122 protein-coding genes and 1 riboswitch (2 of these 123 cut by a window edge) are annotated in these 115,343 nt (G+C 38.2%); of the genes, 115 read left to right on the forward strand and 7 right to left on the reverse strand.

From position 1 onward, the window contains the following. The 4 genes from kdpA to NAG76_16015 all read left to right on the forward strand — a co-directional run. On the forward strand, window positions 1–399 hold the final stretch of the coding sequence (kdpA, locus tag NAG76_16000; GenBank protein ID URN93324.1) for a potassium-transporting ATPase subunit KdpA. It extends 1,281 nt beyond the left edge of the window; 399 of the gene's 1,680 nt are visible here — the last part of the coding sequence; its start codon lies off the left edge, out of view; its stop codon occupies window positions 397–399. An 18-nt stretch (window positions 400–417) separates the two neighbouring features. Further along, window positions 418–2,451 carry a potassium-transporting ATPase subunit KdpB gene (gene kdpB, locus NAG76_16005; GenBank protein URN93325.1) on the forward strand — a complete coding sequence of 678 codons (2,034 nt, stop codon included), beginning with the start codon at window positions 418–420 and terminating at the stop codon, window positions 2,449–2,451. 31 nt (window positions 2,452–2,482) lie between these two features. Further along, a complete protein-coding gene (kdpC, locus tag NAG76_16010; protein ID URN93326.1) occupies window positions 2,483–3,097 on the forward strand; it encodes a potassium-transporting ATPase subunit KdpC in 615 nt (204 codons plus the stop codon). Between the two features lie 66 nt (window positions 3,098–3,163). Continuing rightward, window positions 3,164–5,473 (forward strand): histidine kinase, encoded by a 2,310-nt coding sequence (locus NAG76_16015; GenBank protein URN93327.1) that lies wholly within the window; start codon window positions 3,164–3,166, stop codon window positions 5,471–5,473. Window positions 5,474–5,700: 227 nt separating this feature from the next. Here NAG76_16015 and NAG76_16020 read toward each other — a convergent pair whose 3' ends face one another. After that, window positions 5,701–6,054: a hypothetical protein gene (locus NAG76_16020; protein ID URN93328.1), complete on the reverse strand. Its 354-nt coding sequence runs from the start codon at window positions 6,052–6,054 to the stop codon at window positions 5,701–5,703. Window positions 6,055–6,251: 197 nt separating this feature from the next. Beyond that, window positions 6,252–6,548 (reverse strand): hypothetical protein, encoded by a 297-nt coding sequence (locus NAG76_16025; protein ID URN93329.1) that lies wholly within the window; start codon window positions 6,546–6,548, stop codon window positions 6,252–6,254. A 267-nt stretch (window positions 6,549–6,815) separates the two neighbouring features. On the opposite strand from NAG76_16025, the gene NAG76_16030 reads away from it, so the two are divergent. Both NAG76_16030 and NAG76_16035 read left to right on the forward strand, forming a co-directional pair. Further along, window positions 6,816–8,429 (forward strand): S-layer homology domain-containing protein, encoded by a 1,614-nt coding sequence (locus tag NAG76_16030; GenBank protein URN93330.1) that lies wholly within the window; start codon window positions 6,816–6,818, stop codon window positions 8,427–8,429. A gap of 217 nt (window positions 8,430–8,646) precedes the next feature. Further along, window positions 8,647–9,651, forward strand: coding sequence for an acryloyl-CoA reductase (locus tag NAG76_16035; GenBank protein ID URN93331.1), 1,005 nt, complete (start codon window positions 8,647–8,649; stop codon window positions 9,649–9,651). Between the two features lie 306 nt (window positions 9,652–9,957). On the opposite strand, the gene NAG76_16040 is transcribed toward NAG76_16035, so the two are convergent. Further along, window positions 9,958–11,031: a glycosyltransferase gene (locus NAG76_16040; protein ID URN93332.1), complete on the reverse strand. Its 1,074-nt coding sequence runs from the start codon at window positions 11,029–11,031 to the stop codon at window positions 9,958–9,960. A gap of 210 nt (window positions 11,032–11,241) precedes the next feature. Further along, a riboswitch (TPP riboswitch) is annotated at window positions 11,242–11,347 on the forward strand. Window positions 11,348–11,521: 174 nt separating this feature from the next. Here NAG76_16040 and NAG76_16045 point away from each other — a divergent pair. From NAG76_16045 to coaD, 15 genes are all read left to right on the forward strand, one after another. Then, complete coding sequence (locus NAG76_16045; protein ID URN93333.1) at window positions 11,522–12,547, forward strand: ABC transporter substrate-binding protein; 1,026 nt, start codon at window positions 11,522–11,524, stop codon at window positions 12,545–12,547. A 71-nt stretch (window positions 12,548–12,618) separates the two neighbouring features. Then, window positions 12,619–12,921, forward strand: coding sequence for a thiamine-binding protein (locus NAG76_16050; protein URN93334.1), 303 nt, complete (start codon window positions 12,619–12,621; stop codon window positions 12,919–12,921). Further along, complete coding sequence (locus NAG76_16055) at window positions 12,911–13,687, forward strand: ABC transporter permease (GenBank protein URN93335.1); 777 nt, start codon at window positions 12,911–12,913, stop codon at window positions 13,685–13,687. Before NAG76_16050 ends, NAG76_16055 begins: the two co-directional genes overlap by 11 nt. Further along, entirely contained in the window at window positions 13,687–14,439 is a 753-nt protein-coding gene (locus NAG76_16060; GenBank protein URN93336.1) for an ABC transporter ATP-binding protein, read from the forward strand. Before NAG76_16055 ends, NAG76_16060 begins: the two co-directional genes overlap by 1 nt. Before the next feature lie 539 nt (window positions 14,440–14,978). Then, entirely contained in the window at window positions 14,979–15,551 is a 573-nt protein-coding gene (locus NAG76_16065; protein URN93337.1) for a hypothetical protein, read from the forward strand. Window positions 15,552–15,653: 102 nt separating this feature from the next. Next, window positions 15,654–16,271 carry a hypothetical protein gene (locus NAG76_16070; GenBank protein ID URN93338.1) on the forward strand — a complete coding sequence of 206 codons (618 nt, stop codon included), beginning with the start codon at window positions 15,654–15,656 and terminating at the stop codon, window positions 16,269–16,271. Between the two features lie 11 nt (window positions 16,272–16,282). Further along, window positions 16,283–17,032 (forward strand): hypothetical protein, encoded by a 750-nt coding sequence (locus NAG76_16075; GenBank protein ID URN93339.1) that lies wholly within the window; start codon window positions 16,283–16,285, stop codon window positions 17,030–17,032. Between the two features lie 119 nt (window positions 17,033–17,151). Then, complete coding sequence (locus tag NAG76_16080) at window positions 17,152–17,388, forward strand: hypothetical protein (protein ID URN93340.1); 237 nt, start codon at window positions 17,152–17,154, stop codon at window positions 17,386–17,388. Window positions 17,389–17,561: 173 nt separating this feature from the next. Then, a complete protein-coding gene (locus NAG76_16085; GenBank protein URN93341.1) occupies window positions 17,562–18,020 on the forward strand; it encodes an SMI1/KNR4 family protein in 459 nt (152 codons plus the stop codon). 383 nt (window positions 18,021–18,403) lie between these two features. After that, complete coding sequence (locus tag NAG76_16090; protein ID URN93342.1) at window positions 18,404–18,730, forward strand: antibiotic biosynthesis monooxygenase; 327 nt, start codon at window positions 18,404–18,406, stop codon at window positions 18,728–18,730. 11 nt (window positions 18,731–18,741) lie between these two features. Beyond that, a complete protein-coding gene (locus NAG76_16095; GenBank protein URN93343.1) occupies window positions 18,742–19,545 on the forward strand; it encodes a TatD family hydrolase in 804 nt (267 codons plus the stop codon). Between the two features lie 126 nt (window positions 19,546–19,671). Further along, window positions 19,672–20,442 carry a glucosaminidase domain-containing protein gene (locus tag NAG76_16100; GenBank protein ID URN93344.1) on the forward strand — a complete coding sequence of 257 codons (771 nt, stop codon included), beginning with the start codon at window positions 19,672–19,674 and terminating at the stop codon, window positions 20,440–20,442. After that, window positions 20,417–21,223, forward strand: coding sequence for an N-acetylmuramoyl-L-alanine amidase (locus NAG76_16105; protein URN93345.1), 807 nt, complete (start codon window positions 20,417–20,419; stop codon window positions 21,221–21,223). The genes NAG76_16100 and NAG76_16105 overlap by 26 nt, the downstream gene beginning before the upstream one ends. 954 nt (window positions 21,224–22,177) lie before the next feature. Continuing rightward, complete coding sequence (gene rsmD / locus NAG76_16110; GenBank protein ID URN93346.1) at window positions 22,178–22,750, forward strand: 16S rRNA (guanine(966)-N(2))-methyltransferase RsmD; 573 nt, start codon at window positions 22,178–22,180, stop codon at window positions 22,748–22,750. Window positions 22,751–22,837: 87 nt separating this feature from the next. Continuing rightward, the gene (gene coaD / locus NAG76_16115; protein ID URN93347.1) at window positions 22,838–23,350 is read left to right on the forward strand and encodes a pantetheine-phosphate adenylyltransferase; all 513 of its coding nucleotides are present in this window, start codon (window positions 22,838–22,840) and stop codon (window positions 23,348–23,350) included. Window positions 23,351–23,357: 7 nt separating this feature from the next. Here coaD and NAG76_16120 read toward each other — a convergent pair whose 3' ends face one another. Continuing rightward, entirely contained in the window at window positions 23,358–24,542 is a 1,185-nt protein-coding gene (locus NAG76_16120) for a hypothetical protein (GenBank protein ID URN93348.1), read from the reverse strand. Between the two features lie 107 nt (window positions 24,543–24,649). Between NAG76_16120 and NAG76_16125 the strand changes: the two genes are divergently transcribed. Further along, complete coding sequence (locus NAG76_16125; GenBank protein ID URN96861.1) at window positions 24,650–25,750, forward strand: hypothetical protein; 1,101 nt, start codon at window positions 24,650–24,652, stop codon at window positions 25,748–25,750. A gap of 1 nt (window position 25,751) precedes the next feature. Here the strand turns inward: NAG76_16125 and NAG76_16130 are convergent, their stop codons facing one another. Beyond that, window positions 25,752–27,005: a nucleotidyltransferase gene (locus NAG76_16130; protein URN93349.1), complete on the reverse strand. Its 1,254-nt coding sequence runs from the start codon at window positions 27,003–27,005 to the stop codon at window positions 25,752–25,754. A 160-nt stretch (window positions 27,006–27,165) separates the two neighbouring features. Between NAG76_16130 and NAG76_16135 the strand changes: the two genes are divergently transcribed. From NAG76_16135 to rbsB, 37 genes are all read left to right on the forward strand, one after another. Next, the gene (locus tag NAG76_16135) at window positions 27,166–27,684 is read left to right on the forward strand and encodes a DUF177 domain-containing protein (GenBank protein ID URN93350.1); all 519 of its coding nucleotides are present in this window, start codon (window positions 27,166–27,168) and stop codon (window positions 27,682–27,684) included. Between the two features lie 32 nt (window positions 27,685–27,716). Further along, window positions 27,717–27,890, forward strand: a complete 174-nt coding sequence (gene rpmF / locus NAG76_16140) for a 50S ribosomal protein L32 (GenBank protein URN93351.1) — start codon at window positions 27,717–27,719, stop codon at window positions 27,888–27,890. 268 nt (window positions 27,891–28,158) lie between these two features. Continuing rightward, window positions 28,159–28,731 carry a transcription factor FapR gene (fapR, locus tag NAG76_16145; protein ID URN93352.1) on the forward strand — a complete coding sequence of 191 codons (573 nt, stop codon included), beginning with the start codon at window positions 28,159–28,161 and terminating at the stop codon, window positions 28,729–28,731. Between the two features lie 14 nt (window positions 28,732–28,745). Beyond that, window positions 28,746–29,741: a phosphate acyltransferase PlsX gene (plsX, locus tag NAG76_16150; GenBank protein URN93353.1), complete on the forward strand. Its 996-nt coding sequence runs from the start codon at window positions 28,746–28,748 to the stop codon at window positions 29,739–29,741. 11 nt (window positions 29,742–29,752) lie between these two features. Continuing rightward, window positions 29,753–30,727 (forward strand): ketoacyl-ACP synthase III, encoded by a 975-nt coding sequence (locus NAG76_16155; GenBank protein ID URN96862.1) that lies wholly within the window; start codon window positions 29,753–29,755, stop codon window positions 30,725–30,727. Between the two features lie 495 nt (window positions 30,728–31,222). Beyond that, entirely contained in the window at window positions 31,223–32,155 is a 933-nt protein-coding gene (fabD, locus tag NAG76_16160) for an ACP S-malonyltransferase (protein URN93354.1), read from the forward strand. Window positions 32,156–32,303: 148 nt separating this feature from the next. Next, a complete protein-coding gene (gene fabG, locus NAG76_16165) occupies window positions 32,304–33,053 on the forward strand; it encodes a 3-oxoacyl-[acyl-carrier-protein] reductase (protein ID URN93355.1) in 750 nt (249 codons plus the stop codon). 356 nt (window positions 33,054–33,409) lie between these two features. After that, window positions 33,410–33,643, forward strand: a complete 234-nt coding sequence (locus NAG76_16170) for an acyl carrier protein (protein URN93356.1) — start codon at window positions 33,410–33,412, stop codon at window positions 33,641–33,643. A gap of 143 nt (window positions 33,644–33,786) precedes the next feature. Further along, complete coding sequence (gene fabF / locus NAG76_16175; protein URN93357.1) at window positions 33,787–35,028, forward strand: beta-ketoacyl-ACP synthase II; 1,242 nt, start codon at window positions 33,787–33,789, stop codon at window positions 35,026–35,028. Continuing rightward, complete coding sequence (gene rnc / locus NAG76_16180; GenBank protein ID URN93358.1) at window positions 35,018–35,731, forward strand: ribonuclease III; 714 nt, start codon at window positions 35,018–35,020, stop codon at window positions 35,729–35,731. Before fabF ends, rnc begins: the two co-directional genes overlap by 11 nt. 363 nt (window positions 35,732–36,094) lie before the next feature. Then, complete coding sequence (gene smc / locus NAG76_16185) at window positions 36,095–39,679, forward strand: chromosome segregation protein SMC (GenBank protein ID URN93359.1); 3,585 nt, start codon at window positions 36,095–36,097, stop codon at window positions 39,677–39,679. A gap of 97 nt (window positions 39,680–39,776) precedes the next feature. Continuing rightward, entirely contained in the window at window positions 39,777–40,781 is a 1,005-nt protein-coding gene (ftsY, locus tag NAG76_16190) for a signal recognition particle-docking protein FtsY (protein URN93360.1), read from the forward strand. Window positions 40,782–40,947: 166 nt separating this feature from the next. Further along, window positions 40,948–41,478 carry a hypothetical protein gene (locus NAG76_16195; GenBank protein ID URN93361.1) on the forward strand — a complete coding sequence of 177 codons (531 nt, stop codon included), beginning with the start codon at window positions 40,948–40,950 and terminating at the stop codon, window positions 41,476–41,478. A 378-nt stretch (window positions 41,479–41,856) separates the two neighbouring features. After that, complete coding sequence (locus NAG76_16200) at window positions 41,857–42,258, forward strand: YlxM family DNA-binding protein (GenBank protein ID URN93362.1); 402 nt, start codon at window positions 41,857–41,859, stop codon at window positions 42,256–42,258. After that, a complete protein-coding gene (gene ffh / locus NAG76_16205; protein URN93363.1) occupies window positions 42,245–43,642 on the forward strand; it encodes a signal recognition particle protein in 1,398 nt (465 codons plus the stop codon). Before NAG76_16200 ends, ffh begins: the two co-directional genes overlap by 14 nt. A gap of 264 nt (window positions 43,643–43,906) precedes the next feature. Then, window positions 43,907–44,179: a 30S ribosomal protein S16 gene (rpsP, locus tag NAG76_16210; protein ID URN93364.1), complete on the forward strand. Its 273-nt coding sequence runs from the start codon at window positions 43,907–43,909 to the stop codon at window positions 44,177–44,179. 42 nt (window positions 44,180–44,221) lie between these two features. After that, window positions 44,222–44,449, forward strand: a complete 228-nt coding sequence (locus tag NAG76_16215; protein URN93365.1) for a KH domain-containing protein — start codon at window positions 44,222–44,224, stop codon at window positions 44,447–44,449. 91 nt (window positions 44,450–44,540) lie between these two features. Beyond that, complete coding sequence (gene rimM, locus NAG76_16220) at window positions 44,541–45,065, forward strand: ribosome maturation factor RimM (GenBank protein URN93366.1); 525 nt, start codon at window positions 44,541–44,543, stop codon at window positions 45,063–45,065. Between the two features lies 1 nt (window position 45,066). Next, the gene (gene trmD / locus NAG76_16225) at window positions 45,067–45,813 is read left to right on the forward strand and encodes a tRNA (guanosine(37)-N1)-methyltransferase TrmD (protein ID URN93367.1); all 747 of its coding nucleotides are present in this window, start codon (window positions 45,067–45,069) and stop codon (window positions 45,811–45,813) included. A gap of 174 nt (window positions 45,814–45,987) precedes the next feature. Next, window positions 45,988–46,329 (forward strand): 50S ribosomal protein L19, encoded by a 342-nt coding sequence (rplS, locus tag NAG76_16230; GenBank protein ID URN93368.1) that lies wholly within the window; start codon window positions 45,988–45,990, stop codon window positions 46,327–46,329. 84 nt (window positions 46,330–46,413) lie between these two features. Further along, window positions 46,414–47,133: a signal peptidase I gene (gene lepB, locus NAG76_16235; protein URN93369.1), complete on the forward strand. Its 720-nt coding sequence runs from the start codon at window positions 46,414–46,416 to the stop codon at window positions 47,131–47,133. A gap of 14 nt (window positions 47,134–47,147) precedes the next feature. Continuing rightward, a complete protein-coding gene (gene ylqF / locus NAG76_16240; protein ID URN93370.1) occupies window positions 47,148–48,044 on the forward strand; it encodes a ribosome biogenesis GTPase YlqF in 897 nt (298 codons plus the stop codon). Next, window positions 48,045–48,686, forward strand: a complete 642-nt coding sequence (locus tag NAG76_16245) for a ribonuclease HII (GenBank protein ID URN93371.1) — start codon at window positions 48,045–48,047, stop codon at window positions 48,684–48,686. Between the two features lie 118 nt (window positions 48,687–48,804). Further along, window positions 48,805–49,335 carry a GNAT family N-acetyltransferase gene (locus NAG76_16250; protein URN93372.1) on the forward strand — a complete coding sequence of 177 codons (531 nt, stop codon included), beginning with the start codon at window positions 48,805–48,807 and terminating at the stop codon, window positions 49,333–49,335. 480 nt (window positions 49,336–49,815) lie between these two features. Next, on the forward strand, window positions 49,816–51,897 hold the full coding sequence (locus NAG76_16255; GenBank protein URN93373.1) for a hypothetical protein: 2,082 nt from the start codon (window positions 49,816–49,818) through the stop codon (window positions 51,895–51,897). After that, window positions 51,894–52,187 carry an EscU/YscU/HrcU family type III secretion system export apparatus switch protein gene (locus NAG76_16260; protein ID URN93374.1) on the forward strand — a complete coding sequence of 98 codons (294 nt, stop codon included), beginning with the start codon at window positions 51,894–51,896 and terminating at the stop codon, window positions 52,185–52,187. Before NAG76_16255 ends, NAG76_16260 begins: the two co-directional genes overlap by 4 nt. Continuing rightward, window positions 52,184–52,561 (forward strand): YraN family protein, encoded by a 378-nt coding sequence (locus NAG76_16265; GenBank protein URN93375.1) that lies wholly within the window; start codon window positions 52,184–52,186, stop codon window positions 52,559–52,561. The genes NAG76_16260 and NAG76_16265 overlap by 4 nt, the downstream gene beginning before the upstream one ends. A 154-nt stretch (window positions 52,562–52,715) precedes the next feature. Next, window positions 52,716–52,868: a hypothetical protein gene (locus tag NAG76_16270; protein ID URN93376.1), complete on the forward strand. Its 153-nt coding sequence runs from the start codon at window positions 52,716–52,718 to the stop codon at window positions 52,866–52,868. Between the two features lie 1,099 nt (window positions 52,869–53,967). Then, on the forward strand, window positions 53,968–54,489 hold the full coding sequence (locus NAG76_16275; protein ID URN93377.1) for a hypothetical protein: 522 nt from the start codon (window positions 53,968–53,970) through the stop codon (window positions 54,487–54,489). Between the two features lie 11 nt (window positions 54,490–54,500). Next, window positions 54,501–54,806, forward strand: coding sequence for a hypothetical protein (locus tag NAG76_16280; protein ID URN93378.1), 306 nt, complete (start codon window positions 54,501–54,503; stop codon window positions 54,804–54,806). A gap of 100 nt (window positions 54,807–54,906) precedes the next feature. Further along, window positions 54,907–55,452, forward strand: coding sequence for a hypothetical protein (locus tag NAG76_16285; protein URN93379.1), 546 nt, complete (start codon window positions 54,907–54,909; stop codon window positions 55,450–55,452). A 65-nt stretch (window positions 55,453–55,517) separates the two neighbouring features. Further along, window positions 55,518–55,904, forward strand: coding sequence for an ASCH domain-containing protein (locus tag NAG76_16290; GenBank protein URN93380.1), 387 nt, complete (start codon window positions 55,518–55,520; stop codon window positions 55,902–55,904). Between the two features lie 374 nt (window positions 55,905–56,278). Next, entirely contained in the window at window positions 56,279–57,157 is an 879-nt protein-coding gene (rbsK, locus tag NAG76_16295; GenBank protein ID URN93381.1) for a ribokinase, read from the forward strand. Window positions 57,158–57,159: 2 nt separating this feature from the next. After that, entirely contained in the window at window positions 57,160–57,561 is a 402-nt protein-coding gene (gene rbsD / locus NAG76_16300) for a D-ribose pyranase (GenBank protein ID URN93382.1), read from the forward strand. 15 nt (window positions 57,562–57,576) lie between these two features. Beyond that, entirely contained in the window at window positions 57,577–59,058 is a 1,482-nt protein-coding gene (locus NAG76_16305; protein URN93383.1) for a sugar ABC transporter ATP-binding protein, read from the forward strand. Window positions 59,059–59,060: 2 nt separating this feature from the next. Further along, window positions 59,061–60,029 carry a ribose ABC transporter permease gene (gene rbsC / locus NAG76_16310; protein ID URN93384.1) on the forward strand — a complete coding sequence of 323 codons (969 nt, stop codon included), beginning with the start codon at window positions 59,061–59,063 and terminating at the stop codon, window positions 60,027–60,029. Between the two features lie 12 nt (window positions 60,030–60,041). After that, window positions 60,042–60,959: a ribose ABC transporter substrate-binding protein RbsB gene (gene rbsB, locus NAG76_16315; GenBank protein ID URN93385.1), complete on the forward strand. Its 918-nt coding sequence runs from the start codon at window positions 60,042–60,044 to the stop codon at window positions 60,957–60,959. A gap of 124 nt (window positions 60,960–61,083) precedes the next feature. On the opposite strand, the gene shc is transcribed toward rbsB, so the two are convergent. After that, window positions 61,084–62,970, reverse strand: coding sequence for a squalene--hopene cyclase (gene shc / locus NAG76_16320; protein ID URN93386.1), 1,887 nt, complete (start codon window positions 62,968–62,970; stop codon window positions 61,084–61,086). A 205-nt stretch (window positions 62,971–63,175) separates the two neighbouring features. Here shc and NAG76_16325 point away from each other — a divergent pair, with 205 nt between their 5' ends. The 7 genes from NAG76_16325 (at window position 63,176) to NAG76_16355 (ending at window position 68,898) form a co-directional block, all read left to right on the forward strand. Beyond that, on the forward strand, window positions 63,176–63,988 hold the full coding sequence (locus tag NAG76_16325) for an AraC family transcriptional regulator (GenBank protein ID URN93387.1): 813 nt from the start codon (window positions 63,176–63,178) through the stop codon (window positions 63,986–63,988). A gap of 55 nt (window positions 63,989–64,043) precedes the next feature. Beyond that, complete coding sequence (locus NAG76_16330) at window positions 64,044–64,676, forward strand: LysE family transporter (GenBank protein ID URN96863.1); 633 nt, start codon at window positions 64,044–64,046, stop codon at window positions 64,674–64,676. A gap of 633 nt (window positions 64,677–65,309) precedes the next feature. After that, window positions 65,310–65,840, forward strand: coding sequence for a GNAT family N-acetyltransferase (locus NAG76_16335; protein URN93388.1), 531 nt, complete (start codon window positions 65,310–65,312; stop codon window positions 65,838–65,840). 798 nt (window positions 65,841–66,638) lie between these two features. Continuing rightward, window positions 66,639–67,148: a hypothetical protein gene (locus tag NAG76_16340; GenBank protein URN93389.1), complete on the forward strand. Its 510-nt coding sequence runs from the start codon at window positions 66,639–66,641 to the stop codon at window positions 67,146–67,148. A gap of 73 nt (window positions 67,149–67,221) precedes the next feature. Further along, window positions 67,222–67,650: a hypothetical protein gene (locus tag NAG76_16345; GenBank protein URN93390.1), complete on the forward strand. Its 429-nt coding sequence runs from the start codon at window positions 67,222–67,224 to the stop codon at window positions 67,648–67,650. A gap of 14 nt (window positions 67,651–67,664) precedes the next feature. Beyond that, window positions 67,665–68,072, forward strand: a complete 408-nt coding sequence (locus NAG76_16350; GenBank protein ID URN93391.1) for a class I SAM-dependent methyltransferase — start codon at window positions 67,665–67,667, stop codon at window positions 68,070–68,072. A 355-nt stretch (window positions 68,073–68,427) separates the two neighbouring features. Then, complete coding sequence (locus NAG76_16355) at window positions 68,428–68,898, forward strand: hypothetical protein (GenBank protein URN93392.1); 471 nt, start codon at window positions 68,428–68,430, stop codon at window positions 68,896–68,898. Window positions 68,899–68,917: 19 nt separating this feature from the next. Here the strand turns inward: NAG76_16355 and NAG76_16360 are convergent, their stop codons facing one another. Next, window positions 68,918–70,465: a YifB family Mg chelatase-like AAA ATPase gene (locus NAG76_16360; protein ID URN93393.1), complete on the reverse strand. Its 1,548-nt coding sequence runs from the start codon at window positions 70,463–70,465 to the stop codon at window positions 68,918–68,920. Between the two features lie 652 nt (window positions 70,466–71,117). Here NAG76_16360 and sucC point away from each other — a divergent pair. From sucC to frr, 49 genes are all read left to right on the forward strand, one after another. Next, complete coding sequence (gene sucC / locus NAG76_16365) at window positions 71,118–72,278, forward strand: ADP-forming succinate--CoA ligase subunit beta (protein ID URN93394.1); 1,161 nt, start codon at window positions 71,118–71,120, stop codon at window positions 72,276–72,278. A gap of 51 nt (window positions 72,279–72,329) precedes the next feature. Beyond that, on the forward strand, window positions 72,330–73,262 hold the full coding sequence (gene sucD, locus NAG76_16370) for a succinate--CoA ligase subunit alpha (GenBank protein ID URN93395.1): 933 nt from the start codon (window positions 72,330–72,332) through the stop codon (window positions 73,260–73,262). A gap of 304 nt (window positions 73,263–73,566) precedes the next feature. Further along, on the forward strand, window positions 73,567–74,691 hold the full coding sequence (gene dprA / locus NAG76_16375; protein URN93396.1) for a DNA-processing protein DprA: 1,125 nt from the start codon (window positions 73,567–73,569) through the stop codon (window positions 74,689–74,691). Window positions 74,692–74,719: 28 nt separating this feature from the next. Next, complete coding sequence (gene topA / locus NAG76_16380; protein ID URN93397.1) at window positions 74,720–76,816, forward strand: type I DNA topoisomerase; 2,097 nt, start codon at window positions 74,720–74,722, stop codon at window positions 76,814–76,816. A gap of 118 nt (window positions 76,817–76,934) precedes the next feature. Then, window positions 76,935–78,254 (forward strand): FADH(2)-oxidizing methylenetetrahydrofolate--tRNA-(uracil(54)-C(5))-methyltransferase TrmFO, encoded by a 1,320-nt coding sequence (gene trmFO / locus NAG76_16385; protein URN93398.1) that lies wholly within the window; start codon window positions 76,935–76,937, stop codon window positions 78,252–78,254. 162 nt (window positions 78,255–78,416) lie between these two features. Next, window positions 78,417–78,962, forward strand: a complete 546-nt coding sequence (gene hslV, locus NAG76_16390; GenBank protein ID URN93399.1) for an ATP-dependent protease subunit HslV — start codon at window positions 78,417–78,419, stop codon at window positions 78,960–78,962. 20 nt (window positions 78,963–78,982) lie between these two features. Then, window positions 78,983–80,386 carry an ATP-dependent protease ATPase subunit HslU gene (gene hslU, locus NAG76_16395; GenBank protein ID URN93400.1) on the forward strand — a complete coding sequence of 468 codons (1,404 nt, stop codon included), beginning with the start codon at window positions 78,983–78,985 and terminating at the stop codon, window positions 80,384–80,386. 28 nt (window positions 80,387–80,414) lie between these two features. Further along, a complete protein-coding gene (gene codY / locus NAG76_16400) occupies window positions 80,415–81,182 on the forward strand; it encodes a GTP-sensing pleiotropic transcriptional regulator CodY (protein URN93401.1) in 768 nt (255 codons plus the stop codon). Window positions 81,183–81,407: 225 nt separating this feature from the next. Continuing rightward, window positions 81,408–81,827: a flagellar basal body rod protein FlgB gene (gene flgB / locus NAG76_16405; GenBank protein URN93402.1), complete on the forward strand. Its 420-nt coding sequence runs from the start codon at window positions 81,408–81,410 to the stop codon at window positions 81,825–81,827. Window positions 81,828–81,830: 3 nt separating this feature from the next. After that, complete coding sequence (gene flgC, locus NAG76_16410; GenBank protein URN93403.1) at window positions 81,831–82,289, forward strand: flagellar basal body rod protein FlgC; 459 nt, start codon at window positions 81,831–81,833, stop codon at window positions 82,287–82,289. Window positions 82,290–82,315: 26 nt separating this feature from the next. Beyond that, window positions 82,316–82,618: a flagellar hook-basal body complex protein FliE gene (fliE, locus tag NAG76_16415; protein URN93404.1), complete on the forward strand. Its 303-nt coding sequence runs from the start codon at window positions 82,316–82,318 to the stop codon at window positions 82,616–82,618. A gap of 40 nt (window positions 82,619–82,658) precedes the next feature. Further along, window positions 82,659–84,242, forward strand: a complete 1,584-nt coding sequence (gene fliF, locus NAG76_16420; protein URN93405.1) for a flagellar M-ring protein FliF — start codon at window positions 82,659–82,661, stop codon at window positions 84,240–84,242. A 20-nt stretch (window positions 84,243–84,262) separates the two neighbouring features. After that, window positions 84,263–85,267, forward strand: a complete 1,005-nt coding sequence (fliG, locus tag NAG76_16425; GenBank protein URN96864.1) for a flagellar motor switch protein FliG — start codon at window positions 84,263–84,265, stop codon at window positions 85,265–85,267. Further along, window positions 85,260–86,105 (forward strand): FliH/SctL family protein, encoded by an 846-nt coding sequence (locus NAG76_16430; protein ID URN93406.1) that lies wholly within the window; start codon window positions 85,260–85,262, stop codon window positions 86,103–86,105. The genes fliG and NAG76_16430 overlap by 8 nt, the downstream gene beginning before the upstream one ends. Next, window positions 86,092–87,417, forward strand: a complete 1,326-nt coding sequence (gene fliI, locus NAG76_16435) for a flagellar protein export ATPase FliI (protein URN93407.1) — start codon at window positions 86,092–86,094, stop codon at window positions 87,415–87,417. The genes NAG76_16430 and fliI overlap by 14 nt, the downstream gene beginning before the upstream one ends. Before the next feature lie 7 nt (window positions 87,418–87,424). Continuing rightward, a complete protein-coding gene (fliJ, locus tag NAG76_16440) occupies window positions 87,425–87,871 on the forward strand; it encodes a flagellar export protein FliJ (GenBank protein URN93408.1) in 447 nt (148 codons plus the stop codon). A gap of 32 nt (window positions 87,872–87,903) precedes the next feature. Next, entirely contained in the window at window positions 87,904–88,809 is a 906-nt protein-coding gene (locus NAG76_16445; GenBank protein URN93409.1) for an MgtE protein, read from the forward strand. 28 nt (window positions 88,810–88,837) lie between these two features. Beyond that, window positions 88,838–90,160: a flagellar hook-length control protein FliK gene (locus NAG76_16450; GenBank protein URN93410.1), complete on the forward strand. Its 1,323-nt coding sequence runs from the start codon at window positions 88,838–88,840 to the stop codon at window positions 90,158–90,160. Between the two features lie 31 nt (window positions 90,161–90,191). Further along, entirely contained in the window at window positions 90,192–90,731 is a 540-nt protein-coding gene (locus tag NAG76_16455; GenBank protein URN93411.1) for a flagellar hook capping protein, read from the forward strand. Continuing rightward, on the forward strand, window positions 90,731–91,111 hold the full coding sequence (locus NAG76_16460; GenBank protein URN93412.1) for a flagellar biosynthesis protein: 381 nt from the start codon (window positions 90,731–90,733) through the stop codon (window positions 91,109–91,111). The genes NAG76_16455 and NAG76_16460 overlap by 1 nt, the downstream gene beginning before the upstream one ends. A 76-nt stretch (window positions 91,112–91,187) precedes the next feature. Then, window positions 91,188–92,000, forward strand: coding sequence for a flagellar hook-basal body complex protein (locus NAG76_16465; GenBank protein URN93413.1), 813 nt, complete (start codon window positions 91,188–91,190; stop codon window positions 91,998–92,000). Window positions 92,001–92,058: 58 nt separating this feature from the next. Beyond that, a complete protein-coding gene (locus NAG76_16470; protein ID URN93414.1) occupies window positions 92,059–92,286 on the forward strand; it encodes a flagellar FlbD family protein in 228 nt (75 codons plus the stop codon). Beyond that, window positions 92,283–92,747, forward strand: a complete 465-nt coding sequence (locus NAG76_16475) for a flagellar basal body-associated FliL family protein (GenBank protein URN93415.1) — start codon at window positions 92,283–92,285, stop codon at window positions 92,745–92,747. Before NAG76_16470 ends, NAG76_16475 begins: the two co-directional genes overlap by 4 nt. 34 nt (window positions 92,748–92,781) lie before the next feature. Next, complete coding sequence (gene fliM, locus NAG76_16480) at window positions 92,782–93,783, forward strand: flagellar motor switch protein FliM (GenBank protein ID URN93416.1); 1,002 nt, start codon at window positions 92,782–92,784, stop codon at window positions 93,781–93,783. Next, a complete protein-coding gene (gene fliY, locus NAG76_16485; GenBank protein URN93417.1) occupies window positions 93,773–95,014 on the forward strand; it encodes a flagellar motor switch phosphatase FliY in 1,242 nt (413 codons plus the stop codon). The genes fliM and fliY overlap by 11 nt, the downstream gene beginning before the upstream one ends. 22 nt (window positions 95,015–95,036) lie before the next feature. Beyond that, window positions 95,037–95,399, forward strand: a complete 363-nt coding sequence (locus NAG76_16490; GenBank protein ID URN93418.1) for a response regulator — start codon at window positions 95,037–95,039, stop codon at window positions 95,397–95,399. 16 nt (window positions 95,400–95,415) lie between these two features. After that, window positions 95,416–96,030 (forward strand): flagellar biosynthetic protein FliO, encoded by a 615-nt coding sequence (locus NAG76_16495; protein URN93419.1) that lies wholly within the window; start codon window positions 95,416–95,418, stop codon window positions 96,028–96,030. A 14-nt stretch (window positions 96,031–96,044) separates the two neighbouring features. Then, entirely contained in the window at window positions 96,045–96,800 is a 756-nt protein-coding gene (fliP, locus tag NAG76_16500) for a flagellar type III secretion system pore protein FliP (GenBank protein URN93420.1), read from the forward strand. A 21-nt stretch (window positions 96,801–96,821) separates the two neighbouring features. Then, window positions 96,822–97,091 carry a flagellar biosynthesis protein FliQ gene (fliQ, locus tag NAG76_16505; protein ID URN93421.1) on the forward strand — a complete coding sequence of 90 codons (270 nt, stop codon included), beginning with the start codon at window positions 96,822–96,824 and terminating at the stop codon, window positions 97,089–97,091. 12 nt (window positions 97,092–97,103) lie between these two features. Beyond that, entirely contained in the window at window positions 97,104–97,895 is a 792-nt protein-coding gene (fliR, locus tag NAG76_16510; GenBank protein ID URN93422.1) for a flagellar type III secretion system protein FliR, read from the forward strand. Window positions 97,896–97,910: 15 nt separating this feature from the next. Then, complete coding sequence (gene flhB / locus NAG76_16515) at window positions 97,911–99,011, forward strand: flagellar biosynthesis protein FlhB (protein URN93423.1); 1,101 nt, start codon at window positions 97,911–97,913, stop codon at window positions 99,009–99,011. Window positions 99,012–99,029: 18 nt separating this feature from the next. Beyond that, window positions 99,030–101,060 (forward strand): flagellar biosynthesis protein FlhA, encoded by a 2,031-nt coding sequence (gene flhA / locus NAG76_16520; protein URN93424.1) that lies wholly within the window; start codon window positions 99,030–99,032, stop codon window positions 101,058–101,060. Then, window positions 101,057–102,481, forward strand: a complete 1,425-nt coding sequence (gene flhF, locus NAG76_16525; GenBank protein URN93425.1) for a flagellar biosynthesis protein FlhF — start codon at window positions 101,057–101,059, stop codon at window positions 102,479–102,481. Before flhA ends, flhF begins: the two co-directional genes overlap by 4 nt. Beyond that, entirely contained in the window at window positions 102,474–103,340 is an 867-nt protein-coding gene (locus NAG76_16530) for a MinD/ParA family protein (protein ID URN93426.1), read from the forward strand. The genes flhF and NAG76_16530 overlap by 8 nt, the downstream gene beginning before the upstream one ends. Window positions 103,341–103,363: 23 nt before the next feature. After that, window positions 103,364–104,641 carry a chemotaxis response regulator protein-glutamate methylesterase gene (locus tag NAG76_16535; GenBank protein URN93427.1) on the forward strand — a complete coding sequence of 426 codons (1,278 nt, stop codon included), beginning with the start codon at window positions 103,364–103,366 and terminating at the stop codon, window positions 104,639–104,641. Between the two features lie 40 nt (window positions 104,642–104,681). Next, window positions 104,682–106,742 carry a chemotaxis protein CheA gene (locus tag NAG76_16540; GenBank protein URN93428.1) on the forward strand — a complete coding sequence of 687 codons (2,061 nt, stop codon included), beginning with the start codon at window positions 104,682–104,684 and terminating at the stop codon, window positions 106,740–106,742. A 75-nt stretch (window positions 106,743–106,817) separates the two neighbouring features. Further along, window positions 106,818–107,279 carry a chemotaxis protein CheW gene (locus tag NAG76_16545; protein ID URN93429.1) on the forward strand — a complete coding sequence of 154 codons (462 nt, stop codon included), beginning with the start codon at window positions 106,818–106,820 and terminating at the stop codon, window positions 107,277–107,279. Between the two features lie 3 nt (window positions 107,280–107,282). Continuing rightward, window positions 107,283–107,903, forward strand: a complete 621-nt coding sequence (locus tag NAG76_16550; GenBank protein URN93430.1) for a chemotaxis protein CheC — start codon at window positions 107,283–107,285, stop codon at window positions 107,901–107,903. Then, on the forward strand, window positions 107,900–108,394 hold the full coding sequence (locus tag NAG76_16555) for a chemotaxis protein CheD (protein ID URN93431.1): 495 nt from the start codon (window positions 107,900–107,902) through the stop codon (window positions 108,392–108,394). Before NAG76_16550 ends, NAG76_16555 begins: the two co-directional genes overlap by 4 nt. A gap of 1 nt (window position 108,395) precedes the next feature. Continuing rightward, window positions 108,396–108,851, forward strand: a complete 456-nt coding sequence (locus NAG76_16560; GenBank protein ID URN93432.1) for a hypothetical protein — start codon at window positions 108,396–108,398, stop codon at window positions 108,849–108,851. Window positions 108,852–108,855: 4 nt separating this feature from the next. Further along, entirely contained in the window at window positions 108,856–109,641 is a 786-nt protein-coding gene (locus NAG76_16565; protein URN93433.1) for a FliA/WhiG family RNA polymerase sigma factor, read from the forward strand. A 14-nt stretch (window positions 109,642–109,655) separates the two neighbouring features. Further along, on the forward strand, window positions 109,656–111,059 hold the full coding sequence (locus tag NAG76_16570) for a FapA family protein (GenBank protein URN93434.1): 1,404 nt from the start codon (window positions 109,656–109,658) through the stop codon (window positions 111,057–111,059). A 29-nt stretch (window positions 111,060–111,088) separates the two neighbouring features. Continuing rightward, entirely contained in the window at window positions 111,089–111,409 is a 321-nt protein-coding gene (locus NAG76_16575) for a hypothetical protein (GenBank protein URN93435.1), read from the forward strand. Between the two features lie 27 nt (window positions 111,410–111,436). After that, entirely contained in the window at window positions 111,437–112,027 is a 591-nt protein-coding gene (locus NAG76_16580; GenBank protein URN93436.1) for a hypothetical protein, read from the forward strand. Continuing rightward, window positions 112,020–112,649: a hypothetical protein gene (locus NAG76_16585; GenBank protein ID URN93437.1), complete on the forward strand. Its 630-nt coding sequence runs from the start codon at window positions 112,020–112,022 to the stop codon at window positions 112,647–112,649. The genes NAG76_16580 and NAG76_16585 overlap by 8 nt, the downstream gene beginning before the upstream one ends. 180 nt (window positions 112,650–112,829) lie before the next feature. Continuing rightward, entirely contained in the window at window positions 112,830–113,528 is a 699-nt protein-coding gene (gene rpsB, locus NAG76_16590; protein URN93438.1) for a 30S ribosomal protein S2, read from the forward strand. A 114-nt stretch (window positions 113,529–113,642) separates the two neighbouring features. Beyond that, the gene (tsf, locus tag NAG76_16595; GenBank protein ID URN93439.1) at window positions 113,643–114,293 is read left to right on the forward strand and encodes a translation elongation factor Ts; all 651 of its coding nucleotides are present in this window, start codon (window positions 113,643–113,645) and stop codon (window positions 114,291–114,293) included. Window positions 114,294–114,398: 105 nt separating this feature from the next. Beyond that, on the forward strand, window positions 114,399–115,127 hold the full coding sequence (gene pyrH, locus NAG76_16600) for a UMP kinase (protein ID URN93440.1): 729 nt from the start codon (window positions 114,399–114,401) through the stop codon (window positions 115,125–115,127). Continuing rightward, on the forward strand, window positions 115,127–115,343 hold the 5' portion of the coding sequence (gene frr, locus NAG76_16605; GenBank protein ID URN93441.1) for a ribosome recycling factor. The gene runs 338 nt beyond the window's last position; only the first 217 of its 555 coding nucleotides appear in the window; its start codon is at window positions 115,127–115,129; its stop codon lies off the right edge, out of view. Before pyrH ends, frr begins: the two co-directional genes overlap by 1 nt.

Consider the following 115,343-nt stretch of genomic DNA (forward strand, 5'->3'; position numbering starts at 1 on the left):
ATACTCGGACCAACTGCTTTGGCGCTTATGATGGATATAGGGAAGGTCGCCATTTCTAACCCAGGTTACCACGGTATTACACAAGTGTTATATGAATATACGTCTTCGGCAGCTAACAACGGATCGGGCTTTGAGGGACTTGGTGATAATACGCCGTTTTGGAATATTAGTACCGGTATCGTCATGCTATTAGGTCGATATGTTTCGATTATCGCGATGCTTGGTGTAGCTGGGTCACTGGTTCAGAAACAAAGAGTACCTGAGACGATCGGAACTTTCCGCACAGATAATGTATTATTTGTTGGTCTACTAATCGGTACAGTTTTATTAATTGGTGCACTAACCTTTTTACCGGCAATCGTACTTGGTCCAATTGCCGAACATTTGACACTCCGTTAACTATTGAGGTGAAGGAATATGAATGGTAATCGTAGAAAAAGCATGTTGAACAAAGAGGTAGTTCAACGTGCGGTTAAAGATAGTTTCATCAAGTTAAACCCAGCAATCATGATAAAAAATCCAGTTATGTTCGTCGTAGAGGTTGGCACGGCAATCGTACTTCTTATGACGTTATTTCCAAGTTATTTCGGATCAGTAGATAGAATTGGTTTCAATCTGTCGGTATTTTTAATTCTTTTGTTTACGCTACTGTTCGCCAATTTCGCTGAAGCGTTGGCGGAAGGACGTGGTAAAGCTCAGGCTGATTCATTGAAAAAGACAAAGCAAGAGGTTATGGCCAATACATTGATCGGGAGCGTGATCTCAACTGTTCCCTCTTCAGAACTTCGTAAGGGAGATATTGTGGTCATAAATCAAGGTGAGATGATTCCTGGCGATGGGGAGATTATTGAAGGTCTTGCATCCGTAGATGAATCTGCAATTACAGGGGAATCGGCTCCAGTTATTAAAGAAGCGGGTGGAGACTTCAGTTCCGTCACTGGTGGCACACGTGTTGTAAGTGACTCGATCAAAGTTCGAATTACAAGTGACCCTGGAGAATCATTCATCGATCGAATGATCTCACTCGTTGAAGGAGCAAAGCGTCAAAAAACGCCTAATGAAATCGCACTAAATACGTTATTAACGAGCTTGACACTTATATTTCTAATCGTTGTCGTAACGCTTTCACCGATAGCAAACTTTGTGGATATTAAGCTTGAAATTCCGGTGTTAATTGCCCTGTTAGTTTGTCTCATTCCGACAACAATCGGTGGCTTGTTATCAGCAATCGGAGTAGCGGGAATGGACCGAGTAACGCAGTACAATGTGCTTGCTATGTCGGGTAAAGCAGTCGAGGCAGCAGGTGACATTAATACAATGATCCTTGATAAAACAGGTACCATCACATTCGGTAACCGAATGGCGAGCGAGCTTGTTGCTGTTGGACATCATCAGAGGGAAAGCTTAGCCTCATGGGCAGCAATCAGTTCACTTAAAGATGAGACTCCTGAAGGTAGATCTGTATTGGAGTGGATGAAAAAGCATGAGTTGAGTTATGACGCTACGCTTGCTGATAAAGGAGAATTCATCACATTTAAAGCAGAGACAAGAATGAGCGGTATTAATCTAGAAGACGGTCGACAAGTGCGTAAAGGTGCTGTAGATGCGGTTCGTAAATGGGTAGTAGCTCAGGGTGGTACAATTCCTAACGATTTGGAAGAGAGTGCTAATCGAATTTCTTCTGTCGGAGGAACACCACTCGCGGTTGCAGTAGATACACAAATATTCGGTCTTATCTATTTGAAAGATACCGTTAAACCTGGTATGAAGGAACGTTTTGATCAACTTCGTCAGATGGGTATACGGACGATTATGTGTACTGGTGATAATCCGCTAACTGCAGCAACGATAGCACGTGAAGCCGGCGTTGACGATTATATTGCAGAAAGCACACCTGAGGATAAGATTACTGTAATCCGTCGCGAGCAAGCAGAAGGAAAGCTTGTTGCGATGACAGGTGACGGGACTAATGATGCACCAGCATTGGCACAAGCAGATGTTGGTATCGCGATGAACAGTGGTACGATCGCAGCGAAGGAAGCTGCGAATATGGTTGATTTGGATTCAGATCCATCGAAAATTATTGAAGTTGTAGCGATCGGCAAACAGCTACTTATGACTCGTGGAGCATTGACGACCTTTAGCATTGCCAATGATATCGCCAAATATTTTGCGATTATTCCCGCAATGTTTATGGTTGCCATTCCAGAGATGAATGTGCTTAACATTATGAAGCTAGGATCACCGTATTCTGCGATATTGTCTGCACTACTATTCAATGCAATCATAATCCCGCTTCTAATCCCACTGGCAATGAAGGGTGTTGCTTACAAGCAGATGAGTGGAGCAAGATTGTTACGCCGCAACCTATTGATCTTTGGTGTTGGTGGTGTTATTGTCCCATTTATCGGAATTAAGATCATTGATCTTGTTGTTCATTTATGGGTTTAATGCGGATTTTTATTAAGGGAGAGAAAAGATTATGAGTACAGAAGTAATGAAGAAAGAGACGCAATCAAACGGTTCTATTCTATGGATTGCAATGCGAGCAAGTTTAGTTTTCATCATCATTTGCGGGATTATCTATCCGCTTGTAAGTACGGGGGCAGCTCAGCTGCTCTTTCCCCATAATGCGAATGGTAGCTTATTGAAAGATAGTAAAGGAAATGTAGTAGGATCAGAATTAATAGGTCAAAACTTTACAGATCTTAAATACTTCCAAGGACGTGTCTCTAGTATAGAATACAGGGCAGAAGCTTCAGGTTCCAATAACTTTGGTCCCTCTAATCCTGCGTTACTAGAAAGAACAAAAGCATCTATTGAACAATGGAAGATAGATAATCCAGATGTACCAATCAGTCAACTACCTATCGCATTAATTACAAACTCAGGATCAGGTCTTGATCCTCATATTACGCCGCAATCAGCTAAGGTTCAAATTCCACGTATTAGCAAATTAACAGGCATTTCAGCAGATGAGCTTGCTGCGATGCTAGAAGCTAATACGGAAGGTCGTGATCTTGGACTGATCGGTGAAAAACGCGTTAACGTGTTGAAGCTGAATATAGAGCTAGCCGCAAGACTTGCTAATCAATAAAGCAATATTTTAATCCGCCCGGGTAGCTGTTCATCTGCAGCCCTCTAGTGAAAAAGGAGACGAACAATGGTTCAGTTCAAAAGGAAAACACCAGAGGAGATACTCGCATCTATTTCAAAACTCCATAGAGGGAAATTAAAAATAATTATAGGAGCTGTTAGCGGCTCGGGCAAAACTTATCATATGCTTCAAGAAGGGACTCAATTGAAGAAGCAAGGCATTGATGTCGTTATCTGTGCTGTCTCGACTATGCAAAGACTAGAGACACAGAAGCAACTCGGTCAACTAGAAAGGGTTCCAAGCATTCATTGGTGGAAAGAGGGGGTAGAGCAAAAGGATCTTAACCTTGATGCTCTACTTCAGCGTAATCCTGAGGTTGTGCTAGTAGATGGTCTCGCTCATTGTAATCAGCTAGGCTCTCGTCACCGAACAAGGCTCGAAGATATCATCTATTTGATGGACCATGGCATTAGTGTCATCACAACTATTAATGTGTATGAGCTTGATGGTGTCGATGATATTGCGATGCGCTTAACGGGCATTCAAGCAGAAGAAACAGTAACTTCGAATACTTTAGCAATTGCCAATGAAGTTAGGTTAATCGATGTTTCCACGGAAACGATGCTTAAGAGAATCGAAGAAGGTGAACTTGGTGAGCTGCGTCACCGGGCAATATGTGAGCGTAGCAATCTAGCGATATTACGGGAGTTATCGCTTCGGCTAGTAGCGGAAGGGGTCAATGAATCTCTGGAAAAACATCGGGAGGAACTTGGTCTAGTTGGAGCATCCGGAGCAACGGAGAGAATTCTAGTGTCGGCTCAGTATCATTGGAATGGTTCACTTTACGTGAGAAGGGGACAGCAAGTAGCAAAGCGATTAAATGGTGAATTAGTTGTACTTGTATTTGTAAATGGTAAGAAACAGCTAACCCAAGATCAGATGACGTTCAAGAGATCAATAATTCAATTAGTTGAAAAAGTTGAGGGGCGATTCCATGAGTTACCTTTAGCAAACCGGCGTGAACTTCCAGCTAATTTGATAAAGTATGCCTCTGAACAGAACGTAACCCGGATTGTAATGGGTCATTCCAAGCAAAATCGATGGCAGCAGTTTTGGCAAGGTTCACTCGCTGATAACATCCTTAGTAAAATGAGAGGCATCGATTTATTTCTAATGGCTGATCGAGCGGAACATGATGGACAGCGAATTTTGCCGGTTAAGCAGCGCCATATCGAGGAGCAGGATCTTTTTCGACGACTGAGCAAGGAAGAGATGAATAGTAAGATCAAGACAATGAAAAGGGGGAGCTTCAAAGTATATATAGGTGCTTCCCCTGGAGTTGGAAAGACATTTACGATGCTACGAGAAGGTAATGTTCTGCTTAGAAAAGGAATAGACGTTGTTATTGGTCTGTTAGAGACGCATGGACGCAAAGAGACCGCGGAACAAATTGGAGATCTCCCGCTACTTCCTAGACTTATCATTAATTATAAAGGAAAACAATTGGAAGATATGGATACTGAGGCAATTATTAAGCGGGGTCCAGATGTAGTGCTCGTTGATGAACTTGCTCATTCAAACGTGCCTGGAAGTGTTCGCAAAAAACGTTATGAAGATATTGTTCGTATCTTGGAACATGGAATCTCAGTTATTACGACCGTTAATGTTCAACATTTAGAAAGTTTGAACGATGCGGTTGAAGGTCTTACTGGTGTAAGAGTTAGAGAAACTGTGCCGGATGCGATGCTGAGGCTTGCGGATGAAGTAGAATTAATTGATGTCACACCTCAAATGCTGCAGAAGCGGATGCTTGACGGTAAAATCTATGCGATGGATAAAATCCAGCAAGCATTAAAAGCTTTTTTCACGACGGGCAACTTAATCTCTCTGCGTGAGCTAGCTCTACGTGAAATCGCTGATGATGTAGATGAACGACTTGAAGCGTTAGATCTTAGTTACTCATTGCGGGGTGAGCTTCGTAGAAAAGAAGTGATATTCGTAGCGGTTACGATTAATTCAAAGTCATCAGAACGTCTTATTCGCCGTGGCTTCCGGATAGCTTATCGATTAAAGGCTAATTGGTATGTTCATTATGTAGATGATAGTATTCAATTAAGTAACGTTATGCTCAAAAGACGCCAAGAATTGATTGAGCTTACTCATCGAATGGGTGGACTATTCCAATCTACTAAGTGTAACGGTAGAAAAGAAATAGCTGAAATGTTAATTATTGAAGCGAACAAAGTAAAAGCGACTCAGCTTATTATTGGGTATTCTAAACGATCTAAGTGGTATTCCCTATGGAATGACAATATCGTACGTCGCATAATGCGATTAGGGCGCCATATGGATGTATTAATCGAGACGGAAAGGTGAAGTCCTATAGATTTTGCAATTGATTTCAAACTTCCCGATTCCTCTTTGAAACGTAAAACTGCTTGTGATTTTTCATCTGTACTAACCTTAGTCATAGAAAAACTGCACCTCCAAAGGTTAGATGGTTGAAACTAACTTTTGGGATGCAGTTCATTCTGAAGTGGTCTTTAATAAAATAAACAATTCTGAATAGACATACTGATTTTAGTGTGATTACTGTTAGGCAATTAATTTAATAAAACAATCTCAGTTGCATCGAATTGTGTATTACTTTCACTTATATCTTGAGGTTTAGAGAGAGTGATTCTAATTGAATCTCCCATTGAAAAATCTTCGAATTGCAAAGAATTCCCTTTTCTATCTATAAATTTTGTTGTGTTAATAAAAGTTATACCACAATAATAACCGATAGAATTTATATTGCCTTTTTTACCTCTGTTCACTTCATCAGAACAGTTCACTAAAAATTTCCCCCCATCTATAATGTCAATAGTTTTCTGAAATGTTGTGATTGAGTTATTTGAATTACATGCTGTCAGTATTAAGCAAATCATAATTAGAAATACAGATATCTTTTTCATAAATTTTCCTCCTCACAACATGTGTCACCTCTCAAGTGCGTGTTAAATCACATATTTATCAAATCGTACAACCGATAGACCAACGCAATGAGAGCGTCCATTATTATACTTATATTTCCCTTGTAATTTTCAATTATCAACATTGAAATCTAACATAGCTTTAGTTTAAGTAACTTTGATACTAAGTGGGTCCGATTCTATCTCGAACTCATTACTTGTACCAAACCTTCAAACATGATTGGTTCAATACCTTGTGACACTCGATCACCATTACTATCAAAGACATCATAAGTAAACATATCTGCTCCATGCAGGACGTCCCAAGAATTATCGGAATGATTAACCAACGTACCCTTTACAATGAAGAGTTCATCTGCTTTTAATTCTTTAGGTGCAGCAACAGTGACGCTGAAATTTTTAGCCGTTGGATTACTTTGACATCCAACGAGTACAATCATAATGACGATTAAGCATATCGATAATCGACTTTTCAATGTAAACCCTCCTATTAATAATCTTTCATTCTAAGTGACGCGAACGTATTACATTATGTTTCAATAATGCTAGTTAATTCTTTTAGATGTCACTAAACAATTTACCCCATTACATTGTAGTCAAGTATATATAGTTTGTAGCTTGTAACCCGATTTCCCTAGAAATTTATGAAACATTTCGTTATTCTAGTACGTCTAGTAATATGGATATATAGAACTAGAAATGAAGTTTATTGGAAAATGGGAAGGTAGTGTGAAAAAATTATTATGAAAAAACGAGTTAGCTTATTAGTCATAATTTTATCAATGTTATTTGCAAGCAGTGCTTTTGCGTACGATGTTCAGCTACAACCTTTTAAGGATGAAGAGAACGATTATTCACGTGAACCAATTTATTCGCTATCTGCACTAGGCATTATTAATGGATACGAGGATAAGACATACCGTCCGAATAATGATTTGTCGAGAGAGGCTTTTATAAAGTTACTTGTCATGGCAAATCAGTTAGAAACAGAAACTGTTGGAAAAGTTCCTGCAGGAGTAAGTAAAGATCGCTGGTCTGCGCCGTTTATTTCTATAGCTTATGAACATAAATGGATTGATAGTTTGCTAGATAAGAATGAATCGTTCAACCCATCGCAAACGATTACTAGACAAGAAGTTGCGATGTTAGTAGGGAAAGCATTACTAGATTCAGAGAAGGAAGAAGTACGTCAGCAATGGCTGGCTACAGATTGGAAAAAGGAACGGGATGTTCGAGCTTTCAAGGATCAATCCGCAATAGATGTAGATATGCAGCCTTATGTTTACTACGCAGCTAATCGTGGCATTATGGAAGGCGACAAAACAGGATTTAAGCCGAAAGAGTCTCTAATTCGTAAGCAAGCAGCTGCAGTTATTTATCGATTAATTGATATGCGAGTTGCTGAAGAAAAAGTTGATTTTACAGGTTTTTATGCAATTTCATCTTATAGTGCAATCAATCAAATGAATAAACTTTCAGATGTTATTTTTGGTTGGTCTCACTTGGAATATAGTGGCGCTGGAGTTGCTACGTTGAAAACTAGCTCTAAAACTAGTAAAACTGTTAATGTCATTCCAAGTGGTTCTGCAGAGGCTATTACTGCTGCTGACTCTGCACAATTAACGAAGGAACTGATGGTGTTTTATGATAATAGCAATCTGAAAGATTTTCTCAAAGATAAGACAGCTCAGAAGGCATTTATCGAATCGCTATTATTGACTTTAAATGATCCAGACTACTCGTTTACAGGGGTAAGTATTGACTTTGAAGGGTTAATGAAAGAGGAGAGCGCTGCTGATTATGTTGCATTTCTGCAAGATTTGAAGAAGCAGTTGGGTTCGTATACATTATCTGTTGCTGTACCGCCTATTTATTATTACAAAGGTTATAATTTGGTAGAAATTGGTAAAATTGCGGATGCAGTTGTACTTATGGCTCATGATTTTACGGATAGTCAACTTCCGTCTGCCCCATTGCCACTTGTAAATGATACGGTAGTAACTGCACTTCAATCGATTCCGAAAGAAAAGCTTGTGTTAGGTATTTCGAAACAAGCTAATCAATGGATTACTACCAATGGTATAACTGCTGCTCCAGTGATACCAGCAGTTGCAGATGTAGAGAAAAGATTAGCGATGCCAAGCGTCGTTAAGACATGGTCAATGCCTTATTTTCTAACGAAAGCAGAATTTACAGATGAAAGAGGCAGTCACGTTCTATACTACGAGGATGCGCAAAGTATAGCCAAAAAAATATGGCTAGCTAAGTTTTATGAACTGAAAGGCGTATCCTTATGGCAGATGGGGAATTATACTGCTGCGGATTGGGAGATAATTGGAAAGCAATCAAGTAGATGAAGTCCGTTTGGTAAGTGACTTAATAGAGGGAGAGGTGTGCATAATAAATATGCGCCTCTCTCTTTTTCATGCCGCGGGCTCAGAGTTAGAGAACAGTTGTTAGTACTATTTCATAAGTTTTTTTGATATGCTTAAAAGAAAAACGGCAGATTGAGTAATATGACAAGAACGGATCTTGTACAGCTCCTGCTGACTACATATTAGAAGGAGTACGATCATGACACAATCATTTAATGCACTAGTAGTGAATAAGCAAGAAGATCAATTTACTGTAAATATTAATTCGCTAACATTTGATGATTTGCCTCAAGGAGAGGTTTTGATTCGGGTTCATTATTCTGGCGTCAATTATAAAGATAGTTTGGCTACTATTCCTAACGGGAATATTGTTCATACTTATCCATTTGTTCCAGGTATTGATCTAGCAGGGGTCGTTGTTTCATCTGAAGATGATAGATTTCAAGCTGGGGATGAAGTAATCGCAACGAGCTATGAAATCGGTGTATCTCATTTTGGAGGTTACAGTGAATATGCTCGTATTTCTGCAGATTGGATAGTTCCTCTTCCAAACGGTATCTCGCTGAAAGAAGCAATGATTATTGGAACTGCTGGTTTTACTGCTGCGTTATCCATTCAACGACTAGAAGAAAATAAAGTGTCGCCCGATAAAGGTAAAGTTCTTGTCACTGGTGCGACTGGTGGTGTTGGAAGTTTTGCGGTCGCTATTCTCTCTAAACTTGGTTATGAGGTTGAAGCTAGTACTGGTAAAGAATCGGAACATGAGTACTTGAAAAAAATCGGAGCAACTACAATCGTATCACGTACAGATGTCTATGATGGCGAAATTAAATCATTAGATAAACAGAAGTGGGCTGCAGCTATTGATCCAGTTGGTGGCGAGCAACTTGCAGCTCTTCTAAGTCAACTTCAGTATGGAGGAGCAGTAGCTGTAAGTGGATTAACTGGTGGAGTTAAAATACCAACTACCGTAATTCCATTCATACTAAGAGGAATTAATTTGCTTGGTATCGATTCTGTATATTGCCCGATGGACACTCGACTTACTGTCTGGAATCGCCTAGCAACTGATTTCAAATTAGCAAATTTAACAGAATTAATTCAACAAGAAGTTACACTAGAGCAACTTCCCGGTATGCTGCCTACTTTACTTAAAGGGCAAGCACGAGGCAGAATTATTGTGAAACTAGTTACTGAAGATTAGATGGTTCAACGCAGTAATCAGTGCCTGCGGAATAAAAGCTTCACCCGAACGGACTTAGAAGCCGTTATATGTGAGTATTCGGATCGAATTTTATTTTAAAGGACACACCAGCCGTTAAATGTCCTAAATGGAGCCCACATGCATCAAATGGTGTGGGATAAGTACATCTATGTCCGTGAGGATCGAAAATATAGACATATATAGCAGCTAAGGTATCTGAGGTCCGTTATAAGTAGAATACTGTAAATAGCCTGTAGCCCTAACACCGTTTGTGTTACGAGCCGACAGGCTATTATTTATGAGTAATTACAATAAGCCGATGCTTTTATAGTAGTTTTCGTTATACTTCATACTTGGATGATTCGGGTTAATAGCCATCGCAAATCGATGATGTTCAACTGCTTTTTGTAGATTTCCTAGACGATCATAGCATAACGTTAATTGGAGATGAGGCAACCATGTTGCAGTAGCTGGATTATGGAAACTCATATCAGATGTGTACTGGCTCGTTAAGAGAGCTTGCTCATACCAGTAGATCGCTTGATGAAACTTGTTATCATTCACAAATAACGCACCGAGCTGACAACAGAAGTCTGGACGTGGTGGAATATATTGCAATGTGCGGAGTAGATGAATAATAGCTAGATCACGTTTGCCAAGTGCTTCATAACAATGAGCTTTTCGTGAACAAGCAGCGACATTATCTTCAACCCAGCCACCATTACCATCGAGAAAAGTATCATACCACTTAATTGACTCTTCATATCTATGATGATCTCGCAATTCATTAGCGAAATAGAATTGATCACGTGGAGAGAAATCTTCCCCAGCTTCATGACGCTCCAAGTAGATATTTAAATTTCGATCACTAGCATGACGTTCTTTGCGATGTGTAACCGCAATTTCGGAGCTGAAACTTGCACCTCCTACTGCTAAATATTCATGAACAGCCCCGATCCAGCGGAAGTTATTACTGCGTTTTACTAGGCGATTGCGCCGGTAACTATATGTAGGGTTACCGTTATCGTCAAAAGAGAGATGGTATTTCATCGTTACAGTATCATAATTGAAATCTGGCATTTCCTTTAGCTGTAGTAGTCGTTCTAGGTCGGCTGGTTGAATAACATCATCGGCATCCAGCCACATAATATATGATGAGGTAGCTTGATCAAAACTGTAATTACGTGCATCGCCAAAATGATTAATCCATGCGAAATCATATACTTTCGCATTGAAGCTAGCAGCAATTTCCTTTGTACGATCTGTTGATCCAGTATCAACAATAATGATCTCATCTACCGCTTTTTGAACGCTAGAAAGACAACGAGCAAGCACACTTTCCTCATTTTTCACAATCATACATAAGCTTATCGTAAACACATGCATCCATCCTTTTTTATAATTTTACTGCTAATCATATCTTTCTGAACTGACGAAAATGCATAGAAATATAGGGTGGTAAACCGAATAGTATAAGTATATTAATGAGTAATAAGAAAAGTGCTTAACAGGCCTCATTTTTTTGAATTGGTTAAAAAGGGTAGTCAAAGGGAGATGACTTTGCTATAATGACCAATAGATTGACCAAGTGAATACGCTTTGGGGAGCTAGTGAGCTGGCTGAGAGGGAATGAACCAATTCCGACCCGTTAACCTGATCCGGATAATGCCGGCGTAGGAATGTGAGCATACTTTTGCATGAGATAAGAACTATAGTGGAAAACTATAGGTAATCTATCATAAGCGAAGTAACAGCCGAAATTGACGGCGCCCTTCCTAATTTAGAGAAGGGCGCTTTTTTATTTGCCTATGTTAAATCAGCGTGTCCTCTTGGAAGATCACAATTAGAGAGAAGAATGGGAGAGGAAGACATGAAAGTAAAAGGATTGAAATGGCTAGTAGTTATTGCTTTACTTACCGTTATAACAGCTTGTGGAAATGCGAATGTTCAGCAAGACAAGGAAACGGGTACGACTGGTGAAGGTGGAAAAGAAAAGGAGCTTCGCAAAGTGCAACTTGTGCTTGATTATACACCGAACACGAACCATACAGGATTGTATGTCGCGCGTGACAAAGGATATTTTGCTGAGCAAGGACTTGAAGTTGAAATTATTTCTCCAGTTCAAGGTGGAGCAGATGCAGCAGTTGGTTCTAACAATGTTGAATTTGGTATTAGTTATCAAGAAAATTTAACAGTTGCTAGAGTAGCTGGTGTACCTGTCGTTTCATTGGCGGCGATTATTCAACATAATACATCCGGATTTGCATCTAAAAAGGACAAAGGTATTGATTCACCAAGTAAATTCGAGGGTATGCGTTATGGCGGATGGGGGTCTCCTATTGAAACGTCAATCATCGATTCATTGATGAGAACAGACAATGCTGATTTTTCTAAATTAGAAATTGTAAATATGGGTGATAGCGACTTCTTCACAGCAGTGGAACGTGATGTTGATTTCGCATGGATCTTCTATGCTTGGACAGGAATTGAAGCAGAATTACGTGGCGTCGATTTGAATATGGTATATATGAACGAATACAATGAGAATTTAGATTACTATACGCCAGTTGTTGTGACAGGTGAAAAGTTAATAAAAGAAGAACCGGAACTCGTTCGTTCATTCCTTGCAGCAGTTGTGAAAGGTTATCAATATAGTATTGATAATCCAGCAGATGCAGCAGAAGTATTAATTGCAGCAGAGCCGGATTTGAATGCTGACCTTGTAAGAGCGAGTCAACAATGGTTAAGCCCGAAATATCAAGACGATGCGCCCCGCTTTGGTGAACAGAAGTTATCGGTATGGGAAGGTTATGCAGATTGGATGTATAGCAATGAATTACTAAATGGCGAACTTGATGCTGAAGCAGCATTTACAAATGAGTTTTTACCACAATAAGTTATAATCTGTAGGGTATAAGTTATTAATGAATAGTAAAAACATATTTAAATACTAAGGGGATATTACAAATGGCTAATGCATTATTAAGTATTCAAATGATTCCGAAAACAAATAATGGTGAAAGTGTCATTCCATATGTAGATCAAGCGATTGCAATTATTAAACAATCGGGACTACCTTACCGCGTGGCACCACTTGAAACGACAATGGAAGGTGATCTTCCAGAACTACTGCAAGTTGTACAACGTATGCATGAAGCAATGATTGAAGTTGGTTGTCCAGGTGCTTTATCACAAATTAAAATTTCATATAATCCAATTGCCGGAGCATCAATGGATAAATTGTTGGAGAAATATCCGGATGGCAAATAAGCAATCTCGTTGGAGTAATATTTGGCCCCCAGTAGTAACGCTATTATTTATCGGCATCGTCTGGGAGCTAATTGTAAGGATGAAGCTTGTCTATAGTTGGCTGATTCCTTCTCCAATTGGTGTATTTAAAGGGATGATCGCAGATTGGCCACGCTTAATGGAACATCTTGCAGCTACAACTAAGTTATCACTTATTGGCTTTGCGGGAGGGGCTATAGCAGGATTCGTCCTAGCAGCGGTGCTACATTTTCTCCCTGTTGTAAGAAAAGGATTGTATCCGGTGTTAATCTTATCACAAACGATTCCAGTCATTGTTATTGCTCCTATCCTTACAATGTTACTTGGATACGGAATGATGCCGAAAATATTTCTCATTATATTAGTATGTTTCTTCCCAATATGCATCGCTACACTTGGTGGACTTGCACAAGCAGATCATCAACTTAAAAATTATTTGGGGATGATCGGCGCTTCGAAATGGCATCTGTTTATCCATTTGGAACTACCAAGTGCACTAACCAATTTATTTGGTGGTTTGAGAATTGCTGTTTCGTATAGTGTACTGAGTGCAGTCGTTGCGGAATGGTTATCACCAAAGGTTGGTTTGGGTAGCTACTTGATCTTATCTTCCAGAGGATATATGCCGGACAGGGTGTTTGCGTCAGTGCTTTTAATTGTACTAATGAGCCTTCTACTATTTTGGATTGTGTCCTTTGTTGAGTCACGCTTTGTACATTGGCGTCCTAAGAAAGGAAGTCAAGGCTAATGCTTGAATTGAAAAACATATCAAAATCATTTACACATAAGAAACAAGAAAAACAAATTCTACAACAAATAAGCCTTCGAGTAGAAGAAGGAGAGTTTGTATCGGTAATTGGACCCTCAGGTAGCGGGAAAACGACGTTATTTCAAATTATTGGTGGATTAGAACCTGTAAATAGCGGTGAAGTTTGGATCAATGGGAAGCAGACAACTGGGCAGCGCGGTCATGTTGCTTATATGCCACAACAAGCTTCCTTAATGCCTTGGTATAGTGTAAAACGTAATATTGCACTAGCGTTACAAGTTGCTGGTATTAGTAAGCAACAAGCAGAGCAGCAAGCTAACGAATGGTTGCAAAAAGTTGGGCTCGGGGAGTATGCGGATGCCTATCCACATATGCTTTCAGGTGGGATGAGTCAACGTGTGTCGTTTCTACGAGCATTGTTATCACCTCAGACATTAATGCTACTTGATGAACCGTTTGGTGCTTTAGATGCATTAACTAGGCTACATATGCAGCAATGGTTACTATCGATCTGGGAAGAGAATCGTCGTTCAGTATTACTCGTAACGCATAGTATTGAGGAAGCGTTGTTGTTATCTGATCGAATAATTGTATTGTCTTCGTCCCCTGCTACAATTGTGGATGAGATCATAGTTCCATTCGCAAGACCTAGAGCAAGCGACTTATGGAGTACGCCGACTTTTAATGAATTGAAGCAGCGTATTTATGAGCAACTTCACACGAACAACTAATTAATTTATTGAATAAACAGAGCGTTGATGAAAACCAGCTTGTAATCTCGTAATGGGGAAGGTAGTTTATGATCCCATTTAGGATTAGCTGGTTTTTGTTGTATCTAGTAGGTTACTCTTCGTAGAAATTAAAGTTGTAGGCTGGGCTACCTAATTCTTCAAGCAAAGGGCAAGTTGAAGATCAACCGTGGAGAACAGTACTATAATTAGGGTGAGAAAGTTTGTTATGTAAAGTTGGACAGGTGTTATAGGGATTTGGATTAGTTTTATATTGGGTGTCCCAAAAGTCATAAAATAATGGAGGGACATCCTCTTTTATTTTAATGAGGGAGCGGTGCTTGTAGGGAAGGGCCAATAGATTATGCCGGACAATGCTATATTTTCACAAATTTTATTTCCAAAATTAGGTGGAAAGTAGGTAGACCCAGGACAAGCGATTAGATTACTATAATGTAAATAAGAGATATACATAGAACCATTCTATAGAATATAAACAAGAATCAGGCTGAGTAAGAAAGAGGATAAGAGGAGGCCATCTCATGGGAAGATCATTTGCAAATTTGCACATCAAGTCGAAAAACCTTGAGAAGACTGTCGAAGCATTAAGAGAGCTAAGCGAAGGGCATGTTAAAGTATTAGGCAAGCCAGATGATGAGGTTCAAGAGATCAAAGTTTTCATGTATGTAAGCAAAAGCAACGAGAACTGGATCAGCGTGCTCCACGATTATTTTGTATGGGGTACAGTGAAGCAGATAGGCAAAACGTTGTCCCAGCTTATCGAGGAACCAGTGATGACTGCCGGATATATGAATGAGGAATTATTCGAGTTGTCAATTTTCGAGAAGGGAGACATTCAAGCCGAAAGAATCTTTTGTGAACAGTGGACGAGGGATGAATATGAAGAACTCAAAGAAGAGCGTATTAATGATGATTACTTGCGGAAAGTGTTGGATATCGATAATGAGGATTTTGAACACTTCAGTAGCATTACGAGTCCGGAAAAAGCTGTAGATAGGCTGACAGAACTAGTTAGCATGTCTGTATGGAGTGATTGGGAGTGGATACCGCACGAAGAAAATCTTAGAAAACGATTTGGGAAATATGAATTTTGAAATTACATAAGTTGTATAGCGACGCTTCCTTGCTGTGGTGAACCAAAAATGGCTAAAGACGTCTGAGATGACATTTTATAACATGGCGGTGAGAGAAAAGAAATGGATAAATTAAAGAACAGCGGATTTTATAAAATTAAGTTCTTCATAAGGCCGGAAGAGTTTAAAAATGTTTTGAAGCTATTGGAATATAAGCAAGCACAATTTCATCTAACCAATTATGCCCAGACTGAGCATAATCTGAATCAGGTGTATGAGGCGTATCGTACATTTTATCATTATTATGCGGCAGAAGAAAAAAGGAATGATGGTCCTCCTTTCTTTGTTTATTCCATTTCTGTTGCGTCTGATAATGAAAGCTCCGGTTTTTTTGCGAGAAATGAAGGTATCCATTTTCCCTATTGCGGACAATGGGCAGAGGATGAACTGCCGTGTATCTTGCTTTCATTTCCTAAAGGCTTTCAAATAGATTTGGTAGATGACAAAGGGAAGTATTATATCTATGAGAATATCCGAGATCATAAGCCGTTAACCTATACGTTTTTGAATGAAATAACGGGCTTTATTAAAAAAATGACAAAACCACTTCGCTTCTCGGCGCATGACGCAGAAGCTATGAAGGAGCAAAAGCCCTCTGTGCGTATAAGCCCTGATGCGATTCACGATTTGAGAAAATCGTGGATTTTCAGTAAATATGGGCTTGTGATCAATGGCAAATAGGAGGAATATTCATGTACATCGTATCTCGGCCAAAACCGCTGTCTGATGGCCAAAACCAAGCACTTGCGAAGGAAGACGTCACTGTTTATCCACCGGGCTATCTCCGTTTTTTGCGACGATTCGGTGAAGGGACTTACAGAGGGTGGTTGAATGTCCAGTATCCCGATGCGGAGGTGCTTAAACCTTTTGCGGAGTACGGGTTATGGGAGCATGACGAAGACAGCCCCATTTCTGAGCAACAGATCGACGAGTGTATCGTTATAGGTACAACGGTGGACGGTGATTTTCTGGCAGTGCATCCCCAGACGGCAGGGTTGCTCTGGCTACCTCGGCATGCGGAGCACATAAAGGTGATTTCCCTGCAGGCACGGGAGCAGGAAGACGAAGGGATGTACGCCTTGTTGCTGGACGAAATATATCGTCAGGTGTATGGAAGGAACCAAGAGGAAGCCGTCTATTATGAACCGTGGACGGGCGCTCGGAGGCATCTCTTTTTGCATTTGCCACAAAGGCAGGGACAGCTTACGCTGCCCGAACTAGCCGACATATGCCAAACTGAATTTCCGCCGGATTTGATTATTGATAATGCCTATGCATGTTACCTGTTCTACCGGCAACTGGATGGCTATGTAAGATTGAATTATGCCTACCAGCAAGAGATCGCCGTCTTCTATGAGCAGGAAGCCGAGCAGTCGTTTGCCGATATGAAGCAGTGGCTCTTGTCGAAAGGTTGCGAAGCGATTTCAGAAAATAATAGATGATATGGTTGCTCCTTAAGTGTGGGAGAGGGGGGTATGCATGAAACTAGTTTTTACTCTGGATACACATGGATAATACCCTCGAATTAGATATCAGCATAAGTTATGAGCAGTACCAAAGGATGTCCAAACATGAGCAACGTGAGGTATTAGCTATTCATCTTGGTACCTACCTGTCAGATTCAGTTGCTAAATATAATAAGCATGCAGATAAGGAAACTCAAAATAAACTACTGGAATTGGTGAAAAAATGGATGCATGAAAACAATTGGTTAAATGGAAAAATAAACCAAGCTCGGAAACTGCTTTTACAAGACATGGGACTTCATGAAGTCAGTCAAAAATTGCAAATGCATTAGAAGAAATTGAGTATATCATTCTTCGCATGAATAACTATGAGCCAGCTGACGTTCATCCTGACAACATAATAGTAGGAAAAGCGCCGCCATATCAACTGTAGAAGGTTAGCGAGTAGCGAGACATCTAAAACTTACAATAAACCACCAATGTATTGGGAGAGAGGGTCGAACTCATGTATGAGCGTTTGGCAGAAAAACTGAAAACGACTTCCGCTTTAAAATGGTTTCCTGGTCATGGTGCGGAAGAAAGTTGGATAGCAGAAGTAGAAGAGGAATTGGGCTTTCGTCTACCACCATCTTATCGCTGGTGGTTGGTTCATTATGGTAATGCACGGTTGGGAGACGGCAATTTACTAGCAATCGCTGCTCCGGAACACAGAGAGTATTACGACGGCGACCTCCTTTACATACACAGACTGAATATAGCTGAGGAATGGTGGGTAGACAGGTTTCCTCACAGACTGGACTTGTTCGTACCGGATAGTGACGAACTTTATTTCTTTGATACGTCTACTAGGGATCAACAGGGAGAGTTTTCGATTATGTGTTATGATCTTATGAATGATTTGATCGACAAGTATGCTTCAACGTTTGCCGAGTTTCTAGAACGGCTGATTGACCAGCGTTCATAAATAAGCTGAGCTGATCGACTAACTACTACTGGTGAGGGACATGCGCCAACCATCTCCGCTTGGTCGTGGGAAGCTTTGGAGATGGAATCGGCCAGAAAAGGAGACGAAATTGACACACCGGGTTCGACGATTGCGGAACTCATCAAATGAACCTATGCCGATTCGCCCTATTGTGTAGCCGGGCATTTCTTATAAGAAAAAAACTAAGTCATAAAAACATAGAGTAACATAACAATTGAAAGTAGAATAAAAGAGATGGGGTTACGAGTGGCAGTCTAAGACTTTATTCCTCGTTGTTGGCAGCTGCTTGTTATGTTATTAGGGCTAGCTAAATAATTTTACTTAACAATATATTATCATCATAGATTAGGAGAATGATAGAAATGACTAACTTAGCGAATACATATGAACATCCATATTATGCGGTAATTTTTTCTTCTGAACGAACAAGTGGAGATAACGGTTATAACATAATGGCTGAAAAAATGGTTGAACTTGCTAGCTCCCAAAAGGGTTATTTAGGTGTCGAGAGTGCAAGAGATGCTAATTTGGGTATTACCGTTTCTTATTGGGAAACTCTTGAAGACATTACAGCATGGAAAGCTAATGCAGCTCATCAAGTAGCACAAAGACGTGGTAAAGAAGAGTGGTATAGTCGATTTGCGTTGCGAGTATGTAAAGTAGAACGAAATTATTTATTTGAAATGTAGGAGATAATGTAATGGCTACAGATAACTTGAAGTATATCGATGCGCATATTCATTTGGAACAATATAGTGAGCAAGATTGCAAAACTATTATGGAACATGCGCTACATCAATCCGTTGAACATGTTGTAGCAGTATCGATGGATCTAGCTTCCTCAAAACGCACTTATGAGCTATCGCAAAAGTATGGAGATGTTATTATTGCTGCATACGGACATCATCCTGAACAGTCATTGCCTAGCGACCTAGAAGAACAGCAATTAATACAGTGGATAATGGAATGTCATGTCGCCAACAAGTCATTTGCGATTGGTGAAATTGGTTTGCCTTATTATAGTGCACTTGAAGCGAGGGAGCGGGGAAGGGAATTTGCAATAGAACCTTATATTGCTTTTCTTGATAGAATACTTGCCTTTGCCAAAACGATCAATCGTCCGGTAGTATTACATGCTGTATATGAAGATGCGACGATTGCATGTGATTTGCTTGAAAAACATCATATCGAGAAGGCTCATTTTCATTGGTTCAAAGGGCCGACTGAGACGGTTCAAAGAATGATTGAGAATGGCTATTATATATCCATTACACCTGATGTGTTTGTAGAAGAAGAAATCCGAGAACTGGTTCGCATGTATCCTTTAAGTCAGATGATGGTGGAGACGGATGGACCGTGGCCGTTTGAAGGTCCATTTGTTGGAAAGATAACTGAACCAACGATGGTTATAGAAGTGGTTAAAGAGATTGCCAAGTTGAAAGGCATATCTACGAGTGAAGTAGCGGAGACGTTATACAATAATACATTAAAGTTATATCGATAATATTCAATGAGAAGGAAATGATTATTTGTCCATCGGATAAATAGCCGTTTCCTTCTACTAATTTAAAGCATAAATAATAGAGTCACTAGAATTCATACTACGAATAAAAAAGGAGTGAGCTAGAACTTGAGCGAGTTAACAAGACAACAGTTTTTTGCAGCAATAGCTCCTACAATAATATTGATTCGACAACAAGGTTCTCCAATTTTACCTTCGGTTAGATTAGCACAAAGCTTACTAGAAACAGGTGGAGTTATTCATGCATGGAATAATCTTGGCGGAATTAAAGTAGGCGGTGGAAAGCTAACGCCATATTGGAGAGGGGATGCTGTAACTAAAGGGACATGGGAATTCGTTGGTGGGCAAGAAGTGAAGGAGAAAGCTGCATTTCGTGCTTATCGCACACTATATCACTATTACAAAGATCAAGATGAATTATTCAAAAACACTAGATACGCTAAAGTACAAGAGGCAAAGACTGCAATAGAACAAGCAGAACAAATCCGTTTGGCAGGATATGCTACAGACCCTAACTACTCATCGAAAATTATGTCTCTAATAACAAAATATAACCTTGAAGCATATGACGCGGCTACTATTAAATTCAAGCCAGAGATTGGCTTTGAAGGTGCTAGTATAGTACCTGTAATGGTTGATCAAACATTATATTGCACAGCATATTTAGAAAAAGGAATTACGTATATACCTGTTCGCAAAATAGCTGAATTATTTGGAGCTAAAGTAGATTGGAAAAGCAAAAAAGTTTATGTCAATGGAGTACTCGTAGATACGAGGCTAGGTGGCTCAACTAGCTTTGTAAAGCCGAGGGATATTATGAATCTACTAAAAATTAAATTAGAGTGGGATACCTATGCAAAGGTTCTATTTATCAATTAATTATGTGGATTTCAAAATTTGTGATGAGGAAAGTGATTTTTTAATGAAATACGAGTACAGACAAGATCATATTCCGCAAACTACTCCGCATAACCGAAGACCATCACTAGCATTAGAACCGACTACCATTACGATTCACAACACTTCGAATCCTTCAAGTACGGCAAAAAATGAACGAGCATGGCTTACGAACACTTCAAATAATCGTGTTGCATCTTTTCATATTGTTATTGATGAGAAGGAAGCAATCGAAGTATTGCCTCTAAATGAGGTTGCATGGCATGCTGGAGATGGAAGTGGAATGAATAGTGGAAATCGATCATCTATTGGGATCGAGATTTGTGAAAGTGGTAATTATAGTATCACTCTCAATCATGCAGTGGATTTAGTTGCAAAAATGTTACATGAGCGTAGTTGGGGAATAGATCGTCTGCGTCGTCATTATGATTGGAGCGGGAAAAATTGTCCAAGACTTATGAATGCTGATGGTAAATGGTCTGGTTGGACTGTGTTTGTTAATAAAGTTAATGAAAAGCTACAGTCGTTGAATCCAGAGAGTAGTGGTGAACCGTCTAAAGATAATAATTCAGCTAACGAAGTTGATGGATCAGGATCGACAGAGGGTGAGGCTAATAGAATGAGTGTAGAGGATGCGAATAAAATAATAAAATTTTTAAGTGCTGCTTATTCAGCAACAGATAGCAAAGAGGCACGTATAGAGTTTAATAGATTGGCAAATGAGCTCCGTAAAGCAAGTGGTCAAAAACCTTCTAGTAGTTAAGTTTGAAATTTCAAGAGAATAGTAGCAATATGAGAGAGTAGAAATCGGGCTGTTATCCAATCATGAGTAAATGACTGGATAACAGCCGTTTCTATTAAGCCCGACTCCATTTCTAGGACATTACATAATGCTTATTATAAATTCAGATTAAGCAATATCGTTTTTATCTCGATTAAGTTTTCAATTACGAAATCGGCCAGAGTCATCTCATCTACTTGTGCATTGCCCATTTAACGTTATACTAGCAGTATTGTTTGATGAATTGCTCATATGACAGATGCTTTGGACATGCTGTTAACTGCTGAAGATACTTCCTGCATTTCTAATAAGTTATCATGAGCGGATATATAGTGGAATGAACTAATAAAATTCGACAAATTCCTTTGAATTCCTGCATCTTACATTTTTGCAATAAATAAAAAGTATCTATCTAATGATTTATCGTTTTTCCAAGAGCTATAAATCATATCAGATAATATTTGGGTAAATATATGTTGGTAAGTCTCATTGATGATCATAGAGTTGAGTTGAGAAGGATAGAGCTAGCTTACATAAAGCATAAGAGGTAACTTTTTATTCACAAGTAGTATCTGTAATCAGAACATAAAAAGTTCGGCATATGCTTACGAGGTAACTTTTTATTCACAAGTAGTATCTGTAATCAGAACATAAAAAGTTTTTAAAACGCAAAAAAATAGCGAGGCCCTATAAAATAGGGCCTCTATCCAAAAAAATGGGAGAGGAGAAACCGGATGAAGAACTTATGGGGAAACGTAAGTCTTCTCCGCGGTTGTCTACGACATCTAGGACGCCGATGAATATATTGTGGACTAGAACTTACTTAAATATACTTGTGCTCAAAAAAAATGTTGAACATAGCGATAGTGCCCTCTCTTTCATCAACAATCGTTGTATGGTAGGATTAATACGATTAGCATTAGGGAGGAACATAAGGTGAGAGTAATTGCTGGCAAAGCAAAAGGTAGAGCTTTGAAGGCCGTACCAGGTCAAGGTACTAGACCTACAACCGATAAAGTAAAAGAAGCAATATTTAGTATGATCGGACCATACTTTGATGGAGGTAAAGCGCTAGATTTATTCGCTGGAACAGGTGGACTTGGGATAGAAGCGTGGAGTCGAGGTATAGAAGAGGTTGTATGTATTGATAAAGAGAAAACAAGTATTGATATTATTCGCAGCAATGTTGAATTAGTTGGAGCTAGTAATTGTATTGAGATCTATCGTAATGATTCAGCTAGAGCTTTGAAGGCACTAGCGAAGCGTGACATACAGTTTGATCTAATATTCCTTGATCCACCATATCGTATCGTCGATATGGATGCGTGGATGTTGCAAATGGCGGAGTTAGGTTTAGTTGCAGATGATGCAACAATCGTAGTGGAACATGATGCCAAAATACAGTACCCACAAGAACTGAACGGCTTTGAACTGCTACGTACGAATCAGTATGGTGATATCGCTGTAACCATCTATCGATATAGTTCCGGAACTGATTCGCAAGAGTAATTTAACCCTTATATTGCTTTCGAAGTACTTTTTGTAACGAAGTAGTGCTTCATGAAGTAACAAAAAGTTTTAGTAGGAGTGAACTTGATGAACTATAACCCACAGCGTCCAGAAAGAGTTGCCGTATATCCAGGAACTTTTGACCCTGTTACATATGGTCACTTAGACATCATTCAGCGATCAGCTCGTCAATATGATCGTCTAATCGTGGCAGTACTTAATAATACCAGTAAAAATCCTTTGTTTACCGTTGATGAAAGAAAAGAGCTACTGACTGAAGTGACGAAGGATTTCCCTAATGTCGAAGTAGATAGTTTCCGTGATCTACTCGTAAGATTTATGCGTCTAAAAAATGCGAGTGTCATCGTACGTGGTATTCGCTCTGTTACGGATTTTGAATATGAATTACAGCTTGCATCGACAAACTATATGCTTGATGATGGAATTGATACCGTATTTATGATGACAAATCCTAAGTATTCATATCTAAGTTCAAGCATTGTTAAAGAAATTGCCAATTTCCAAGGTGATGTTTCACAGCTAGTACCACCAGAAGTAGAACTAAGATTACGTGAAAAATGTGGACCACAGCGCCCGTAACTACATCCTAGAACAATTGATCTTTCATACGTAGTTTCTGCCAAACCGTAATAAGAGTAATGAAACTGATGAATACAAGGCATATTACGAGACTTTCCTTCCATACAAATGGGAGCTGTTGTGCCTGATAGGATGTTGGGGAGAAACTACCAGCAGAAGTAGAAAAAACAGTTTGATATTCGATATGAAGCCACTTGCTAAATACCCAGCTAAGTGGCTTCCATAATATATAGGTCATGAAAAATCCGCAGATCGCATGAAAGATCCGATATTTAATAAATTGGGCCAAACGTATTGGTTGCCCAGTAGTATAGAAACTTACTTGTAAAATACCGCTAATACCACTGAATGATAGACACGCAACAAGTAATGCACAACCGAGAATGATTGAGTTGTTGCCCATTGTCCATACACTAATAGCGTAACTACCAATATGTAATTCAAGTAAGGCGTGTGCTAAGAACGGCAATTGTAGCGTAAGGTTATTCATTATGGACGTAGCAAAAGCAGCGAGGACTGAAGAGAATATGATGAAGCCTCCGATAATAAACAGCTTTTGTACACTTGCAGCTACACTATCACCGAGCACTTTGCCTAATCCGCGACCATCAAGTTTTCGACCAAGTTCCATACTTGCTGCAAAATTAATATGATCATGCTCTTTAGAGACGACATGATTAGTGGACTTTCGAGTTGTAAGATAACTATGTAGCGTCATAAGTATGATTGCAGAAATCCATATTGTGCTAATGATGATGAGACCGAGAATTGGTGTGTGGAAAAATCCTGCACCGATAATAACGGTGACGAAAATTGGATTAGGAAAATGCATATATCCGAGCAGGCGTTGTGCTTGTTGCTTAGATAATTGGTTCTCTTGTAATAGTCTCAATGTTGGTTCAACACCCGCTGGGAAGCCACTTAGAAGGCTCATGATGAACGGAAGACTAGCAGCTCTTGGCAATTTCAATAGTCGAGTAGTAAATGGTGATAGTAAAGCTTGAATACCGTGAACTAATCCAAATGCTAATATTAATTCATATAATATTAAAAAGGGCAGTAAGCCTGGGAATACTAATTTCCACCAAATCGTTAATCCACTAAGCGATGCTTGTAGCGCAACATCTGGAGACAACACGACAGAGAGCACAATACTTAACAATAATCCAGCTATAATGAATGTTTTATACAAGGGTATCTCTCCTTTAGCATTCGTGTGAATGGCTTATTCATCATTTATTTTTACGCAATAGCTTGTCAGAATAGACCTTGATATGTAAGGAGATCATTATTTTGAAGATGGAAAAAGATGAAATACAATATAAAACGATATTGAAAACAGCACTTATTACAATAGTAGCAATGGGCATACTGTTGTATGCACCATCACCTTTTGTAGTTATTAGACCAGGTATTGCCGTTTCATCACATTCATTTGTAACCGTTGTAGATAAAGACAATAATATAGATTCAAGTCAGACTGATCAGTCGACAGGGTCAGATGTGGAGGGGCAAGGTACATTTCTACTTACTGCTGTATTAATGGATGCACCTAATATATGGAATTCATTACGATCTATTTTTCAACCTAATAGAACAATCATGTGGAAGCATGAAATATTAGGTGGAGATACAGTTGAGCAATATGCTAAGCGCGCGACAATGATGATGCAAGGATCTTATGATCAAGCTTTGGTAGCGGCCTATCGTTACTTGAATATTCCTTATCACAATGAACCTCAACAACTTTATATCAATACAGAAACAGCATCAGTAGCATCCCAATCAGGTGATAAGCTCTTACATGGTGATCGTATCGATGGTATATATAGCGAAGAGCGAATTTTGCCAGTTAAGTCGGTAGAAAATATAGCGATATGGATGAAGGAACATGAAGAAGCTACAGTTATTGAACTTCAAGTTGAGCGTGATTCAGAGTTACTACGATTGACAATAGATTTAGCGGGAAATAATGGACAAGATCTTAATGATACCATTATAGCTAAACAACTTGGTGTAGATGGATTTAAACAATTGCATAACATTATTCCCGAAGAAGAAAAATATAAAGTAGCGTTCGATGATAGTTCAATCGGAGGGCCGTCAGCTGGGCTTGTCTTAACTTTGACAATTATTGATCGTCTAACAGGTGGGGATCTAACAAAAGGGCATAAAATTGCCGTTACAGGGACGATAGATGCACAAGGTAATGTTGGAGCAATTGGTGGTATTAAGCAAAAGGTGTTCTCAACAAATGAGGAAGAAGCCGAAATTTTCATAGTGCCACAAGGTAACAAAGCAGATGCTACTAAGAAAGTAAGTAAACTAGGTAGTGATATGGAAATTATCGCGGTCTCAACATTAGAAGAAGCGATGAAGGTCATCGCTTCTATTGATTAAGCTAAATCCGAATAGGGGACTGGGTATAATCTAGTAAACTAAGTTCTGGATGTTCTGGTGATCGTGCAAGCATGTAAGCAGCGGTAGCAGCGATATCTAGTTCAAGATAAGTAGATGGCTTAGCAATCGCAGCGGGGGTGTGAATGATAGGAAGTGTTGCTGTTTTCTTCATTTGCTTGAGCAACGCTTGACCACGTTCTGTAAAACCTAACACCCGTATATATTGAATGCCGTTAGCAAGTTGCTCACGTTGAAAATGATGTTTTTGATGCTGAAGTAAAATGGCAAGTAAAGCTCTTTGTAACTTCGTTTTTGTATAACGCTTTGTTTTTAACTGCAGGAGTAGTTGGTCCAGTGTATATTGTGGCAATGAACGTAAACAATATTTAATGCGATGTTGCAATCCTTCTTCAATTTCACGGTAAGTAGCTAAGTTTTCGCTAGAGCTTACAGCAAGTGTATGAAATAATGGAGTAGCGAAATTTTCCCAATGCATAGGTGTAATCCCTTGTTGTTGCTGTGCTATTAATAGCTGGTATGTACTACTTGGTACATAGGATTTAATGACATCTAGTGATGAATGTTCCAATAATAGTTTACGAATAGCTGTGGCACTAGCGATTGCTAGATCAGTTGGTAATTCATCATTATATTGTGCTTTTTCACGAGTAATTGTATATGGTGTCATCGCACTTCCGATTCGTTGCCTTGCAATTAGATAATGAAGTCCAAGCGTATGATTTGGTAAGTCGAAGCGAAAGCGTTCTTCTTTATTTAAATGATCTTCAGCTGAACTTTGATCGTATAATTGAGTTAATGCAGAACTATACGCTTGCGGATAACTTAATCCAAGGTTAAGATAGGACTCAAGCTGTTGTTTGAATTGTGGTGATTCTTCTGAGACAAGCTTAGCTGCTTGTAAAAGAGGAGTCAGTTGTCCACTTTCCGTGCCGAAGCAGAAGCTATCAACTACACCTGTAGCTTGTAGCAAGGCGATAGAGCCATGTGCAAACCATTCTGCGGATGATGTGGCATAAGCAACGGGTAACTCGATTACGAGGTCACAGCCGCCTTGTAGCGCCATTTTGGTGCGAGTCCACTTATCTAGTAATGCAGGTTCACCGCGCTGTAAGAAATTTCCGCTCATTACAGCTACCACAGCGTCTCGCTGTGCAATTTGCTTTGATTGTTGTAAGTGATGAAGATGTCCATTATGAAAAGGATTGTATTCAACGATTAGGCCGACTGCATTCATGACTTAATTTTCCTTTCTGAATAAGTCTTTACACAACAATATAGCATAATGGTGATCATGTGGACAAAGTTGACATTCGACAGAAGAAATAGATCGTGATATTCTTGACAAAACATGAGCTAGATGGATATAATAAACTTTGTCTGTTTGGGGTGATACTATGCAGTTTCGTATGAAAGAATTGTTAGCTAAAGATCAAACTGAGATCGTGAATACACAACTAGATGTAACAGAGCTATTTCGTAATCATCAGGATGTAATTTCTACTGGACCTTTACATATCCAATTAACAGTTAAACCAGAAGGTGAAATTGTTATGGTAGAGGGAAATCTTGAAATAGATATGGAATTAGCTTGCTCTCGTTGCCTTGAGTCGACTCATACTCACTTAAGTATTCCATTCGCTGAGCAGTTCAAGCCCGTTTCATCTGAAAGCGCGGAAAGTGCTGATGAGGACGAAGAAAGTGATCTCATTGAGATTGCCACTGAGAGATTAGATTTGCAGCCATTTGTGGAGGAGTATTTACAGGTATTTATGCCTTTTGCTCCGCTATGTAAAACTGATTGTGAAGGTTTATGTGCGCAATGTGGTAGTAATCTTAATGAAAATCAATGTAAATGTATTAAAGAGAGAATCGATCCTCGACTAGAGTCGTTGAAAGATTTCTTTAAGGAATAATATTCCTTAAACTTGTGAAGGAGGTGTTAAATATGGCAGTACCTCAACGTAGAACATCCAAGACTCGCCGTGACAAACGTCGTACTCATTTTAAACTAGCTGTTCCAGGCATGGTGAAATGTGAGCAATGTGGAGAGCTAAAACTAGGTCACCACGTTTGTAAAGTTTGTGGATATTACAAAACAAAAGAGATCATTTCTCAATAATCGATTTCTTAATAGCATCTTATCTTAGGATAAGATGCTATTTTATTTTTAAAGGTTATTCAAAATATAGGCCGTGCTCTCGATGAGCTAACTACGAACTTATGAATAAATAGATTGCACTTCGCATAAATCTCAATTATACTATTTTAGTACCAGGTATTAAAAATTGATACTAAAAGTGCAAGTTTAAACGTCTAATTTTTTACATCTTCTAAGATGATGAGAATTTTTACATAATGAATTAAACTAACAGGAGAGTGATGCCGACATGGCGAAATTAACAAAGCGTGAGCGGCATCGACTGCTGACTCAATATATAGAAGATAATCCCTTCGTAACAGATCGTGAATTAACAAGGGTATTGAAAGTTAGCATTCAGACGATTCGACTTGATCGTATGGAATTAGGTATACCAGAATTACGTGAGCGCATGAAAGAAATGGCAGAACGTTCTTATGACTCTGTGCGATCCTTGCCTCTTGATGAAGTTATTGGTGATATTGTTGATTTGCAACTTGATCAAAGTGGCATATCCATTTTTGAAATTCGAGATGAACATGTATTTTCTCGTACAGGAATTGCTAGAGGACATCATTTATTCGCTCAAGCTAATTCATTAGCTGTAGCTGTTATAGATTGTCCAATCGCACTTACTGCAACAGCGGATATTCGTTTTGTTAGACCAGTAAAACTTGGGGAAAAATGTATAGCGAAAGCTTATGTTCGCTTAAATAATGAAGAACGAAGTAAGTCAAAAGTAGAACTTAACACCTATGTGAGTGATGAATTGGTGTTTCAAGGAACCTTCGTGATCTATCGTTCAGATGTGACAAGCACCTGAGGAGGAGAATAAGTATGAAAATCGCAATTGATGCTATGGGTGGCGATAACGCTCCTAAAGAAATAGTAGAAGGCGCTATTGCAGCGGCAAATGATAATCAAGATATTGAAATTGTTCTTGTAGGTAATAAGCAAGCAATTCAAGCTATAATCGGCGAACAAAAACCAAGCAATCTTTCAATTATTCATGCTGATGAAGTAATTGAATCTGATGATGAGCCTGTGAAGGCTGTCCGTCGTAAAAAGAATTCTTCCATGGTAGTGGCAGGGAAACTAGTAAAAGACGGTGACGCAGATGCGATGTTATCTGCTGGTAATACAGGTGCGTTAATGACGACAGGACTATTAATCGTAGGTAGAATTGCTGGTATCGAACGTCCGGCATTAGCACCGTTATTACCATCTCTTGATAAAGTAGGGATGCTTGCTCTAGATTTGGGTGCGAATATGGACGCTACTGCAGAACAACTAATGCAATATGCTGTTATGGGGAGTATTTATCGTGAGAAAGTAGAAGGTCTTAAAAACCCTCGAATAGGCTTGCTGAACGTAGGTTCAGAAGAAATGAAGGGGAATGAAGTAACAAAGGCTGCTTACTCATTACTTAAAGAAAGCAATCTTAATTTTATCGGTAGTGTGGAGTCGAAGACAATACTGAACCGTGAATGTGATGTGCTTGTATGTGACGGTTTCTCAGGAAATATTATGTTGAAATCGTATGAAGGTGCAGCATCTGTTATTTTTAATGAATTGAAAAAGGCATTTAAACTTAATTTCTTAACAAAATTAGCAGCAGCAGTTATGTTGCCGAAACTTAAAGGTTTGAAAAAGACGCTTGATCCGAATGAATTTGGCGGCGCACCATTACTAGGACTTAATGGATTAGTCTTGAAAATTCATGGTTCTTCAGATTCAAGAGCGGTTCAAGCAGCAGTGAAGCAAGCCAAAACAGCAGTAAGTAGTGGGCTTATTGCATCGATAAAAGAAGAAATCAATAAGGAGCGATCTTAGTTATGAATGCTATTCCAGTAGGTATCCTTGGTACAGGTAAGTATGTACCTGAACAAGTTTTAACAAATAAAGATCTTGAAAAAATGGTTGAAACTAACGATGAGTGGATCGTGACTCGTACCGGCATTAAAGAACGTCGTATTGCTGCAAGCGATGAAGCAACTTCTGACCTAGCTTTCAAAGCAGCAGAACAAGCAATTGCCAATGCAGGACTTACAGTAGATGATATCGATCTTATTATCGTAGCTACAGTTACTCCTGATATGTCATTTCCATCAACGGCTTGTCTTGTGCAAGCTAGACTTGGTGCGAAATGCCCAGCATTTGATCTATCGGCTGCTTGCTCAGGATTCATTTATAGCTTAGTAACAGGTAATGGATTAATTCAAAGTGGTCTATACAAACGTGTCCTTGTTATCGGAGCTGAAACACTATCACGTATTACTGACTACACAGATCGAAACACTTGTATTCTTTTCGGAGACGGTGCAGGTGCGGTTGTAATCGGAGAAGTTCCAGCAGGTCGTGGTTTCCAATCCTTTGAGATTGGTGCAGATGGCACTGGTGGCGAATTGTTGAAAGTAAGTGGTGGTGGTTCTCGTAAACCAGCATCAGCTGAGACTATTGCGAATAAAGAGCATTCAATCTATATGGCTGGAAATGAAGTGTTCAAATTTGCAGTTCGTATTATGGGTAATGCAGCAGAAGAAGCAATTGCGAAAGCTGGATTAACAAAAGCTGATATTGATCTATTAGTACCGCATCAAGCGAACATTCGTATTATTCAATCATCCCTTAATCGTTTGGAACTGTCTGAAGATAAAGCAATGATCAATCTAGATAAATACGGCAATATGTCTGCAGCATCAATTCCTGTTGCATTAGCAGAAGCAGTTGAGCAAGGTAAAGTAAAAGAAGGCGACAAACTTTGTTTGGTTGGGTTTGGTGGGGGGCTTACATGGGGCTCCACTGTAATCGTCTGGTAATAGATGATATTAAAATGAAAGACTGTGATCACGATGTATCGCTAACGTAGCGTAGTCGGCGGCGAAAATGACATTCATCGGTTGCTGTGGTGCTCGTGTACCAAAGACGTACACTCCGCTCCTCACTTCCCTAGCTTCATGTCATTTTCTTGATGCTGACAGCCTTCCATTTTAATTCCCATTGGAATGGTTATTAAAATGATGGAGTAGGGCTTCGAAGTGTTCTGTTTATAATCACGATGTAGATCAAACTCTAAAGTAGCTTAGTCGAGGACGTAAAATACAGAGCGAATGCTGTCGTGCTTACGTACATTTCATATTACGTTGTGCTACTCGCTGGATGTCTTAGCGATATCCTCGGAGTGAATAAGTAGTGAACACGTGGCTTGGAGCTAAGTGGATAAGTATGAAATAGACTGTATATGCTTTCGAAGCGACTTTTTGTTGCTAAGAGGCTGATTGAGAAGTTAACAAAAAGTTTTAGGAGGTTGTTACGTGGGTAAAATAGCTTTCGTATTTCCTGGGCAAGGTGCTCAAGTTGTTGGAATGGGAAAAGATATTTATGAGCATGATGCAGAAGCACGCTTAATTTTTGAGCAAGCTGATGCGGCTCTTGGTTTTTCATTGAGTAACTTAATTTTTGAAGGTCCGGATAGTGACTTGAAACAAACGGTAAATACGCAACCAGCGTTGCTAACAGTTAGTACAGCTTTCTTAAAATTAGTTGAGAAAGCAGGATTGAAAGCTGATTATGTTGCAGGTCATAGCCTTGGTGAATATAGCGCACTTGTTGCTGCTGGTGCAATTAGCTTTGAAGATGCAGTACGTACAGTTCGCGCACGCGGTCAATATATGGAACAAGCTGTACCAAGTGGTCAAGGAGCTATGGCGGCGGTGCTAGGCGCAGAGCGAGTGGCACTTCAACAGCTATGTGCAACTATTACTGCTGAAGGTCATGTCGTAGAGCTTGCTAATGTTAACTGCCCAGGACAAATTGTTGTTTCTGGATCTGTTGCGGGAGTCAATGAAGTCGTTGCTCGCGGTAAAGAAATTGGTGCAAAACGTGTTATTCCTCTTGAAGTTAGTGGACCATTCCATTCTTCATTAATGGGTAATGCAGCAACGATGCTCGCAACTGAACTTGCCAATGTACTTATGCAAGATGCAACAATTCCTGTCATTGCTAACGTAACTGCAGAACCTGTTGTTGATGCAACTGAGATTAAATCTCTACTTGAGCGTCAAGTATGCGCTCCTGTACTTTGGGAAGATAGCGTTATGAAACTGATTGACCTTGGTGTAGATACATTTGTTGAAATCGGTTCTGGCTCTGTACTAACTGGTTTAATCAAGAAGATTGATCGTAATGTTCAAGTTATTACGATTAACAAGTTAGAAGCATTAGAGTCATTAACGGTTTCTCAGTAAATGGTTATGCTTCCGATGTACTTTTCATTTGCAAGGAAGTATATCCAAGAAGCTGAAATGAAAAGTTAGGTTTATGCTTTCGACGTACTTTTCAATTTCTGAGAAGTATATCCAAGAAGCTGAAATGAAAAGTTTAAGGAGGTTTACTATGTTTGCTAGCTTAGAAGGTAAAAAAGCATTAGTTACTGGTGCATCTCGTGGTATTGGCCGCGCAATTGCTATTTCATTAGCGGAGGCAGGTGCCGATGTAGCGATTAACTACTCAGGTAGTGAAGAGGCTGCAGCCCAAACAGCAGAGGCAGTTCGTGCACTTGGGCGCGAAGCAATTTTAATTAAAGCGAATGTCGGTATTGTTGCTGAATTTGACGACATGGTTAAGCAAGTTGTTGAACAATTTGGTACAGTGGATATTCTTGTTAATAATGCAGGAATTACTCGTGACAACCTTATTATGCGCATGAAAGAAGAGGAATTCGATCAAGTTATCGAAACGAATCTGAAAGGCGTATTTAACGGTATTAAAGCAGTAACTCGTCCAATGATGAAACAACGTTTTGGTCGTATTATTAATATTTCATCTGTAGTTGGCGTGTTGGGCAATCCAGGTCAGGCCAACTATGTTGCTGCTAAAGCTGGCGTTATCGGCTTAACTAAGGCAAGTGCGAAAGAACTAGCTTCTCGTAACATTACAGTTAACTGTATCGCACCAGGATTTATCCAAACAGAAATGACAGATAAGTTGCCAGAAGAAATGAAGCAAGCATTGGAAGTTCAAATACCACTTGCTAAACTTGGTAACGTCGAAGATATTGCAAATGCAGTTCGCTTCTTGGCTTCTAACGAGGCTGCGTATATGACTGGGCAGACGATCCACGTAGACGGTGGCATGTACATGTAAGGCAGTTCAAACAGCGGACTTTGATAACGATGAGTATGCTTCGTAGCTTATTCGACATCGAATATGAAGCGAACTTGGGAAGTCCGGTACGCATGTACCAAACACGTACATTTACGTTTCCTCCTTCCGCAAGTAACGCTCCATCTTCTCGGTTCTGAAAGCCCGCTTATTGAACCTTCATTGTAAACCTCGAGCGAAAGAATGGTCGCTGGTGTACTGGTACCGTACACGACGCTGGGTTTTGCTTTGGAGCGCTGGGTTTCGTTTCATTGTTTCGAACTTTCATTTAAGAACTTTTGCGGAAAGATAGCATTTTACTATCGGTTTTCGTATAATACGATAAGGAGGTGAATCGGATGTCCGATGTACTAGAACGCGTAACCAACATTATTGTTGATCGCTTAGGTGTAGAACAAGATAAAGTAGTAGCTGAAGCTTCTTTCAAAGAAGATTTGAATGCTGACTCACTAGATGTAGTTGAACTTATTATGGAACTTGAAGACGAGTTCAACATTGAAATTTCTGATGAAGATGCTGAAAAAATTTCTACGGTTGGAGATGTATTAAGTTACATACAATCTCATACCTAGGTTTGGACGAGTCCCGTTACTATTAACGGGACTTAACTCCATCTTCTTCACACATGTGATCTTAACTGACAGAATGAGAACTGATGACAATCAATTCTTTTTGATATAGATAACGCAATTCAATCGTAGTAGGGGTGAACAATATGAAACGCAGAGTTGTAGTAACTGGAATGGGTATCTTAACTTCATTAGGTTCTGAATTAGATCAGTTCTGGGGCAACCTGATGGAAGGTAAGTCGGGCGTGTCGTTAGTTGAGCAATTTGATTGCTCGGAGTATCCAACGCGTATTGCTGCTGAGATCAAAGACTTTGATCTGGAAACCTATGGTATAGAAAAGAAAGAAGCTCGTCGTATGGATCGTTTCGTACAATTCGCTGTTGCGGCAAGCTTAAAAGCAATTGAAGATTCCGGCTTGAAAATCGGAGAAAACGTAGATGCTGAACGTATGGGTGTAATCGTAGGTTCTGGTATTGGTGGACTTGGAACTTTTGAAGATCAACATAAGATTCTTCTAGAGAAAGGACCAAAACGTGTTAATCCATTCTTTATTCCAATGATGATTGCAAACATGGCCTCTGGTCAAGTTTCAATGATTGCAGGAGCAAAGGGACCTAACTCTACATCAGTTTCAGCTTGTGCTTCCGGTACGCATTCCATTGGTGACTCGTTCCGACTAATTCAACAAGGCGATGCAGAAGTTATGATCGCTGGTGGAGCAGAAGCAACGATTCGTCCTACTGGTATGGCAGGATTCTGCTCCATGAGAGCAATGTCTACTCGTAATGATGAGCCTGAGAAAGCAAGTCGTCCGTTCGATGTTGATCGTGATGGATTTGTAATGGGAGAAGGTTCAGGTATTCTAATTCTTGAATCACTTGAACACGCTCAAGCACGTGGGGCGAAAATCTATGCTGAAGTTATCGGATATGGTATGAGCGGTGATGCTCATCATATGACTGAACCAGATCCATCTGGTGCTTCTCGTTGTATGATCAATGCAGTTAAAGATGCTGGTATCGATCTTTCTGAAGTAGATTATATTAATGCACATGGTACGTCTACTCCAGTTGGTGATGTTTCTGAATCAACAGCTGTGAAAATGACATTTGGCGATCACGCATATAAATTAGCAGTAAGCTCAACGAAGTCAATGACTGGTCATTTACTTGGTGCAGCTGGCGGTGTAGAAGCCGTAATTTTAGCCCTAACCTTGCAAAATGGAATCATTATTCCAACAATTAACCTTGACAATTTAGATCCAGAACTTGATCTGGATTATGTGCCAAATACGCCTCGTAAAGCGGATGTAAAAGTAGCATTGTCTAACTCATTCGGCTTTGGTGGACATAATGCATCCATCATGATGAGAAAATATGAAGCATGATTTATTTGATGAGCTGCAGCTTAAGCTGCAGCTCAATTTTACAAGGGTGAAACTTCTACGCCAAGCATTTACACATACCTCTTATGTGAATGAACACAAGCGAGGCTCAGTCCAGGATAATGAGCGACTTGAATTTTTAGGAGATGCAGTATTACAATTACTCGTATCTGAATATTTGTACAAAACGTACACGAAGCGACCTGAAGGTGAATTAACGCGTATGCGTGCTTCTGTAGTCTGTGAACCTTCACTAGCTCACTTTGCAGAACGTTTGGATTTTGGTAGATATGTACTGTTAGGCCGAGGTGAAGAACAACTTGGTGGTCGTAATCGTCAAGCGTTGTTAGCCGATTTATTCGAATCATTTGTTGGTGCATTGTATTTGGATGCAGGAATTGATGTAACCAAGCAATTTCTAGAACAATATATGTTCCCTTATATAGATTCCAATAACTATGGCTTACTTATGAAAGATGCAAAATCGAAACTACAAGAGCGTGCTCAACATATTGGTCTTGGTGCAATCGAATATCGCATTATCGAAGAACGTGGGCCAGCACATGACCGTGAATTTGTCATTGAAGTAGTACTAGATAGTATATGCTATGGAATAGGCGTTGGACGTTCTAAGAAGGAAGCTGAACAACGTGCTGCCGCTGAAGCATGGAGTAAGCTAGCCGAACAAGAAATGAGAAACGCGTGAGGCCGGTAACAACTTAGATCTCGTACATACAAAAAGCATTCCGGTGGACCCAAGTTGTCCAAAGGGATGCTTTTTGTATGTAGTTATAGACTTTGATAACGAAGAGTGGGCTACCGAAACTTATTCGGCGGCGAATATGAAGCGAACTTGGGAAGTATAGCTTGAGCTTCCGAGGTATGTTTCTTGAAGAAACATTGTAGGTACGCATGTACGAAAAACGTACATTTACGTTTCCTCCTCCCACAAGTAGCACTTCATCTTCTTGGCTTGCGAAAGCCTACATTTTTGAACATGCATTTCTAGTAATATCATATCGAGACCAGATAAAATGTGGTACAATGTTCGGGAGGTGAAAGCCAAACTATGTTCTTGAAAAGAATTGAATTAGCGGGATTTAAATCATTCGCTGATAAAACTGAATTGGAATTTGTGAACGGTATTACAGCCGTTGTAGGGCCTAATGGATCTGGTAAAAGTAATATATCAGACGGAATCCGTTGGGTTCTTGGTGAGCAGAGCGCAAAGAGTCTACGTGGTGGCAAGATGGAAGATATCATCTTTGCAGGTAGCGATGCTAGGCGGGCAGTGAACTATGGAGAAGTGAGCTTAACGCTGGACAACTCTGATGGTGCCTTGCCGCTGGAATATAACGAAGTAACGGTTACAAGACGTGTTCATCGTAGTGGTGATAGCGAGTATATGATCAACAAGCAAGCTTGTCGCTTAAAGGATATTACGGAGTTATTCATGGATACAGGAATCGGTAAGGAAGCTTATTCGATTATTGGACAAGGTCGTATTGAGGAAATATTAAGTACTCGCTCGGAAGATCGTCGAGGGATCTTTGAAGAAGCATCAGGTATTGTTAAGTATAAGTCTCGTAAAAAAGAAGCAAAACGTAAGTTGGACGATACAGAACAAAATTTGTTGCGTATTCATGACCTAGTAACAGAACTTGAGGATCAGGTTGAACCTTTGCGCAAGCAATCCGAAGTAGCTATTCATTTTAAGCAACTTAAGGAACAATTGAAATCGAAAGAAATTTCATTATATGTTCATCAGATTGAAACACTACATAGTGCATGGTCTGAGTCAACCAATAAGTTAGAAAAGTTACAAGAAGAACAACTTAAACTATCATCTGTCGTAAGCAAGCATGATGCTGTATTAGAAAGTGATCGCTTGCAATTACGTGAAATAGAAGCTCAACTCGATGAATTACATCAAGCAATGCTTCAAATCAGTGAAGATGTTGAAAAATGCGAAGGATATGGCGAAATCATTAAAGAACGTATTCGTCATAATGAGGCTACAAAGCTAACTGTAACTCAATCTATTGAGGTAACGGACGCTAAAATTATGTCTTTATCACAAGAAGAAGTATCCATTCGCAGTAAGGCAGCAGAGATAGAAGAGCAGTTGACTGAGCACCGTATTAAGCTAGCTGCTGAAGAAATTCGGATGCAAGGTGTTACGACTGGTAGTGCACAAGATGAAGAGGAACGTCTGAAAGGTGAATTATTAGACGTTTTCAGCTCTATGGCACAACTTCGTAATGAAGTACGATATACAGAGCAGCAACAAGAAGCACTGCTTCGTCGTATGGAACGTATACAAGAAGACGAAGTGAAATGGACTGGACAACAACGTGCATTGGAAGCAAAGGCATATGAACTGAATCAATCGTTAGAAGCGGTTGTAGCTGACATTAATAAGCTTCGCACGAAGATGCTTACTGAAGCTGATGAAGCTCGTAAGTTGAATGTTTCACTTGAACAAGAAAGTGCTAATTTACGAAAATTAGAACAGAAAATAGATAGTGACTTATCTCGTAGAGATACGATGAAAGAAATGCAAGATGCGATGGATGGTTTCATGCATGGTGTCAAAGAAATTTTGAAAGCATCTCGCAGTCAGCAATCAGGTATTCAAGGGGTTCATGGTGCTGTTGCAGAGCTGATCAATGTACCACAGCGTATTGAAACAGCGGTGGAAACGGCATTAGGTGGGGCACTACAACATATCGTTATGCAAGATGAGCGTAGTGCGCGAACGGCGATTTCGTATTTGAAGCAGCGTCAATTAGGTCGTGCGACGTTTTTACCTCTTGATGTTATTCGTGGTCGTCGCTTGAATGAATCTGATAAGCGTATGATTAGTGAATTAGAAGGTTTTGTTGGTATTGCAGCTGATCTAGTGAAAAGTGATGAGAAGTATGAAGAAATTGTCTATAACTTATTAGGTAATGTTCTTCTAGCAGAGAATTTGGAACAAGCTAACCGTATTGCTTCTCGTTGCCAGTATCGATATCGTGTCGTAACACTAGAAGGTGATGTCGTTAATGCTGGTGGTTCGATGACTGGTGGTAGTCAGCAGAAGAAAGGCGCAAGTCTACTTGGCAGACATCGTCAGATTGAACAGTTGGATGAAGTCATTGCACTAACCAAACAACAAATTGAGCAAATGCGTGCGAAAATCGTAGATAATCGCAAAGAAATATCGATTCGCAATCAAAATGCTGAACAGGCGCGTGAGAAGCTTGAGCAGAAGCGAGTCGAAGAACAACAGCTAAAGGGCGAACTTCAACAGCTACAGCAAGAGATGAAGTTTTTGAATGAACAACAAGCGTTATCTTCTTCAGATAAAAGTACTCAGACTACAGAGAGTGTGGCTGCTGAGCAATCCATTGAGATCGCAAAACAACAGTTGGAGCAATTATCTCTGAGAGAGAAAATATTACAAGAAGCAATAAAACTTGCTGAGCAGACACGTAAAGTGAACGAGAGTCAGAAAGAAGAGTTACAAGTTCAACTTACTGATCTAAAAATTGCTGTTGCTAAACTTGATCAAGAATACAGTAATTATGAGGATCAAGCGGGTCGTTTGAGAGATGAGATCGCACGGACTAAGCATGAATTGCGCCAACAGCAACAACAAGAGGCACAATTAAGTCAAAATGGATCTAATCTTGAAAAAGAAGCAATTGAGCAAGCAGAGCAACTTGTTAATCTGAAAGATGCTAAGTTACAATGTAGCGATAAGACAGACCATTATCGTATGCAACGATCTCAGAAATCAAGTGGCTTGGAACAAGGGGAAAGTGAGACGAAGGAACAACGTATAAGTCTTCGTAATATTGAAGAGCAAATGCGTCAAACAGAAATCGTACTTAACCGCCAAGATGTTGAATTAGATCATACGATTCGCAAACTTAGTGAAGAGTATAGTTATAGCTATGAGATGGCTAAAGAGCAATACCCTCCACCAGAAGAAATTGCTCCGATACAGCTTGATGTGAAAGATTTGAAACGTCAAATAAGCTCACTTGGTGATATTAATCTAGGAGCAATTGAAGAGTATGAGCGAGTGAAAGAGCGTTTTGACTTCCTATCTGAACAGAAGAACGATCTAATGGAAGCAAAAACTACTTTGTATGAAGTGATTAAAGAGATGGACGACGAAATGTCGAAGCGTTTCAAAACGACATTTGATGAAATACGCAAACACTTTATCGTTGTATTTAGTAAATTATTCGGCGGTGGTCGCGCGGATCTCATACTGGTGGACACTAGCAATATATTGGAGACCGGTATTGATATTGTTGCACAACCACCAGGGAAGAAGCTGCAAAATCTACAGTTACTTTCAGGCGGTGAGCGTGCTTTAACTGCTATTGCACTTTTATTTGCAATTTTACAAGTGAAGCCTGTTCCGTTCTGTGTGCTTGATGAAGTCGAAGCAGCACTTGATGAAGCTAACGTTGCTCGTTTTGCACAATATTTACGTGAATTCTCTGAGTTAACGCAATTCATCGTCGTAACGCATCGTAAAGGTACAATGGAAGAAGCTGATGTATTATATGGTGTGACGATGGAAGAGGGCGGCGTATCTAAGTTAGTATCTGTTCGACTTGAAGAAGGCCAAGAGCTAGAAGGTGTAACTGCTTAATTCGTGAAAATTTTAAACTAATGCTTCCGATGTACTTTTCATCAGCAAGGAAGTAACTATACCAGTCATGAAAAGTTTGAGAGGATGTTATCCAATTATGGGGTTTTTCAAAAAGTTGAAAGAAACGATTGCTTCGAAGACTGAAGCAGTAACTAATGTATTTAAGGAAGGGCTAGCTAAGACTAGAACAGCTCTTGTTGAAAAAGTTGAAGAACTAATTACGCGTCGCAAAAAAATCGATGAAGAGTTCTATGAAGAACTTGAAGAAATTCTAATTGGTGCTGACGTAGGTGTCACTACAGTTATGCAATTAATCGATGAGTTACGTGCGGAAGTGAAAAAACGTAAAATCGAAAGTGCTGCTGAGTTACAACCCGTACTATCTGAAAAACTTGTAGGGATGCTTAAAGGCGATGGAATTTCACATCTAAATGTTGCTCCAGCTGGAGAAATTACTGTGTATCTATTTGTAGGTGTTAATGGAGTAGGTAAAACAACTACGATCGGTAAACTAGCTCATAAGCTGAAAAGCGAAGGCAAAAACGTACTACTTGCAGCCGGTGATACTTTCCGTGCTGGTGCTATCGAACAGCTTGAAGTGTGGGGACAACGTGTAGGTGTAGATGTCATCAAGCAATCTTCTGGTTCTGACCCTGCTGCAGTCATCTATGATGCTGTTCAAGCTGCTAAGCAACGTCAAGTTGATGTGTTAATCTGTGATACAGCAGGTCGATTGCAGAATAAGACGAACCTCATGGAAGAATTGAATAAAATTTTCCGTGTTATTCAGCGTGAATTACCTACTGCACCTCATGAAGTTTTACTAGTGCTTGATGCTACGACTGGTCAAAATGCGCTTAGCCAAGCAAAACTGTTTGGTGAAAAAAGTGGCGTAACGGGACTTGTCCTAACGAAACTTGATGGTACAGCTAAAGGCGGTATTGTTATTGCGATTCGCAATGAATTGAATATCCCTGTGAAGCTTGTTGGTCTAGGTGAGAAAATGGGCGATCTTCAAGAATTTGATTCTGATCAGTTTGTTCATGCATTATTCGCTGGACTTATTCAGAAAGAAGCAGAGCAAGAAGAAGCAGAAAACTAATTGAATAACATAATAAATAGAATGAAAGCCACCTAGTAAAGATGTGTTAACTGGATTATTTCGGGTTACATGTTTGGATGGGTGGCTTTTATTCATACGAGAAATACTTAGCATATAAAAAGTTGATTATAAAGTTGCATATAGTAATGAACTAGAAGGTGATTGCATGGCAGATCAACAGTTAAGAGCGAAAGAGCTTTTTGAATCTCACTATGGGAATAAGCTTCAAATGTATCGTGAAGGTCAGCTTGATGAATATAAAGAATACAATATTACAATAGAGCAAGAAACGTTGTGGATGAAACAATTAATTCAGCACTATTCTGCACAATTATCGATTAGAAATTGGGATGCTGTGCATCATCTAGACATTGTCGCAAGTAATTATAAAGATAGTGAAATCGTTACAAATATATTGATGTTCTCAACAAGGCACCTGAAAAGTGCAGATAGTATCGTTAAACTTAAATTTGCAGAATATATGATTCATATTATTGGCTTAACAAAAGATGTACTAACGAAGGATCAGCTTATTGATGCGATTAAGAAAACACTTTTAATATTTGATGATATTATGAAAGGGCAATTAGTCGTTGATCCTGGACATGAATTGAGTCTACATCAATTAACCGATAAGAGGTCACTTAATAGTCGGGCCAAGCGGGGGATTGAACAGCTAGAAAACATCCCAGTTTAAAGGTAGTTCAAAAAGCGGACTTTGATAACGATGTGTTGCTACGTAGTATATTCGACATCGAATATGAAGCGAACTTGGGAGGTCCGGTCCGCGTGTACTAACCACGTACACTTGCGTTTCCTCCTTCCACAAGTAGCGCTCCATCTTCTCGGTTCTGAATGCCCGCAAACGATGACTAAGTTAACGTACCTTAATCGACAATGGAATATCTCATCGTTGTAGCTATTAACTCAAAAGAGGATTAGTGACAAGTAAAAATACTTGACACATGAAACTGATTAAGTTATGATAATATTCGTTGCCAAGTGTAAAGGTAATCTACTTTACAGTGAAAGCCGATTGGTACACGCTTCAATGGATGTAATGGAGGGAAATGGAATGCAACATATAGAGCCAGATGCCCTAGCCAAGACAACACGCATTAATTTGCTGTTAGATTTCTATGAAGAGTTATTAACAGATAAGCAACGTACTATTTTAACATATTACTACCACGATGATTTTTCATTAGGTGAAATCGCTACTGAATTTGGCATTAGTCGCCAAGCAGTGTATGATAATATAAAGCGGGCCCAGCAAGCGCTGGAATCGTATGAACGAAAATTGGGACTGTTAACCAGGCATGGGCAAACAGTGCACCTGACGGAGCAATTAGAAGATCAACTTGATCAATTACAACTTCCGATGGAGCAACGACAACATTTACAAACTGTCGTTGAACAGTTACGTTCAATAGAAATTATGACACAAATGGAGGCGATAAAGGATGGCAGCATTTGAGAGTTTGTCGAGTCGGCTGCAGAATGTTTTCAGCAAGCTGAAGGGCAAAGGAAAAGTTTCTGAAAATGATGTCGCTGAAGCGATGCGCGAAGTACGACTTGCTCTACTTGAGGCGGACGTTAACTTCAAAGTCGTGAAAGACTTTATAGCCAAGGTGAAAGAGCAAGCTATTGGATTAGATGTATCAAAAAGCTTTACGCCAGGCATGGTCATTATTGATATTGTTAATAAAGAACTGACTGAGCTTATGGGTGGAACTCAAGCAAAACTTGCTAAAGCTAACAAACCTCCAACTGTCATTATGATGGTCGGTTTACAGGGTGCAGGTAAAACAACTTCCTCTGGTAAGTTAGCAAGATTATTGCAAAAAGGTAACCATAAACCACTATTAGTTGCTTGTGATATATACCGTCCTGCGGCAATCAAACAACTTCAGGTTCTAGGTGAGCAAATCAATGCACCAGTATTTGCAATGGGTGATCAAGTATCTCCTGTTGACATTGCTCGCAACGGTTTGCAACATGCCAAAGATAACGGTAATGATTATGTTATTTTCGATACAGCTGGTCGATTACATATCGATGAAGCTTTAATGGGTGAGTTGAAAGAGATTCATTCCATTGTTAAGCCAGATGAGGTGCTCTTAGTCGTTGATGCAATGACTGGTCAGGACGCCGTTAACGTCGCTCAAAGCTTCCATGAACAATTGGAACTTACAGGTGTCGTTCTAACGAAACTAGATGGGGATACTCGTGGTGGTGCAGCGCTTTCTGTAAAAGCTGTAACCGGACAACCTATCAAGTTCGCGGCAATGGGTGAGAAGATCGATTCTTTGGAGCCATTCCATCCTGAACGTATGGCATCTCGTATCCTTGGTATGGGTGATATGCTTTCTCTAATTGAGAAGGCGCAAGCGGGAATCGATGCAGATAAAGCTGCTGAGATGGAACGCAAAATGCGTAATGCGGAATTTACCTTCGATGATTTCCTAGAGCAAATGGAGCAAGTCAAGAAATTAGGTCCACTGGATCAAATTATGGATATGTTGCCAGGCATGGGTAAGATGAAAGGTAATATGAAAGATATGAAGGTCGATGAGAAGCAAATGGGTCGTGTCGAAGCCATTGTCAAATCAATGACAAAGGAAGAGAAGCAAAAGCCAGAATTGCTAAATCATAGCCGACGTAAGCGTATTGCTACGGGTAGTGGTGCTACCATTGTTGAAGTTAATCGACTGATCAAACAGTTTGATGATATGCGTAAAATGATGAAACAATTTAGTTCAATGATGGGCCCGAACGGACCAAAAGGTCTTAAAGGCGGTAAAAAAGGTATGAAGGGTATGAAAGGGCTTCTAGGCAAAAATATGAAGTTTCCCTTTTAGACTTTGATCACGATGTATTGCTGACGTAGCGTATTCGGCATCGAATATGGCATTCATCGCTTGCTCCGTTGCTCGTGTACCAATTACGTACACTATGCTACTCACTTCACTAACTTCATGCCATCTTCTTGGTGCTGAAAGTCTAAAATCGCTTCGAAGTTTTTGTGGGTGAATCGGTCGCCGTATGCTCGTGTACGTTGTGCACTTTGCTACTCGCTTGGTGTATACATTGATATTTAATTTTTCGAAGGAGGTGAATTTCTAATGGCAGTTCGTATTCGTTTGAAACGTATGGGTGCTCACAAAGCTCCATTCTATCGCGTAGTAGTATCTGATTCTCGTTCTCCACGTGATGGTCGTTTTATTGAAGAAATCGGTACTTATAATCCAGTTGCGCAACCTGCAGTAGTAACAATCAACGAAGAAAAAGCGTTGAAATGGCTACAAACAGGTGCACAAGCATCTGATACAGTTCGTGACTTGCTTTCTAAAGCGGGTGTAATGAAAAAATTCCATGAGCTTAAACAACAGAAGTAATAGCTAATCGTTATTATTGTTGAGAAGCGGAGGGCTTTGTTGATGAAAGAGTTAATTCTTGTCATAGCGAAGGCTTTAGTGGATCATCCGGAAGATGTGCGCGTTCATGTTAAAGATGAACGCAGTACGATTTACGAGCTTTCGGTTCATCCATCTGATGTCGGTAAAATTATCGGTAAGCAAGGTCGTATTGCGAAAGCGATACGAACTGTGGTGAACTCGGCTGCAACTAAGTCTAACGAGCGTGTGATCGTTAACATTCAATCATAAGTGAATGCGCCGTCAGGAGGGTTAGGATGAAAATCCTGGCCCTCTTTTGGCATGGAAATGCGAAAAAGTTTGTTAAGTAAGGGATGATGAAATGAGTGGAACTTGGTATAATGTTGGTCTGATTGTGAATACACACGGACTAAAAGGTGACCTGAAAGTAATGTCACGTACAGATTTCCCAGAAGAGCGCTTCGCTGTAGGCAGTAAGCTCGTTATGTTCAACGAAGAAACAGGACAATCTATAAAAATTGAGATTACTAACTCGCGTGAGCAAAAGGGAATGTACTTTATTAAGTTAAAAGGGTATAACGATATTAATGAAGTAGAGAAATTCAAAGGCTGGCTTATTAAAGTAGCTGCTGAGGATCAAGGCTCATTAGATGATGGCGAATATTTTTATCATCAAATTATCGGTTGTGAAGTTTACAGCGATGAAGATGTATTGCTTGGTGTAGTAACTGAAATTCTGTCTCCAGGTGCCAATGATGTATGGGTTGTAGAGCCTGGAAAAGGCAAAGGCAAACAGATTTTGTTACCAGTTATTGATCCTGTCGTGCTGAATGTTGATGTAGCAAATAAACGTATCACTGTTCATTTGCTAGAAGGATTGGTCTAACATGAAAATTGATGTGCTAACGTTATTTCCTGAAATGTTTACTGGTGTGTTCACGAGTAGCATTTTAGGAAAAGCTCACCAAAAAGGAATTGTTGAGCTTAACGCGATTAATTTCCGTAAATATGCCAATAATAAGCATAATACAGTAGACGATTATCCTTATGGCGGCGGCGGTGGTATGGTCTTGAAGGCTGAACCTGTATTTACTGCAGTTGAGGAGTTACAAGCTCAAGCTTCAGAGCCACCACGTGTAATTTTGATGTGCCCGCAAGGGGAAAGTTATACGCAACGCAAGGCAGAAGAATTAAGCGCGTCTAGTCATCTCGTATTCATTTGCGGTCATTATGAAGGTTATGATGAACGTATTCGTCAGCATCTAGTTACGGATGAAATATCTGTTGGCGATTATGTGCTCACCGGTGGAGAAATTCCGGCCATGACAGTAATCGATAGCGTAGTAAGATTATTACCTGGTGTGCTGGGTAATGAGACAAGTGCAATTACGGATTCGTTCAGTACTGGTCTACTGGAGTATCCTCACTATACAAGACCTGCTCAATTCCGTGACTGGTCAGTTCCAGAGGAATTATTATCTGGGCATCATGCTAATATTGAGAAGTGGAGACGTGAACAATCGTTATTACGTACATTGGCACGTCGACCAGATCTACTTGAGCATGTTGAACTGTCAAAGAAAGAGAAAAAATGGCTATCTGAGCAACGCAAATTGCTAGGCATCAATTCATAGTAGCATAGCAATCGATAAATTAGGACAAACCCATAAGTTATCATTGTATTGATGCAGTAAATATGATAAAATAGTTAATGTTGTTCGTATAACGGGTGGTCCGCTATAAACGATGATCTACTCAGAAGAATAGGGAGTTTATAAGAACATCTATGGTGAAAGGAGTTGAATGTATTGAATATCCTACAAGCAATTGCTCAGGAACAGCTTCGTCAAGACGTACCTAATTTCCGTCCTGGTGACACGCTAAAAGTATACGTAAAAGTAATCGAGGGAACTCGTGAACGTGTTCAGTTATTCGAAGGCGTAGTAATTAAACGTCGCGGTGGCGGAATTAGTGAAACTTTTACTGTACGTAAAATTTCATACGGTGTTGGTGTGGAAAGAACTTTCCCTCTTCATTCACCAAAGCTTGAAAAAATCGAAGTAGCACGTCGTGGTAAAGTTCGCCGCGCTAAATTGTACTACCTTCGTAACCTTCGTGGTAAAGCTGCAAGAATTAAAGAAATTCGTTAAAATGAATCATCAAGAGGAGCTTGTTCTATCAAGCTCCTTTTCGTTTTTTTTTGCATCGGTTAGAATCTAGAGGAGGGCTGTACAATGGAACCCAAAGATGAGTTACTCGATCAACAAAAAGCTACGAAAGAAGACGTAGCTGAGCAGTATGAAAGCTCTCAGGATGAAAATGATGATATGGCGTCTGTCTCTAGAGTTGCAAGGTCCAGTAAGAAAAATAAACAAGATAAAACGTATAAAGAGGTTGTAGATTGGATAAAATCCATCGTCATTGCTGTTGTACTTGTTGCGATAGTTCGTATTTTTCTGTTCTCACCGTTTATTGTTGATGGTGATTCGATGGAACCTAATTTTCACACCCATGAACGTGTCATCGTAAACTTACTTATTTACAATATTAGTAAGCCTGAGTTTGGTGATGTTGTCGTATTTGATGTCCCTGAAGAAGGTAGACGTTTCATTAAGCGTATTATTGGAGTACCAGGTGATACTATTCGAGTAGAAGGCGATCAATTGTATATTAATGATAAATTAATTACTGAGCCTTATCTTACAGAAGCTATCGCAGAGAGCATGGCTGAAGGATTAACATATAACTCAATTGGAGATTCATTCAATTTCCCTAATGCAAGTTACCCAGATAACGTTGTCCCTGAAGGAATGTATTTTGTAATGGGCGACAATCGAGGTTATAGTAAAGATAGTAGGGCTATAGGTTACGTATTAGAAGACGAAATTATCGGACGAGCTGATGTCGTAATGTGGCCATTAGATAAATTAGAGTTGGTTAAGCATTACAACTAGATGAGGTGACTTAAATGGCGATTCAATGGTTCCCGGGGCATATGACCCGTGCCAAGCGTCAAATACAGGATAAGCTAAAGTTAATCGATATTGCGATTGAACTACTAGATGCACGAGTGCCTATTTCTAGTCGTAATCCAATGATTGATGACATTTTGCAAGGAAAGCCAAGACTTATTATTTTGAATAAGTCTGATTTGGCAGATCCTGTAATGAATGAACAATGGAAACAATACTTCGAGAATGAAGGACATACGGTTGCTATTGTAGATTCTAATACAGGTACACGTGTCAATGAAATTCCGATTTTGACGAAGCAAATATTGAAAGCAAAGATAGATAGACAAATCGCTAAAGGGATGAATCCTCGTGCTAATCGTGGACTAATTGTAGGTATTCCGAACGTTGGGAAATCTACACTTATTAATCGTCTTGCAGGCCGTAATATTGCGATCACCGGTGATAAGCCAGGTGTTACGAAGGGTCAACAATGGATTAAAGCAGGCGGCGAATTAGAGTTGCTTGATACACCAGGTATTCTATGGCCGAGATTTGATGATCAAATCGTAGGATATCGCTTGGCGATGACAGGCGCTATTCGTGAGCAAATATTAAATATTGATGAGATCGGATACTACGCGATCAAAACACTTGCCGGAAGATATTGGAATACAATCTCTGAGCGCTATAACTTAACGATTGATCCTCCAAAGGATCTAGAAGATAACGAGGAAATTGTTCGAGTTATGGAAGAAATCGGCCGTAAACGTGGTTGCTTAATGAGCGGTAATCGAGTAGATCTTGATAAAACATCTGGAATCATTTTACGTGATCTACGTGCTGCCAAATTAGGACGTATTACGTTAGAAGCTCCATTTGATGATATGCCCATAAGAGAGGTTAAGAAATAGATGTCTGATGTCATCGATTTGTTGGACTTTGAGAAGGCGTTATGGTCACAAGGAATTGAACATATTGCTGGTGTGGACGAGGTAGGTAGAGGTTGTCTTTTCGGCGATGTAGTAGCCGCAGCGGTAATTCTACCACCTGGTTGCATCATTGATGGAATCAATGATTCCAAAAAGCTTACGGAAAAGAAACGCGAGCAACTATATGCTGAGATTACAGAACAAGCTGTAGCATATTGTGTTGCGCGTATTCCGGCGCCAATCATTGATGAACTTAATATTAAGCAAGCTTCACGTCTAGCGATGAAACAAGCCGTTGAAGGTCTACAAGTTACTCCGCAGTTTCTACTCGTTGATGCTGAGATCATTGACCTAGAAATTGCTCAAGAAGGTATCGTAAAAGGAGATGCTCGTAGTCAATCGATCGGAGCAGCGTCGATATTGGCTAAAGTTACTCGTGATCGTCTATGCGAACAAGAGTGGAACGACTTGTATCCCCAATATGAACTAGCGAAACATAAAGGTTATGGTACGAAAGTACATAATGCAGCAATTTTGGAATATGGACCTACGATCATGCATCGTAAAACATTTCTTAAGAAGCTTCTTGGTGAGCAATTAGAAAGTGTATGGCCGAAGCAATAATAGATTTTTTAATGTTATATTATGCTTTACAAGCAATAGGAGCGACTTGTAACCTAACTTAATGGATAGGATGCAAGTCGCTTTTTGTATCTTAATAGAAAATGAGAGGAGTGGGACAATGTTTCCTACATTAGAGACTGATAGATTGTTACTGAGAAAAATTTCAAAGAATGATGCTGAGGGTATATTCTCCTGCTTTTCTAATGAAAAAGTTACCCGATATTATGGACAAGAAACATTAGTAAATATAGAACAAGCGAAAGCATTTGTTGAATTTTTTGCAAATAGTTACGTAGAGAAGAAAGGATTGCGCTGGGGAATCGAAATTAAGGGGCATCAAGGGATTATTGGCACTATGGGGTTCAATGCATGGTCACCCAAACATAAAAGAGCAGAGATAGGCTATGAAATACATCCTGATCACTGGAGAAAGGGTTACACCTTTGAAGCTATATCAAAAGTAATTCAATATGGATTTGATGAATTAGCTCTTTCTCGTATTGGGGCAGTTGTATTTATAGATAATGAAGCATCAAATAACTTGCTAATTAAGACTGGATTTCAAAAAGAGGGCGTTCTGAGGAATTACATGTATCAAAATGGAGTGGCTTATGACACGAATGTGTATTCCATTCTTAATAACAATTGATATGCTTTTATTTAAATAAGGTCAGATTAGTTTTCTAGTTTTTTGTGTTGAATGATATGGTTCAACGCAGTAGTCAGTGCTTAATGTGATATAAGCCTCACGCGAACGGACACAGAAGCTGTTATTTGTGAATATTAAGGGCGAATGACATTCTAAAGGACATAAAAACCGTTATTAGTCTCTAATGGAGTCCGAATATATGAAATGTAGGGAAATAAGTACGTTTGTGTCCGTAAGGATCGATAATAGAGGAATACACAGCAAATAAGGTTTCTGATGTCCGTAATCAATCGTGTGAAGAAGTCAAAAACAGCATTGATTGATATTAAGCACTGATTTTTGTGTTGTAAGCTTTATAGTAAATCCAAGATCGATCTATATAATAAATTATTGTTTTAAAGGGATAAGATTAGTAGTCAAAAAAATGCGCTCAATAGCCGATAAATACTATATGTGAATGAAATGAGGTGGACAACGCGCATGAGTATCGGAAATATTAAAGGCATATTGGGCGATGCAGTAAGTAATGATGTTAGAACACTAGAATTAAAAATCGGTCAGGTTGTTCGTGGCGTTGTTTTACAACAATATGATAATAATGAAGCATTAGTTAATATAAATGGAGTACAAGTAAGGGCGAAGTTGGATATTCCGCTTATGGAAGGTCAAGCTTCATTACTGCAAGTTCAACCAGATTCAAAGGGCGCCTACATTTTACTAAAGCAGGTTGATCCGACGACACTTGGGATGAGCGATCCTATGAAAGACATATTGAAAGCACTCAATATGCCAGATAAAGCATGGGCAAATGATATTATTAAAGACTTACGTAAAGAAGGCTTTCCTTTGAATAAGGAAACTGCTGCAGCATTTCAGAAGGCGGCTCAGTTAATACCGCCAGGCGTTAACCAAGAGCAATGGATGCAGGCAGCAGCGAGCGCATTTAAGAGAGGACTACCGATGACTCAAGCAACGATAGCTGCCTTTCATCAGTTGCAATCAGGAACTCCTTTGCACGGTTTGATCGATCAGCTGAAAAGCCAACTATCCATACTATTACAAGCTAACAATAGTGGGATTACAACGACTAGTGCTCAGACAACGGCATTGCTTAATCAGCTTTCAACTTTACTTGATGAAGGCTCTGCATTATTACGTTCTTTGGCAACAAATGGTTCAGTAACGCAAAATGCTCCATCAATCGGAGCAGGTAATCAAGGAGCTATAGTATCTTCCGGTAGCGGAGAATTAGTAGGGAAAGATGCTTCATTAGCTTCACAACAAGGTCAAACACAATCTGCTACGCAATTACAAGGCGGAGCAAATCAAGCACCTTCACAAGGAAATCTTGGACTTCTCTTGAAGTGGCTAGGTGTCAATCATGAAACTACACTTGGCAAGCAGTTGCTTACAGGACAGCCTACCAATGCTCAGCCGCAGACTAAACCAGCGACTACTCAGTTAGCGCAAGCGCCTATAGTAAATGGAAATTTACAAAGTAGCAATATGAATGTAACACAAGGGAATACTGGGAACTCAGCTGGTATGCTAGGTAATACTACGGCACCAACTACAGGGCAACAACCAATTGTAGGTAGTCAAGGTCAGCCTGCAACAACGAATACAGTAGCAGCTACTAGTAATCAGAGCGCGAATGTCGTTCCAACACCGACTTCGCCAGCTGCTCAGACACCTGCAACAGTTTTACAACAATCTGTAGTAACTAGTCAAAGCGCTGAAGTGACAAGTAATCAGACAAGTGCACAACCAGCAAATGCTAGTCATTCACAAGCTGCTCAGCCTACAGCTCAACAGCAAGTTCCAATTCATCAAGCAGCTCATTTGCAAGGAACTATTCAAGCTAATCTGCAAAATGATGTTGTTCATAATCAAGCGACTGCATCTCATAATCCATTGACCGCAAATCAGCAAGCTGATCATTTGCAACCACAGGCCAATGCTACTGCAGCTCAAGCTGGTCAAGCAACAACGAATCATGACAGCTTAAAAGCTTCGATTATGCAATTAGTGCAAAGTGCGGATACACCAGCAGCAGTGAAGGAAACGGCACAACAGCTATTGAATGCGATCACTGGACAGCAATTAATGTTATCGACCGAGCGGAATCACTCCGTATTTTCACATGTGACGATGTTTATTCCATTGCAGGATAAAGAGGGTGGGCAAACTGCTGCCGTTCATATTCAAACACGTCGAGACCGTAAAGGCGAATTGGATTCGGAAAATTGCCGTATTGTATTTGATCTTAATATGAATGCGATAGGACCAACGATGGTTGATGTGAATATTACGAGCAAGATCGTTAGCTTGAATTTATGGAATGATCATCCTGCAATAGGAGCAGTGATCGAAGCACTTAAGCCAGAAATCAGTGAAGCATTATATTCTACAGGTTATATGCTTTCTGCCGTTAGAACAACTCCGATTCCAACACCAGAAGCAGAGAATGAACAATTAGAAGAACTTAAACAGAGAATGCTTCCGCCTGATGTCGAACAGATCAACTCGACGCGCTATAAAGGAGTCGACTTCAAAGTATGAATGAACAACCACCAGTTACAAAAATGCGTAAAGCAGTAGCGATGAAATATGATCCGATGAATACTACTGCACCTACACTTATCGCCAAAGGGCAAGGTGAACTTGCTGAACGGATACTAGCTAAAGCAAAAGAAAATGGAGTGCCGATCCAGGAAGATCAATCGCTAGTAGAAGTATTATCTAAATTAGATATCGATCAGGAAATCCCACCAGAATTGTTTGCTGTAGTTGCAGAAATATTGAGCTTTGTATACAGAGCGGATCGGAATGCGAGGGATTGGCCACTATGACCCTGAATCGAAAGCAGCTAGGTGCGGAAGGTGAAGAGCGAGCAAGTTTGTATTTGCAAGAGCAAGGCTACATCATCGTTCAGCGCAACTGGCGCTGTAGTTCAGGCGAGATAGATATTATAGCAAGTAAAGATAATCAGCTTGTGTTCGTTGAAGTGAGAACTAGAACCGTGTATGCTCAAGGGGCAGGAGTGAATCGTTATGGTTCAGTGCTAGAAGCGATCACTCCCCGTAAGCAGATGCAGTTGCGTCGTCTGGCTGAGATCTATCTCTATCAATCGAAGCTACGAAACATTTCGCTCAGCTTTGATGTTGTGTTAGTAGAGCGAAGCGGGGAACATTATACATTGAATCATATTAAACATGCGTTTTGAGTTAGATCATACTACGGAGGTAGTGGGGTCTAGCTTTTTTGTTGTAGTTAGTAGTGGTAGAGTGATGAAAGTGATGAAATCAATGTGTGGTATAATAGTGAATTATTGAGACTGAATAGTTAGTAGATAGCAATTATTAGGCGGAGGTTATGTCATGCGTACTGAGGATCAAATTAAAAGGAAAATTTATGAATTGCAGCAAGCTAAGAATGCATCTACCCATGAGGATAGAACAAAAGTGTTAGAATCGCAAATATTGATACTTGAATGGGTATTGAATAATCCAACAGAGAGTTATCATGCGTAAGTGAGAAGGATGTAGAAGATTATGAGCGTGCCGAGATAAGATCGGTGCGCTTTTTTTTATTATAATTAGTGGGTTAATATGTAATATTTGGTTGAACAAAATGGGATTGGTTGTTATATTTGAATTGGGTGGAGTAACATGCTTTTGAATATTTAATAATATTAAAGAGAGGTAGCGTAACTATGGATAGATATCATAACAAATATATTATAGTTTTCTTATTAATTTTGATAAATATGATATTAGCTATCTTTTCATCTCAAGTGTATATAATAATAATGTTATGTTTTACTGGCTTTTTTGAGCCTGCTACAGTCTCAAGTAAAATCTATGGAGTATTTATAGCGCTAGCTTACTTATCAAGCATCATAGTCATAAATTTACTTATATTGAGGTTTAGTTCATTTAATAAATTGAAAACAATTATTATTTGTATCCTATGTATTTGTGCTCTAGGGGTGCTTTCGTATAAATATGAATTTTTTTTATGGGAGTATATATTTTTTTTATTATAAAAAGATAATTCTAAGCAACTTATTAAAGTAGAAATGAGATCATATAAGGAACTGGTTTAAGAGCGAAGAAAATAAACGGAAAAGTATATAAAAACAAAGATTTCAAATTAGTAGATCATGAAAGACGAATAGATTACCTAACAATAGATTCAAACTGTACGTAGCCGCGCTTAGTTGGATGAAGATTTATTGAAATGATGTAAGTCACCAACACATTCATTTTCCTAAGATAAGAGATATCTTAGGGAGTACCTGAGTATTGTTTTCGATTGTAAGGTTATAGGTGGAGAATTGAAACCAGATAATGAAGAAATTAAGGATTTGAAATATTTTTCTGAGGTTGATATAGCTTCTATCGAAAACGATTATTCACATTATATTTTTAATTCACAACAACATAAAATAGCACACTTTGAAGTTTGATTCAGAGATGTCAGTTATGTCGAATAACACGGTATTCACGCGTCGGCGAAGCCGTGGTCACAATGAAATTATCGCAGTGATTTCTTGAGACAACCTTGCATGCACAAGTTCGTAAATACTTGAACGGTAGATGAAACCGATCATAAAAAGTGAGGTTAAACATGTATTATTATGATGAACGAATAAATGATTATTTCATTAAATTTTTGAGCAATTCTATTGAATTGGAAGGATTTAAAAAATGGTTTGAATCGAACAAGAGTCAGCTTGAATATTGCCTAGAATATGAAAATTTTATTGGTCTATGTAATATAGATTTCTCTTCAAAAGATGCTTTAAATTCTGTCAAAGAAGAGATACAACGAATATTAGATACACCTACATCTGAACACATTAGAATAAGTGAAGTACTTACAGAGTTAATCAATCAAGAAGAATCATGCGTTAAATGTTGTCGTCAAATTTATGAAGATTATTGTAATGGTTATCACTTTTTGAAAGAAATTGCACTAATATCTATATGTTATGATTTCGATCATCGATTAGATAAGCCAGTTAATTTTAATGGTTTATTAAATGCAAGACCGATTATTATACAAGAAGCAGCGAAATTACTAGAGTCTATGAAAATAGGTGAAATAATGATTGTTGAATGGAATTGGGTTATTGATAAGAGGAAATAAGGAGGAACGAAATGAAAAAGATACTAAATCTACGATTGTTGATTGAATCGATTATTGTATCTATATTAATATTTGGGTTATTTATTGGAATGAAAGTAATCCAAGGTGTAATAAATACATACAAATATGTTCCTGATGTAATTGATAGTTACACATCGGCAAATTACTCACAACATAAGGTTTCGTTCGGTATTGTTTCTGTGAATGAATTTAACGGGATAACATTAGTGCTAGGAGTAATCATTCTTATATTATTAATAATATTTTATTATGGGATTCGTATCATGTTGAATCGATGGATAAAGAAGGATAATTAGAGAAATATTCGATAAATGTGAAAGCTAATGATACTGCTAAAAGTCATCCTAAAACACTTTATATTGAGTATTACCAAACAACATAAGAAAGGATATCACTATGAAGGAATCATTAATTGAAGAGAATGGTTTATATACGTTGCCTTTATACCAAAAGGTGAAATTTAAGGGAGTATTTCATATTTTGTTTTTATTTATAATATTGCTTTTTATTGGATTTATTCTTATACCAGGTAATGAATTTACAAAGGTCATACTGAATATGGGTTCTTTAATATTTTTAGTAGTGTTCGGATATTTCTGGATTTCAACAGTTTTTATTAATAAGCCTTATTTAATTGTTACTGACAAGCATCTTGAATATAAGTGGTTATTTGGTCATAAAATTATTAAATTAGATAAAATATATCAAATTTCTTTTTTTGTAGAAAACGGTATTACTAAGATTGGAATATGGGCTAATGACCAAAGTAAACCGTCATTTTTGGAAAAAATAGATCGTGCATTTGGAAGGGATTATTCGGTCAGTATTGTTGTTTCATCATTTCAGAGTATAGACTTTAATAAATTGCGATTTACAATACTGTCAGAAATACAGAGTGAGAGTATAGGAGTATTATTGGACGAGCCAGACGTAATCTCTTAGGACTTTGAAGAAATGAATCAGCAATTATTATTGTTAAAATAACACGCAAAAAGGAGAGATTAACCATGAAAAGCTTAACTTTCTGGAGTAGTGATATTAATGATGAATCCCTAATCAATGAAGTGATGGAGGGTTTGAAAACAGCTACTTGCACACCAATGATATGGTACTATAACAATCCAGAAGAAGAGGCGACTGAGGTTGGTGACTATGTAGCCGTGTTAAATAATGATAGAATTCATAGATGTACAATACAGATAACTGAAAACTATGAAATTCCCTATGGAATGATCGATATAAGAGTTGCTAAGGGAGAGAACTATCGATCACTAGAAGAATTCATAGAGGATCATAATAAATGTTGGGAAAATGATTTATTAAATGAAGGAATAACATTAAGTGAGAATACGATAATTGTAGTAGAGCATTTTAAATTAATTGAAGTGTTATAGACGTTTAAAAAAATATCCTCATATAACACCTTATCAATGCATCGACATTAGACCGGGCAGCAAATGTTAATGATGATGGAGGTATCAGGAAATTCAAGGAAGGAACTAAATTTCTTGAACTATATGACACTCTTTCATATGTAGCATCTCTCTCCACATCTTGAATTAGATTGCTGTAATTGTTATGAACAACATATGAAGCACGTCACGAAGTAGGTGATGTGCTTTTTTGTGTCTTAAAAAGAAAAAAAGATTACTTTTTAAGTAAATTGAACAAGATAAAGTGAAAGAAAAAAGCAATTAATTAAATATTTATGATTTGGGTTGTAACTGATGTTAAGAAAAAGATTAAGCAGTTGGAAAGGTTGTTGATGATGGTAAAAATTTGTGTAATTGGAAGCTGTGCTATGGATTTAGTAGTAACGTCAACCAGAAGACCAAATGCAGGTGAAACCGTCCTTGGAGATAAATTTTCGACAGTTCCAGGGGGGAAAGGTGCAAATCAAGCTATAGCAGCGGCACGACTAGGTGCAGATGTCACGATGATTGGTTGCATTGGGGAAGATGTTTATGGCAAAGCAATCATTGATAATTTAATTAACAATAAAGTTAATGTTACCTATGTTGAATCATTGTCAGATATAGCTAGTGGAACAGCTCATATCATTTTAGCTGAAGGAGATAACAGTATCATCTTTGTCAAAGGAGCAAATGATAAAGTTAGTGCTGACCTAGTTGATAAAGCAAGTGAGACTATAAAATCTGTTGATATGGTTCTAGTTCAGCAAGAAATACCAGTAGAAACTGTAGCTTACGTAAGTGACATTTGCCATAGATTCAAAATACCGATGTTGCTTAATCCAGCACCAGCACGCTCAATTAGTGAAGCAATTATTGAAAATGCTACTTATTTAACACCGAATGAACATGAATGTTCAATTCTGTTTCCCCAATACACGACAACTGAAGCATTACAAAAATACCCTAACAAGTTATTTATCACAGAAGGTAGTAACGGTGTTAGATATTTCGATGATGAGCAGGAAGTACTCGTTCCAACTTACAAGGTAAATGCTATAGATACAACTGGAGCGGGAGACACATTCAATGCAGCACTTGCCGTTGCTCTAGCAGAAGGTAACTCGATACAAGTTAGTTTAGAGTTTGCTAATCGAGCAGCTTCTTTATCTGTCACTAAATTCGGAGCTCAAGGTGGAATGCCAATAAGAGCTGAAGTAGAGGAGAACTTATAATTATGAAAAAACATGGAATATTAAACAGCCATATTAGTAAAATCCTTTCTGACTTGGGGCATACGGACACGATTGTCATCGCAGACGTTGGACTTCCAATTCCAAAAGATGTTCCAAGGATTGATTTAGCTCTTAAACTTGGTGTCCCAAGCTTTGAAGATGTAGTGAACATCATTGCAGAAGATATTGTTATTGAAAAAATAATAGTAGCTGAAGAGCTTGAGGAAAATAATACAGAAACATCACAATTCATAAACGCTCAATTTAAGGAAATTGAAATCAAAAGGGTTTCACATGAACAATTTAAAAATCTAACCCAGCATGCAAAAGTCATTATTAGAACAGGTGAAGCCAAACCATATGCAAACTGCATACTTCAATCAGGAGTTAATTTTGGAAAATGAGGGGGCTCTAACGATATGAAAGTTGAAATGAGTGATATATATAAGTCATTTGGTGCTAACCGTGTTTTGACAGGTGTAGATTTTGAACTTCGTGAAGGTGAAGTTCATGCGCTTATGGGTGAGAATGGTGCAGGTAAATCTACTTTGATGAATATTTTAATTGGTTTACACAAGCGGGATCAAGGAACAATTATTATAGATGGTCAGGAAACGTATTTTGCAAATCCAAAAGAAGCTGAAAAAAGAGGAATTGCATTTATCCACCAAGAGTTGAATGTGTGGCGGGATATGACGGTATTAGACAATCTGTTCATTGGGAAAGAAATGTCTACAAGTATCGGTTTACTTAACATGAAAGAAATGAGTGATCTCGCGAATAAGCAATTTAAGAAGCTTTCTGTAACGATTCCATTGAATCAAGAAGCAGGAGAATGTTCTGTTGGTGAAAAGCAGATGATTGAGATTGCAAAGGCTCTAATGACTGATGCAAAGGTAATCGTAATGGATGAGCCAACTGCTGCACTAACAGAGCGTGAAATTCAGAAGTTGTTTGAAGTTATTGCATCCCTTAAGAAAGAAGGAGTATCAATCGTCTATATCTCGCATCGAATGGAGGAGATTTTTGCCATATGTGATCGAATAACCGTCATGCGAGATGGGAAGACAGTTGATACAAAACCAATTCCGGAAACGAATTTTGATGATGTGGTTAAAAAGATGGTTGGACGAGAACTAACCGATCGTTTCCCGGTTAGTCAATCAAAACCAGCGGAAGTTGTGCTTGAAGTGAAGAATGCTTCTAAGAAGGGGCAGTTTAAAGATGTGAACTTCTCCGTTAGATCAGGCGAAATTGTTGGGTTTTCAGGGTTAATGGGGTCTGGACGCACCGAAATGATGAGAACGATTTTCGGATTGGATTCCTTGGATCGAGGGGAGATTTGGGTAAAAGGTAAAAAAGTTTTAATTCGTAATCCGAATGATGCGATGAAGGTTGGCATTGGATTTGTTACAGAGGACCGCAAAGATGAAGGATTAGTCCTTGATTTCTCGGTACGAGATAATATGGTGCTGACAAATTTATATAGTTTCGCACCTAGAGGTGTAATTAATAATAAGAAAGAACAACAATTTGTAGATATCCTTATTAAACGTCTACATATTAAGACACAATCCTCATCAACTTTAGTTCGCAACTTATCTGGTGGTAATCAACAGAAGGTGGTAATTGCCAAATGGATCGGTATTGGATTAAGTGTCCTCATATTAGATGAGCCTACCCGTGGAGTTGATGTGGGCGCAAAAAGAGAAATATATCAACTTATGAACGAGTTAACGCAGCGTGGCGTAGCGATAATAATGGTGTCCTCAGAACTTCCCGAAGTATTAGGAATGAGTGATCGTATCTTTGTTGTTCATGAAGGAAAAATAAGTGGAGAACTCACAAAACAAGAAGCTACACAAGAGAACATCATGAGGTTAGCTACAGGGGGGCAATAGGAATGACAACAATCAAGGATGAGAAAGATCAAAAGGGTTTACAACTAGGACAGTTTACACAGAAACTTGGCCCATTACTAGGGTTGATTATCCTTATTGTTATTGTAACTGTACTTAACCCAAGTTTTCTGGAACCACTTAATATTCTCAATCTACTTAGACAAGTAGCGATTAATGCGCTTATTGCTTTCGGTATGACATTTGTTATTCTAACAGGTGGAATCGATTTATCGGTCGGATCTATTCTTGCACTCTCTAGTGCGATTATGGCAAATCTCATGCTCTCAGGGTGGGATCCGATATTAGCGATAATTGCTGGTTGTGTGTTAGGTGGCGTGATGGGTGTTGTTAATGGTGTTCTCATTACGAAAGGAAGAATGGCACCATTCATAGCAACATTAGCAACGATGACTATTTTTCGAGGGTTAACACTTGTATATACGAATGGTAATCCGATCACTGGTCTTGGCGATAGTTTGATGTTTCAATTATTTGGGCGAGGTTATTTTTTAGGTATTCCAGTCCCCGCTATTACAATGATCATCGTATTTGCTGTGCTATGGATTGTACTACACAAAACACCATTCGGTCGAAAAACTTATGCGATTGGTGGTAATGAAAAAGCATCAATTATTTCAGGTATTAAAGTGGATCGGGTCAAAATAATGATTTACTCTTTAGTCGGTATGTTATCGGCATTAGCAGGAACTATCTTAACCTCTAGGTTAAACTCTGCACAACCTACAGCGGGAACTTCTTATGAGTTAGATGCAATTGCTGCAGTTGTTCTTGGAGGTACGAGCTTAACTGGTGGTCGTGGACGAATTGTTGGTACATTAATTGGTGCGCTCATCATCGGAATATTGAATAATGGTCTAAACTTGCTCGGTGTATCTTCTTTTTATCAAATGGTAGTAAAAGGGATTGTTATTGCGATTGCTGTACTATTAGACCGTAGGAAAGCCTTATAGGGGGATACCAATATGAAAAAAATAACGTTAATTCTTATTTCAATTCTTTTAATTCTAATGACAGGTTGTTCATTAGAGCCTCCCGATTGGGCAAAGCCTAATAGCGGCGGGAAATTAAGTAATATTAAAATCGGATTATCAATATCTACTCTAAACAATCCTTTCTTTGTATCTGTCAAAGACGGTGTAGTAGCAGAGGCTAATAAGCTCGGAATAGAAGTAATCGTCATTGATGCGCAGAATGATTCAGCTAAACAAAGTAATGACGTGGAAGATTTAATGCAAAAAGGTGTCAACGCGTTATTAATTAATCCTGTAGATTCATCTGCGATTTCCACAGTTGTACAGACTGCAAACAGCTTAGCTATACCAGTTGTAACATTGGATCGTTCTTCAGATAAAGGCGAAGTGAAAGCGCTAGTCGCATCTGATAACGTAAAAGGTGGATCAATGGCAGCGGAATATATAGTTGAAAAGGTTGGAAAAGGTGCAAAAGTTATCGAATTAGAAGGTTCACCAGGAGCATCAGCCACTCGTGAACGAGGCAAGGGATTTCATGAAATTGCAGATGCTCAGCTTGATGTCATTGCTAAGCAAACGGCAGATTTCGACCGAACAAAAGGATTAACCGTCATGGAAAATCTACTGCAAGGAAATCCAAGTGTACAAGCAGTTTTTGCTCACAATGATGAAATGGCGCTTGGTGCTATTGAGGCAATTCAAAGTTCGGGGAAAAACATCCCGATTATCGGCTTTGATGGAAATGAAGATGCTCTTAATTCTATCCAAGCAGGAAAATTGACAGGTACCATTGCTCAACAACCTGAATTAATCGGCCAACTAGCAGTCCAAGCTGCAAAAGATATATTGGATGGGAAAACTGTGGAAAAGTTAATTGCAGCTCCACTTAAACTAGTTGTTAAAGAGTAAGAATAACGTATTGTGAAACATTAGATGTATATAAGATCAATGTGCAATGCACCTCCACAATGGTTAGAACGTAGTGAACCATAGGAGGTGCAATTGTAGTGATATAATGATTTAACTTAAGTTGCTATCCGAACTTCTGTTTGTAGTGTGCTAGCGTCACTAATGGCCAAATGTAGTTATAGCTATGGTACCGGTTATAAAAATTTCCCGGAAGTCCAGCACCTGTTGGATAAGTGGTTAACCAATTGTTCTCATGCAACGATATTAGAAGTCTATCAATTCCTCGGTTAATCTCGGGATTCGGTTGATCATGCACAGCAATAAGCGCATCTAATGCCCAAGCGGTTTGCGAAGGTGTACTTTCATGGAGCGGGACATAACGACGATTTATATCACTACTACAAGATTCCCCCCAGCCACCATCACTGTTTTGAATGCTCAATAGCCATTTAACTGCTTTTTGAATTGTTTTATGACTCGATGAAGTGCCAGTCGCAGTTAAGCCAGTTATCGCTGCCCAAGTACCATAAATATAACAAACGCCCCATCTACCAAACCATGATCCGTCACGTTCTTGATGAGATAATAACCAATCTACTCCTCTTTTGACACTCTTATTGTCATAATCAAGCCCCCTGAAATTACCGAGATACTCTAAGGTTCGACCTGTAAGATCCGCTTCGGAAGGATCTATTGCCGCAGATTTCGCCCCATCTAGTGCCAACCAAGTAAGCATTTGATTATTTGTATTTTTCTCAAAAGCTGGCCAGCCGCCATCATTATTTTGCATAGATAATGCCCAGTTAAGCCCTAGTGTAATAGATTCTAAATATCGAGGTTCATTATGACTTAAATTGTGAACGGCTCGTAGTGCCGCAGTAGTATCATCTATATCAGGGTTTAAAGTGTTGGTCTCTGAGAATCCCCAACCTCCAGGAGTTGCACTAGCATTATGTACACTCCAGTCAGCTTTGTTATGTTGCTGTCGAGATAACAAATATTGTCCGGCACTACGTATTGTTAGATGGTCACTCTTTACTCCTGCCTCTTGCAGGGCATATGAGATTAATGCCGTATCCCAAACTGTGGAAGGTGAATTTTGTATCGTTGTTTTTTGATTAATATTGTATCTCATATCGATTAAGCCTTGAATAGCATTCGTTATTGTCGGATGTTGTTTATCATATCCCAGGGCAAATAGTGAAAATACCATGAGAATGGTACAACTAGCGTAGCTATACAATGTTCCATCTGCCTCGATTCGATCTAGCATAAACTGCTCCGCTCTTGAGGTAGCTATATCATGCAGCGATCGAGAACTACCGATCAATCTATTTCGACCTAATTCAATTAACTCGATCATCTGTGAAAATTGCTCTGATTGCTGTTCATCATCATTTATTCTTCTAGTTTGAAGATTACTTAGATTAGGCGTGCTATCTGTTTGGACTGAGAAGCTTTGATTAGCCATAATGAGCATCGGGATAAGGTGAACTCTCGAATAACCTGAGAATTGAAATATGTTTATAGGTTGAAAAGTAGGAAGAAGAATGATCTCTAATGGAATTGCTTTGATGGGTGTCGGCCAATTGATCTGACCTGTCGCAGCAAGAATAGCATTACTCAATAAACCTTTTGAAGCGCCGATCCCTCCTTGTGAGACAATGTATTGTTTTGCTCTTTGCATAGAATCATCCGATGAATAACTGTAACCAGAATAGAGTAAAGCGTAGTACGCATCTATCGTTGCAGATAAATTCCCGTTAGCTTCATCTTGATATAAACTCCAATATCCATTCGGATGCTGCTGCTTTATTATACGATTATGTAATTGTTGTATCATTGACTCATCATTAGAATTTATAGATCTTAACAGTATAATCATGTAGGAATCAATGATTGTTCCATTTTCAAAGCAATAACGCCAAGAACCATCAGATTTTTGCTCATTAATCAGATGGTTTGTAAGATTAGATATTTCAGTTGTTACTTTATCATTACGTGATGGCATGTAACATCACCTCCAAAACCTTTTTATAAGTATATAGAAGTGAAAAAGTAATCATGTTCGTTTTTGCAATTTGACTCTTATTATAGTGTATCGAAATTCTAGAGAGTAGGTAGTAGGTATGATAAAAGAGCAATATCATACAAGAAAAGTTTGGGCGAAGATGTTATCTTTAAGAAGGTCATTTCAAACAGAGGAGGATAACAAGATGTTAAAAGAAATCCGCACGATTTACCTTGATCCTGAGTTAAAAATAGAGGCGTATCGATTTAAAGGTATCATGCAAAAGTTTCCTACTCATTTTCATGAATATTATGTTATCGGATATATTGAAGAGGGGCAACGAATACTGATTTGTAAAGGTGAAAAATATATTATTAATCCTGGAGATTTATTATTGTTTAATCCTTATGATACGCATAGTTGTGAGCAAATAGATGGGAAAACTTTAGATTATAGATGTATAAATGTGAGCTCGGAAGTTATGGAAAATATTATGTTGGAAATGAACGGGATTAAAAATCTTCCAACCTTCAAACAAAATGTTGTAATCCAAAGTGAGCTTGTCTCGACTTTAAAGGAACTACATAAAAAAATCTCACGTGATGTGAATGACTTTAAGAAAGAAGAACTATTTCTATATTTTATGGAAGTATTGATTCAGGCACAATCTAGTATTTCAACTAAGATACCCGTGTCAGAAGCTTTCGATGAAATAGAAAAGGTGTGTAACTATTTAGAGGAGAATTATACAAAAACGATCACTCTAAATCATCTAAGCGATCTAGCAGGTTGGAGTAAGTATCATTTACTAAGATCCTTCACGAAAAAAAAGGGGTTATCACCTTACAGTTACTTGGAAACGATTCGTGTCAATCATGCTAAGAAACTTTTGGAACAAGGGTTGAAACCTATCGAAGTATCGTTTGTAACAGGATTTAGCGATCAGAGCCATTTAACAAAATTGTTCAAAAGACAAATTGGATTAACTCCGAAACAGTATATGAGAATTTATTGTTAAGTTTAGTATCAACCCAGTAGCCATCTAGATAATACTTATATGGAGGTAGAGTAAGATAGATAATATAATTCCGTTTATTCTCATGGCACTTATGATGTCAATGTTGCCTGGCCCAGATACGTTACTTATTATGAAAAATACACTTATGCATGGAATAAAAGCTGGACGTTATACAATACTTGGGATGGCGACGGGGCTTTCTTTCTGGACAATTGTGGTCGTACTCGGATTGTCCGTTGTTATTGCTCAATCTGTTTTTCTATTCAATACCATTAAGTATGTGGGAGCTGCATATTTATTATATTTAGGAATAAGATTATTTTTTTCTCGCAATGCACTTCCAATTCATGCTGTTCAAGCGGATACTACTCATTCTAATCAGAAGTTCTTAACATACAAGTATAGAAACTCCTTTTTACAAGGAGCAGTGAGTAATATTTTCAACCCTAAAACCGTTTTGGTCTACATAACATTTATGCCGCAATTCATTGATCTTAATGGAGATACCAATAAACAACTATTTATATTAGGAATAATTCTAACGCTAATAGCAGTTGGTTGGTTTTTAACATTAGTTTACTTATTAGATTATATGAAAAAATGGCTTAAAAATCCTAAATCCCTCAATGTTTTTCAAAAAACTACTGGAGTAATGTTGCTTGGTTTTGGAGTTAAGACAGTCCTATGAATTTTTAATACCTGATTTACTATAACAAACGGAAGAGCAATTACGACATCCATCGTAATTGCTCTTTGTTCTTCTCTAGAAGTTATTCTTGTTTTAATCGCAGTTAGATATTTGTTAAAAGGAAAATAATGGTTGAATAGTATGCGGTTAGATAGTATGTTTATGGAAGAGAATTGACAGAAGTATGTTATTCCCTAATTAAGATGTTAGTAATCAATTTCCGAAATGATCATAAAATTTTCATAATTTCTGATGAAGGATAAATATCTATTAGGATAAGAAGGGACATGATATTAGATGGTGCTAGATGTATATCGAATCATTCCTCAGTTTATAGTTATTGGGTTGATCGTATTGTTTTTTGTGAGTTTTTGGTTATTTGTAACTCGAATAATAACTAGTAGAAAAAACACAGAGATATCAGTCAGAAGAATAGAAGAAAAGTTGGATATAATCATTGAAAAAATTAATAAGGATTCAACAGGTACATAAGATTCTCGCGACGGCTTCACGTTGATCAGCAGATTGAATTCAAAGATGTATTGTTGTCTGACAACTTGCTGCGCAAGTTATTGAATACTTGAACGTAATATGACATACCTCGAATAATTTAAAATAAGGAGTTCAATTTATATGGTAACTTTTCAAATAATGTCTCAAGACCAGGTCAACAGATTGCTTGATATCGATAGATCAGAATATATCGATATCATATATGAAATAAGAAACGGGGAAATGATTGCAATTCCATCAGAGCATGAATGCCCAACTTGGACTGAAGAAATGATGGAAGGATTACAAAAACGTTTTGAATTTGAAATAGCTAATGGTGGATTTGCTGTAGGTGCATTTGATGAAAATAAGTTAATTGGATTTGGAGTGCTAGCTTATAAATTCAGGGGAAGAGATTTGAATCAACTTCAAGTTGACTTAATGTACGTGACTAGAAATTATAGAAGGCAAGGAATTGGAACTAGAATCTTTAACCAACTAAGTGAAGAAGCAAAAAGAAGAGGCGCTAAATATCTTTATATATCTTCAACAGAAACAAGATCAGCAGTTTCGTTTTATCAAAGTAATGGGAGTTATTTAGCCACTGAAATAGATGAAGAACTGTATAATCTGGAACCTAAAGACATTCACTTGATTATTGAACTTGAATAGGAAAGTTAAGAGAGGATATTTTTAATTAGCATGCAGAACTTACAAGAATTAGATTTGAGGCTAAGCTCAATTGATAATGAATGAACTATTTATTTTTCCTTTCTAGAATATGTAACAGGAAGAAGTCCATCAATTTCATATTCGGTTTTGATTCAAAATCATTCATTTTCATATAAATATAAAGAATACGTTAATAGAATTATTGAGTTGTGAAATCAGTTGAAACCGGAGGGGACGAAGATCTTATTGAAAATATATAAAATCATATTATGGATTCTATTAATTGCATACGTCTTTGTATTGATAAAATATTTAATCTTAGATAGAATGATATACCAAAATCATGTAGGAAGAAATTTTAATTTATATCCTTTTAATTCCATTAGAGCATATTTACTTCATAAGGATAATTACAACTTTAATACTTGGGCTTTGAATTTGTTTGGAAACATGATCATGCTGGTACCCTTTAGTATACTAATGCCTTTGTTGTTTTCAATGCTTAGAAAGACAAATATTTTTATAGTGTGCTTATTCGTATTTAACATTGGAATTGAAGTGTTTCAATACTTCTCGGGTTTTGGCAGCTTTGATGTGGATGATCTAATCTTGAATAGTTCAGGTGCTCTGGTCGCATATATTATACTAAGAGTCCTATTATTATTTAAGTTCGCAAAGAAGTTTACAAAGTCAATGTGACTAATTTATAGAAGATGCAGTAATGATTTATGTTGTAGATATTGTATTTAATTGGAACGAAATAGTTATCTAGTAAGTGTAGTAAGAGAGGAGAATTCAATGAAAGTAAAGCTAAGTATGGAAGATCTTAAAAACATGCAATTGAGTTGGAAATGTATTGAACCGATGTTACTTGCTGTTCGTGGGAAAGACTACCCAACTAAAATAGAAATGTATCAAAAGCTAAATGAAGGTCAAAAAGGATTGTATTTATTTTACTCATTTCATAATCACGCCAAAACAATGGCAGAGTTCTACTGGTTTTCGAATTATTACATAACTGAGATTCAGTCATGGAGTGGAATTAAAAGTGGAGTTGAGTTTTATCAGGATAATGAAATGGTAGTCTTATTAGATCAAATTGAACTTTTCATTCAACAGCGTAATCAAAAGAATAACTTAGAGCGAAAAGTAAGTCCATCTGATTTAGAAATTGATGAGAAATTATATAATGAGGTAAAAGTGCTTTTTGATAGATATAGAGTATTATCCGAAAATACAATTAAACTGATGAATAAGTGGATTATTAATCATGAAGTAGATTTCATTGAGATTGATTTCAGTAAGTAACTCACAAAAAGCAGTAAAGTCATATTATAAAGTGCTAGTGCTTACGACATGACAAACAAAGGTGGGTTATTTTTTGGAAAATCAAATTACAGTATCTTATTGGTATGGAAAGTATGGGTTTGTACCTTTCCTATTCCTTATAATTAGCTTGCTGTTTTCAATTTTAGATTCAATATATGATTTTCCTACAATTAGCTACTTATTTATTGTATTATTATTTATTCCATTATTCATTTTATGTTTATTGCATTTAAACAAAAAGTATACCCTTATATTATTACAAGATGAGATTATGCTGTCTGGTGAGAGAATTCTTAAGGGAGAAGAAATAAAGAAGATAGAATTAAGATATGGTAATTCTATCTTCATTTATATGAGACACATGAATTTTTTAAAGAAAATCGTACATCTCCAAGTAAATGTTTCAGATTCAGAATTAGTTAACAAAATATTATTAGAATGGTCAAATCAAAATAACAAAAGTTACAAAAGAATATTATAACGGAGCTGAATATATTGAAGCAGCTTAAAAAAATTAGGATGAATGAAAAGGCTTATCATGATCGATGTTACAGCCAAAACAAACTATTTGTAGAAGGATCATGGTTAAGTAAACCGGCTAAAAGTGTGATTGATGTTATGAGTACCTTTGAAGGACAAGATAATTTGAAATTATTAGATTTGGGTAGTGGCGTAGGAAGAAATAGCATACCTATTGCACAACGATATGGTCATCAGATCGAGAAAATAATTGGTGTAGATTTAATAGAATCAGCAAAACACTATGCAGATCAATATGCAGCGCAATATGCTGTGGGAGATAAAATCGAAACGATTGTGTCAGATATGAGTGAATTTGTTATAGCAAAAGATGTTTATAATTATATTTTTGCAGTATCCAGTCTGGGCATATTGAAAGTATAGAAGTATTTGAAGAGGTTTTACATTGTATTATAGAGGGAACAACTACTAATGGAATAAATGCATTTATAATTAGTACCAATGTAACGGAGTATTCTTTAACAACCAATAGTTATCTAGAACCAAGCTATGAGATTTTATTTAAAACACAGCAACTACTAAACATATTAAATGCCAATTATGCTAGTTGGGATATCATAAAACATGATATTAAGCCTTACGAAGTTGAGATCAATCGAGACGAAGAACATGTTCTGTTAAAAGGAGATGTTGTAACTTGGATCGTCAACAAACGCTGATTAATTACTGTCGTATGGATTAAGCAAGTTATATCAACTAGAGATGGCGGGATGATATTATGAAGAAAAAGTGGATACTGAGTAGCATTATTGTAATTGCATTGATATACGGTTTATATGCTTATCATCGTCCGAACTACGTAGAGTTAAGCTTCAACAGTATGATCTTCTCAATGGATAGTGATTTTGAGCAATCAACAATAGTTTCTATGAAAGGTGATCACTATAGAAGTCTACTAGGTAATGGTATGTTTCTAGGTGAACTAAGCGTAGATGAAGATTTGAAGTATAATGTCAAACTGACAAAGGGAAGAAAAAGTTACGAAGATATTATTACTACTTGGGATTCTAATAAAAATACTATTATTATTGGTTACGTAGAAGTCTCTCATGAGTTAGATAAGGTATGGATCCAATTGGATGATATTAATGAGCGTTATTCTTTGTCTGAAGGGCATGTAGCAGGGCCAGCTAGTGCCTCTATAGAAGAAAAACAGATTTCTAGCAAGATCGTCGATGGAATAAAATGAAAAGAACTTATGGTTTCAACTACAAATGAAGCTGAATATCGAGTTTCCTATACTGAATCGCTTCAGCAACATGTTCTAATTGAACATCGATACAACCTGCAAGATCAGCAATTGTACGAGCAATTTTAATAATTCGATCATAACCGCGCATACTCATCCCCAATGTTTGAAACGCATTTTCAATTAATTCGTGTGCTTCTTTTGGTAATTTAACTAACTGCTTAATTCCTTGAGTCGTTAATTCACTATTATAATTGAATGCATATCGACGATATCGTTGCTGTTGCAATGTAACGGCTTGCTGAACTAGATTACGCATTTGCTCAGACGTCATAGCAAGATCATCTTTAGAATGAACAAGCGAAGTGGGTCGAGCAACATCAATTTGTAAGTCAATTCGATCCAATAGCGGTCCAGATAGTTTAGCTCGATAGCGATGAATCATCGCTTGTGTACAGGAGCAATTCTGACCTTCACGTTCAAAGCCGTAAAATCCACATGGGCAAGGATTGTACGATGCCGCTAGTAGAAATGAAGCGGGAAATGTAACATGACTTCTTGCTCTAGATATCGTTACTGTATGTTCTTCCATTGGTTGACGAAGTAACTCTAGCACTTGCCTTGAAAACTCTGGTAGTTCATCGAGGAACAGTACTCCATGATGCGAAAGAGTAACTTCACCGGGCTTAGGAATACTACCACCGCCGATGAGCCCACCGACTGAAATCGAATGATGGGGGGAACGGAAAGGTGGTGCAGTAAGAAATGCTGATGTTTGCGTAGGTAACTTACCTGCAACACTATAGATTTTGGTGACTTCCAGTGCTTCTGCTTCCTGAAGCGGTGGCATAATGCTCGGAAGTCGGCGCATTAGCATCGTTTTACCAACTCCTGGTGGACCCGCTACGATTATGTTATGACGACCAGCAGCTGCTATTAATAATGCTCGTTTTGCTTCTTGCTGACCAACGACATCACTAATATCAATGTCTTGCCGATGAACTCTAGTAGTTGAAGCTTGATTACGTCCTTTCTGATGCGAAGCTAGTAATTCCTCTGACGATACATAATTGATATTTTCTATTTCTCGTAAATTAGTAATAGGGCAAAGTAGTAATCCAGAAATGAGTGAAGCTTCGAAAGAATTCACATGTGGTAATATAATTTTGTTAATTCCAGCTGACTTAGCGTATTCTAGCATGGCAAGGATGCCATGAACTGGTCTAATATGACCGTCTAACGATAATTCACCTACAACTAACGATTGTGAAAGTTCACAGTTGATTTGCTTAGATGCCTTCAGTATTCCAGCAGCAATAGCAAGATCTAGTCCTGTTCCTTCTTTCTTCATGTCTGCAGGTGCGAGATTTATTGTAATTCGCTCCAAAGGAAATTGATAATTACTATTTCGAATAGCTGATCGTACGCGTTCAACGGATTCGCGGATAGCTGAGTCTGGCAATCCGACTACATTTATTAAAGGTATCCCGCTCGTTATATCGACCTCAACCGTTATTCCGCGTCCATTTACTCCAATAACAATTGCGCTAGCAAGTGATGTATACACAAAAAACACCCCCAATGGTTAGATTGGAGGTGCTTCCTCATGTTATCTATTCATTTAATCATAAGTAGCTAATGAAAATTTGTCAATTAAAGGTTAATAGCGTGTGCGGTAACTATTCATCACATGATAGATATGTAACTACTGAATTAAATGAATAACCAGAGCAAAAAGCCTCAAAAGTAATGTCTATATGAGCAAAATGAGAAGAAAGGACGCAATAGACCACAAAATTAATGCTTATGCGAGCGAAATGTGAAAAAAGCGCACAATAAACCTCAAAAATGATGCCTATACGAGAAAAATGAGAAGAAGGACGCAATAGACCGCAAAATTAATGCTTATACGAGCAAAATGAGCAGAAAGCTCACAATAGTCCTCAAAAGTAATTTCTATGCACGTTATTTGTGCATCATAAGCCTCACCCAAACCTAAAGCGGAAATACTTAATTAGCGATTATACTATGAAAAGTAGGCTATTAAGCGGGAAAGAAAGTGGCAAAATTTCAACGATATCAAAAAGAGATCATATCGATAGCAAAATAAGCTCACTCTTTTTTTAGAAATGAGAGATAATCATGAAGAAAGATGTTACAATGTAAGCAGTTTCTTTGTACATATTACTGTAATAGTCAGTGAAATGGAGGATTTCAACATGAATATCCATGAGTATCAAGGCAAAGCTGTACTAAAACAATATGGCGTATCCGTTCCCGAAGGGAAAGTAGCGTTCACAGTTGATGAAGCTGTACAAGCTGCGCAAGAACTAGGGACTTCGGTAGTTGTCGTTAAAGCCCAAATTCATGCTGGTGGCCGTGGTAAAGCCGGTGGAGTAAAAGTAGCAAAAAATCTTGATGAAGTTAGAGCTTATGCAAGTGAAATTTTAGGCAAGGTGCTAGTTACTCATCAAACGGGTCCAGAAGGCAAAGAAGTTAAGCGCCTTCTAATTGAGCAAGGCTGTGACATTAAGAAAGAGTACTACGTTGGTGTAGTTCTTGATCGTGCCACAGGTCGTGTAACATTTATGGCATCAGAAGAAGGCGGTACTGAGATCGAAGAGGTTGCTGCCAGTAATCCAGAGAAAATTTTTAAAGAAGTGGTTGATCCTGCAATTGGTTTGCAAGCTTACCAAGCTCGCAAATTAGCATATGCTATCAACATTCCGAATGAACTAGTTAACAAAGCTGCTAAATTCATGCTTAGTTTATACAGCGCTTTCGTGGAAAAAGATTGCTCTATTGCCGAAATTAACCCTCTAGTTGTAACAGGTGATGGAAACGTTATGGCATTGGATGCGAAATTGAATTTCGACTCTAACGCATTGTACCGTCACAAAGACATTTTAGATCTTCGCGATCTTGAAGAAGAAGATTCTAAAGAAATTGAAGCTTCCAAGTATGACCTTAGCTATATTGCACTTGATGGTGACATCGGTTGTATGGTTAATGGCGCAGGACTTGCGATGGCGACAATGGATATTATTAAACATTACGGTGGAGACCCAGCTAACTTCCTAGATGTAGGTGGCGGTGCGACTACTGAAAAAGTAACAGAAGCATTCAAAATTATTCTGTCTGATGAAAAAGTTAAAGGTATTTTCGTGAACATTTTTGGCGGCATTATGCGTTGTGATGTTATCGCAAACGGTGTGGTAGAAGCTGCTAAGCAAATCGGCCTAGATCGTCCACTTGTCGTTCGTCTTGAAGGTACGAATGTGGAACTAGGAAAGCAGATTCTTAATGAATCTGGTCTGAATATTGTTGCGGCTGATTCCATGGCAGATGGCGCGCAAAAAATTGTAGCTCTAGTGAAATAGAACTGCATTTCTCGAGTAAATACACGAAAACATTCAGAGGATGTGAGATAAGTGGCTATTTTGGTTAATAAAGATACAAAAGTTATTACTCAAGGTATCACTGGTGCTACTGGTCTATTCCATGCAAAAGGTGCATTAGACTATGGCACGCAAATGGTTGGTGGCGTTACACCTGGTAAAGGTGGCACATCAGTAGAGATTACACTTGAGAATGGTGATGTAGCTACATTGCCAGTATTCAATACAGTATCGCAAGCGGTTGAAGCTACAGGTGCTACTGCATCTGTAATCTACGTACCACCTGCTTTCGCAGCTGAAGCGATTATTGAGGCTGTTGATGCAGGACTTGAACTTGTTATCTGTATTACAGAAGGTATTCCTGTACTTGATATGGTTAATGTAAAGCGTTATATGGAAGGTAAAGATTCCGTATTGATCGGACCTAACTGCCCAGGCGTTATTACTCCAGGCGAGTGCAAAATTGGTATTATGCCAGGCTATATTCATACTCCAGGTCATGTAGGTGTAGTGTCTCGTTCTGGAACACTTACTTATGAGGCTGTTCATCAATTGACGACTCGCGGTATTGGTCAGTCGTCTGCGATTGGTATCGGTGGAGACCCTGTTAAAGGTTCTGAGTTTATCGATATTTTAAGTCGTTTTAACGATGATCCTGAAACTTATGCAGTTATTATGATCGGTGAGATCGGTGGAACTGCAGAAGAAGAAGCTGCTGAGTGGATTAAAGCTAATATGACGAAGCCAGTAGTAGGTTTCATTGGTGGTGCAACTGCTCCTCCAGGGAAACGTATGGGACATGCAGGGGCAATTATTTCTGGTGGTAAAGGTACCGCAGCTGAAAAAATTACTACGCTTGAAGCATGTGGTATTAAAGTAGCTCCTACACCATCTGATATGGGTTCAACTCTAGTATCTGTACTAGAAGAACAAGGTCTACTTGAAAAATGTATTACAGTGAAGTAATGATATAAATTCGCAAGGCAAGCAGCCTTATCTCTTTCATTTGAAAGGGGTAAGGCTGCTTTTTTATTGTAACAATACAAATGATTAATGTTTAACGGTACCTGATGAACAAATTCCATTGAGTAATAAAAACTACCTATAGTCACTGTCGCTCATCCTTGAATTAGCCTCGAAAGAGGTTTTTTCATGGAATATTTAGAAAATTTAAGCAATTTACGAAGCAAGACTTGCAATGTGCCTCTATATTAAGGCACAATATGAGAGTGCTAGTGCAAGCTCTTGTTCATAACGAAGGAGTATTCATATGAACAATAATCAGTATAAGCACTTTATTATCGAGCTCTCTGAAGTACAAGGTGTTGGTTGGCATACAATGAAACTTATTATAGATAGTAATCTTTATGAGGAAGATGTATGGCATGTCGAGCGATTACAGCAACTTGGAGTGAAGGCACAAATTTCAGAAAGATTACATCAATTTCGAAGCAATTATACGTATGAAAGAAATGAAGAACGTGTGACTCATCAACTGCGGAATCGATATACCTGTATTACATACTGGGATGAGCAGTATCCAGAAACGTTGAAACAGATTGCACAACCACCTTGGATTCTGTATGTTCGTGGACGGTTAGAATTGCTTCAGAGGCAATCACTGGCTATTGTTGGCACTAGATATCCTACTAGCTACGGAAAACAGTGTACAAAGCTTTTCAGTGGACAATTTGCCCAGCAAGGGTTAACGATTGTAAGTGGTTTTGCTAATGGTGTTGATACCATTGCCCACAAAGAGGCTTTATCTTATGGAAGTTCAACGATTGCAATATTACCTACCGCAATAACACAATGCTATCCCGCTAACAATTATGAAATGTATGAACGTATTGGTGAAGAGGGTTTGCTTCTCTCTGAAAGTGTACATGCTTCTCCTATACATCCTGGTCAATTTCATCAGCGGAATCGAATTATCGCAGGTTTAAGTTTTGCTTCTATTATAATAGAAGGAGAACGTAAAAGTGGTTCGATGATTACAGCAAAGCACGCAATAGACATGGATCGTGAGCTATTTGCGGTTCCAGGACCTATTAATTCAGCAAAAAGTGAAGGACCAAACTTTCTTATTCAGAATGGATATGCTAGAATGCTATTGTCCTCACATCAGTTATTTGAGGAATTACCATGGTTGAAACCTATTGCGAATAGTCAAAATAAAAATGAAACGAAGCATCAAATGAAGAACAAATTATTACATGAATTGTCTGAAGATGAAGTTATTATTGTTACATTGCTGAGAGAAAAATCACTCTCTATTAATGAGATTTTTAATATTACTAACATTCCGTTTGGACATTTGAACGTTCTTCTGCTAAATTTATGTATAAAACAATTCATAGAACAACATCCTGGTTCAATATATATTGCACTGTAATTTGTTTCTAAAAGAGGAGGCACCTCGTATGGCAGATTCGTTAGTCATTGTAGAATCACCCGCCAAAGCCAAAACGATTGGTAAGTATTTAGGTAGTAAATATATTGTCAAAGCGTCTATGGGACATATTCGTGATTTACCTAAAAGTCAAATTGGTGTTGAAGTGGAAAATGATTTTAATCCGAAATACATTACGATTCGTGGAAAAGGTAGTGTACTGAAAGAATTGAAAGACGCGAGTAAAAAAGTGAAAAAAGTCTATCTCGCAGCCGATCCCGATCGCGAAGGAGAAGCGATTGCTTGGCATTTGGCTCATTATCTAGATATCGATGAAACTGATTCTTGTCGTGTAGTATTTAATGAAATTACAAAGCAAGCGGTAAAGGATGCATTCAAGACGCCGCGCGCTATTAATATGGACTTAGTTAATGCACAACAAGCAAGACGTATTCTTGACCGATTAGTGGGTTATAAGATTAGTCCGCTATTGTGGAAAAAAGTGAAAAAAGGTCTATCAGCTGGCCGTGTACAATCGGTTACAGTGAAAATGATTATTGATCGTGAAAATGAGATTGATGCTTTTATTCCGGAAGAATATTGGTCGATTACTGCAAAACTTGAACATCAGAAGCAGAACTTTGAAGCGAAGTTCTATGGTTTGAATGGCAAGAAGAAAGAACTTGCTAATCAAGCTGAGGTTGATGAAGTGCTAGCTGCTATGGCGAATGACAAATTTACTGTAGCTGAAGTGAAAGAGAAAGAAAGGCTTAGAAATCCTTCTCCACCTTTCATAACAAGTTCACTGCAACAGGAAGCGGCTCGAAAGCTCGGATTTAGAGCTTCTAAGACGATGAGTGTTGCGCAACAGCTTTACGAGGGTGTAGAGCTTGGTAAAGAAGGTACAGTTGGTTTAATTACGTATATGAGAACTGATTCCACGCGTATTTCTCCAATTGCGCAAGAAGAGGCTCGTGAATATGTGACGAACAAATACGGTGCTACGTACATTCCAGATGAGCCAAGGCAGTACTTGAAAAAAAATAGTAATTCACAAGATGCCCATGAAGCGATCCGACCAACATCGATTCTTCGTGATCCTGAGACGATGAAACCTTTCTTGTCTCGAGATCAATTCAGACTTTATAAATTAGTCTGGGATCGTTTTGCTTCAAGTCAGATGTCATCTGCTGTTCTAGATACGATGACGGTTGATTTCAATAGTGGGTCAGCAACTTTCCGTGCTACCGGTTCTAAAATTAAATTCGCAGGTTTTATGAAAGTATATGTGGAAGGTAATGATGATGATACGGTAGAAGAGTACACTTTACTTCCTGCTCTATCCGTTGGTGAGAAGCTTGATCCAGAAGCTATTGATCCGAAGCAACATTTCACTCAGCCACCACCGAGATTTACGGAAGCAAGACTTGTGAAAGCATTAGAAGAATTAGGTATCGGTCGTCCAAGTACTTATGCTCCTACATTAGAAACGGTTCAAAAACGTGGTTATGTGGCATTAGAGGAGAAAAAGTTTTTCCCTACAGAGCTTGGGGAATTAGTTATTCAACTTATGGAAGAATTTTTTCCTGAAATATTGAACGCTGAGTTCACTGCCAACATGGAAGGTAATCTTGACCATGTGGAAGAAGGAACTCAAGATTGGGTCAAAATTTTAGCTGATTTCTATGAAACTTTTGAGAAGAGATTAGAAGTAGCTGAAGAAGAAATGAAAGAAATTGAAATTCAAGACGAGGTATCCGATGAACTTTGTGAAAAGTGCGGCAAACCATTAGTGTACAAAATGGGACGCTTCGGACGTTTTCTAGCATGTTCTGGATTCCCGGATTGCAGAAATACAAAACCTATTGTCAAAGATATTGGAGTTACTTGTCCGAAATGTAATAAAGGACATATCGTCGAAAGACGGAGCAAAAAGGGAAGAATCTTCTTCGGTTGTGACTCTTATCCAGAGTGTGATTATGTTTCATGGGATAAGCCTACGAACAAATCTTGTCCGAATTGTAATGAGGTACTTGTCGAAAAACGTAATCGTAGTGGCGCCAAATTAAAATGTGTAAGTTGTGATTACTCGGAAGAGATTATCGAGGATGATAACGAAGAACTATAATATAGTTATGTATAGATCGTAGTGCCTATATGTAACGTCATTGTCCTCCCATTCCTTGGGAGGATATTGTCTTTCTATACTTAAAACTAGAGCTTGTGATTTGAGAGGATGAAATAGATTGAGTAATCAAAAAGTAATTGTTGTCGGTGCTGGTCTAGCAGGTAGTGAAGCTGCTTGGCAAATCGCTGAGCAAGGTGTTGAAGTTATTTTATACGAGATGCGTCCAGTAACAAAAACACCTGCACACCATACGAACCAATTTGCTGAATTAGTATGTAGTAATAGTTTACGAGCGAATGGTTTAAGCAACGCGGTTGGTGTATTGAAGGAAGAAATGCGTATGCTGGATTCCATCATCATCAGTAGTGCAGACCAACATGCTGTTCCAGCTGGTGGAGCATTAGCAGTAGACCGTGACGGTTTTTCTGGGGAAATCACAAATCGTCTGCGCAATCATCCGCTAATTGATGTTCGTAATGAAGAAGTAACGGAAATACCTGAGGATGGAATTGTTGTTATCGCAACGGGTCCATTAACAGCAGAATCATTATCCAAACAAATTCAAGGATTACTTGGAGAAGAGTACTTCTACTTCTATGATGCAGCAGCTCCAATCATTGAAAAAGATTCGATTGATATGGATAAAGTATACTTAGCATCTCGTTATGATAAAGGTGAAGCTGCGTATTTGAATTGTCCGATGACTGAAGATGAATTTAATGCTTTCTATGATGAACTAGTAACTGCTGAAGTTGCTCAATTAAAAGAATTTGAGAAGGAAATATACTTTGAAGGTTGTATGCCAATTGAAGTTATGGCCACACGTGGTAGACAAACGATGTTATTCGGTCCACTGAAGCCAGTAGGACTTGTAAATCCTCATACAGGTAAGTTGCCGCATGCTGTTATCCAGTTGCGTCAAGATAATGCAGCAGGAACGCTTTATAATATGGTAGGCTTCCAAACTCATTTGAAATGGGGAGAGCAAAAGCGTGTATTCTCAATGATCCCTGGACTTGAAAATGCGGAGTTTGTACGTTATGGTGTCATGCATCGTAATACATTCATCAATTCACCTAGCTTAATGAAACCTACGTACCAAACAAAGCAAAGAGAGAATTTATTCTTTGCAGGGCAGATGACAGGTGTAGAAGGATATGTTGAGTCAGCTGCATCAGGATTAATCGCTGGTATTAATGCTGCGAAACTTGCAAAAGGTGAACCTTTAGTGCAATTGCCTGTACAATCAGCGCTAGGTAGTATGGCTGAGTACATTACAACAGCTGATTTCAAACATTTTCAACCAATGAACGCAAACTTTGGTCTGTTTCCACCACTTGAGAATAAAATTCGAAATAAGAAGGAAAAAAATGAGGCGATCGCGAATCGCGCATTAGAGCATATTCAACAGTTTAAGGATGAGCATTTCGGTAGATAATTTTATCCTTACTGTAGTGGAAGTTCAAAAGGCAGACTTTGATAACGAAGTAACATAAGAAGGATAATCGGCATTGAATATGAAGTGAATTTGTAAATTAAGTATTGGAAACTGAGAAGTTGTTTCAAAAAGCATAGGAAAAGTTTGGAGGAGGCGTAAAAGATGGAAATGCAATTTCATGCGACAACGATTTGTGCAGTAAGACATAATGGCAAAGGTGCTATTGCTGGTGATGGGCAAGTGACCTTTGGTAATTCGATGGTTATGAAGGGTACGGCGAAGAAAGTACGTAGATTATATCGTGGTCAAGTTGTATCGGGTTTTGCAGGATCTGTTGCAGACGCAATTACGTTGTTTGAGAAGTTCGAAGCTAAGCTTGAAGAACATCATGGGAATTTGCAACGTGCAGCAGTTGAACTTGCTAAAGAATGGCGTTCAGATCGCGTTCTTCGTAAGCTGGAAGCGATGATGATTGTTATGGATAAAAGTGGAATGTTGTTAATTTCGGGTAATGGTGAGATTATCGAACCTGATGATGATGTTATTGCGATTGGTTCAGGTGGATCCTTTGCTTTATCTGCTGCAAGAGCAATGAAACGTCATGCTCCTGATATGGAAGCGAAAGATATTGCCCACGGAGCTTTGACGATAGCGGCAGAAATATGCGTTTATACTAATCACAATATTGTGGTAGAAGAAATATTATAGAGTAGCGGAGGCGATGAGGAATGGATAACAAAGCTCTGACACCGCGTCAGATTGTTGGGGAACTGGATAAGTATATTGTTGCTCAAAAGGATGCAAAACGTTCAGTGGCGGTTGCGCTACGTAATCGTTATCGGAGAAGTATGCTAGATGAAAACTTGCGAGATGAGATTGTACCGAAAAACATTCTAATGATCGGTCCAACAGGAGTAGGTAAGACGGAAATTGCAAGACGCCTTGCCAAATTAGTGAAAGCACCATTTGTGAAGGTAGAGGCAACCAAATTTACTGAAGTAGGCTATGTTGGTCGTGATGTTGAATCGATGGTCCGCGATTTGGTAGAAGTTGCGATTCGAATGGTTAAAGTTGAAAAGACCGAAGTAGTAAAAGCTGAAGCTGAAAAACTTGCTAATGAGCGAATCGTCGATCTTCTCGCTCCTTCAAAAGTTAAACCAAAATCTAACAAAAATCCTTTCGAAATGTTATTCGGTGGTAACAATTCTGATGATTCTGACAGCGATAAAGAAGCAGAGATTGATCATGGACTAGCAGAGCGACGTTCAAAGGTTAAAGCAGATCTTGCGGCAGGTAAGCTTGAAAATGAGCAAATCCAAATTGAGGTAGAAGACAATACTCCTAATATGATGGATATGTTAAGTGGTCAAGGTTTAGAAAATTCAGGAATGAATATGCAAGATATTCTAGGTTCTTTAATGCCTAAGAAACCTAAGAAGAGAAAGTTACCTGTAAAAGAAGCAAGAAAAGTACTCACACAAGAAGAAGCTACTAAACTGATCGATATGGATGAAGTCATTGCTGAATCTGTTATTCGCGCTGAGCAGAGTGGTATTATTTTCATCGATGAAATTGATAAAATCGCTGCACCGTCTCGCGGATCGGGCCCTGATGTATCACGTGAAGGTGTTCAAAGAGATATTTTACCGATCGTGGAAGGATCTACGATTATGACGAAGTATGGACCTGTTAGAACGGATTATGTGCTGTTTGTTGCTGCTGGGGCATTCCATATAGCTAAACCTTCTGATCTAATTCCTGAGTTACAAGGACGCTTCCCAATTCGTGTCGAATTGACTTCGCTATCAGAAGAAGACTTCGTAAACATTTTGACAGAACCGAAAAATGCATTGACGAAACAATATACTGCATTGTTGGAAACAGAAGGAATTAAAGTTGACTTTACAGAAGATGCGATTAAAGAAATAGCTAAAATTGCAGCAGATGTAAATCGTAATATGGAAAATATCGGCGCAAGAAGATTGCATACTATTCTAGAAAAATTGTTAGAGGATCTATCATTTGAAGCTCCTGAATTAACGTTAGAACATATGGACATTACTCCAGAGTACGTTAGAGCTAAACTAGGGAATATTGCAAAAGATCGTGATTTGAGTCAGTACATTTTGTAGCAGCATTAGATTTGGGAGGCAATTAGTAATGAGTTTATTGAATAAGACACGAACTTTGAATCGGTTATTACAACGTGCAGCAGGTAAGTCAGTTAATTTTAGAGAAATGGCTGAAGTGCTTTGCACGACGATTCAGTCCAATGTGTTCGTTGTTAGTCGTCGAGGTAAAGTACTCGGTTGTGCAGCTTTAGATATTTATGCGCATGATTATTTACGTGCTTTAAGTTCAGAAGAATTAAGATTTTCTAATAAAATGAATGAATTGTTCTTAGAATTTGCTGAAACAAACTCAAATGTTTCAATGGAAAAAATGGATTCTGAACTAATTGTCAGACTTGGTGATCAGGAAAATATGACTATTGTACCAATTATCGGTGGAGGAGATCGACTAGGAACTCTATTACTTACCCGGACAAAAGCAGAGTTTAACGATGAAGATCTAGTTCTTGCGGAGTATGGAGGCACTATAGTTGGGATGGAGATCTTAAGAGAACGTAGCGAGGAGATCGAACAAGAAGCACGTAGTCGAGCAGTAGTTGCTGTAGCAATTGGATCACTATCTTATAGTGAGTTAGAAGCTGTGGAACATATTTTCGAAGAGTTGGACGGAAAAGAAGGATTGCTTGTAGCTTCCAAGATAGCAGACCGTGTAGGTATTACACGTTCGGTTATCGTTAACGCACTTCGTAAATTAGAGAGTGCAGGAGTTATTGAAACTAGATCTTTAGGAATGAAAGGTACTTACATTAATATATTGAATATGCAGTTGCTCCAAGAACTTCAGAAACAAAAATAAAGACAAATAGAATATATATGTACCCAAATATACCCCAAAAGCCCTAGTTGATAAATAAATTAGGGCTTTTTTCTTATTGTAATAAATTAGGGAATTCTTGATTATATAGATATATCTTTCGACGAAATATTATAAATTTTTAATATTTTTTGTTATGAAATAGAGGAATTTGACATCTAAATGTTGAATCAGAACATTATGAGTCGTAAGAAAGCGGTGAAATGAATGAAACTTTTGAATAGTACCTCTTTTCAAAGAATGGAATCTGCACTATATAATGCTGAGGCAAGGCAACGTGTAATCTCTAATAATATTGCCAATGCAGAGACTCCTAATTTCAAAAGATCAGAGCTTCTTTTTGAAGAATTAATTGCTGATGCAATGGGTACTAACTCTACATCTTCCTTAAAAGGTCAAACTACGAATGATCGCCATATCACGATTAATGGAGGTAAACTTGGTTTACCAACTTCAAAAATCGTAACTGACACAACAACAGCAATGAATTCTACAACGAATAATAACGTTGATCCAGATGCTGAAATGACCTTGCTTGCTAAAAATCAATTAAATTACAATTTGTATGTGCAACAGTTGAACCATGAGTTTTCAATGATGAGAATTGCAATCACAGGGGGGAAATAATAGGTGAAACTTACTAATGGTTTTGACATTAGTGCATCTGCTTTAACAGCAAATCGTATGAGAATGGATGTTATTTCATCAAATGTTGCCAATGCGGAAACGACGCGAGGTAGCTTTGTCAATGGTGAATATGTTCCTTATAAAAGGAAAATGGTGGTAATGGATTCAAAGGAATCATCTTTTGCATCCATCCTTAATAATACATTGAATGGAAAGCAAGAAAGCAAATTGTTAAATGGTGTTAATGTGACAAAAATCATAGAGGACACTTCACCAACTAAGTTAGTCTATAATCCGGCTCACCCTGATGCTAACGCTGATGGTTACGTCAACATGCCAAATGTTGACATTGCAACGGAGATGGTTGATATGATAGCTGCTGTTCGAGCGTATGAATCGAATGTAACAGCTCTAAACGCTACGAAATCAATGTTTATGAAAGCATTAGAAATTGGAAAATAGTTTGACACTAAGAATGGAGGTAACTAATGATTGAATCAGTTTCAGGTATAAGTTTACAACAAATTAAAAGTATAAATGCAGCTTCTAATGAAAAGACAACTGCAGATATTACGAAATCCTTCGGTCAATTTCTAAATGATGCTTTAGAGAATGTAACTGCACAAGAAGCAGAAGTACATGCGAAAAACGATTTGTATCTTGCAGGTAAAGTGGATGCTACTGAACTATTGATTACAGCTAGTCAAGCTCAGTTAACTTTGCAATTAACCTCACAGATCCGCGATAAGGCAGTAACAGCCTATCAAGAAATAATGCGGATCCAAATCTAAGTTTGTTGAGACTAGCATAGAACTCGGATGAGGTGAAAACGTGAACGAAAGAGTCGCCCAATATGTTAATAAGATTAAGACAACGTTCCAACAAATGGGAAGAAAACAAAAAATATGGCTTGGTGCCTCGATAGTAGGACTAGTAGTTGCAATTGTACTTGCGACCGTTATATTTACAAGAACTGAATACGAGGTTGCTTTTAATAACTTAGATGCAACAGATTCAGCTGCAGTAATTTCTTATTTGGATTCGGCAGCGATACCTTATAAGTTAAATGCTATGGGTACATCCATTTCCGTTCCAACGAAAGACGCTGTTAAAGCAAAAATTGCAATTGGTTCTGAAGGTTTAATTCAAAATGGATCAATTGGATTTACTGAAGCTTTTGGATTAGGAAGCTCTACGCTTGGCACAACGGAAAACGAATTTAACGTTAAATATCAAAACGCAGTTAATGGAGAAATTCAAAAGTTATTGAATGGACTTCAAGGAATCCAAAGTTCAAAGGTACTAGTTACAGTACCTAAAGAAAGTGTGTTTCTAACTACGGATGAGCAAAACAAACCGACTGCAGCCATAGTACTTAATTTTACGACTGGTTATCGTCCAACACAAGCGGAAATAGATGGATATTTCAATCTAGTAAAGTCTTCCGTAACAGGTCTAGAAGTCAGTGACGTTACGATCTCAAGTCAACAATTGGGTGAATTAATGTCATCTTCAACGAATGATTTGTTGGCAGGCAGTTCGAATTTAATAGAATCACAATTTAAAGTTCAGAAGATGTATGAGCAAGATGTTAAAACTAGCGTTCAGCAATACTTAAGCCAAATCTATGGTGTAGATAATATTGTTGTTAGTATTTCTAGTAGCTTGAACTTTGACAAGAAATCTAGTACAGAAAGTCTTGTATCACCTCTCGAAAATAACAACAATAACGGAATAATTATTAGTGAAGAGAATAATTCTAGTTCTTCTACCAATACGAGCGGTACATCGGGTGGAGTTGTTGGTACTGGTGAAACAGATGTTCCAACCTATCAAACCTCTACTAATGGTGGAGAAAGTAGTACTGAAACTAATTCTAGTATTAAAAATTATGAAGTTAATAGAGTTGACAGCATTATTGAGTCGGCACCTTATGTCGTTAAAGATCTATCAATAAGTGTAGGTTTTGAGGCTGCTGAACTAACAAATCAAGAAGAACGTGTTGCAATTACGAGCTATTTAACTAGCTTTGTAAGAAGTCAATTAGCGAATTCAGGTCAAGATGTAGAAAATGATGATCTTTTGAATAAGAAAGTGACGTTGATTGCACGTAATTTCAATTCTGCTGAAGTTGAAACTTCAGGTTCTGGCATTTCACTAGGTTGGTTAATCGGTATCGGAGCATTGGCATTAGCTGCCATTGTTGCTCTAGTAGTAGTAGTTGCACGTCGTCGCAACGCTGCAAGACTTGAAGAAGAAGCAATAAATGATATTCCAGAGAGACCTGCTTATGAAGAGATTAATTTGGATAATTTACAAAATGATAGTCAAGCTCGTAAAAATCTAGAAACACTTGCCAAACGCAAACCTGACGACTTCGTCAACTTGCTTCGTACCTGGCTAGTAGATGAATAGAGGTGCTGTAATTGTCGAAAATGTCACAAGGATTGTCTGGTCGTCAAAAGGCAGCAATTTTATTAATCACACTAGGACCAGAAGTGTCCGCACAAATCTTCAAACATTTACGCGATGATGAAATCGAGCAATTAACGCTGGAAATCGCTAATGTTAGAAAAGTTGATAGTACTGATAGAGATAATATATTGACAGAATTCCATCAAATATGTATGGCACAGGAGTATATTTCTCAAGGTGGTATTGCATATGCGAAGGAAATATTGGACAAAGCATTAGGCGAGGACAAAGCGAAAGAAGTATTAACACGCTTAACAGCTACGCTTCAAGTTAGACCGTTTGACTTTGCGCGTAAAGCTGATCCTGCACAAATTCTTAACTTTATCCAAAATGAAAATACACAAACGATCGCTCTTGTTCTTTCTTATCTACAATCTGATCAAGCCTCAACAATTCTATCGTCTCTGCCGCAAGACAAACAAGCGGATGTAGCGAAAAGAATTGCAATGATGGATAGTACTTCACCTGAAGTAATTACTCAGATTGAGCATATTCTCGAACAAAAACTATCATCTACTGTTACACAAGATTACACAAATGCTGGTGGTATTGATGCTATCGTCCAAATATTGAATGGCGTTGACCGTGGTACTGAGCGTACGATTCTTGATGCACTTGAAATTCAAGATCCTGAACTTGCTGAAGATATCAAAAAACGTATGTTTGTATTTGAAGATATTGTTAGTATCGATAATCGTTCGATCCAACGAATTATTAGAGATGTAGAAAATGCAGACTTACAACTTGCACTTAAAGTTTCTAGTGAAGAAGTTAGGGAAGCTATTTTCCGCAATATGTCTAAACGTATGGCTGATACTTTCCAAGAAGAAATGGAATTTATGGGACCTGTTCGTTTGCGTGACGTTGAAGAAGCTCAAACACGTATCGTTGCAATTATAAGAAGACTGGAAGAATCTGGTGAGATTATTATTGCTCGTGGTGGAGGAGATGATATTATTGTCTAATCTAATCAAGTCTTCTCATGTTATGACGCTAGAAGAGCTGAGAAAGTTGCGCTGGAATAATCAATATATTCCGCAACATGAAGAAACTGATGGAGAAGAGACAAGTGAACCAGTTGAAGAAGGCCCTGATGCTGATACAATTTCCTTGAGAGATCAGATCCTCTCTGATGCCATGTCAACCGCAGAAACACGTATTAGTGAAGCAGCTGATGAATGTGAAAAACTTCTTGAAGATGCTCATGCTCAGATCGAAGTTTGGTGGCTAGAGAAACGTAATGAGGATGAAGCAATCAAGGAGAAACATCAAGAAGAAGGACATCAACAAGGTTATCAGTCTGGCGTGATGCAAGCACAACAAGAAGTGAGAGCAGAATGGGAGCATAATCTTGAAGAAGCATCTACAATATTGAAGGATGCATATCGAACGCGTGAGCAGATCATTCAAGAGGCTGAACCATTTATCGTCGAATTAAGTTGTAGTATTGCTGAGAAAATTATTGGTAAACAACTTAGTCTAGAGCCAGAGATGGTCTTAGATATCATTACGAGAACACTTTCACGCAGACGTGAGCAAGGTGAGATTACATTATGTGTATCACCAGCAAATTTATCTTTTGTGCAAGCAGCGCGTGAAGAACTGAATGCTACGATCGATTCTCAAGCAGAATTAGTCATTATTCCAGATTCAAGCGTTAAAGATGAAGGCTGTGTTATACGTTCTATGTTCGGTAGTATAGATGCTAGAATTGATACACAACTATCAGAGATTAAGAGAGAATTGCTTTTAATCGCACATCAAAGTATCGAAGAAAGAGGTCAAACCAATGACGCCGATTAATTTAGAAGTGGATAAGTATCGAGATCATTTGAAAAATATCGATCCAGTTCGCATTAACGGTAAAGTTACGCAAGTTATCGGCCTAACGGTAGAATCACAAGGCCCTGACGCTAGTATTGGTGATCTTTGTTATATCTATCCTACTAAATCATCAAAACCATTAAAGGCAGAAGTAGTTGGTTTTAGAGAGAACAAGGTTATTCTTATGCCTCTCGGAGAATTACATTCTATCAGCCCAGGTTGTGATGTTGTAGGGACGGGGAAACCTCTTACCGTTCAAGTAGGATCTGAATTGTTAGGGAAAGTATTGGATGGCTTAGGGAATCCGCTAGATGGTAGCTTCTTGCCTAGTAGGATGCCTAGTTATTCTACGCATAGCGCACCTAATAATCCGCTAGCTAGACCGCGCGTATCTAAGCCACTTAGCATTGGAGTTAAAGCCATTGACGGTTTGTTAACCGTGGGTGTAGGTCAACGTGTAGGTATTTTTGCTGGTTCTGGAGTAGGGAAGAGTACGTTACTAGGAATGATTGCTAGAAACACTTCAGCTGATGTTAATGTTATTGCTTTGATCGGTGAGCGTGGTCGTGAAGTACTAGAGTTCATAGAGAAGGATTTAGGTCCTGAAGGTCTAGCACGTTCTGTTGTTATCGTTGCAACATCTGATCAACCTGCATTGATTCGAATGAAGGGTGCAATGATTGCTACTTCGATAGCAGAATACTTCCGTGATCGTGGCTTAAATGTCATGTTAATGATGGATTCTGTAACTCGTTATGCAATGGCAATGCGTGAAGTTGGGCTAGCTATTGGTGAACCGCCAGCTACGAGAGGTTATACGCCATCTGTATTTGCTGCATTACCTAAGTTACTAGAACGAGCTGGGACAGGTAAGAAAGGTTCAATAACAGCTTTCTACACCGTCCTAGTTGATGGTGATGACATGAATGAACCGATAGCAGATGCCGTTCGTGGAATTCTAGATGGTCATATTGTGCTAAGTCGTCAGCTTGCTCATAAGGGGCATTATCCTGCGTTAGACGTGTTGCAATCTGTAAGTCGTGTAATGAACGAGATTGTTACAGATGAACAGTTGGATGCAGCCAACGAACTTAAGAGACTTCTAGCCATATATCGTGAGTCAGAAGATTTAATTAATATTGGTGCATATCAAAAAGGTTCAAATCACAATATTGATTTGGCTATTGACTATATCGATTCTATTAACGAGTTTACTAGACAACGTACGAATGACAAAATTACGTTAGAGGAAGCTCAAGAGATATTAATTGCTAACTTTGGTAGGAGTTGATTAATCAATGGCATCTTTTAAGTATACTTTTCAAAAGATTGTAGATTTGAAAGGTAGTGAAAAAACTCAAGCGGAATGGATTTTGTCAGATGCGCTTGCAGTTCTAAGAGCAGAACAGGCAATTCTTGATCAATTCATGCAAGAGCAAAAGAGTTGGGAACTTAAATTAGAACAATCAGTGCTTGCAGCTATCCCTCTATCAGAAGTGCTAATTATTAATCAATATATTGAATACTGTGCGGAGAATATTAAGTTGAAACAACAAGATATTATGAAAGCCGAACGAAACGTATTCCAAAAACGTCAAGAACTAGCTTCAAAGATGAAGGAAGAAAAAGTTTGGCATAAAGCAAAAGAACATGCTTTCGATAAGTTCAAATACGAAACGCAGATAAAGGAACAAAATGAATTAGACGAGATGGCTTCCATCCGTTTTATGTCACCAACCCCATAAGAGATAAACGCCTGCAAAGGGAGTGAATGGAATTGGCAGCCATAGATGAGGAAAAACAAGAAACTAGTTTTATCGAAAGATTAATGTTTGTCTTAATTCCAATTGTATTTTTAGTAGTACTGTTAGGGGTTTTGTTGACATTATTTGACATTGATTTCCGTGCTGGTGTAATAAAAGTAGGTCAGGACATTCCGATTGTGCGCAATTTCTTACCTGAACCAACAGAAGGATCTACTGGTTCAGATGGTAGTGTTCGTACTGATAAATTTAATGAAAAACTCACTGCACTTGAGTCAGAACTGGCAACTGTTCGTGCAGAACTTGCTGAAGCTACTACTGTGAAAACTTCGCAGGAAAGTACAATCACAACCTTGCAAGAGGAAAACGACCAGTTGAAACAGAATGTAGCTGAATCAAAGCTTACGGATGAAGAGTACAATAATCGAATTGTTGAGTTAGCTAGTATGTTTGCTAAGATGACGCCTAGTAAGGCTGCTCCAATTATGCAAAGTATGACGCTGGATGAAATGGCTTTGATTTTCAGTCAAATGCGTGCTGATGATCGCGTTAAGATAATGGAGAAAATGACGCCACAAATCGCTGCTGATGTTACGTTGAAATTGAAAGACAATGATTCCGTATTGAATATGGAGATCGCTGCGCTTCAAGCTCAAGTTAAGAAACTTCAAACATCTTCAGCAACGACAGCGACAGCTTCCCAAGTATCTGATGCAGAACTTGCAGCTACGTTCTCGGATATGGAACCTAAAGCTGCTGCAGATATGCTAGTGAAAATGATGGATATTAGCTCAAGTAAAGTGCTACGTATTCTTAAAGCTAGTACAAGTACTGCAAGATCTGCAATTTTAGAAGAAATAGCAGCAGTGAATAAAAATACAGCGGCAATGCTCGTTACGAAACTAATGCAAGATTCATAATCCTTTACATTTGAAAGGAGGTGAAAAAGTGGAACTGTCAAACGTACTTTCTTCGGGTGTAGTAATGGGAAGTGTTAGTTCAACTTCAGGCCAGGCAACTTCGTCAACTGAAGGTGCAACATTTCAGAATCAACTAGTTCAAATCGTTAACAACCAAGCTACAACTGCTGGATCAACAGAAACGGCTATTGCAGCTGGAGCGTTAACTCAATTAGTAGGCAGCTTGCCTATACTAGCAGATGAGACATTATCGACTGAAGAACTAGACCAGCTTGTTGAAAACTTGCTAGATCAGTTAGAAACTTTGAAAGATGAAGAGCTAACTGGAGAGCAGCTTAGTTTGCTAGATTCGTTAATGCAACAACTTACAGCGCTCGTACAAGTGATTACACTACAAAATGAGCAACCTACCATCTCTTTTGATGTAGAAGTAGATGAAGCACTCATTGCAACTACTAATAATAGTCAACATGCTACAGTTACTAAACTTCAAGATCAATTATTGTTATTGCAACAATCATTGCATGAAGGTTCTATGAAAATTATTCAAGGCAAGCAACCTGAAGTGATTATTACTAATCAACTACAGCATTTGCAATCATCGCTTGACGATCTAGTCAAAGAGTTGAAGGTTAAGCAAAGTGATTCTAACCTAGTTAATACATCTCCGTTTGTTGAAGTCTCGAAAGAGAATAGTGCAGCATCACATCTACAACGTTTGTCACAAGAAATGGCGTTTACATCAGCTTCTTTGACGAATCAGACAGAAGTGGTGACACAAACTGAGGCTGATGATTTACAAAGTCAACCAACAACAGCGTTAGCGATGTTGAAAGCTGATAATGCGAAAGATTTCTTGCCGTTATTAGCGAAAACTAGTGCAACAACAACTTCGGCATTTGTGTTAGCAAATGAATTCGCTGATACGATGGAAGGTCTAATCGTTCAAAAATTCAACATTTCTTCATTAAATGGTTTAACTGAAGCTAGACTTATGTTAACTCCTGAAAATTTAGGGCATGTTGATGTGAAAATATCAATGCAAAATGGTATATTGACGGCGATTTTCCAAGCTGAAACTGCAATGGGTAAAGATGCAATAGAAAATCAAATGGTTCAACTGCGTGCTTCTCTAGCATCGCAAGGCATTACAGTTGATAAAATTGAAGTAACTCAAACTGCATTCGCTGCTGAATTATCGCAACAGCAGAAGCAAGGTAGTCAACAACATTTACAAGATCAAAATGGTAAGAATAATAATAATGTTGATGAAAACTTCGAAGAACAGCTACTTACAAACGCGTCTCATAAAGAACTAGGATATGGTCGCGCGGTCAATGAAATGGTGTAATAACACCAAAAGTTGAACGGAGGTGAAAATAATGGCAAGTGCGATTACAAATTCAGTGGTGTGGCCAAACTACGATTCATCTAATGTAAAGAAAGCTTCCGCTAAATCCAATGAAATGGGTAAAGATCAGTTTCTAAGTATACTGGTTGCACAACTACGTAACCAAGATCCTATGAATCCGATGAGTGATACAGATTTCATTGCACAGATGGCACAATTTACATCTGTTGAGCAACTGTCGAATATGTCGGATGAGTTGGCGTTGATTCGTCAGAACATTGGATCTGCATCTAGCTTAATCGGTAAAACTGTTACTTGGAATCAATTTGATGAAGCCGGAAAAGTAATTCAAAAGAGTGGCGTAGTAGATTCAATTATTTCACAAGATGGTTATTTGTATGTTGAAGTTGGTGGCGAACGTATCGGAATTGACTTTGTTGGTCAAATCTCTGAGACAAAACCAAGTACAGATGGTCCCGATGAACCTACGGAGGAGACTCCTGAAGTTCCTGAAGATGGTTCTACTGAAACACCTGGGGATGACTCTTCTAATGGAGGGGTGACTGAATAATGAGTGATATTATTAAAGTCGGTCATATGTATCCAATGAAAGTTAATCCGAGTGCCTTATCTAATAGTACTCGTGGTCAGCAATCCTCAGACAATACTAAGTTCTCAGAAGTATTAGATGGCGCGATGTTAAAATTCAGTCATCATGCAGAACTTCGAATGGCACAAAGAGGGATTAAACTTCCAAGCGAAGGGTTAACTCAAATTAGTGAAGCTGTTGATTCAGCAGCACAAAAAGGTGCAAAGGACTCATTGATCGTCTATCGTGACATTGCTATGATCGTGAACGTGCCAACTAGAACGGTTGTGACGGCGCTAGATGGTGGACAACTCCAAAGTAATGTATTTACACAAATAGATAGTGCAATCATCTTAAAATAGGCTGGACCGATAAGGGAGCCTATAGCTGTTGACCGATTGATACAGCTAATAATAAAGTCTTGGGAGGATAATAAGAATGCTAAGATCCATGTACTCCGGTGTTTCAGGAATGAAAGGTTTTCAAACAAAACTTGACGTAATCGGTAATAACATCGCTAACGTAAATACAGTAGGTTTCAAAGCTGGTCGAGTAATGTTCTCAGATATTTTGAGTCAAACAATGAGTGGTGTTACAGCTCCTGAAGAAGGAACTAGTGGTGGTGTTAACGCGAAACAGATCGGTCTAGGTGTTACGATCTCTGCTATTGATACTGTCCATACTCCAGGTAGTGCTATGACAACAAATACACCTACAGATTTACGTATTGATGGTGATGGATTTTTCGTTGTTTCAGCTGGAGATGGCACAGAACAAATGTTAACTAGAGCAGGTAATTTTGTACTAGATGGTAACCGTCAACTTGTAAATGGCGATGGACTTTTCGTACTTAGTACAGATGGTGCCCCAATTGTACTAGATGAAGAAATAACTGCTTTCTCTATTGGTCAAGATGGTGTTATTACTGGCGTAACTGCTGACGGTCAGGTAGAAGTAGCTCAGATCGGTGTTGTTAAAGTCGTTAACCCTGGTGGACTAGAGAAGCTTGGTGGTAGTTTGTACCGTATGACAGTGAATGCTAACCCAGAAGGTGAGATGGAAATAATCGCTCCTAATGATGCAGAACTAGGTACAGGTGCAATTATTGCTGGTCAGCTAGAAATGTCAAACGTTGATCTGACAGCTGAATTTGCTGAAATGATTATTGCACAACGTGGTTTCCAGGCTAACTCAAGAATCATCACTACTTCCGATGAGATTTTACAAGAGGTAGTTAACTTGAAACGTTAATCACTTTAGTAGTTTATAGGGAGGTCTAATGATCTCCCTCTCTATAGGAGGAGTGCACATGATTACTTTGACGCGAATTAATGGTCAAAAATTGACGGTTAACGCGCTACTTATTGAGTTGGTTGAAGAGGCTGCTGATACCGTTATTACGTTAACAACGGGAAATAAAATTGTAGTGAAAGAAAAGGCTGCTGATATTGTTAGTCTTAATCAGCAGTTTCTTCAAGCAATTGGCCTAATTGCTGCGGCCCAAAAGATTGAACATACAAAGGAGCCTTTGCGATGAAAAAGATGCTACCATGGTTAATTACCATACTGTTGTCCATTACATTAATTGCTGTTGTTGGTTTTGTCGTGTTCGATATGATGTTTGGAGATGACAAAAAAACTGCTGCAGAAACTGAACCAGTTAAAGTTGAAGTGCTTAGCGCGAAAGAACGTGTTGAAGTTACTTCCACTCTTACTGATTTCAGAAGAAATCTAAAGGATCCTGAATTTCTTGTAATCATTAATTTCGCATTCCAAATGGATAACAAGAAAACAAAAGAAGGCTTCGATCAAATTTTAGATATTGAAGTTAAGCCAATTATTAGTAGAGCTTTAGCTGATATGACAGCAGAAGAACTTAATGGATCTCAAGGCGAAGATAATCTTGAATCTAAATTGTTAAATCTTATTAATCCGATTTTACCAAAAGGAAAACTAGTTAAAGTTGAGATTACTGATTTCCTTATTTCAAAAATCTAGCTACTAGAGAATTTCCTCTAAGGAGGTGAGAGACATGGTTGATGTTTTATCTCAAAATGAGATTGATGCACTATTAGCGGCATTATCATCAGGTGAGATGGATGCAGAGGACTTAAAAAAAGAAGAAGTTACTAAAAAAGTTAGTGTGTATGATTTCAAGAGGGCAGTAAGATTCTCGAAAGATCATATTAGAAGCTTAACAAGAATTCATGAAAACTTTGCAAGGTACTTAACAACTTATTTCTCAGCTCAACTTAGGACATTTGTTCAGATCAATGTGGTTGATGTAGAGCAGCTGCCTTACGATGAATTCATCAGATCAATTCCAAAAATGACAATTTTAAATATTTTTGAGGCTGATCCTTTGGAAGGTCGTATGGTGCTAGAAGTTAATCCTAACGTAGCATATGCAATGCTTGATCGCTTGCTAGGTGGGCCAGGTACAGCACCAGCGAAAATGAATTCTCTCACTGAAATTGAAACAATTGTTATGGAAAAAGTATTTTCAAGAGCATTCGAAAGCTTACAAGAGGCTTGGAAAACAGTTATTGATATTAAGCCAAGGTTAGAAGCGCTTGAAACTAATCCGCAATTTATGCAGGTTGTTTCTCCCAATGAAACAATTGCGTTAATCTCATTCAGTACGAAAATTGGTGATACAACAGGGATGATCAACTTATGTATACCACATGTCGTATTGGAACCAATCATGCCAAGATTGTCTGTACATCATTGGTTTGTGTCTCAGAAAAAAGAACGTATACCAGAGGAAGTTGAGATGCTTGAGCATCGAGTTAAGAAAACTAAGTTGCCTATCATAGCAGAGCTTGGTGAAGCATCGATTACAATACAAGAGTTTTTAGGTCTTGCTCAAGGTGATGTTCTAACATTAAATAAACCTATTGATGAAGGGCTTAAAATAAGAGTTGGAGAAAAGATTAAATTTATCGGAAGTCCAGGATCAATTAAAGATCGTATAGCGATACAAATTGATGAGATTTTGAACGAAGGAGCGGAAGAAGATTATGACGAGTAAAGATTATTTGTCTCAAGAGGAAATCGATGCGTTGCTTCGTCAATCCTCAAGCGAACCTGAAGAAGCGACAGTAGTAACAGAAGCTACTTCAGAAGTCGTTCTGGAAAATTACCTTTCATCAATGGAACAAGATGCTTTAGGTGAAATTGGAAATATTACATTTGGTAGTGCAGCAACTGCGCTATCTACACTACTTGGCCGTAAAGTTGACATTACAACACCTACAGTGTCTCTTGTCAGAAAAAGTGAGCTAGGAGATGTTTTTCCTAAGCCTCATGTGGCCGTAAGCGTTGAATATGTTGATGGTTTCGAAGGAATTAATTCCTTAGTTATTCGCACAAAAGACGCTCAAGTCATTGCTGATCTTATGCTTGGCGGAGAAGGAACAGTATTGAACGAGGAATTGAATGAAATTCATATTTCTGCCGTTCAAGAAGCTATGAACCAGATGATGGGTTCATCTGCAACGTCAATGTCTACTATTTTTAATAGATTAGTTAATATCTCACCACCAGGCATCAATATACTAGATGTGTCAAGTGGTGATGGTCTGGATCATCTGCCTTCAGACGATATTATGATCAAAATTGCATTCCATCTTAGAATTGGTGATCTTATCGATTCAACGATCATGCAGTTGTTGCCAATCTCATTTGCAAAACAAATGGTTGCTACACTTATGGGAGATACATCTGAGGAACTAGCTGCTCCAGCAGCAACTGTAGCACCTGCAGCTCCAGCACGAGTAGAGCAAGTTGCTCCACCAGTTACGCAGGCGCCTCAGTATAATGAAGTGCCACAACAACTTACGGCGAACGTACCACAGGTTCCTCAGCAACCTCAGGAAATGTACGGACAGCCAGCGATGGGGTATGATATGCCAAATAATAACATGAACTTGAATCGTAATGTTAATGTGCAACCCGTGCAATTCGCTAATTTCAATCAAGGTGGTTTACCACAGACTGATGGAACTAATCTAAATTTACTACTCGACATACCATTGAAGGTCACTGTAGAATTAGGAAGAACCCAGAAGCAAATAAAGGATATTCTTGAGTTATCTCAAGGTTCTATCATCGAGTTAGATAAACTAGCAGGTGAGCCAGTTGATATACTTGTGAATAACAAGTTAATCGCTAAAGGCGAAGTTGTTGTCATCGATGAAAACTTTGGTGTACGCGTAACTGATATCGTAAGTCAATGGGACAGAATTCAAAAACTACAATAAGTGATCTCTAGGAGGAAGAAACATGGCAAATCGTATTCTAATTGTTGATGATGCTGCATTTATGAGAATGATGATACGTGATATTTTAAGCAAAAATGGTTACGAAGTAGTAGGTGAAGCACCAGATGGTGCTCAAGCCATTGAGAAATTCAAAGAAGTAAAACCTGATCTAGTAACAATGGATATTACGATGCCTGAGATGGATGGTATATCTGCATTAAAAGAAATTCGTAAATTAGATCCAAATGCAAAAGTTATTATGTGTTCTGCGATGGGTCAACAAGCAATGGTTATTGACGCGATCCAAGCAGGAGCAAAAGACTTTATAGTAAAACCATTCCAAGCTGATCGTGTTATTGAAGCTATTAAAAAAACGCTTGGTTAATGAGAGAAGGCTTAACATGTTGAAGTTAGGTTGGAAAATAACTGTATTAACAACTTTACTTACAATGTCTCTTCCTTATATCGCTGTTGCTACTGACGGTAACAGCGAGTTAGGAGTAGGCTTGAGTAGTGGAGTTGATAAAATGGATACCGGATATATAGGCGACGTTATTTGGGTGTTCGTTGCTCTTGCTATCGTAATCACTCTATTAATTTTCACAATAAAATTTCTTTCAAAGCGTAATCGTGCGTGGGGAACTCAACGGGGTCTTCGTTCATTAGGTGGTATTAGTCTTGGTCAAAATTCTTCCATGCAAGTTATTGAAATCGCTAATCGTATCTATGTTGTTGGAGTAGGTGATCAAGTAACTCTACTAGACAAATTAGATGATCCAGAAATAGTAGCGAGAATTATTCAAGAACTTGAGCTGAAAGAACAACCGATGATTTCATTGTCTACGATGAAGGAATGGCTATCATCTAGTAAACGTTCGAAAACGGACTTCAAAGAAAATGATACTAACATGTGGAATGAGTCTAGTTCTTTTGAAGACTTACTGCAAAGTAAACTTGATAAACAAGCGGAACGTAAGCAGGAGTTAGAGTCACTTTTGAAAGATAATAATAAATGAATGGTTGATGGACAATGAAAAAAAAGTGGATGCTTATCGTACCGCTGTTACTGATTCTATTACTAACGATGGTACCGTACGCTCACGCTGAAGCACTTCCTGATATCTCCATTAACGTTGGTGGTTCTGATGGTGAAAGTTCAGGTACAGGCACAGTAACAATACTTCTATTAATTACTGTATTGAGTATTGCACCTGCAATATTAGTTCTGATGACGAGTTTTACTAGAATTGTCATAGTACTAGGTTTTGTGAAAACCTCAATGGGTACAAACACTGTACCTCCATCACAAGTTTTAGTTGGTCTAGCAATGTTCCTAACATTCTTTATTATGGCGCCAACATTTAATCAGATCAATGAAGTAGCGTTACAACCATATATGCAAGGTGAAATAACGCAAGAACAAGCACTTGAAGAAGCAGCTAAACCTATGAAAGAGTTTATGTTCAAGCATACGCGTGAGAAAGATTTGTTATTATTTATGGACTATACTCAAACCGAGAAACCAGCAACTTACGAAGATATTCCAATTACAACATTAATTCCCGCCTATGCGATAAGCGAACTAAAAACTGCATTTCAGATGGGTTTCATGATTTTCATCCCGTTTCTCGTAATTGATATGATCGTAGCGAGTACGTTGATGGCGATGGGGATGATGATGTTACCTCCTATTATGATTTCTTTACCTTTTAAGATCTTATTATTCATATTAGTAGACGGTTGGTATCTGATCGTCCGATCATTACTACTAAGCTTTAGTCCATAAAGTTTGTGAGGAGGGAAGACATTGAGTGCAGACTTCATAATTGGTCTTGCAGGAGAATCCGTATTCACTGTCTTGAAAGCATCCGCTCCCATGCTTGTGCTAGCATTAGTAACTGGATTAGTAGTGAGTGTCTTTCAGGCGACAACCCAAATTCAAGAACAGACGTTAGCGTTTGTACCGAAGATCGTAGCTGTTCTATTGTCTGTTATTGTCTTTGGCCCATGGATACTGAATACGGTTGTTGACTTCACGTATACGATATTTAGCAATTTACATCAATATATCGGTTAGGCTGTGAATTCGATGACAGAAGTATTTATGAATGCAGTTCCTATTTTTTTGCTTATATTTTGTCGAGTAACAGCTTTTTTCGTCGTAACTCCTGTTTTTTCTCATAAAACGGTGCCGTCGATTTTTAAGATAGGACTAGGTTTTTTTATCTCATTATTTATCTTTATGATGCATGCTGATAATCAAGTGATGGTTCTTGATTTACAATATGTGATGCTGATCATTCGTGAAGTATTAATTGGGCTAATGTTGGGTTTTATCGTCTATTTATTCTTTGCCTTGATGCACACAGCAGGTGGGATTATCGACATGCAGATAGGTTTTGCAATGGCGAATATTATCGATCCTGTATCGGGAACATCAGTACCCTTACTGGGTAATTTCAAGTATTTATTGATGTTAGTCGTATTTCTGATGATGAATGGACATCATTATTTACTTACTGGCCTAATGGACAGTTATCAGTGGATACCAATAGAAAACAATTGGTTTGCAAGAATGGCTGATGGAAGCATCGCCGAGTTTATTACGAATTCAGTGGTACTTAGTATTATCATTGGTATTCAGATCGCAGTACCTATCATGGTAGCAATGTTTATAACGGATGTTGGGTTAGGGTTTCTAGCAAAAACAGCACCACAATTCAATGTTTTTGTTATTGGTTTTCCAGTTAAAATCATGCTAGGACTATTACTAATAATATTAACGTTACCTGGGACGACTCTTATTTTAGAAAAAGTTTTCTCTATTCTTTTTGACACATTAAAACAATTTTTTGGTGTTGTTGGTGGTCCGCCTGCATAGATTGGAGGCAATTTCGTGCAAAAGTATGCACTACATCTTGATTTACAACTATTCAATCAAGAGAAAACTGAAAAAGCTACTCCTAAGAAAGTTTCTGATGAACGTAAAAAGGGTCAAGTCGCTAAATCACAAGAATTACCGGCAGCACTCATTCTTACTTTAGTATTTGCCTCGTTTATGATGCTAGGTGGATATTATGAAACTCATTTCATGAGATTGTTCACGAATCTATTTGAAAATTGGTTGACTTTAGAATTAACTGCTGGCAATCTAGGTGATTTTTTTGTCTCTATCATGTTGGAAATAATAATTCTTTTAGCACCAATTTTTGCAATTGTTATGTTAGTAGGGGTCATTGGTAATGTAGTACAGTTTGGCTTTCTTTTGACTGGTGAACCACTGCAACCAAAGTTAAGTAAATTGAATCCGATTGAAGGGTTCAAACGGATTTTTTCTATGAGAAGCCTTGTTGAATTTGCGAAGAGCTTACTTAAAGTTACGATAATAGGAATGATGGTTTATTCTATTATTTCTGCGGAATGGGTAACGATCCAAGGATTAGCATTACAACCGCTAGATGTCGTATTCGCTTATGCAGCTTCATTAGTACTTCGTCTAGGTATTACTATAGGTGCTATTCTAGTTGCACTAGCATTACTAGATTACATGTATCAGAAATACGAAAATGCAAAAAGTTTGAGAATGTCCAAACAAGATATTAAAGATGAGCATAAAAAATCTGAAGGTGATCCTTTAATTAAAAGTAAAATTCGAGAGAAGCAATTAAGAATGGCAATTTCTCGTATGATGCAAGAAATTCCAAATGCTGATGTCGTTATTACTAACCCGACACACTTCGCCGTTGCACTAAAGTATGATTCTTCTAATATGGAGGCACCAAAAGTTATCGCTAAAGGAAAGGATCATCTCGCGCTCAAAATTCGTGAGGTTGCAAAGGAGCATGGTGTCATTACATTGGAAAATAAGCCGCTAGCTAGAGCACTGTACAGTCAAGCTGAGATAGGAGACTCTATACCAGCTGACTTATTCCAAGCTGTAGCAGAAGTATTGGCATATGTATATAAATTAAAAGGTAGCAAAAAAAAACGGAAGTAACTAGGGGGTGGGACCATCATGAAGCTGAAAGAGCTCATTATTACTTGCGGTATCATAGGAATTATTCTCATGATGATCGTGCCAATCCCTACTTTGCTTATTGACTTTCTTCTAATTGTGAATATTACGATATCACTTACGATCTTACTAGTTGCAATGAATACGAAATCTGCTCTTGATTTTTCTATTTTCCCAGCAATACTTTTAGTTACTACAATATTTAGGCTTGCACTAAGTATTTCTACAACAAGAAGTATTCTATCTACAGCAGAGGGCGGAGAAGTAATTGAAACATTTGGTCAATGGGTAGGTGGCGGAGACGTAATTATCGGCTTTGTCGTCTTCTTAATTCTAGTAGTTGTTCAATTCATTGTTATTACTAAAGGTTCTGAGCGGGTTGCAGAGGTAGCTGCAAGATTTACACTAGATGCAATGCCTGGTAAGCAGATGAGTATTGACGCTGACTTGAACTCAGGAATTATCAATGAATTTGAAGCAAAAGAACGTCGTTCTAAAATTGAAAGAGAATCTAATTTCTTCGGAGCTATGGATGGTGCAAGTAAGTTCATTAAAGGTGATGCGATTGCGACGATTGTAATGATGATTATCAATCTAATTGGCGGATTTATTATTGGTATGGTGAACTGGGATCTATCTTTCGCTGAATCACTTAATAAGTTTACGATCTTAACGATTGGTGATGGTCTAGTTGCACAAATTCCAGCATTATTAATCTCAACTGCATCTGGTCTTATTGTCACTCGTTCTGCTTCTGATGGAAACTTAGCAGAGGATATTACTGCTCAGTTGTTCAAGTATCCAAAATTACTTTATGTTGCTGCTGGTACAATTGCTGTGCTTGGATTAACTCCGATTGGTCCTCTTCGTACATGGCCGTTTGCAATTGGAATAGCAATTGCTGCTTATCTAATTCAAACTTCGCAAACGAAGAAAGCAGCACAAGATGAATTACTTGTAGAAGAACAACAGATCGAAGAGGTAAGAAGTCCAGAAAGTGTCATTAGTTTACTTCAAGTTGATCCGATCGAGTTTGAATTTGGTTATGGATTAATTCCACTAGCTGATACTCAACAAGGCGGAGACTTGTTAGATCGAATTATTATGATCCGGAGACAATGTGCGCTTGAATTAGGTTTAGTTGTCCCAGTTATTCGCATAAGGGATAACATTCAACTTAAGCCCAATGAATACGTGATAAAGATCAAAGGAAATACAGTTGCTCGCGGAGAGTTATTATTGAATCACTATTTAGCAATGAGTCCTGGATTTGAAGATGATTCGATTCATGGAATTGAGACAACGGAGCCAGCATTTGGCTTACCAGCAATATGGATTGATGAAATGACTAAAGAACGAGCTGAATTAGCAGGATACACAGTTGTTGATCCTCCATCAGTTGTTGCTACTCATCTAACAGAGATCGTTAAGCGCCATGCACATGAATTACTTGGTCGTCAAGAAACGAAAGCACTTGTTGAAAATGTTAAGTCGAGTTATCCTGCACTTGTAGATGAACTTATACCTGCCGTAATGTCTCTTGGTGATGTTCAAAAAGTATTAACGAAATTATTGCAGGAAAAAGTATCGATTCGCGACCTTGTTACGATATTTGAAACGTTAGCAGACTATGGTCAATATTCTAAAGATACAGACATATTAACAGAATATGTTCGTCAATCATTATCTCGACAAATTACGTTACAATATTCAACTGAAGGCCAATCGTTACGTGTCATTACTGTAGGTGCACAACTTGAGAAGAAACTTATTGATTCTGTTCAACAGAATGATCAAGGTAGTTACGTTTCACTTGATCCAGTTTCATCGCAACAAATTTATCAAAGATTAACAGAACAAGTAAATCGCTTGTTGCAATCTGGTCAGCAACCTATCGTACTTACTTCACCTACGATTCGAATGTATTTACGTCAAGTTGTTGCACGTACTTTGCAAGATATTCCAATTTTATCTTATAGTGAATTGGAGCCAAATGTAGAAGTTCAAAGCGTTGGGGTGGTTAATCTATGAGGGTAAAACGTTATGTAGTAGATACTTTACCTGATGCTGTCTCACTTATCCGTGATGAGATGGGGAATGACGCAGTCATTTTAGAAACGAAAGATATTAAAATCGGTGGATTTCTAGGGATGTTTAAGAAGCGTAAAATAGAAGTCATGGCAGCAGTTGAGCCGAGTGTGCAAAAAAAACCGAAAAAAATTACTAGTGATCAAGTGGATTATGTAGTTGATCAAATTTTAAAAGCAAGCCAACGTAATAAGGAGACTAAAATTGAGGAAGATGATGTTCGCACATCTTCTTCAATTGTTACTCCATCAAAAGCTCATGAGTCTTTAGTAGTACCAAACGGTTCATCGTTTGCATCCAAATTATATGGTGGATCCTCTCAAATTGATACTCATGTAGAGCGAGAAGCTACAAACTCATCGGTACGTGAGAACTCATTATCTGGTAAATCTGCTGTTGCTACTGAAGTACTAGAAAAGTCTGATGTGCTACCATTTCCTGATCAGGAACAAGTGAAAGCACAGTCTAATAATTTTTCAAAGACAGAGCTTTTCATTGTAAACGAACTGAAAAGTCTACGTCATGAAATGCAACGATTATCATCAAAATCTACTGTAACAATCTCATTATCTCCTGCCGTCGAAGCGATTAAGCAAAGATTAGCAGAACAAGAAATATTCGAGCAGTGGATTGAAGTAATAAGCGATGAATTGTATGAACTAGAACTTAAAAATAATGAGTTACTATCTACGGATGCCGTTTGGGATTTTTCAAAACAAAAATTTCTTGAATGGCTTTCTCCGTATCAAGCAGCAGAAATTAATACTAACTCGAGAGTTGTCCAATTTGTTGGTCCAACAGGAGTAGGTAAGACAACGACAATAGCGAAACTATCTGCAAATTATTCTATTAAGGACGGGAAGAAGATCGGATTAATTACAGCTGATACTTACCGTATTGCAGCCGTTGAGCAATTAAGAACGTATGCTAACATATTAAATATTCCTTTAGAAGTGGTATTTTCTCCTTTAGATTTACATCGTGCGTTTGCGCAATTAGAAACAGCCGAACTTATTTTTATGGATACTGCTGGACGTAACTTTAAGAGTGATATTCATGTTTCAGAAGTGAATAGTTTACTTCAAACAGATGAAATAAGTGAAGCCATTCTTGTTCTCAGTCTAACGAGCAGAACACAAGATATGAATGTTGTCGCAGAAAAATTCAGTAAATATGGCGTGAGAAAAGTTGTATTCACGAAACTTGATGAAGCCAATGTTTACGGTTCTATCTTTAATATGATTATGATGTATGGCTTACAACCATTATTCGTAACAAGTGGACAGAATGTACCTGATGATATTGAAGCGTTTTCAATTGAAGGTTATATAGAACAATTGCTAGGAGATCCACATCATGAATGATCAAGCGGAAGCTTTACGACAATTAGTAAAGCAGCATTCCGATACGCAAAATCAGAAGGAAACGAGATTCCTTTCTGTAACTAGTGGAAAAGGTGGAGTTGGTAAATCTAATTTCAGCTTAAATTTCAGCCTAGCCTTGCAACGGCTAGGAATGAAAGTTTTGGTACTAGATGCGGATATTGGAATGGCAAATATCGACGTGCTTATGGGTACGTCCTCTAAGTATAATTTATACCACTTAATAAAAAATGAAAAAACAATATGGGATATTATTAGTATAGGACCTGAAGGCTTACATTATATAGCAGGCGGTTCAGGATTATTAGATTTAGTAAGATTAACAGAACAAGAAATTGATCGTTTTGGTCGAGAAATATTAAAACTGCAAGGTCAGTATGATTATATTATTTTTGATACTGGAGCAGGTCTTTCGAAAGAAACAGCACAATTTATTACATCATCAGATGAAACGATTGTTGTTACAACTCCTGAGCCTACTTCCATAACTGATGCATATGCTTTAATTAAGATGGTTAACTCATTAGATTCAGATGTTAATTTCCGACTTGTTGTTAATCGTTCAACTGATCGACAAGAAGGTGAAACAACAGCCAATAATATTAGTAATGTTACGAAGCGATTTCTTAATATTGAGTTACCCGTACTAGGTTACATTTCAGATGATGTGCATGTTTCGAAATCGGTTAAGAAACAAATGCCTTTGTTAATGTTATTTCCAGATTCCGAAGCCTCTAAGGGAATTATGTTAATAGCTAAAGATTTTTTGAATATACCACATAAAAGCAATTCTTCTGGTGTGAAAGGATTCTTACATAAACTATTTAGACGTACTAGATAATCCTTGAGAATGGAGGAACAGTTATGGACCCTTATCGTGTATTAGTCGTTGATGATTCAGCGTTTATGCGTAAAATAATAACCGATCTGATCGAAAAAGACCCGCAATTTAAGGTTATCGGGACCGCTGTTAATGGTATTGAGGCTGTTTCAAGCGTAGAGAGTCTCAATCCAGATGTCATTACATTAGACCTAGAAATGCCACTTATGAATGGGATAGATGCTCTTCAACACATATTGAAGAAACATAAACTTCCTATCATCATGTTATCTGGAATTAGTGAAGCCAATACTCGTGATACAATAAAGGCTTTGCAATTTGGTGCATTTGATTTTATTAGGAAACCAACTAGTGTAGGTGCACAATCACAAGATATTAAATCTGTTGGAGATATGATACTGGAGAAGTTGAAAATTGCAGTTCTGACCCGCAGAAAATCAAATGTATTCAAATCAGAAATAGAAACAATACAGAAAAGTAATAAATTATTGCAAAATCATACAGAAACCGCGTCAAATCTATTAAAAAATGATAAAATTGGAAATATACAATCTAGTAACTCACTTGCAACTAGTAAGTCGAATATAATAGAAAACAAAACTAACACAATACCTAAAAAGATTATCTCTGAAAAACCGCTTAAACCAATATTGACACCTAATAAGAATATCAAAAATACAGGTGCAAATGATGTGGTTGCACAGGTAAGTAAAAGGAATCAAGCAGTTACACAAATCGTCGCGATTGGAACATCAACTGGTGGTCCAAGAGCATTACACGAAGTAATAAGTGCTCTACCTGGTAACTTAACAGCTCCTGTTGTCATCGTTCAGCATATGCCACCACGATTTACTAATTCATTGGCACAGAGACTTGACAGTTTTAGCGAACTTACGGTTATGGAAGCGAGTCAAGGTATTAAATTAGAAAATGGTAAAGCATATGTTGCTCCAGGTGGGTATCATATGGAAATTGTAAAGGTTAACCATCATTACGAGATCAATCTTACTAGTGCACCAGCAAGAAATGGTCATAGGCCCTCTGTCGATACTTTATTTGATTCTTTACTTCCATTTGATGAACTAGAGAGACATATTGTCATTATGACTGGTATGGGTAGTGACGGTGCGCTTGGGATGAAGCAACTCGTTGAACATGGAGTTACTTCAACAATTGCTGAAGCAGAAGAAAGTTGTATAGTGTACGGCATGCCTAGATCAGCGGTAGAACTAGGCGTTGCGAATAAGGTGCTTCCATTGACACAAATTGCACCTGAAATTATTAATGTGGTAATGAGATAAGCTCCAAAGTGCGGTACAAACTAATAGGAGGTGTCATGTAATGGATATGAATGCTTATTTATCAATGTTTATTGACGAATCGAATGATCACCTGCAGGCGCTAAATGATAATTTGATGAGATTAGAGAATGATCCTGAGGATATCTCAATTGTCCAAGATATTTTCCGCTCTGCTCATACACTCAAAGGGATGTCTGCAACAATGGGGTATGAAGATCTCGCTTCGTTAACTCATGAGATGGAAAATGTCCTTGATCTGGTTCGGAACAATAAACTGAAAATGGACAGTTTTATTTTTGACACTTTATTCAAAGGTTTAGATGCACTTGAAAAGATGGTGCAAGATATTGTAGAAGGTGGTACGGGTAAAGCTGACGTATCTGCAATCGTGGCTGATCTTGTGAAAATTGTCAAAGGTGATTATGCAACTGATACATCTGCGACGGCTTCGGTTACTTCCGCATCAGGAAAAACGAACAATAGCGGTGGTATTTTAGACCAGTTTCAATCTTCAGTATTGAAGCAGTCTATTGAAAGTGGTCATCAAGTATTTTATGTAAAGGTTACGTTAACAGAGAGTTGTGTTCTGAAAGCAGCACGTTCATATATGGTATTTGATGTTTTAGAAAATTCAGGTGAGATCGTAAAATCTGAACCGTCTGTAGAAGAGTTAGAGCAAGAAAAGTTTGATAGATCATTCACAGTATTCACAATTTCACAAATAAGCTCAGATGAAATTGTATCTAAAATTAATAAGATATCAGAAATCGAGAGTGTGGAAGTATCCTTGTTAGATGAAGATTCGCTAGCAGCACTTTCATATTCTGATACACCTACAACTAAAAATTCTTTATCTGAGTCTACTGAATTAACTTCTAGTAAAGCTCCTTCTCCAGTAGCACAAGTAGATGAGAAGAAGAATGTAAAACAAGGTTCACAAGCTGCTGTTGCTAATCGTACAATCCGCGTTGATATTGAACGTTTAGATTCCTTGATGAACTTATTTAGTGAAATGTTAATTGACCGTGTACGCTTGGAGCAATTAGCTAGTGAGATTAAGCGTAATGACTTGTCAGAAACGATAGAGCATATGGCTCGAGTTAGTTCTGACTTGCAAAATATTGTATTGAAATTAAGAATGGTTCCAGTGGATACGGTATTCAATCGTTTCCCTCGTATGATCCGTGATCTAGCTAAATCAATGGACAAAAAGATTGATCTAGTCATTACCGGTGCTGATACGGAGCTTGATCGTACTGTTATTGATGAAATTGGAGACCCGCTAGTCCATCTATTACGTAACTCCGTTGATCATGGTATTGAAACTACTAGTGAACGTATTGCAGCAGGTAAGTCTGAAACAGGGACTGTACACTTACGTGCATTCCATAGTGGGAATCATGTATTTATCGAAGTTGAGGAAGATGGTAAAGGCATTAACAAAGATAAAATATTGGAAAAAGCAATTAGTAAAGGAATTGTAAAACCAGAAGACGCTAGTAAACTTTCTGATGACGAGATTCATATGCTGATTTTTGCAGCAGGGTTCAGTACTGCAGATGTCATTTCAGATATTTCAGGTCGCGGTGTAGGTCTTGATGTTGTTCGTACAAAAATTACTTCCCTTGGTGGTAATGTCGCGGTTACATCTGTCCAAGGAAAAGGAACTAAGTTTTCAGTACAGCTACCTTTAACGCTTTCGATTATTTCGGCAATGCTTATTAAGCTAGGTGATGAAAAATATGCAGTTCCACTTAGCTCAATTGTGGAAACGGCGATCATTCCTAAATCTAGTATATTAAGTGTCCACGGTAACCCAATGATTAAGTTCAGAAATGCCGTGATTCCACTTATTTCTCTATCAAATCTGTTTGATTCTACTAGTTTCAATGAGCAACTAGAGGATGAGCATGAAATTATTGTTATCCATAAAGGTGAAAAATGGGCTGCAATTATTATTGACGAATTTATAGGTCAAAGTGAAATTGTATTGAAGTCACTCGGCAAATATATGAAAAACATTTCAGGTATTTCAGGTGCTACTATTCTTGGTGATGGTCAAGTTGCACTTATTATTGATCCAAACGCATTAATTAAATAAGCATTTACTTCCGATGCTACTTTTCATTCCTGAGAAGTGCTTCGAGAATTATGAAAAGTTTTAGGAGGGGTTAGTATGGCTGAGGAATTGAAAGTAATTGTATTTGGTCTAGGTAATGAAGAGTATGGAATTGAGGTAGACAAAGTAAAAACTATTGAAAGAATGTCTCCAATCACTAGAGTTCCGAAAACACCTTCATTCATTAAAGGCGTAATTAATTTACGTGGAATTGTTGTTCCAGTTCTTAACTTAAGTGGTCGTTTCAACCTTCCAGAAACGGAAGCTACAGAACATACTCGTATTATTGTAGTTGTTGTTAATGATATGGAAGTTGGATTTATTGTAGATGCTGCCAACGACGTTATTGATATTGATACTTCGACAATTGATTCTCCACCAGAAATTGTTGGAGGTATTCAAGCTAAATACTTAGATGGAATTGCAAAAATAGGTGAAGATAGACTGCTTATTATGTTGAATCTAACCGAAGTTTTGAATCGTTCAGAGCTTGTACAACTCGAACAGATAGAGGTGTAATCATTGACAAATTTCAACCGGTTTGAAGCGTTTGAACTTGATGTATTGAAGGAAGTAGGCAATATAGGAGCAGGTAATGCGGCTACAGCCTTGTCTACGTTATTGAACAAGCCGGTAGATATGTCGGTTCCAAGTGTAAGGCTCATGCCTTTTGAAGAAATAGCTGAACGTGTGGGCGGCTCCGAACAAGTTGTAGTTGCTGTGTTTTTACGTGTTGAAGGTGATGTTCCTAGTAATATGTTCTTTATTATTCAAGAGGAATATGCGCAGCAATTAATGAAACAACTTATACCACTTCAGCATGTTGATGATGGTATATATTCTGAAATGGAGTTATCAGTTTTATGCGAAATTGGTAATATTCTTGCAGGCTCTTATTTATCATCGTTGGCAGATTTCACAAAACTAGCTATGATGCCATCCGTTCCGATTGTTGCTCATGATATGGCTGGTGCTATTTTAAGTTATGGCATTATGCATTATGGACAAATGGGTGACTCTGCATTATTGATCGAAACGAAATTTATTGAAGATTGCAATACAATCGAAGGCCAATTCTTTCTCATTCCAGATCCAGATTCATTCCAAAAAATCTTTCAAGCTCTAGGGGTAGGTAGTCCATGATAAGCGATAAACTAATCAAAGTCGGTATGGCAGATTTGAATATCGCTAGCAATGGTGAGGTGTTAAAAACAACTGGATTAGGTTCATGTGTAGGATTAACCCTTTATGATCCGAGAAAGCATCTTGCCGGTATGGCACATGTTATGTTGCCATCTTCAAGTATTGCTAGAGAAAATCCAATCAACCTTGCAAAGTATTCGGATACAGCAATTCCTAGATTAATTGAGAGATTATTAGAACAAGGTGCAAGTATGAGCTCGCTTCAAGCGAAAATGGCTGGAGGCTCTCAAATGTTCAACTTACCTGGACAGAACGATACATTAAGAATTGGCCCTCGTAATGTCGAATCATGTTTAATGTTACTAGAGGAATATAAAATTCCATTACTGGCACAAGATACAGGTGGTAATTATGGCCGCACGATCGAAATTAGTAGTGATAGTGGTATTCTATCCATTCGTAGTGTCCAATTTGGAACAAAGGAGCTTTAAAATGTTTGGTACATGGCGTTGGAATCTCAGTTTTGGGGTATTTGGTTTTCTCTTGATCATGCTTTTCTCTCTAACAAATAATCCACTTATCACATCTCTTATTAGAGGTACCTATGCTTTAATAACTTTTTTTCTACTAGCTTATCCTGTGCGTTTTGTATGTGGTGTGATCATAAATCCCAATCAGGGAAAAGAGAATGCATTGCAAGAGGATGCTGATCAGTCGCTTAAAGGGACAACCGTCAATTTAGTGACACCTGATGAAGATGAAGATTTGAATGAAGTTTTGAGAGCACAAATGACACAAACAAAAACGTCTACTCCAAACGATGAAGTTACAGACACTCAAGATCTGAGCCAACAATTTCAACCATTGAAACCAACTCAGCTTGTAAATACTGACAAAATGGAATCTGAGGAATTGACAAAAGTAATACGTCATCTAACAGGAGAGTGATTCGATGAACGAGCAAAAAGCGCCTCATTTGACTAACATCGAATTGTGGCGAGCATGGAGAGAACAAGGTATTATAGACGCCAAAAAAGACCTCATCGAAAATTATTTACCGTTAGTAGAATATGTTACAAATAGAATGGCAATCGGCTTACCGAAAAATGTTATTAAGGAAGATTTAGCTAGTCATGGAGTAATGGGTTTAATTGATGCAATTGAGAAGTTTGATTATTTAAGAGGTTTACAATTCGAAACATATGCCTCATGGCGTATTAGAGGTTCTATTATTGATGGTTTGCGACAAGGTGATTGGGTGCCTCGTTCTGTAAGAGAAAAAGCTAAAAAGATTGAAGAAGCTTACCAAGTATTAGAACAGAGACATATGCGATCTATTACAGATGTGGAAGTATGTGAATTTCTCAATATTAATGAAAAAGAATTTGCTAATATGGTTCAAGATATTTCAGTTACTACTATTTTTTCACTAGAGGAACCACTACGAGAAGAAGAGTCAGAGACAAGAATGTCTCTTTTAATAGATCAAGGAGCTAAAAAACCTGAATCAACGGTTGACGATGTGTTTTTGGAACAAAGCTTGATGAAGGGCATCGACAGACTTACTGATAAAGAACGAACGGTTGTTTCATTGTTTTACTTTGAAGATTTGTCGTTAAGTGAAATCGCTGAAGTGATGTCACTATCACCTTCACGTATTTCTCAACTTCATTCAAAGGCAATACAGAGATTACGTGGGGTACTAGAACAGTACAAAGAACAATTATTTCAATCGTAGAGAGGAGAGCAGATATGGACAAACAAATTTTTGATGCCAACATTAATATCGAAATTTCTGCTGATAAGTTAACAGCTTTGTTAAATTTTCATTATATTTCCGATAACGTTTCGTATGAAGTTGCAGAACTAGACGAATATATTAGATCAAAAGGTATTGTCCATGGAATACTGTACGACAATTTGCGGTTAATAGCTAATGATCCTTTGGTCTATATGAAAAGAAAGATCGAAATAGCCAAAGGAACACCAGCTGGTAAAGGAATAGACGGTAAAGTTGAGTTTATTACTAAAATAAGAAAACAATCGGTATACGATGAATCGAGTGAATCAGAGACAATAGATTTCAAACAAATTAAGAAGCTTGATAATGTCAACAAAGGTCAGCTAATCGCACAATTAGTTCCTCCATCCTATGGACAACCTGGAATTAGTGTGAAAGGCGAACCGATTGATGCTACTCTAGGTAAATCTGCACGCTTTAAAGTAGGTAAAAATGTAGTGAAGAACGGCGAAGGAAATGCTCTATACTCTGCAATTGATGGATTAATCTCTATAACTGATCAAGAAAAAATTAATGTGTTCCCAGTATTTGAAGTAAATGGTGACGTTGATTATCGGATTGGTAATATCGATTTTGTTGGTACAGTTGTAATACGTGGAAATGTGCTTACAGGATTCAAAATAAAAGCAGTAGGTGATATTCGTGTAATTGGTGGCGTAGAAGGTGCTGACTTAGAATCTGAAGGCTCTATCGAAGTTACTGGCGGTATAATGGCTTCTGGTAAAGGACAGGTAAAAGCGAAAAACAACATTAAGTGTTCGTTCATACAAGATGCAAATCTTATTGCTGGTCAGAATATTACTGTTTCTCAAAGTATTATGCATTCTATCGTACGTGCCGGACATTCAGTAGAATGTAATAGCTCTAAAGGACTCATTGTAGGTGGGACAATTCAGGCAGGTGAAGGCGTTTCAGCAAGAACAATTGGTAATTCAATGTCTACAAATACGATTATCGAAGTTGGTGTTAATCCGACTTTGCGTGAGGAACAAGTAGAATTACGACATGCCATGAAAGAACACGCTGAAAACTTAGATCGAACTGAAAAAGCACTTGTTATTTTAGATCAAATGGCTGCTTCAGGGAAATTGACTCCTGATCGCTTTGCAATGAGACAAAAATTGATTAATACGAAGCAACAAACTGCAAACTCTGTTGCAGAGATGAAAGATCGACTATTTGAAATTGAGAAGTTGCTTGAAAATAGTGAGAAGGCAAGTGTAAGTGTTAAAAACACCGTTTATGGTGGTGTCAAAATCGTAATTGGAAGATATACTAGATATATCAAAGATAGTACTTCAAATATTTTATTCAAATATGAAGATGGAGAAATTGTTATGTTACCAATATATTAATACCAATCATATGAATTGGGGTGGTAAATATGGGCATCAATCCATTAAATCTCCAACTATCAGTACCGAGGACTCCTGAGATAAGTACGCTTCAACAACAGGCCATGCAGAGACCGGTAACAGAGCAGACAATTTTAGCTTCAAATGCCTTGAAACATACTGACGAACTAAGATCTGTAGCAAATTCGGTTGATGAGATTGACAAGGCTCTTATTCGTGACCAAGAACAGGCTAATCAACAGGAGCAAAAATCAAAAAAACAGAAAAAAAACGATACGCGTCTTGACCAAGAGTTAAGTGATGACAGCAAGCATCCGTATAAAGGCCATAGATTCGATATTCGACTATAATTCAGATTGATCAAGGCGGGATACACTATGCAATCTTGGCAATATATCGCTTTATTAGGAGCAGTTATTGCTGTTACAGCAGCGATATTACCAAAAAACAAGAAAAATCAAGCTGGTTCTAGTTCCAATCATGCTCAATTCGAGCAATTAGAAATGTCCTTCGAGCAATTTATGGAGAACATGGAGAAAGAGCATGATGGATTAGTTAAAATGCTTTCTAACTCTTTACAAACGATGCGCGAAGAGGACCGATTAAAGTCTGATCAAATTAAGCGACTAGAGAAGAAGTGCTCTGAGTTAGAGGAGCAACTATCTTCCCTTTCGCATGCAAACGTTGCTTTAGATACGAAAGTAACGCTGTTATCAGCTAATACATCTTTTACAAATCAAAGCTCGGCACAAGATATGAAAAATACTTCATTTGATTCACAGTTACAGCAGTTAAAACAAAATATTATACCAGAGAACAGTATACATAATCGTTATGTTGAATTGTTCGAATTATATGATAGTGGTAAGTCAGTTGAAGCCATTGCCAAAAAGCTTGGTAAAAACAAAGGTGAAGTTCAATTGATATTACAATTAGCAAAGCAAGAGGAGAATGCGCGTAATGCATAAACGATCCTTACTAATCGGTGTAGGAATTGGAATAATCATTGGTGCACTACTACTCCAACTATTTAATATTGGTGAAAATAGTCAAAAAAAACTTGATCAGATCAGCAATGAAATTGATAGTACTACACTTGATAGAGCTTCAGATAAACCTGAAACGACTTCGCAAGGTAAAGTAGTAGATGATGAGTCAAAAGTGGAAGGGGCAGTTGATTCAACCCCCTCAATTACTCCTGAGACAGAGATTGAGACTGACCTAAAAGCTCAGCAGCCTAGTACTACGACACCAGTTGACGAAGAACAAGTTGAACCTATTGCTTCTGATAAGCCAACAACACCTGAGGTAGAAGCATCTGAGCCTGCGAAACAGTATGTTTTGCGTGTTCATCCAGGTGCTACTGTCAACAAAACAGCTCAACTACTTGTAGATTACAATATTATTGAAGGTACAGCTTCTTTTGCAAAACTTCTCAAAGATCGTGATACGCAAATTAGAGCTGGTTACTTTTTAGTTGATGAAAATAGTACCGATGAGCAAATACGTAAGTTGTTATCTGGGGAACCTTTAACTGAAACAGAACGAAAAAAATATATTAATGTCGAAAAATTAACGTTAATCGAATAAAATCAATGTTTATTGTACATTTTAGGTTGATTCTGTAACCACGATATGGTATATTAATTTTCGGTGTTAAAAACACACGCTTATCAATCTTATTATTGGTGCTTTTGCTTTGCGAAAGTAATAATGAGAAATGCGATTAGCGGCGGACACAATAAAAAACCAAAACAGGAGGTGTTGAATATGGCGGTTATTTCCATGAAACAACTACTAGAAGCTGGTGTGCATTTCGGTCACCAAACTCGTCGTTGGAATCCTAAAATGGATCGTTATATCTTCACAGAAAGAAACGGAATTTACATTATCGATTTACAAAAAACAGTTAAGAAAGTTGATGAAGCATACAACTTTGTTAAATCAATCGCTGCTGATGGCGGTACTGTTCTTTTTGTAGGTACTAAGAAACAAGCTCAAGATTCTGTTAAAGAAGAAGCTGAGCGTTGTGGTAACTTCTTCATCAACCAACGTTGGTTGGGTGGTACTCTAACTAACTTCCAAACTATTCAAAAACGTATTGATCGTTTGAAACAGCTTGAGAAGTGGGAATTAGATGGTACTTATGAAGTTCTTCCTAAGAAAGAAGTTATCATTCTTAAGAAAGAACAAGATCGTCTAGAGAAATTCCTAGGCGGTATCAAAAACATGAAAAAACTTCCAAGCGCATTGTTTGTAATCGATCCTCGTAAAGAGCGTATTGCTGTTGCAGAAGCTCGCAAATTGGGTATCCCAATTGTAGGTATCGTTGATACAAACTGTGATCCAGACGAAATTGACTACGTTATTCCTGGTAATGACGATGCAATTCGTGCTGTTAAATTGCTTACTGCTAAAATGGCTGATGCGATTGTTGAAGCTAACCAAGGTGAGCAAACAACTGCTTAATTGCAGAGTTTGGGCATAACAACATAAACAACAAAGGGTGGTCAGATGGTGAAAACCTCTCACTACCCTTTTTTTGAACTAAAATACCATAGACGACTCTAGGAGGTTTTTTACATGGCAGTAGATGCGAAGGCAGTTAAAGAATTACGTGAAAGAACAGGGGCAGGAATGCTTGATTGCAAGAAAGCTCTAGAAGAAACAAACAATGATATCGAAAAAGCAATCGATTTCCTTCGTGAAAAAGGACTTGCGGCAGCAGCAAACAAAGCTGGTCGTCTAGCTTCTGAAGGTCTTGTTGAATCATACATCCACAGCAATGGTCGTATCGGCGTTCTAGTTGAAGTTAACTGTGAAACTGACTTCGTTGCGAAAACAGATCAATTCAAAGAATTCGTAAAAGATGTTGCAATGCATATTGCTGCTTCTAATCCGAAATTCGTTCGTCGTGAGGAAGTTTCTGCTGCAGAACTTGAGCATGAAAAAGAAATTCTTACTGCTCAAGCGCTTAATGAAGGAAAACCTGCTCATATCGTTGAAAAAATGGTTGAAGGTCGTATTTCTAAATATTATGAAGAATTCTGTTTGCTTGAACAGTCATTCATCAAAGATCCAGACAAAACAATCGCTACTCTTGTTAATGAAAAAATTAGCAAAATTGGTGAGAACATCTCCATTCGTCGCTTCGTTCGTTTTGAACTTGGTGAAGGTCTAGAGAAAAAAGTTGATAACTTCGCTGAAGAAGTTATGGCTCAAGTTAACCTTTAATCCGAACTCAAGTATAGAGGGGCGGGGCTTCTGCCCCGCCTTACTTGTATCATCGCAACAAAATTGAAGACCTCGTTAAAGAGGTGTAAGATGGAGGTATAAAAGTTGGAACATCCAGTATTTAAACGCATCGTATTGAAAGTTAGTGGTGAATCACTAGCAGGTCAAGAAGGATATGGAATTGAAGCATCAGTAATTTCTTCTATTGCAAGCCAAGTTAAAGAGGTAATCGCACTTGGTGTAGAAGTAGCAATCGTAGTTGGTGGCGGAAATATTTGGCGTGGTATCGCTGGTACTGCAAAAGGTATCGATCGTGCAACAGCTGATTACATGGGAATGTTAGCAACGGTTATGAATTCCTTAGCACTTCAAGACGCACTAGAGCAAATTGATGTACCAACTCGTGTACAAACATCAATCGCAATGCAACAAATTGCTGAGCCTTACATTCGTCGTCGTGCTATTCGTCACCTTGAAAAAGGTCGTGTAGTTATTTTTGCTGCAGGTACGGGTAACCCGTTCTTCTCGACAGATACAACGGCTGCACTTCGTGCTGCTGAAATCGAAGCAGAAGTTATTCTAATGGCGAAAAATAAAGTTGATGGCGTATACTCTGCTGATCCGTTCAAAGATGAAACAGCTGAGAAATTCGAAGAATTAACTTACATGGAAGTGTTGAATCGTAATCTTGGTGTTATGGATTCTACTTCAACTTCTCTATGTATGGATAACAATATTCCGCTTATCGTATTCTCGATCACAGAAAACGGCAACATTAAACGTGTCGTACTAGGTGAAAAGATCGGTACTATTGTAAAAGGGAGTGGGAAATAATGCCACAAGAGATTAAAAAGTCTGCTGAAGAAAGAATGGATAAAGCGATCGGTTCGCTGAAACGTGAATTTGCTACATTGCGTGCTGGAAAAGCTAGTCCAGCTCTTTTGGATCGTATTCAAGTTGAATACTATGGTACAATGACAGCATTGAATCAATTAGCAAACATCACAACTCCTGATTCTAGAACATTACTTATTCAACCTTGGGACAAAT

It is taken from the genome of Candidatus Pristimantibacillus lignocellulolyticus (genome assembly GCA_023639215.1).
GTDB lineage: Bacteria > Bacillota > Bacilli > Paenibacillales > Paenibacillaceae > Pristimantibacillus > Pristimantibacillus lignocellulolyticus.

Bases quoted from the DNA above. Each gene is read 5' to 3' on its own strand.
- kdpB (URN93325.1), top strand. From the start codon at position 418: ATGAATGGTAATCGTAGAAAAAGCATGTTGAACAAAGAGGTAGTTCAA.
- kdpC (URN93326.1), top strand. From the start codon at position 2,483: ATGAGTACAGAAGTAATGAAGAAAGAGACGCAATCAAACGGTTCTATT.
- NAG76_16015 (URN93327.1), top strand. From the start codon at position 3,164: ATGGTTCAGTTCAAAAGGAAAACACCAGAGGAGATACTCGCATCTATT.
- NAG76_16020 (URN93328.1), bottom strand. From the start codon at position 6,054: ATGAAAAAGATATCTGTATTTCTAATTATGATTTGCTTAATACTGACA.
- NAG76_16030 (URN93330.1), top strand. From the start codon at position 6,816: ATGAAAAAACGAGTTAGCTTATTAGTCATAATTTTATCAATGTTATTT.
- NAG76_16035 (URN93331.1), top strand. From the start codon at position 8,647: ATGACACAATCATTTAATGCACTAGTAGTGAATAAGCAAGAAGATCAA.
- NAG76_16045 (URN93333.1), top strand. From the start codon at position 11,522: ATGAAAGTAAAAGGATTGAAATGGCTAGTAGTTATTGCTTTACTTACC.
- NAG76_16050 (URN93334.1), top strand. From the start codon at position 12,619: ATGGCTAATGCATTATTAAGTATTCAAATGATTCCGAAAACAAATAAT.
- NAG76_16055 (URN93335.1), top strand. From the start codon at position 12,911: ATGGCAAATAAGCAATCTCGTTGGAGTAATATTTGGCCCCCAGTAGTA.
- NAG76_16060 (URN93336.1), top strand. From the start codon at position 13,687: ATGCTTGAATTGAAAAACATATCAAAATCATTTACACATAAGAAACAA.
- NAG76_16065 (URN93337.1), top strand. From the start codon at position 14,979: ATGGGAAGATCATTTGCAAATTTGCACATCAAGTCGAAAAACCTTGAG.
- NAG76_16070 (URN93338.1), top strand. From the start codon at position 15,654: ATGGATAAATTAAAGAACAGCGGATTTTATAAAATTAAGTTCTTCATA.
- NAG76_16075 (URN93339.1), top strand. From the start codon at position 16,283: ATGTACATCGTATCTCGGCCAAAACCGCTGTCTGATGGCCAAAACCAA.
- NAG76_16080 (URN93340.1), top strand. From the start codon at position 17,152: ATGTCCAAACATGAGCAACGTGAGGTATTAGCTATTCATCTTGGTACC.
- NAG76_16085 (URN93341.1), top strand. From the start codon at position 17,562: ATGTATGAGCGTTTGGCAGAAAAACTGAAAACGACTTCCGCTTTAAAA.
- NAG76_16090 (URN93342.1), top strand. From the start codon at position 18,404: ATGACTAACTTAGCGAATACATATGAACATCCATATTATGCGGTAATT.
- NAG76_16095 (URN93343.1), top strand. From the start codon at position 18,742: ATGGCTACAGATAACTTGAAGTATATCGATGCGCATATTCATTTGGAA.
- NAG76_16105 (URN93345.1), top strand. From the start codon at position 20,417: ATGCAAAGGTTCTATTTATCAATTAATTATGTGGATTTCAAAATTTGT.
- coaD (URN93347.1), top strand. From the start codon at position 22,838: ATGAACTATAACCCACAGCGTCCAGAAAGAGTTGCCGTATATCCAGGA.
- NAG76_16125 (URN96861.1), top strand. From the start codon at position 24,650: ATGGAAAAAGATGAAATACAATATAAAACGATATTGAAAACAGCACTT.
- NAG76_16130 (URN93349.1), bottom strand. From the start codon at position 27,005: ATGAATGCAGTCGGCCTAATCGTTGAATACAATCCTTTTCATAATGGA.
- NAG76_16135 (URN93350.1), top strand. From the start codon at position 27,166: ATGCAGTTTCGTATGAAAGAATTGTTAGCTAAAGATCAAACTGAGATC.
- rpmF (URN93351.1), top strand. From the start codon at position 27,717: ATGGCAGTACCTCAACGTAGAACATCCAAGACTCGCCGTGACAAACGT.
- fapR (URN93352.1), top strand. From the start codon at position 28,159: ATGGCGAAATTAACAAAGCGTGAGCGGCATCGACTGCTGACTCAATAT.
- plsX (URN93353.1), top strand. From the start codon at position 28,746: ATGAAAATCGCAATTGATGCTATGGGTGGCGATAACGCTCCTAAAGAA.
- fabG (URN93355.1), top strand. From the start codon at position 32,304: ATGTTTGCTAGCTTAGAAGGTAAAAAAGCATTAGTTACTGGTGCATCT.
- NAG76_16170 (URN93356.1), top strand. From the start codon at position 33,410: ATGTCCGATGTACTAGAACGCGTAACCAACATTATTGTTGATCGCTTA.
- fabF (URN93357.1), top strand. From the start codon at position 33,787: ATGAAACGCAGAGTTGTAGTAACTGGAATGGGTATCTTAACTTCATTA.
- rnc (URN93358.1), top strand. From the start codon at position 35,018: ATGAAGCATGATTTATTTGATGAGCTGCAGCTTAAGCTGCAGCTCAAT.
- smc (URN93359.1), top strand. From the start codon at position 36,095: ATGTTCTTGAAAAGAATTGAATTAGCGGGATTTAAATCATTCGCTGAT.
- ftsY (URN93360.1), top strand. From the start codon at position 39,777: ATGGGGTTTTTCAAAAAGTTGAAAGAAACGATTGCTTCGAAGACTGAA.
- NAG76_16195 (URN93361.1), top strand. From the start codon at position 40,948: ATGGCAGATCAACAGTTAAGAGCGAAAGAGCTTTTTGAATCTCACTAT.
- NAG76_16200 (URN93362.1), top strand. From the start codon at position 41,857: ATGCAACATATAGAGCCAGATGCCCTAGCCAAGACAACACGCATTAAT.
- ffh (URN93363.1), top strand. From the start codon at position 42,245: ATGGCAGCATTTGAGAGTTTGTCGAGTCGGCTGCAGAATGTTTTCAGC.
- rpsP (URN93364.1), top strand. From the start codon at position 43,907: ATGGCAGTTCGTATTCGTTTGAAACGTATGGGTGCTCACAAAGCTCCA.
- NAG76_16215 (URN93365.1), top strand. From the start codon at position 44,222: ATGAAAGAGTTAATTCTTGTCATAGCGAAGGCTTTAGTGGATCATCCG.
- rimM (URN93366.1), top strand. From the start codon at position 44,541: ATGAGTGGAACTTGGTATAATGTTGGTCTGATTGTGAATACACACGGA.
- trmD (URN93367.1), top strand. From the start codon at position 45,067: ATGAAAATTGATGTGCTAACGTTATTTCCTGAAATGTTTACTGGTGTG.
- lepB (URN93369.1), top strand. From the start codon at position 46,414: ATGGAACCCAAAGATGAGTTACTCGATCAACAAAAAGCTACGAAAGAA.
- ylqF (URN93370.1), top strand. From the start codon at position 47,148: ATGGCGATTCAATGGTTCCCGGGGCATATGACCCGTGCCAAGCGTCAA.
- NAG76_16245 (URN93371.1), top strand. From the start codon at position 48,045: ATGTCTGATGTCATCGATTTGTTGGACTTTGAGAAGGCGTTATGGTCA.
- NAG76_16250 (URN93372.1), top strand. From the start codon at position 48,805: ATGTTTCCTACATTAGAGACTGATAGATTGTTACTGAGAAAAATTTCA.
- NAG76_16255 (URN93373.1), top strand. From the start codon at position 49,816: ATGAGTATCGGAAATATTAAAGGCATATTGGGCGATGCAGTAAGTAAT.
- NAG76_16260 (URN93374.1), top strand. From the start codon at position 51,894: ATGAATGAACAACCACCAGTTACAAAAATGCGTAAAGCAGTAGCGATG.
- NAG76_16265 (URN93375.1), top strand. From the start codon at position 52,184: ATGACCCTGAATCGAAAGCAGCTAGGTGCGGAAGGTGAAGAGCGAGCA.
- NAG76_16270 (URN93376.1), top strand. From the start codon at position 52,716: ATGCGTACTGAGGATCAAATTAAAAGGAAAATTTATGAATTGCAGCAA.
- NAG76_16275 (URN93377.1), top strand. From the start codon at position 53,968: ATGTATTATTATGATGAACGAATAAATGATTATTTCATTAAATTTTTG.
- NAG76_16280 (URN93378.1), top strand. From the start codon at position 54,501: ATGAAAAAGATACTAAATCTACGATTGTTGATTGAATCGATTATTGTA.
- NAG76_16285 (URN93379.1), top strand. From the start codon at position 54,907: ATGAAGGAATCATTAATTGAAGAGAATGGTTTATATACGTTGCCTTTA.
- NAG76_16290 (URN93380.1), top strand. From the start codon at position 55,518: ATGAAAAGCTTAACTTTCTGGAGTAGTGATATTAATGATGAATCCCTA.
- rbsK (URN93381.1), top strand. From the start codon at position 56,279: ATGGTAAAAATTTGTGTAATTGGAAGCTGTGCTATGGATTTAGTAGTA.
- rbsD (URN93382.1), top strand. From the start codon at position 57,160: ATGAAAAAACATGGAATATTAAACAGCCATATTAGTAAAATCCTTTCT.
- NAG76_16305 (URN93383.1), top strand. From the start codon at position 57,577: ATGAAAGTTGAAATGAGTGATATATATAAGTCATTTGGTGCTAACCGT.
- rbsC (URN93384.1), top strand. From the start codon at position 59,061: ATGACAACAATCAAGGATGAGAAAGATCAAAAGGGTTTACAACTAGGA.
- rbsB (URN93385.1), top strand. From the start codon at position 60,042: ATGAAAAAAATAACGTTAATTCTTATTTCAATTCTTTTAATTCTAATG.
- shc (URN93386.1), bottom strand. From the start codon at position 62,970: ATGCCATCACGTAATGATAAAGTAACAACTGAAATATCTAATCTTACA.
- NAG76_16325 (URN93387.1), top strand. From the start codon at position 63,176: ATGTTAAAAGAAATCCGCACGATTTACCTTGATCCTGAGTTAAAAATA.
- NAG76_16335 (URN93388.1), top strand. From the start codon at position 65,310: ATGGTAACTTTTCAAATAATGTCTCAAGACCAGGTCAACAGATTGCTT.
- NAG76_16340 (URN93389.1), top strand. From the start codon at position 66,639: ATGAAAGTAAAGCTAAGTATGGAAGATCTTAAAAACATGCAATTGAGT.
- NAG76_16355 (URN93392.1), top strand. From the start codon at position 68,428: ATGAAGAAAAAGTGGATACTGAGTAGCATTATTGTAATTGCATTGATA.
- sucC (URN93394.1), top strand. From the start codon at position 71,118: ATGAATATCCATGAGTATCAAGGCAAAGCTGTACTAAAACAATATGGC.
- dprA (URN93396.1), top strand. From the start codon at position 73,567: ATGAACAATAATCAGTATAAGCACTTTATTATCGAGCTCTCTGAAGTA.
- topA (URN93397.1), top strand. From the start codon at position 74,720: ATGGCAGATTCGTTAGTCATTGTAGAATCACCCGCCAAAGCCAAAACG.
- hslV (URN93399.1), top strand. From the start codon at position 78,417: ATGGAAATGCAATTTCATGCGACAACGATTTGTGCAGTAAGACATAAT.
- hslU (URN93400.1), top strand. From the start codon at position 78,983: ATGGATAACAAAGCTCTGACACCGCGTCAGATTGTTGGGGAACTGGAT.
- codY (URN93401.1), top strand. From the start codon at position 80,415: ATGAGTTTATTGAATAAGACACGAACTTTGAATCGGTTATTACAACGT.
- flgB (URN93402.1), top strand. From the start codon at position 81,408: ATGAAACTTTTGAATAGTACCTCTTTTCAAAGAATGGAATCTGCACTA.
- fliE (URN93404.1), top strand. From the start codon at position 82,316: ATGATTGAATCAGTTTCAGGTATAAGTTTACAACAAATTAAAAGTATA.
- fliG (URN96864.1), top strand. From the start codon at position 84,263: ATGTCACAAGGATTGTCTGGTCGTCAAAAGGCAGCAATTTTATTAATC.
- fliI (URN93407.1), top strand. From the start codon at position 86,092: ATGACGCCGATTAATTTAGAAGTGGATAAGTATCGAGATCATTTGAAA.
- fliJ (URN93408.1), top strand. From the start codon at position 87,425: ATGGCATCTTTTAAGTATACTTTTCAAAAGATTGTAGATTTGAAAGGT.
- NAG76_16455 (URN93411.1), top strand. From the start codon at position 90,192: ATGGCAAGTGCGATTACAAATTCAGTGGTGTGGCCAAACTACGATTCA.
- NAG76_16460 (URN93412.1), top strand. From the start codon at position 90,731: ATGAGTGATATTATTAAAGTCGGTCATATGTATCCAATGAAAGTTAAT.
- NAG76_16465 (URN93413.1), top strand. From the start codon at position 91,188: ATGCTAAGATCCATGTACTCCGGTGTTTCAGGAATGAAAGGTTTTCAA.
- NAG76_16470 (URN93414.1), top strand. From the start codon at position 92,059: ATGATTACTTTGACGCGAATTAATGGTCAAAAATTGACGGTTAACGCG.
- NAG76_16475 (URN93415.1), top strand. From the start codon at position 92,283: ATGAAAAAGATGCTACCATGGTTAATTACCATACTGTTGTCCATTACA.
- fliM (URN93416.1), top strand. From the start codon at position 92,782: ATGGTTGATGTTTTATCTCAAAATGAGATTGATGCACTATTAGCGGCA.
- fliY (URN93417.1), top strand. From the start codon at position 93,773: ATGACGAGTAAAGATTATTTGTCTCAAGAGGAAATCGATGCGTTGCTT.
- NAG76_16490 (URN93418.1), top strand. From the start codon at position 95,037: ATGGCAAATCGTATTCTAATTGTTGATGATGCTGCATTTATGAGAATG.
- NAG76_16495 (URN93419.1), top strand. From the start codon at position 95,416: ATGTTGAAGTTAGGTTGGAAAATAACTGTATTAACAACTTTACTTACA.
- fliP (URN93420.1), top strand. From the start codon at position 96,045: ATGAAAAAAAAGTGGATGCTTATCGTACCGCTGTTACTGATTCTATTA.
- fliR (URN93422.1), top strand. From the start codon at position 97,104: ATGACAGAAGTATTTATGAATGCAGTTCCTATTTTTTTGCTTATATTT.
- flhA (URN93424.1), top strand. From the start codon at position 99,030: ATGAAGCTGAAAGAGCTCATTATTACTTGCGGTATCATAGGAATTATT.
- flhF (URN93425.1), top strand. From the start codon at position 101,057: ATGAGGGTAAAACGTTATGTAGTAGATACTTTACCTGATGCTGTCTCA.
- NAG76_16530 (URN93426.1), top strand. From the start codon at position 102,474: ATGAATGATCAAGCGGAAGCTTTACGACAATTAGTAAAGCAGCATTCC.
- NAG76_16535 (URN93427.1), top strand. From the start codon at position 103,364: ATGGACCCTTATCGTGTATTAGTCGTTGATGATTCAGCGTTTATGCGT.
- NAG76_16540 (URN93428.1), top strand. From the start codon at position 104,682: ATGGATATGAATGCTTATTTATCAATGTTTATTGACGAATCGAATGAT.
- NAG76_16545 (URN93429.1), top strand. From the start codon at position 106,818: ATGGCTGAGGAATTGAAAGTAATTGTATTTGGTCTAGGTAATGAAGAG.
- NAG76_16555 (URN93431.1), top strand. From the start codon at position 107,900: ATGATAAGCGATAAACTAATCAAAGTCGGTATGGCAGATTTGAATATC.
- NAG76_16560 (URN93432.1), top strand. From the start codon at position 108,396: ATGTTTGGTACATGGCGTTGGAATCTCAGTTTTGGGGTATTTGGTTTT.
- NAG76_16565 (URN93433.1), top strand. From the start codon at position 108,856: ATGAACGAGCAAAAAGCGCCTCATTTGACTAACATCGAATTGTGGCGA.
- NAG76_16570 (URN93434.1), top strand. From the start codon at position 109,656: ATGGACAAACAAATTTTTGATGCCAACATTAATATCGAAATTTCTGCT.
- NAG76_16575 (URN93435.1), top strand. From the start codon at position 111,089: ATGGGCATCAATCCATTAAATCTCCAACTATCAGTACCGAGGACTCCT.
- NAG76_16580 (URN93436.1), top strand. From the start codon at position 111,437: ATGCAATCTTGGCAATATATCGCTTTATTAGGAGCAGTTATTGCTGTT.
- NAG76_16585 (URN93437.1), top strand. From the start codon at position 112,020: ATGCATAAACGATCCTTACTAATCGGTGTAGGAATTGGAATAATCATT.
- rpsB (URN93438.1), top strand. From the start codon at position 112,830: ATGGCGGTTATTTCCATGAAACAACTACTAGAAGCTGGTGTGCATTTC.
- tsf (URN93439.1), top strand. From the start codon at position 113,643: ATGGCAGTAGATGCGAAGGCAGTTAAAGAATTACGTGAAAGAACAGGG.